The 115,343-nt window shown below is 47.0% G+C and carries 111 protein-coding genes and 2 tRNA genes (2 of these 113 cut by a window edge); 52 read left to right on the top strand and 61 right to left on the bottom strand.

Going from position 1 to position 115,343, the window contains the following annotated elements:
• A protein-coding gene (thiC, locus tag C4S39_RS02255) for a phosphomethylpyrimidine synthase ThiC (RefSeq protein ID WP_103965433.1) crosses the window boundary here: on the top strand, nucleotides 1-961 show its 3' portion. It extends 935 nt beyond the left edge of the window; the window shows 961 of its 1,896 coding nt (coding positions 936-1,896); its start codon lies off the left edge, out of view; it ends in the stop codon at nucleotides 959-961.
• A gap of 45 nt (nucleotides 962-1,006) precedes the next feature.
• Nucleotides 1,007-1,831 carry an undecaprenyl-diphosphate phosphatase gene (locus tag C4S39_RS02250; RefSeq protein WP_103965432.1) on the top strand — a complete coding sequence of 275 codons (825 nt, stop codon included), beginning with the start codon at nucleotides 1,007-1,009 and terminating at the stop codon, nucleotides 1,829-1,831.
• Between the two features lie 71 nt (nucleotides 1,832-1,902).
• Here C4S39_RS02250 and C4S39_RS02245 read toward each other — a convergent pair whose 3' ends face one another.
• Nucleotides 1,903-2,355, bottom strand: a complete 453-nt coding sequence (locus tag C4S39_RS02245) for a rhodanese-like domain-containing protein (RefSeq protein ID WP_103965431.1) — start codon at nucleotides 2,353-2,355, stop codon at nucleotides 1,903-1,905.
• A gap of 107 nt (nucleotides 2,356-2,462) precedes the next feature.
• Between C4S39_RS02245 and C4S39_RS02240 the strand changes: the two genes are divergently transcribed.
• The 6 genes from C4S39_RS02240 to C4S39_RS02215 all read left to right on the top strand — a co-directional run bounded on the left by C4S39_RS02240 (nucleotide 2,463) and on the right by C4S39_RS02215 (nucleotide 7,545).
• Nucleotides 2,463-3,203, top strand: coding sequence for a pseudouridine synthase (locus C4S39_RS02240; RefSeq protein ID WP_103965430.1), 741 nt, complete (start codon nucleotides 2,463-2,465; stop codon nucleotides 3,201-3,203).
• A 31-nt stretch (nucleotides 3,204-3,234) separates the two neighbouring features.
• Nucleotides 3,235-3,462, top strand: a complete 228-nt coding sequence (locus tag C4S39_RS02235; RefSeq protein WP_103965490.1) for a DUF2835 domain-containing protein — start codon at nucleotides 3,235-3,237, stop codon at nucleotides 3,460-3,462.
• Nucleotides 3,463-3,571: 109 nt separating this feature from the next.
• Nucleotides 3,572-5,236: an energy-dependent translational throttle protein EttA gene (ettA, locus tag C4S39_RS02230; RefSeq protein WP_103965429.1), complete on the top strand. Its 1,665-nt coding sequence runs from the start codon at nucleotides 3,572-3,574 to the stop codon at nucleotides 5,234-5,236.
• Nucleotides 5,237-5,376: 140 nt separating this feature from the next.
• Entirely contained in the window at nucleotides 5,377-6,453 is a 1,077-nt protein-coding gene (locus C4S39_RS02225; protein ID WP_181023730.1) for an AAA family ATPase, read from the top strand.
• Nucleotides 6,453-7,133, top strand: a complete 681-nt coding sequence (locus tag C4S39_RS02220; protein WP_103965427.1) for a DUF4276 family protein — start codon at nucleotides 6,453-6,455, stop codon at nucleotides 7,131-7,133. The genes C4S39_RS02225 and C4S39_RS02220 overlap by 1 nt, the downstream gene beginning before the upstream one ends.
• Nucleotides 7,134-7,158: 25 nt before the next feature.
• Nucleotides 7,159-7,545: a nucleotide pyrophosphohydrolase gene (locus C4S39_RS02215; protein ID WP_258039239.1), complete on the top strand. Its 387-nt coding sequence runs from the start codon at nucleotides 7,159-7,161 to the stop codon at nucleotides 7,543-7,545.
• A 68-nt stretch (nucleotides 7,546-7,613) separates the two neighbouring features.
• Here the strand turns inward: C4S39_RS02215 and C4S39_RS02210 are convergent, their stop codons facing one another.
• Nucleotides 7,614-8,759: a methyltransferase gene (locus tag C4S39_RS02210; protein ID WP_103965425.1), complete on the bottom strand. Its 1,146-nt coding sequence runs from the start codon at nucleotides 8,757-8,759 to the stop codon at nucleotides 7,614-7,616.
• Between the two features lie 211 nt (nucleotides 8,760-8,970).
• Between C4S39_RS02210 and C4S39_RS02205 the strand changes: the two genes are divergently transcribed.
• On the top strand, nucleotides 8,971-10,308 hold the full coding sequence (locus tag C4S39_RS02205) for a DEAD/DEAH box helicase (RefSeq protein WP_103965424.1): 1,338 nt from the start codon (nucleotides 8,971-8,973) through the stop codon (nucleotides 10,306-10,308).
• A gap of 18 nt (nucleotides 10,309-10,326) precedes the next feature.
• Here the strand turns inward: C4S39_RS02205 and C4S39_RS02200 are convergent, their stop codons facing one another.
• The 5 genes from C4S39_RS02200 to C4S39_RS02180 all read right to left on the bottom strand — a co-directional run bounded on the left by C4S39_RS02200 (nucleotide 10,327) and on the right by C4S39_RS02180 (nucleotide 17,303).
• Nucleotides 10,327-10,800 (bottom strand): DUF192 domain-containing protein, encoded by a 474-nt coding sequence (locus tag C4S39_RS02200; protein ID WP_258039238.1) that lies wholly within the window; start codon nucleotides 10,798-10,800, stop codon nucleotides 10,327-10,329.
• Complete coding sequence (locus C4S39_RS02195; protein WP_103965422.1) at nucleotides 10,797-14,006, bottom strand: efflux RND transporter permease subunit; 3,210 nt, start codon at nucleotides 14,004-14,006, stop codon at nucleotides 10,797-10,799. Before C4S39_RS02195 ends, C4S39_RS02200 begins: the two co-directional genes overlap by 4 nt.
• 8 nt (nucleotides 14,007-14,014) lie before the next feature.
• Entirely contained in the window at nucleotides 14,015-15,193 is a 1,179-nt protein-coding gene (locus tag C4S39_RS02190; protein WP_258039237.1) for an efflux RND transporter periplasmic adaptor subunit, read from the bottom strand.
• 88 nt (nucleotides 15,194-15,281) lie between these two features.
• Entirely contained in the window at nucleotides 15,282-15,839 is a 558-nt protein-coding gene (locus C4S39_RS02185) for an NADPH-dependent FMN reductase (protein WP_103965420.1), read from the bottom strand.
• A gap of 42 nt (nucleotides 15,840-15,881) precedes the next feature.
• The gene (locus C4S39_RS02180; protein WP_258039236.1) at nucleotides 15,882-17,303 is read right to left on the bottom strand and encodes an efflux transporter outer membrane subunit; all 1,422 of its coding nucleotides are present in this window, start codon (nucleotides 17,301-17,303) and stop codon (nucleotides 15,882-15,884) included.
• A 668-nt stretch (nucleotides 17,304-17,971) separates the two neighbouring features.
• On the opposite strand from C4S39_RS02180, the gene C4S39_RS02175 reads away from it, so the two are divergent.
• From C4S39_RS02175 to C4S39_RS02115, 14 genes are all read left to right on the top strand, one after another.
• Nucleotides 17,972-19,204 (top strand): type I restriction endonuclease subunit R, EcoR124 family, encoded by a 1,233-nt coding sequence (locus C4S39_RS02175; RefSeq protein ID WP_374953010.1) that lies wholly within the window; start codon nucleotides 17,972-17,974, stop codon nucleotides 19,202-19,204.
• 81 nt (nucleotides 19,205-19,285) lie between these two features.
• Entirely contained in the window at nucleotides 19,286-20,509 is a 1,224-nt protein-coding gene (locus tag C4S39_RS02170; protein WP_103965418.1) for a restriction endonuclease subunit S, read from the top strand.
• Nucleotides 20,502-21,335, top strand: a complete 834-nt coding sequence (gene dinD / locus C4S39_RS02165; protein ID WP_103965417.1) for a DNA damage-inducible protein D — start codon at nucleotides 20,502-20,504, stop codon at nucleotides 21,333-21,335. The genes C4S39_RS02170 and dinD overlap by 8 nt, the downstream gene beginning before the upstream one ends.
• Before the next feature lie 3 nt (nucleotides 21,336-21,338).
• Nucleotides 21,339-22,481 carry an AAA family ATPase gene (locus tag C4S39_RS02160; RefSeq protein WP_103965416.1) on the top strand — a complete coding sequence of 381 codons (1,143 nt, stop codon included), beginning with the start codon at nucleotides 21,339-21,341 and terminating at the stop codon, nucleotides 22,479-22,481.
• A complete protein-coding gene (locus C4S39_RS15640; protein WP_258039235.1) occupies nucleotides 22,478-23,260 on the top strand; it encodes a type I restriction-modification system subunit M N-terminal domain-containing protein in 783 nt (260 codons plus the stop codon). The genes C4S39_RS02160 and C4S39_RS15640 overlap by 4 nt, the downstream gene beginning before the upstream one ends.
• Nucleotides 23,224-24,114 (top strand): SAM-dependent methyltransferase, encoded by an 891-nt coding sequence (locus C4S39_RS15635; RefSeq protein ID WP_258039234.1) that lies wholly within the window; start codon nucleotides 23,224-23,226, stop codon nucleotides 24,112-24,114. Before C4S39_RS15640 ends, C4S39_RS15635 begins: the two co-directional genes overlap by 37 nt.
• A 265-nt stretch (nucleotides 24,115-24,379) precedes the next feature.
• Nucleotides 24,380-26,263: a tRNA uridine-5-carboxymethylaminomethyl(34) synthesis enzyme MnmG gene (mnmG, locus tag C4S39_RS02150; protein WP_103965415.1), complete on the top strand. Its 1,884-nt coding sequence runs from the start codon at nucleotides 24,380-24,382 to the stop codon at nucleotides 26,261-26,263.
• Nucleotides 26,260-26,922 (top strand): 16S rRNA (guanine(527)-N(7))-methyltransferase RsmG, encoded by a 663-nt coding sequence (gene rsmG / locus C4S39_RS02145; protein ID WP_103965414.1) that lies wholly within the window; start codon nucleotides 26,260-26,262, stop codon nucleotides 26,920-26,922. The genes mnmG and rsmG overlap by 4 nt, the downstream gene beginning before the upstream one ends.
• A gap of 12 nt (nucleotides 26,923-26,934) precedes the next feature.
• Entirely contained in the window at nucleotides 26,935-27,699 is a 765-nt protein-coding gene (locus C4S39_RS02140) for a ParA family protein (RefSeq protein WP_103965413.1), read from the top strand.
• Nucleotides 27,700-27,796: 97 nt separating this feature from the next.
• A complete protein-coding gene (locus C4S39_RS02135; protein ID WP_103965412.1) occupies nucleotides 27,797-28,636 on the top strand; it encodes a ParB/RepB/Spo0J family partition protein in 840 nt (279 codons plus the stop codon).
• Nucleotides 28,637-28,657: 21 nt separating this feature from the next.
• Nucleotides 28,658-28,840 carry a Trm112 family protein gene (locus C4S39_RS02130; protein WP_103965411.1) on the top strand — a complete coding sequence of 61 codons (183 nt, stop codon included), beginning with the start codon at nucleotides 28,658-28,660 and terminating at the stop codon, nucleotides 28,838-28,840.
• A gap of 14 nt (nucleotides 28,841-28,854) precedes the next feature.
• Complete coding sequence (locus tag C4S39_RS02125; protein WP_103965410.1) at nucleotides 28,855-29,829, top strand: ADP-ribosylglycohydrolase family protein; 975 nt, start codon at nucleotides 28,855-28,857, stop codon at nucleotides 29,827-29,829.
• A 58-nt stretch (nucleotides 29,830-29,887) separates the two neighbouring features.
• Nucleotides 29,888-30,076 (top strand): DUF3460 family protein, encoded by a 189-nt coding sequence (locus C4S39_RS02120; RefSeq protein WP_103965409.1) that lies wholly within the window; start codon nucleotides 29,888-29,890, stop codon nucleotides 30,074-30,076.
• Nucleotides 30,077-30,139: 63 nt separating this feature from the next.
• Nucleotides 30,140-30,631, top strand: a complete 492-nt coding sequence (locus C4S39_RS02115; RefSeq protein ID WP_103965408.1) for a hypothetical protein — start codon at nucleotides 30,140-30,142, stop codon at nucleotides 30,629-30,631.
• Nucleotides 30,632-30,659: 28 nt separating this feature from the next.
• Here the strand turns inward: C4S39_RS02115 and C4S39_RS02110 are convergent, their stop codons facing one another.
• Nucleotides 30,660-31,496, bottom strand: a complete 837-nt coding sequence (locus C4S39_RS02110; protein ID WP_103965407.1) for an SDR family oxidoreductase — start codon at nucleotides 31,494-31,496, stop codon at nucleotides 30,660-30,662.
• Nucleotides 31,497-31,634: 138 nt separating this feature from the next.
• Between C4S39_RS02110 and C4S39_RS02105 the strand changes: the two genes are divergently transcribed.
• The gene (locus C4S39_RS02105; RefSeq protein WP_103965406.1) at nucleotides 31,635-32,000 is read left to right on the top strand and encodes a DUF6164 family protein; all 366 of its coding nucleotides are present in this window, start codon (nucleotides 31,635-31,637) and stop codon (nucleotides 31,998-32,000) included.
• Between the two features lie 99 nt (nucleotides 32,001-32,099).
• Nucleotides 32,100-32,621, top strand: coding sequence for a cytochrome P460 family protein (locus C4S39_RS02100; RefSeq protein ID WP_103965405.1), 522 nt, complete (start codon nucleotides 32,100-32,102; stop codon nucleotides 32,619-32,621).
• Nucleotides 32,622-32,756: 135 nt separating this feature from the next.
• Here the strand turns inward: C4S39_RS02100 and C4S39_RS02095 are convergent, their stop codons facing one another.
• The 3 genes from C4S39_RS02095 to C4S39_RS02085 form a co-directional block, all read right to left on the bottom strand.
• Nucleotides 32,757-34,778, bottom strand: coding sequence for a TonB-dependent receptor (locus tag C4S39_RS02095; RefSeq protein WP_103965404.1), 2,022 nt, complete (start codon nucleotides 34,776-34,778; stop codon nucleotides 32,757-32,759).
• A gap of 181 nt (nucleotides 34,779-34,959) precedes the next feature.
• A complete protein-coding gene (locus tag C4S39_RS02090) occupies nucleotides 34,960-35,277 on the bottom strand; it encodes a hypothetical protein (RefSeq protein ID WP_103965403.1) in 318 nt (105 codons plus the stop codon).
• 2 nt (nucleotides 35,278-35,279) lie between these two features.
• The gene (locus tag C4S39_RS02085; RefSeq protein WP_103965402.1) at nucleotides 35,280-35,702 is read right to left on the bottom strand and encodes a Fur family transcriptional regulator; all 423 of its coding nucleotides are present in this window, start codon (nucleotides 35,700-35,702) and stop codon (nucleotides 35,280-35,282) included.
• Nucleotides 35,703-36,008: 306 nt separating this feature from the next.
• On the opposite strand from C4S39_RS02085, the gene C4S39_RS02080 reads away from it, so the two are divergent.
• The 4 genes from C4S39_RS02080 (at nucleotide 36,009) to C4S39_RS02065 (ending at nucleotide 39,260) form a co-directional block, all read left to right on the top strand.
• Nucleotides 36,009-36,084: transfer RNA gene (locus tag C4S39_RS02080), tRNA-Arg, on the top strand.
• 89 nt (nucleotides 36,085-36,173) lie between these two features.
• Complete coding sequence (locus tag C4S39_RS02075) at nucleotides 36,174-37,175, top strand: site-specific integrase (protein WP_103965401.1); 1,002 nt, start codon at nucleotides 36,174-36,176, stop codon at nucleotides 37,173-37,175.
• Nucleotides 37,176-37,495: 320 nt separating this feature from the next.
• Nucleotides 37,496-37,609 carry a J domain-containing protein gene (locus C4S39_RS02070; protein ID WP_103965400.1) on the top strand — a complete coding sequence of 38 codons (114 nt, stop codon included), beginning with the start codon at nucleotides 37,496-37,498 and terminating at the stop codon, nucleotides 37,607-37,609.
• A 388-nt stretch (nucleotides 37,610-37,997) separates the two neighbouring features.
• Nucleotides 37,998-39,260, top strand: coding sequence for a hypothetical protein (locus C4S39_RS02065; protein WP_103965399.1), 1,263 nt, complete (start codon nucleotides 37,998-38,000; stop codon nucleotides 39,258-39,260).
• 130 nt (nucleotides 39,261-39,390) lie between these two features.
• Here the strand turns inward: C4S39_RS02065 and C4S39_RS02060 are convergent, their stop codons facing one another.
• The 3 genes from C4S39_RS02060 to C4S39_RS02050 form a co-directional block, all read right to left on the bottom strand.
• Nucleotides 39,391-40,545, bottom strand: a complete 1,155-nt coding sequence (locus C4S39_RS02060; RefSeq protein WP_181023729.1) for a tetratricopeptide repeat protein — start codon at nucleotides 40,543-40,545, stop codon at nucleotides 39,391-39,393.
• Nucleotides 40,546-40,710: 165 nt separating this feature from the next.
• Entirely contained in the window at nucleotides 40,711-41,253 is a 543-nt protein-coding gene (locus C4S39_RS02055) for a hypothetical protein (protein ID WP_103965397.1), read from the bottom strand.
• A 527-nt stretch (nucleotides 41,254-41,780) separates the two neighbouring features.
• Nucleotides 41,781-42,113, bottom strand: a complete 333-nt coding sequence (locus C4S39_RS02050; RefSeq protein ID WP_103965396.1) for an exosortase system-associated protein, TIGR04073 family — start codon at nucleotides 42,111-42,113, stop codon at nucleotides 41,781-41,783.
• 449 nt (nucleotides 42,114-42,562) lie between these two features.
• Here C4S39_RS02050 and mutS point away from each other — a divergent pair, with 449 nt between their 5' ends.
• The gene (gene mutS, locus C4S39_RS02045; RefSeq protein ID WP_103965395.1) at nucleotides 42,563-45,163 is read left to right on the top strand and encodes a DNA mismatch repair protein MutS; all 2,601 of its coding nucleotides are present in this window, start codon (nucleotides 42,563-42,565) and stop codon (nucleotides 45,161-45,163) included.
• Between the two features lie 23 nt (nucleotides 45,164-45,186).
• On the opposite strand, the gene C4S39_RS02040 is transcribed toward mutS, so the two are convergent.
• From C4S39_RS02040 to fnr, 14 genes are all read right to left on the bottom strand, one after another.
• On the bottom strand, nucleotides 45,187-45,666 hold the full coding sequence (locus tag C4S39_RS02040) for an FKBP-type peptidyl-prolyl cis-trans isomerase (RefSeq protein ID WP_103965394.1): 480 nt from the start codon (nucleotides 45,664-45,666) through the stop codon (nucleotides 45,187-45,189).
• Nucleotides 45,667-45,820: 154 nt separating this feature from the next.
• Complete coding sequence (rnhB, locus tag C4S39_RS02035; RefSeq protein WP_103965393.1) at nucleotides 45,821-46,414, bottom strand: ribonuclease HII; 594 nt, start codon at nucleotides 46,412-46,414, stop codon at nucleotides 45,821-45,823.
• A gap of 44 nt (nucleotides 46,415-46,458) precedes the next feature.
• On the bottom strand, nucleotides 46,459-46,902 hold the full coding sequence (gene fabZ, locus C4S39_RS02030) for a 3-hydroxyacyl-ACP dehydratase FabZ (RefSeq protein WP_103965392.1): 444 nt from the start codon (nucleotides 46,900-46,902) through the stop codon (nucleotides 46,459-46,461).
• 75 nt (nucleotides 46,903-46,977) lie between these two features.
• A complete protein-coding gene (locus tag C4S39_RS02025) occupies nucleotides 46,978-47,508 on the bottom strand; it encodes an OmpH family outer membrane protein (protein WP_103965489.1) in 531 nt (176 codons plus the stop codon).
• Between the two features lie 29 nt (nucleotides 47,509-47,537).
• Complete coding sequence (gene bamA / locus C4S39_RS02020) at nucleotides 47,538-49,850, bottom strand: outer membrane protein assembly factor BamA (protein WP_103965391.1); 2,313 nt, start codon at nucleotides 49,848-49,850, stop codon at nucleotides 47,538-47,540.
• A gap of 3 nt (nucleotides 49,851-49,853) precedes the next feature.
• Nucleotides 49,854-51,221 carry an RIP metalloprotease RseP gene (gene rseP, locus C4S39_RS02015; RefSeq protein WP_103965390.1) on the bottom strand — a complete coding sequence of 456 codons (1,368 nt, stop codon included), beginning with the start codon at nucleotides 51,219-51,221 and terminating at the stop codon, nucleotides 49,854-49,856.
• 155 nt (nucleotides 51,222-51,376) lie between these two features.
• Nucleotides 51,377-52,564: a 1-deoxy-D-xylulose-5-phosphate reductoisomerase gene (gene ispC / locus C4S39_RS02010; protein ID WP_103965389.1), complete on the bottom strand. Its 1,188-nt coding sequence runs from the start codon at nucleotides 52,562-52,564 to the stop codon at nucleotides 51,377-51,379.
• A complete protein-coding gene (locus C4S39_RS02005; protein ID WP_103965388.1) occupies nucleotides 52,561-53,385 on the bottom strand; it encodes a phosphatidate cytidylyltransferase in 825 nt (274 codons plus the stop codon). Before C4S39_RS02005 ends, ispC begins: the two co-directional genes overlap by 4 nt.
• Before the next feature lie 11 nt (nucleotides 53,386-53,396).
• Nucleotides 53,397-54,152, bottom strand: coding sequence for a polyprenyl diphosphate synthase (uppS, locus tag C4S39_RS02000; RefSeq protein WP_103965387.1), 756 nt, complete (start codon nucleotides 54,150-54,152; stop codon nucleotides 53,397-53,399).
• A gap of 1 nt (nucleotide 54,153) precedes the next feature.
• Nucleotides 54,154-54,711 (bottom strand): ribosome recycling factor, encoded by a 558-nt coding sequence (frr, locus tag C4S39_RS01995; RefSeq protein ID WP_103965386.1) that lies wholly within the window; start codon nucleotides 54,709-54,711, stop codon nucleotides 54,154-54,156.
• 50 nt (nucleotides 54,712-54,761) lie between these two features.
• A complete protein-coding gene (pyrH, locus tag C4S39_RS01990) occupies nucleotides 54,762-55,478 on the bottom strand; it encodes a UMP kinase (protein WP_103965385.1) in 717 nt (238 codons plus the stop codon).
• Between the two features lie 25 nt (nucleotides 55,479-55,503).
• Nucleotides 55,504-56,388 carry a translation elongation factor Ts gene (gene tsf / locus C4S39_RS01985; protein WP_103965384.1) on the bottom strand — a complete coding sequence of 295 codons (885 nt, stop codon included), beginning with the start codon at nucleotides 56,386-56,388 and terminating at the stop codon, nucleotides 55,504-55,506.
• Nucleotides 56,389-56,433: 45 nt separating this feature from the next.
• Nucleotides 56,434-57,153 (bottom strand): 30S ribosomal protein S2, encoded by a 720-nt coding sequence (gene rpsB, locus C4S39_RS01980; RefSeq protein WP_103965383.1) that lies wholly within the window; start codon nucleotides 57,151-57,153, stop codon nucleotides 56,434-56,436.
• Nucleotides 57,154-57,407: 254 nt separating this feature from the next.
• Nucleotides 57,408-58,160, bottom strand: coding sequence for a fumarate/nitrate reduction transcriptional regulator Fnr (gene fnr / locus C4S39_RS01975; protein ID WP_103965382.1), 753 nt, complete (start codon nucleotides 58,158-58,160; stop codon nucleotides 57,408-57,410).
• 174 nt (nucleotides 58,161-58,334) lie between these two features.
• On the opposite strand from fnr, the gene C4S39_RS01970 reads away from it, so the two are divergent.
• The gene (locus tag C4S39_RS01970; protein ID WP_103965381.1) at nucleotides 58,335-59,777 is read left to right on the top strand and encodes a coproporphyrinogen dehydrogenase; all 1,443 of its coding nucleotides are present in this window, start codon (nucleotides 58,335-58,337) and stop codon (nucleotides 59,775-59,777) included.
• An 85-nt stretch (nucleotides 59,778-59,862) separates the two neighbouring features.
• Here C4S39_RS01970 and C4S39_RS01965 read toward each other — a convergent pair whose 3' ends face one another.
• Nucleotides 59,863-60,174, bottom strand: a complete 312-nt coding sequence (locus C4S39_RS01965; RefSeq protein WP_103965380.1) for a c-type cytochrome — start codon at nucleotides 60,172-60,174, stop codon at nucleotides 59,863-59,865.
• Nucleotides 60,175-60,798: 624 nt separating this feature from the next.
• Between C4S39_RS01965 and C4S39_RS01960 the strand changes: the two genes are divergently transcribed.
• The gene (locus C4S39_RS01960) at nucleotides 60,799-61,551 is read left to right on the top strand and encodes a DUF2490 domain-containing protein (RefSeq protein WP_103965379.1); all 753 of its coding nucleotides are present in this window, start codon (nucleotides 60,799-60,801) and stop codon (nucleotides 61,549-61,551) included.
• 237 nt (nucleotides 61,552-61,788) lie between these two features.
• On the top strand, nucleotides 61,789-64,689 hold the full coding sequence (gene rapA, locus C4S39_RS01955; RefSeq protein WP_103965378.1) for an RNA polymerase-associated protein RapA: 2,901 nt from the start codon (nucleotides 61,789-61,791) through the stop codon (nucleotides 64,687-64,689).
• A 58-nt stretch (nucleotides 64,690-64,747) separates the two neighbouring features.
• On the opposite strand, the gene C4S39_RS01950 is transcribed toward rapA, so the two are convergent.
• From C4S39_RS01950 to C4S39_RS01880, 15 genes are all read right to left on the bottom strand, one after another.
• Nucleotides 64,748-67,285, bottom strand: coding sequence for a DEAD/DEAH box helicase family protein (locus tag C4S39_RS01950; protein WP_103965377.1), 2,538 nt, complete (start codon nucleotides 67,283-67,285; stop codon nucleotides 64,748-64,750).
• Nucleotides 67,278-68,942: an Eco57I restriction-modification methylase domain-containing protein gene (locus tag C4S39_RS01945; protein WP_103965376.1), complete on the bottom strand. Its 1,665-nt coding sequence runs from the start codon at nucleotides 68,940-68,942 to the stop codon at nucleotides 67,278-67,280. Before C4S39_RS01945 ends, C4S39_RS01950 begins: the two co-directional genes overlap by 8 nt.
• A complete protein-coding gene (locus tag C4S39_RS01940; protein ID WP_258039233.1) occupies nucleotides 68,939-69,679 on the bottom strand; it encodes an SAM-dependent methyltransferase in 741 nt (246 codons plus the stop codon). Before C4S39_RS01940 ends, C4S39_RS01945 begins: the two co-directional genes overlap by 4 nt.
• Nucleotides 69,663-70,778, bottom strand: a complete 1,116-nt coding sequence (fic, locus tag C4S39_RS01935) for a protein adenylyltransferase Fic (RefSeq protein WP_103965375.1) — start codon at nucleotides 70,776-70,778, stop codon at nucleotides 69,663-69,665. Before fic ends, C4S39_RS01940 begins: the two co-directional genes overlap by 17 nt.
• A gap of 102 nt (nucleotides 70,779-70,880) precedes the next feature.
• Nucleotides 70,881-71,972 carry a redox-regulated ATPase YchF gene (gene ychF / locus C4S39_RS01930; protein ID WP_103965374.1) on the bottom strand — a complete coding sequence of 364 codons (1,092 nt, stop codon included), beginning with the start codon at nucleotides 71,970-71,972 and terminating at the stop codon, nucleotides 70,881-70,883.
• Nucleotides 71,973-72,030: 58 nt separating this feature from the next.
• Nucleotides 72,031-72,600, bottom strand: coding sequence for an aminoacyl-tRNA hydrolase (gene pth / locus C4S39_RS01925; RefSeq protein WP_103965373.1), 570 nt, complete (start codon nucleotides 72,598-72,600; stop codon nucleotides 72,031-72,033).
• Nucleotides 72,601-72,740: 140 nt separating this feature from the next.
• Nucleotides 72,741-73,361 (bottom strand): 50S ribosomal protein L25/general stress protein Ctc, encoded by a 621-nt coding sequence (locus tag C4S39_RS01920; protein ID WP_103965372.1) that lies wholly within the window; start codon nucleotides 73,359-73,361, stop codon nucleotides 72,741-72,743.
• A 59-nt stretch (nucleotides 73,362-73,420) separates the two neighbouring features.
• The gene (locus tag C4S39_RS01915) at nucleotides 73,421-74,371 is read right to left on the bottom strand and encodes a ribose-phosphate pyrophosphokinase (protein WP_103965371.1); all 951 of its coding nucleotides are present in this window, start codon (nucleotides 74,369-74,371) and stop codon (nucleotides 73,421-73,423) included.
• A 137-nt stretch (nucleotides 74,372-74,508) separates the two neighbouring features.
• Nucleotides 74,509-74,583 (bottom strand) — tRNA-Gln (locus C4S39_RS01910).
• A gap of 11 nt (nucleotides 74,584-74,594) precedes the next feature.
• Nucleotides 74,595-75,428 (bottom strand): 4-(cytidine 5'-diphospho)-2-C-methyl-D-erythritol kinase, encoded by an 834-nt coding sequence (gene ispE, locus C4S39_RS01905; RefSeq protein ID WP_103965370.1) that lies wholly within the window; start codon nucleotides 75,426-75,428, stop codon nucleotides 74,595-74,597.
• Between the two features lie 37 nt (nucleotides 75,429-75,465).
• Nucleotides 75,466-76,158, bottom strand: coding sequence for a lipoprotein insertase outer membrane protein LolB (lolB, locus tag C4S39_RS01900; protein ID WP_258039232.1), 693 nt, complete (start codon nucleotides 76,156-76,158; stop codon nucleotides 75,466-75,468).
• Between the two features lie 39 nt (nucleotides 76,159-76,197).
• Nucleotides 76,198-76,476, bottom strand: coding sequence for a cell division topological specificity factor MinE (minE, locus tag C4S39_RS01895; RefSeq protein WP_103965368.1), 279 nt, complete (start codon nucleotides 76,474-76,476; stop codon nucleotides 76,198-76,200).
• Nucleotides 76,473-77,285, bottom strand: a complete 813-nt coding sequence (minD, locus tag C4S39_RS01890; RefSeq protein WP_103965367.1) for a septum site-determining protein MinD — start codon at nucleotides 77,283-77,285, stop codon at nucleotides 76,473-76,475. Before minD ends, minE begins: the two co-directional genes overlap by 4 nt.
• Nucleotides 77,286-77,308: 23 nt before the next feature.
• Nucleotides 77,309-78,076, bottom strand: coding sequence for a septum site-determining protein MinC (gene minC, locus C4S39_RS01885; RefSeq protein WP_103965366.1), 768 nt, complete (start codon nucleotides 78,074-78,076; stop codon nucleotides 77,309-77,311).
• A gap of 108 nt (nucleotides 78,077-78,184) precedes the next feature.
• Nucleotides 78,185-79,921 (bottom strand): tetratricopeptide repeat protein, encoded by a 1,737-nt coding sequence (locus C4S39_RS01880; RefSeq protein WP_103965365.1) that lies wholly within the window; start codon nucleotides 79,919-79,921, stop codon nucleotides 78,185-78,187.
• A 381-nt stretch (nucleotides 79,922-80,302) separates the two neighbouring features.
• Between C4S39_RS01880 and lnt the strand changes: the two genes are divergently transcribed.
• The 7 genes from lnt to C4S39_RS01845 all read left to right on the top strand — a co-directional run bounded on the left by lnt (nucleotide 80,303) and on the right by C4S39_RS01845 (nucleotide 87,627).
• Entirely contained in the window at nucleotides 80,303-81,817 is a 1,515-nt protein-coding gene (lnt, locus tag C4S39_RS01875; protein WP_103965364.1) for an apolipoprotein N-acyltransferase, read from the top strand.
• A 44-nt stretch (nucleotides 81,818-81,861) separates the two neighbouring features.
• Nucleotides 81,862-82,785, top strand: a complete 924-nt coding sequence (glyQ, locus tag C4S39_RS01870) for a glycine--tRNA ligase subunit alpha (protein ID WP_103965363.1) — start codon at nucleotides 81,862-81,864, stop codon at nucleotides 82,783-82,785.
• Nucleotides 82,782-84,923, top strand: coding sequence for a glycine--tRNA ligase subunit beta (gene glyS, locus C4S39_RS01865; RefSeq protein WP_181023733.1), 2,142 nt, complete (start codon nucleotides 82,782-82,784; stop codon nucleotides 84,921-84,923). The genes glyQ and glyS overlap by 4 nt, the downstream gene beginning before the upstream one ends.
• Nucleotide 84,924: 1 nt before the next feature.
• Entirely contained in the window at nucleotides 84,925-85,464 is a 540-nt protein-coding gene (gene gmhB, locus C4S39_RS01860; RefSeq protein WP_103965362.1) for a D-glycero-beta-D-manno-heptose 1,7-bisphosphate 7-phosphatase, read from the top strand.
• Nucleotides 85,461-86,192: a lysophospholipid acyltransferase family protein gene (locus C4S39_RS01855; protein ID WP_181023727.1), complete on the top strand. Its 732-nt coding sequence runs from the start codon at nucleotides 85,461-85,463 to the stop codon at nucleotides 86,190-86,192. Before gmhB ends, C4S39_RS01855 begins: the two co-directional genes overlap by 4 nt.
• 2 nt (nucleotides 86,193-86,194) lie before the next feature.
• Nucleotides 86,195-86,896, top strand: a complete 702-nt coding sequence (locus C4S39_RS01850; RefSeq protein ID WP_103965361.1) for a M48 family metallopeptidase — start codon at nucleotides 86,195-86,197, stop codon at nucleotides 86,894-86,896.
• 185 nt (nucleotides 86,897-87,081) lie between these two features.
• Nucleotides 87,082-87,627 carry a Fic/DOC family N-terminal domain-containing protein gene (locus C4S39_RS01845; protein ID WP_219817901.1) on the top strand — a complete coding sequence of 182 codons (546 nt, stop codon included), beginning with the start codon at nucleotides 87,082-87,084 and terminating at the stop codon, nucleotides 87,625-87,627.
• On the opposite strand, the gene C4S39_RS15430 is transcribed toward C4S39_RS01845, so the two are convergent.
• Entirely contained in the window at nucleotides 87,624-87,851 is a 228-nt protein-coding gene (locus C4S39_RS15430; RefSeq protein WP_219817900.1) for a hypothetical protein, read from the bottom strand. The genes C4S39_RS01845 and C4S39_RS15430 overlap by 4 nt on opposite strands.
• A 168-nt stretch (nucleotides 87,852-88,019) precedes the next feature.
• On the opposite strand from C4S39_RS15430, the gene bfr reads away from it, so the two are divergent.
• A complete protein-coding gene (gene bfr / locus C4S39_RS01840; protein WP_103965360.1) occupies nucleotides 88,020-88,487 on the top strand; it encodes a bacterioferritin in 468 nt (155 codons plus the stop codon).
• A 227-nt stretch (nucleotides 88,488-88,714) separates the two neighbouring features.
• Here the strand turns inward: bfr and C4S39_RS01835 are convergent, their stop codons facing one another.
• Nucleotides 88,715-89,761: a hypothetical protein gene (locus C4S39_RS01835; protein WP_103965359.1), complete on the bottom strand. Its 1,047-nt coding sequence runs from the start codon at nucleotides 89,759-89,761 to the stop codon at nucleotides 88,715-88,717.
• A gap of 174 nt (nucleotides 89,762-89,935) precedes the next feature.
• Here C4S39_RS01835 and C4S39_RS01830 point away from each other — a divergent pair, with 174 nt between their 5' ends.
• The 3 genes from C4S39_RS01830 to C4S39_RS01820 all read left to right on the top strand — a co-directional run bounded on the left by C4S39_RS01830 (nucleotide 89,936) and on the right by C4S39_RS01820 (nucleotide 91,840).
• On the top strand, nucleotides 89,936-90,898 hold the full coding sequence (locus C4S39_RS01830; RefSeq protein WP_103965358.1) for a histone deacetylase family protein: 963 nt from the start codon (nucleotides 89,936-89,938) through the stop codon (nucleotides 90,896-90,898).
• Between the two features lie 191 nt (nucleotides 90,899-91,089).
• On the top strand, nucleotides 91,090-91,392 hold the full coding sequence (locus C4S39_RS01825) for a DUF1840 domain-containing protein (RefSeq protein WP_103965357.1): 303 nt from the start codon (nucleotides 91,090-91,092) through the stop codon (nucleotides 91,390-91,392).
• A 139-nt stretch (nucleotides 91,393-91,531) separates the two neighbouring features.
• Entirely contained in the window at nucleotides 91,532-91,840 is a 309-nt protein-coding gene (locus C4S39_RS01820; RefSeq protein ID WP_103965356.1) for a DUF4389 domain-containing protein, read from the top strand.
• A 465-nt stretch (nucleotides 91,841-92,305) separates the two neighbouring features.
• On the opposite strand, the gene C4S39_RS01815 is transcribed toward C4S39_RS01820, so the two are convergent.
• From C4S39_RS01815 to ppc, 8 genes are all read right to left on the bottom strand, one after another.
• Nucleotides 92,306-92,548, bottom strand: coding sequence for a transposase (locus tag C4S39_RS01815; protein WP_181023726.1), 243 nt, complete (start codon nucleotides 92,546-92,548; stop codon nucleotides 92,306-92,308).
• A gap of 211 nt (nucleotides 92,549-92,759) precedes the next feature.
• Complete coding sequence (locus C4S39_RS01810) at nucleotides 92,760-94,001, bottom strand: EAL and HDOD domain-containing protein (RefSeq protein ID WP_103965354.1); 1,242 nt, start codon at nucleotides 93,999-94,001, stop codon at nucleotides 92,760-92,762.
• Between the two features lie 169 nt (nucleotides 94,002-94,170).
• The gene (locus C4S39_RS01805; RefSeq protein ID WP_103965353.1) at nucleotides 94,171-95,013 is read right to left on the bottom strand and encodes an HDOD domain-containing protein; all 843 of its coding nucleotides are present in this window, start codon (nucleotides 95,011-95,013) and stop codon (nucleotides 94,171-94,173) included.
• Nucleotides 95,014-95,236: 223 nt separating this feature from the next.
• A complete protein-coding gene (locus C4S39_RS01800; RefSeq protein WP_103965352.1) occupies nucleotides 95,237-95,497 on the bottom strand; it encodes a YfhL family 4Fe-4S dicluster ferredoxin in 261 nt (86 codons plus the stop codon).
• Nucleotides 95,498-95,511: 14 nt separating this feature from the next.
• Entirely contained in the window at nucleotides 95,512-95,991 is a 480-nt protein-coding gene (gene coaD, locus C4S39_RS01795) for a pantetheine-phosphate adenylyltransferase (RefSeq protein ID WP_103965351.1), read from the bottom strand.
• Entirely contained in the window at nucleotides 95,984-96,538 is a 555-nt protein-coding gene (gene rsmD, locus C4S39_RS01790) for a 16S rRNA (guanine(966)-N(2))-methyltransferase RsmD (protein WP_103965350.1), read from the bottom strand. Before rsmD ends, coaD begins: the two co-directional genes overlap by 8 nt.
• 12 nt (nucleotides 96,539-96,550) lie before the next feature.
• The gene (locus C4S39_RS01785) at nucleotides 96,551-97,855 is read right to left on the bottom strand and encodes a M16 family metallopeptidase (protein ID WP_103965349.1); all 1,305 of its coding nucleotides are present in this window, start codon (nucleotides 97,853-97,855) and stop codon (nucleotides 96,551-96,553) included.
• Nucleotides 97,856-97,914: 59 nt separating this feature from the next.
• Nucleotides 97,915-100,710: a phosphoenolpyruvate carboxylase gene (gene ppc, locus C4S39_RS01780; RefSeq protein ID WP_103965348.1), complete on the bottom strand. Its 2,796-nt coding sequence runs from the start codon at nucleotides 100,708-100,710 to the stop codon at nucleotides 97,915-97,917.
• Between the two features lie 124 nt (nucleotides 100,711-100,834).
• Between ppc and hemC the strand changes: the two genes are divergently transcribed.
• The 3 genes from hemC (at nucleotide 100,835) to C4S39_RS01765 (ending at nucleotide 103,906) form a co-directional block, all read left to right on the top strand.
• Nucleotides 100,835-101,791: a hydroxymethylbilane synthase gene (hemC, locus tag C4S39_RS01775; RefSeq protein WP_103965347.1), complete on the top strand. Its 957-nt coding sequence runs from the start codon at nucleotides 100,835-100,837 to the stop codon at nucleotides 101,789-101,791.
• 2 nt (nucleotides 101,792-101,793) lie between these two features.
• Complete coding sequence (locus C4S39_RS01770; RefSeq protein ID WP_103965346.1) at nucleotides 101,794-102,579, top strand: uroporphyrinogen-III synthase; 786 nt, start codon at nucleotides 101,794-101,796, stop codon at nucleotides 102,577-102,579.
• A gap of 148 nt (nucleotides 102,580-102,727) precedes the next feature.
• Nucleotides 102,728-103,906: a heme biosynthesis HemY N-terminal domain-containing protein gene (locus C4S39_RS01765; RefSeq protein WP_103965345.1), complete on the top strand. Its 1,179-nt coding sequence runs from the start codon at nucleotides 102,728-102,730 to the stop codon at nucleotides 103,904-103,906.
• Nucleotides 103,907-104,052: 146 nt separating this feature from the next.
• Here the strand turns inward: C4S39_RS01765 and C4S39_RS01760 are convergent, their stop codons facing one another.
• Entirely contained in the window at nucleotides 104,053-105,099 is a 1,047-nt protein-coding gene (locus C4S39_RS01760; RefSeq protein ID WP_103965344.1) for a CDP-6-deoxy-delta-3,4-glucoseen reductase, read from the bottom strand.
• 47 nt (nucleotides 105,100-105,146) lie between these two features.
• Here C4S39_RS01760 and C4S39_RS01755 point away from each other — a divergent pair, with 47 nt between their 5' ends.
• The 5 genes from C4S39_RS01755 (at nucleotide 105,147) to zapD (ending at nucleotide 109,838) form a co-directional block, all read left to right on the top strand.
• On the top strand, nucleotides 105,147-106,043 hold the full coding sequence (locus C4S39_RS01755) for an SDR family oxidoreductase (protein WP_103965343.1): 897 nt from the start codon (nucleotides 105,147-105,149) through the stop codon (nucleotides 106,041-106,043).
• Nucleotides 106,044-106,241: 198 nt separating this feature from the next.
• Nucleotides 106,242-107,465, top strand: coding sequence for a type II secretion system F family protein (locus tag C4S39_RS01750; RefSeq protein WP_103965342.1), 1,224 nt, complete (start codon nucleotides 106,242-106,244; stop codon nucleotides 107,463-107,465).
• Between the two features lie 32 nt (nucleotides 107,466-107,497).
• Nucleotides 107,498-108,361, top strand: a complete 864-nt coding sequence (locus C4S39_RS01745) for a prepilin peptidase (RefSeq protein WP_103965341.1) — start codon at nucleotides 107,498-107,500, stop codon at nucleotides 108,359-108,361.
• Nucleotides 108,362-108,364: 3 nt separating this feature from the next.
• Nucleotides 108,365-108,964 (top strand): dephospho-CoA kinase, encoded by a 600-nt coding sequence (gene coaE, locus C4S39_RS01740; protein WP_103965340.1) that lies wholly within the window; start codon nucleotides 108,365-108,367, stop codon nucleotides 108,962-108,964.
• Nucleotides 108,965-109,082: 118 nt separating this feature from the next.
• On the top strand, nucleotides 109,083-109,838 hold the full coding sequence (zapD, locus tag C4S39_RS01735; RefSeq protein WP_103965339.1) for a cell division protein ZapD: 756 nt from the start codon (nucleotides 109,083-109,085) through the stop codon (nucleotides 109,836-109,838).
• A gap of 12 nt (nucleotides 109,839-109,850) precedes the next feature.
• Here the strand turns inward: zapD and C4S39_RS01730 are convergent, their stop codons facing one another.
• The 6 genes from C4S39_RS01730 to rhuM form a co-directional block, all read right to left on the bottom strand.
• Nucleotides 109,851-110,147 (bottom strand): hypothetical protein, encoded by a 297-nt coding sequence (locus C4S39_RS01730; RefSeq protein WP_103965338.1) that lies wholly within the window; start codon nucleotides 110,145-110,147, stop codon nucleotides 109,851-109,853.
• Nucleotides 110,148-110,190: 43 nt separating this feature from the next.
• A complete protein-coding gene (locus tag C4S39_RS01725) occupies nucleotides 110,191-113,436 on the bottom strand; it encodes a type I restriction endonuclease subunit R (protein ID WP_103965337.1) in 3,246 nt (1,081 codons plus the stop codon).
• Nucleotides 113,429-113,803, bottom strand: coding sequence for a type II toxin-antitoxin system VapC family toxin (locus C4S39_RS01720; RefSeq protein ID WP_103965336.1), 375 nt, complete (start codon nucleotides 113,801-113,803; stop codon nucleotides 113,429-113,431). Before C4S39_RS01720 ends, C4S39_RS01725 begins: the two co-directional genes overlap by 8 nt.
• Before the next feature lie 8 nt (nucleotides 113,804-113,811).
• Complete coding sequence (locus tag C4S39_RS01715; RefSeq protein WP_103965335.1) at nucleotides 113,812-114,006, bottom strand: type II toxin-antitoxin system VapB family antitoxin; 195 nt, start codon at nucleotides 114,004-114,006, stop codon at nucleotides 113,812-113,814.
• 77 nt (nucleotides 114,007-114,083) lie between these two features.
• Complete coding sequence (locus C4S39_RS01710; RefSeq protein ID WP_258039231.1) at nucleotides 114,084-114,746, bottom strand: transposase; 663 nt, start codon at nucleotides 114,744-114,746, stop codon at nucleotides 114,084-114,086.
• Between the two features lie 6 nt (nucleotides 114,747-114,752).
• On the bottom strand, nucleotides 114,753-115,343 hold the 3' portion of the coding sequence (gene rhuM, locus C4S39_RS01705; protein ID WP_103965334.1) for a virulence protein RhuM/Fic/DOC family protein. 396 nt of this gene lie beyond the right edge of the window; the window shows 591 of its 987 coding nt (coding positions 397-987); its start codon lies off the right edge, out of view — the gene reads right to left on this strand; its stop codon occupies nucleotides 114,753-114,755.

Genomic DNA, 115,343 nt, shown 5'->3' with positions numbered 1-115,343 from the left:
CCGCGATACGTTGATCGAGCAGGCCGAGCAGGGTGTCGATTACTTCACCATCCATGCCGGTGTGCGTTTGGCGTATGTGCCGATGACTGCAAAACGCATGACCGGTATCGTATCGCGCGGCGGCTCGATCATGGCGAAATGGTGTTTGGCGCATCATCAGGAAAGCTTCCTGTATACGCATTTTGAAGACATCTGCGAGATCATGAAAGCCTATGATGTCAGTTTCTCGCTGGGTGATGGGCTGCGTCCCGGTTCCATTTACGATGCCAACGACGAAGCGCAGTTTGCCGAACTGAAAACGCTGGGTGAATTGACGCAAATTGGGTGGAAACACGACGTGCAGACCATGATCGAAGGCCCCGGCCATGTGCCGATGCACTTGATCAAGGAAAACATGGAGCTGCAGTTGAGATATTGCGATGAAGCGCCTTTTTATACGCTGGGCCCGCTGACGACCGATATCGCACCCGGCTATGATCATATTACATCTGCCATCGGCGCGGCCATGATCGGCTGGTACGGTACCGCGATGTTGTGCTATGTGACGCCGAAGGAGCATCTGGGTTTGCCGGACAAGGACGATGTCAAGGATGGCATCATTACCTACAAAATCGCCGCGCATGCGGCCGATCTTGCGAAAGGGCATCCCGGTGCGCAAATCCGCGATAATGCGTTGTCCAAGGCGCGTTTTGAATTCCGTTGGGAAGATCAGTTCAATCTTAGCCTCGATCCTGATAAGGCGCAGCAATTCCATGATGAAACCCTGCCGCAGGATGGCGCCAAAGTGGCACATTTCTGCTCGATGTGCGGTCCGCATTTTTGTTCCATGAAGATTACCCAGGATGTCCGGGAATATGCCGCCAATCAGGGCGTGGCGGAAGAAGAGGCGTTAAAACTGGGTATGGAACAAAAATCAGCGGAATTCAAGGAAAAAGGGGCTGAGATTTACAGTAAATTGTAACCACAACGTTCCCGATCAAATGGATATCACCCAATAAACACGCCGATGGATTTCATATTATTGTTTAAAGCGCTGATCCTCGGCGTGGTTGAAGGATTGACCGAGTTTTTGCCGATTTCTTCCACCGGTCATTTGATTTTGTTTGGTGATTTACTTGATTTTAATGATGAAAAAAGCAAAGTGTTTACTATTGCGATACAACTGGGCGCTATTCTGGCCGTGTGCTGGGAATACCGCAAGAAAATAGCGGGTATCGTGATGGGAATCGGCTCAGACGCTTCAGCCAATCGATTTGTGCTGAACCTGTTCATTGCGTTCATGCCTGCAGCCGTCATGGGCTTGCTGTTTATTGATGTGATCAAGCAATATTTGTTTAATCCCTTATCGGTGGCTACGGCACTCGTCATCGGCGGTGTGGTGATTTTATGGGCGGAGCGCAGGGATCATGTGATTGATGTGGAACAGATCGATGACATGGACTGGAAGCATGCGCTGAAAGTGGGCATGGCGCAATGTCTGGCGCTGATTCCAGGGACATCGCGCTCGGGAGCGACCATTATTGGCGGTTTGCTTTTCGGTTTGTCGCGCAAAGCTGCCGCCGAGTTTTCTTTTTTCCTGGCTATTCCCATCATGTTCGCCGCTACTTTTTATGATGTCTATAAAAACCGCGCAATACTGGAATGGGGTGACGTAAGCATGTTCGCTGTCGGCTTCATGGGTGCATTCTTCAGCGCACTCGTGGCGATCCGCGGACTCATACGCTTCATCAGCAATCATGATTTCACCGTTTTTGCGTGGTACCGCATCGTGTTTGGCATTGTCATTCTGGTTACCGCGTATACCGGTGTGATTGGCTGGTCGGAAATGTAAAGTGTGACGGTATAATTAATTTGACGAAATAAAATCCCGGGAGCAATCTCCCGAGTAGTCGATGGCTTATTCTAGCTCTGTACCCACGGCAAACCTGCCACTTTCCAACCGGATACCTTGCCGCGCTGATCACGGTCATCCTTATCGCCTTCAAAACCTTCGAGGATGTTATAACAATCGGTAAAGCCGCTTTGTGTGGCCATAATAGCGGCCTGATTCGAGCGCGAACCACTGCGGCAAATGAACAGTACCGGCTGCGATTTATTGGTAAGACTTGCGAGCCGGCCAAGAAAATCTGCATTAGGTTGCATGCCGGGATAAGCGCGCAATTCAATTTCTGTTGCGTCGGGAATGCGTCCGACCCAATCCAGTTCAGCGCGGGTGCGCACATCCACCAATTGTGCGCGAGTCGATTCTTGTAAAATTCGATAAGCTTCCATCGGGAGTAATGCGCCTTTGTAGGGAAGCTCCATTTCTTCGGCGCGTTGATGCGCTTTTTCCAATATGGCTGCGGTAGTTTCCATAAAATGCTCCTGATAATGTTATTAAAAACGATCGTTTAATTACCTTTATAATAAAGGCAATGCAAATTTTCCATTCATTCTTTTTACTACCAACATTATAACGCTTCATGGAGAAAATCCGCTTATCAAAACTGATGTCCGAACAAGGCCTATGCTCGCGCCGTGAAGCGGATCGCTATATTGAGTTGGGATGGGTGTTTGTCGATGGGGAACAGATTTCCGAGCTGGGCACTAAGATTTATCCCACACAAAAAATCAAATTGAACAAAGCGGCGCAAGCGCAGCAAATCAGTCTGGTTACAATCTTGCTCAACAAGCCGGTTGGCTATGTGTCCGGGCAGCCGGAACCGGGTTACCGACCGGCTATTGTGCTGATCAAACCGGAAAATCAGTTTATTCCCAAGCAACCGGCGCAACCAATCAAGCGATTTCAGCCGTCGCATTTAAAAAACCTGGCGCCTGCCGGGCGTCTGGATATCGATTCGCAAGGCTTGCTGGTGTTGACACAGGATGGACGCATTGCCAAGCAACTGATCGGTGAGAATTCCAAAATCGAAAAGGAATATCTGGTGCGGGTTGAAGGTGTTTTGCCGCGGGAAAAACTGGCGCTGCTGAATCATGGGCTTAGCCTGGACGGCCAACCATTGAAACCGGCAAACGTGACATGGCAAAATCAGGATCAGTTGCGCTTTATCCTACAAGAAGGTAAAAAGCGCCAGATTCGCCGCATGTGCGAGCTGGTCAATCTGAAAGTGACCGGCTTGAAACGTGTGCGTATCGGCAACGTCAAGCTGGGCAATTTACCCGAAGGTCAGTGGCGCTATCTGGAGGATGGCGAGAAGTTTTGACGATGATTCCTTGAAATCAGTGAGGGAGGTAATGCATCAACGGTTGCACGTTGTACTCAAAATTCCTGCATATCAGCTTTTATACTACTACGAGGGCGAAGTGGATACGGTGGTGGCGACAACCACGGATGGCCGCATCATTCATTTTCCGGCCAATGTGTTGCGTTCCGTGGTGCAGAATCATGGCGTTTATGGCATGTTTGAACTGGTTTTTGATGAAAACCATAAATTCGTGTCGATCAGCCGCATCGGCGATTAACGATAATCCCGCGCCCCTGCTTTCAATGCTGAGGCGCGTGCGTTACACTCTTTCATTATTGCCTCTGGTATTCATAACCTTTTTTCCATCCAATGCGATTATTTAATTTATGGCCCAATATGTAATGTCGATGCTCCGCGTGAGCAAAATGGTTCCACCCAAACGTCAGATCATCAAAGATATCTCGCTTAGCTTTTTCCCCGGCGCCAAGATCGGCTTGCTCGGATTGAACGGCTCCGGCAAATCGACCGTACTGCGCATCATGGCCGGTGCGGATAAGGAGTTTGACGGCGAGGTGCAGCGCCTGCCCAATATCCGCGTCGGTTATCTGCCGCAGGAGCCGAAGCTGAACCCTGAGCACACCGTGCGCGAGGAAGTGGAAGAAGGCATGGGCGAGGTGATGCAGGCGCAGAAAAAACTGGACGAAGTGTACGCTGCATACGCCGAAGAAGGCGCGGATTTCGATGCTCTGGCGGAAGAACAGGCGCGCCTGGAAGCCATTATCGCGACCGCCGGCAGTGACACGGCGAATCAGATGGAGATCGCCGCTGATGCGTTGCGTTTGCCGCCGTGGGATGCGCTGGTTAAAAATTTATCCGGCGGGGAAAAACGCCGCGTGGCGTTGTGCAAGCTGCTGCTGGAAAAACCGGATATGCTGTTGCTGGACGAGCCGACCAACCATCTGGATGCGGAATCGGTCGAGTGGCTGGAGCAATTTTTGGTGCGCTTTCCCGGCACGGTGGTGGCGGTGACGCATGATCGTTACTTCCTGGATAACGCCGCTGAATGGATATTGGAACTCGACCGTGGTCACGGCATTCCGTGGAAAGGCAATTATTCCAGTTGGCTGGAGCAAAAAGAAGCCCGGCTGGAACAGGAAAACAAGCAGATCGATGCGCACATGAAGGCGATGAAACAGGAGCTGGAATGGGTACGGCAAAATCCGAAAGGCCGTCAGGCCAAATCCAAAGCGCGTATTGCCCGTTTTGAAGAACTCAACTCGCAGGATTATCAAAAGCGCAACGAAACCCAGGAAATTTTCATTCCCGTCGGCGAACGTCTGGGTAATGAAGTCATTGAGTTTGACGGCGTATCCAAATCCTACGGCGACCGCTTGCTGATCGACAATCTGAGCTTCAAAGTGCCGCCCGGCGCGATCGTTGGCATTATCGGCCCGAACGGTGCGGGTAAATCGACTTTGTTCAAGCTGATTACCGGCAAGGAACAACCGGATTCCGGCGCAGTGAAAATCGGCCACACGGTGCAGATTGCGCACGTCGATCAGGCGCGTGACTCACTGGAAAATGACAAGACCGTGTTCGAAGCCATTTCCGGCGGCAATGATTTGCTGGTGGTGGGCAAGTACACGACGCCGGCACGCGCTTACCTGGGACGTTTCAACTTCAAGGGCGGCGATCAGCAAAAAGTCATCGGCCAACTCTCCGGCGGTGAACGCGGCCGCCTGCATCTGGCGCAAACCTTGATCGCCGGTGGCAACGTGTTGCTGCTGGATGAGCCTTCCAACGATCTCGACGTGGAAACGCTGCGCGCACTGGAAGACGCGCTGCTCGAATTCGCGGGTTGCGTGCTGGTCATCTCGCACGACCGCTGGTTCCTCGACCGCATCGCCACGCACATCCTCGCCGCCGAAGGTGAATCGCAATGGACCTTCTTCAACGGCAATTATCAGGAATACGAAGCGGATAAGAGAAACCGTCTGGGTGAAGAAGGCGCGAAACCGAAACGGATTCGGTATAAGCCGATTAGTCGGTGATAACTTTTAAACCGTGATTGTTGTGACGTTTAGAGAATATGTTTTGCTTGCAATCAGATTTCATCACATTTTGCTCACAAAAAATAAGTTTGAATTATTTCTAAAATACATCACATATGAGCATAACGGAACGACATTCATTGAATAGAATTACCTTATCCGGCTACAAATCTATTCGTGAATTAAAGTCATTCAGATTGAATAATGGCTTGAATGTATTGATAGGCGCAAACGGATCTGGAAAATCTAACTTTATCCGTTTCTTTGAAATGCTCGGTCATATGTTTGATCCAAATAAAGGGCTGCAGAATTACGTTAGTACAAGAGGACGGGCTGATGCTTTCCTTTTCCGAGGTATGAAGATAACTCCCGAACTAGATGCTCATCTCGAGTTTGGGAGAAATGAATATAGATTTACACTTCGTGCAGCAGATGATCGCTCGCTGTTTTTTGCACACGAGTCGACACCATTTTCTGGACCGAAATATGGGCCAATTATAAATGACCAAGGCAGTGGTCACGTTGAGAGCGCATTGATTCGTAGAAAAAATTTGTCTGCAAGTGAACAATGGGTAGTAAATACAATCCATGACTGGCGTGTTTATCACTTTCACGATACCTCGCCTTCAGCACCTGTAATGGGTCCTTGTAATGTGGTGGATAACGATGTGTTGCACGGGAATGCAGCAAATTTATCTGCATTTCTGATGAACATGGAAAAATCTCATCCCAATCACTTTGCTCAAATTGAGGAAACGGTGCGACAGGTTGCTCCATTCTTTGGGGCGTTTGTACTTAAAGAAATTTCTAATGGGCAAACCCAGTTACTTTGGAAAGATCGTTATTCAGATCTACTTTACTACCCACATCAACTTTCCGATGGCACACTACGCTATATTTGCTTAGCCACATTGTTGTTGCAACCCAATCCGGCATCTACACTTATTATTGATGAACCGGAGCTTGGGTTACATCCTTATGCCATTAAGCTGTTGGCAAGTTTGTTACATGAAGCATCACAACATGCACAACTGATTGTTTCAACTCAATCTTCATTATTATTAGATGAACTGACACCAGAACAAGTCATCGTAGTGAACCAGAAAGATGGTGAATCAGTATTGGAGAGACAAGACCCAAATCGCCTTAAGGACTGGTTGGAGGAATATACCTTAGGCCAGTTGTGGGAGAAAAACGAGTTGGGAGGCCAGCCCTGATGGCTTGGTCGCGGCTTTATATTACTGTCGAAGGACAATCCGAGCGAAAGTTTGCAGACGATGTACTGCAACCCTATTTCGCTTCATTTTCTATAGAAGTAAAAACTCGCGTTGTTCTTACTAATAGAAAGCTTGGTAAGCGAGGAGGAATTCTGGATTTTGAAAAAATCCGAAATGATTTGTTGCGACTTATGCATGAAGATTACAAACCAGAAGCCCGGTTTACAACTATGATTGATTTGTATGCTCTTCCGCATGAATTTCCAGGCTGGGAAGATGCGCAAAAGAAAATGTTACCAATGGAACGTGTGCAGATTCTCGAGTCTGCTCTAAAAAAAGAAATGGGAGATCAAAGATTTTTGCCTTATATACAGCTTCATGAATTTGAGACACTACTTTATTGTGATCTTATGCAGCTACAACAAAGAATCTCTGGTACAGAAACGGCATTTGCTGCATTGTCAAAAGAAGTTAAGCATCTTAATCCAGAAGATATTAATGAAGGCCGTGAAACTGCGCCAAGCAAGCGTATTATTAAGCATGTTCCAATTTATGAACGCTTGAAGGTTCGTGTTGGAGCACCTGCGGCAACAGCAATTGGTTTGCCAATATTACGAAATAAGTGTCCGCACTTTAATAGTTGGATATCACAATTAGAGAAATTTAATCTTTTGAATTAACAGTAAATTAATAATTTCTTATCTCGTGTTTTTTATTTTTCTTCTAATACTAGATAGTTTTTCAACAAGAGATTTACTTCAATTGAACGACACCCAAGAAATCACCCAAGCCCTCCTCAAATTCCGCGATGAGCGCGATTGGGCGCAATTTCACACCGCGAAAGATCTCGCGCTGGCGCTGAATATTGAGGCGGGTGAGTTGTTGGAAGCTTTTTTGTGGAAATCTTCTGAGCAAGCGGATATCGACAAAGTAAAAGAAGAGTTGGCCGATGTTTTGGCGTTTGCTTTTCTGCTGGCTGAAAAGTACGATTTTGATGTGAAACAAATCGTACTGGAGAAGATTGAAAAGAATGCGCTGAAGTATCCGGTTGAGAAATCCAGGGGAAGCGCAAAGAAATACACAGATTTATAGACCGTTTTTAAAAATCCAGATTTCATCCATGCTGCGTTGCAGGAAAATTCTTGCTTACCTGCTTCTCGTCATTTTGTGGTTAGCCGCCACAGCGAGGTCAGTTCTGCGCTACGGGCAGCATGTAGTGGGTCGCTGGTGTCCGAAACACGCGGATGATGCGGTTTGATATCGGTTTTACTCAAGACTTTCAAGTCTGCCGCGTCAATCGCGGCTAGCAATTCAGCGCGCGTGCGCAATCCCAAATGTTCGGCAAAATCGGACAAGATCAGCCAACCTTCGCCGCCGGGTGCCAGATGGGTGTTGAGGCCGTGCAGAAATCCACGCAGCATGCGGCTATCCGGATCAAAGATGGCATGTTCCAGGGGTGAGCTGGGACGCGCGGGAATCCAGGGCGGATTACATACGATCAGCGCCGCTTGCCCTTGTGGAAAAAGATCGGTTTGCACTAATTCAACTTGATCCAGCACATTCAAGCGCGTCAGATTGTCACGCGCACAGTTCAATGCGCGCGCATCCTGATCGGTTGCGGTGATATGCCGAACTCCCCGTAACGCTAGTGCTGCGGCCAATACACCGGTCCCGGTGCCAATATCAAATACCGTGGATTCTGTTGCCAGCAGTTCGGGAATCGGCGCTTGAGCGATCAGTTGGACATACTCGTTGCGAATCGGCGCAAAAACCCCGTAATGTGGATGAATCACGGCACCCAAAGCTGGAATCAGAATGCCTTTTTTGCGCCATTCGTGTGCGCCGATTAATCCTAGCAGTTCACGCAGTGATGTGACGTAAGGTTCCGTGTTTGAATCATTAACTTCGAGACATGCAGCATGCACATCCGGTGCGCGGCGCAACGGAATGCTGTGATCGGCGTTAAAAGGAATCAACAGCTTTTCCAATACGCGGGCGCGTTGTGATTGCGCCAGGCGATGCCGGTGAAACGCCTCGGCGGGTGACGCGGCCGATTGTTTTGGTTTTCCCGGTTTTATTTTATCGGCGCGCCGTGCCATTGCGTGCAGCAGTTGACGTGCATTCTGGAAATCTCCGCGCCAAAGCAATGCGGTTCCTTCGCATGCCAGTCGGTAAGCGCTATTTGCTGGCATGCGATCATCAATAACCTGTACCCGTTTGGGTGCTGGCAACCCTTTTTCCGAACGCCAGCGCGCGGACTTCTCTCCGTCCGTTTCCTGCCAATGAACAATGGACTCATCATTCATCGCGGTAGTGGCGGCGCGATAAACCAAGCAGCAGAATAAAAATATAAAACCATGAAAGAATTAGAAACTTATTGATAATTGTTAAGATTTTGAAACCATTTCATATTATACTCGCTACTAGAATTGGATTTATGGCAGTATCCTTCATCCCTTCGTCTTGATAGTCATGCCCGACACGGGATGACAAACCGTTAACCTTCCTTGGAGTTTTATGTCTTTCGCTACTCTCGGCTTGTCCGATGAAATTATCCGTGCCGTTACTGAACGCGGTTATACCGTACCTACACCCATTCAAAAACAAGCTATACCCGCCGTCCTGACGGGCGGCGATCTGTTGGCCGGAGCGCAAACCGGTACCGGCAAAACGGCAGGCTTTACCTTGCCGATCCTGCATCGCCTTTCTGATAAAAGCGTTAAAGGGCCATCCGCCGGACGACCTCCGATAAGAGCGCTGATCCTGGTGCCAACGCGGGAACTTGCGGCACAAGTGGAAGAGAGCGTGCGTGATTATGGCAAATATTTAAAGTTAAGTTCAATGATGATGATTGGCGGCGTGAATATCAATCCGCAAATCACCCGCCTGAAAAGCCGCGTGGATATCCTGGTCGCAACACCGGGACGCTTGCTGGATCATGTACAACAAAAAACGTTGAATCTGTCACAAATTGAAATCCTCGTGCTGGATGAAGCCGATCGCATGCTCGATATGGGGTTTATCCGGGATATCAGGAAAATTCTCGCATTGTTGCCCAAACAACGGCAGAATTTATTATTTTCAGCGACTTTCTCGGACGAAATCCGGGCGCTGGCGGATAGCCTGCTCAACCAGCCAGCCTTGATTGAAGCTGCGCGCCGTAATGCGATTGCCGATAAGGTCGCGCATGTGGTGCATCCGGTGGATCGTGAACGCAAACGGAATCTCCTGGCGCATTTGATCAAGCAACATGGCTGGTCGCAGGTGCTGGTATTTACCCGTACCAAGCACGGCGCCAACAAACTGGCAGAATTTCTGACCACAGGCGGTATTCCGGCACTGGCAATTCATGGCAATAAAAGCCAGGCTGCACGTACTCATGCATTGGCCAAATTCAAGACAGGAAGCCTGCAGGTTCTCGTGGCTACCGATATTGCCGCGCGTGGCATTGATATCAGTGAATTGCCGCACGTGGTTAATTTTGAATTGCCCCAGGTGCCCGAGGATTATGTTCACCGCATTGGCCGGACCGGCCGAGCTGGGGCGGAAGGGGATGCCGTATCTTTGGTGTGCGTGGATGAAATCAAGTTGCTCGCGGCGATCGAAAAACTGATCAAGCATGAATTGCGCAGCCAGGTGATTGCCGGTTTTGAACCGGACCCCCGTATCAAGGCGGAGCCTATTAAAAATGGCCGTAGCGGCGAGCCACGTGGCACAATGCCTTCACGCCATCCGTCTAAAAATCCGGCAAACAGGAAACCGGCGGCTAAAAAGCCTGCGGGTGCTGGTTTTCCGCCATCGTCCCGTCAACGTTTTGATGAGCCTCGTAGAGCAGCCGGGGGGCGGGGGCGTTAGTCCGTACCTTCGCAAACTTTACGGTATGACTACCGGGGTGAGCGGAATGCCGTGCAGCTTGAAGCCGGGTTTTAAGCCCCGCGCTTTGAACCAGCCCTGGTTCATTTCCAGGGCATAGCGCACGGGTTTGGTGGAACAGTGCGAGCGCTCACTGCGTGGTTGCATGTCGCGCAGATTGACGATGGCGCCCTCATCGTCGATAAAAGCGATGGTTAGCGGTATATGCGTGTTACGCATCCAATAGCAGCGTATTTGCGGCGCCTCGTATACGAATAACATCCCCTCGTTGATCCCCATCTTCCGGCGATACATTAAACCGGTACTCTGCTGGTCGTAGGTGCGAGCAACCTCGGCCTGAATGACATGCATGCCGGCTGTCAGCTCGACCGTAGGCAGGCGCGATTGAGCGCTATCTTGTGCGATCGCATGGCTGGATAATAATAATCCACAGCAGACCATTGCAACGAAGTGCCATGCTAATTTTCTGCTCACTGTTTTTCTTTATCATCGATGCTGGTTTGATCGTCTTGCGGGGGTGCCAGCGCCGTTGCTGGTTGCGGTTCGATCGGGCTTGCAGGCGGTTTGTCGCGCCGCGTAAGCTTGCCGATCACGACATAAAACAGCGGGACAAAAAAGATCGCCAGGAATGTGGCCGCCAGCATGCCGCCGAATACGCCGGTGCCGATTGAATGACGGCTGGCTGCGCCTGCGCCGGATGCAATGACCAGTGGCACTACACCCAGAATAAATGCCATCGACGTCATGATGATGGGCCGGAAACGAAGCCGCGCCGCATCAAGCGCCGCTTCGGTCAATGACATTCCCGCCGCGTACCGCTGACTGGCAAATTCCACAATCAGAATGGCATTCTTGGCCGCTAATCCGATCAGCGTCACCAATCCGATTTGAAAATAAATATCATTGGTCAAACCCCGTGTCCAGATTGCCAGTAGAGCGCCCAGAATTCCAAACGGGATCGCCAGAATAACGGCAAATGGAATGGACCAGCTTTCATACAAGGCGGCCAGTACCAGAAATACCATCAGCAAGGCGAAAGCGAACACGTATGTTGATTGCCCGCTCGACTTGCGTTCCTGCAAGGAGATTCCGCTCCAATCGATCGAATAGCCTTTCGGTATCAAAATTTCATCGGCAATTTGCTGCAATGCTTCAAGCGCTTGCCCCGAACTATAACCGGGTGCCGTGCCGCCCAATATGAGCGCCGAATTGTATCCGTTGAAATGCGTCACGGGATCCGGGCCGCTATTGAACTCGGTGGTGACCACCGAGTCCAGAGGAATCATGGTGTGCGTGATGCCTGTCTGGGCGCGCACGTAAATTTTGCTGATATCATCCGGGTTGGAGCGGTATTCAGGTAATGCCTCAGTCTGTACCCGGTAGACGCGGCCAAATTTCACAAAATCATTGATATACAGATTACCAAAATAGGCCTGCATGGTATCGAATACCTCCGAAATCGGAACACCCAGTGCCTTGGCGCGTTCGCGGTCTATCGTGGCGAACAGTCTGGGCGAGCTGATGCGGAAATTGGTGTTGGCCGCTGCAATCGCCGGGTGTTCCGTGGCTTTGGCGGCAAACTCCTGCGCCACGGCGGCAAATTCGGCGAAATCACCGCCGCTGGGATCCTGCAATTGCGCTGTAAAGCCGCCGGTAGTGCCTAAGCCAGGGATCGAGGGGGCATTAAAAGCCAGAATCAAAGCTTCCGGAATCCTGGCGAATTCCTGAAAAGCTGCGGCAATCAGACCGGGTACCTGTTCATCGGTATTCTTACGGTGATCCCAATGATGCAAAGGGATAAACATCGTGGCTTGATTGGCTCCTCGAGTACCGAAAATAAAATTCTGACCGGCCAGCGTGTCGGTTGAATGAACAGCCGGAATTCCTTCAAAGTATCCTTCAACTTTTTCCAGAACCTCAATGGTACGCGTCAGTGAGGCGCCTTCCGGTAACTGCACCATCGTAATAAAATACCCTTGATCCTCTTCCGGCAGGAAGCTTCCTGGAATGGTTTTGAACAGACCGACAATAACCAGTATCAGCATCATGAAAACGGCAAGTGAAATGACTGATCGCTTAATGATAACCCCGACTGATCCGACATACTTTGTCTGAGCCCAATCAAAAAAACCGTTGAATGTTCTCCAGAATCGCGCGGGAGTACCGTGGCTTGGCTTGAGCACCAAGGCACACAACGCCGGGCTGAGCGTTAACGCCACAAATCCGGAAATAGCTACGGATAGCGCAATGGTGATGGCGAATTGCTTGTACAATTCCCCGGTGATTCCACCCAGGAACGCCACGGGTACAAATACGGCGGCCAGTACCAGAACAATGGCAATCACCGGTCCAGTCACTTCGGTCATGGCTTTTATTGCTGCATCCCGGGGCGAGAGTCCGTTTTGAGTCATATGCCGTTCGACATTTTCCACGACTACGATCGCATCATCCACCACGATACCAACAGCCAGAACCATACCGAAAAGTGTCAGCGTATTGATCGAAAATCCCAGCATATCCATGCCGGCCAGCGTTCCGATCAGCGAAATAGGAACGGCAATAGCCGGAATCAGCGTGGTGCGCCAACTCTGCAAAAACAGATAGACGACCAGAATCACCAATATCAGCGCCTCGGCCAGCGTTTTGACTACTTCCCTGATGGAAACATCAATGAATGTCGTCGTGTCGTAAGGGATATCATAAGACACGCTCGTCGGAAAGCTGTCGGCAAGCTTGTCCATTTCATCGCGAATCCCCTGAACGGTGTCGAGTGCATTTGCGCCTGGTGACAGAAAGGTCAATAAAAAAGTATTGGGCTTTCCATTCCACCGTCCCTGCAGATCATAGGATTGGGCACCCAATTCCACGCGCGCAACGTCCCGCATCCGCACCATGGCACCATCCGGGTAAGCACGGATGATCATGTCTTCAAATTCCTTGACCTCACTCATGCGGCCTTGAGTAATTACCGGAATGGTCAATTCCGTACCTTTGGGTGTCGGTTCGCGGCCTATTCTGCCGGCTGGAAAATCCCGGTTTTGTTCTCTGACCACGGATGCAATTTCGGAGGGTGTGATGTTAAGTTGCGCCATGCGGATGGGATCGAGAATCAGCCGCATGGAGTAATTCTGCCCGCCGAAAACAACCGCATCCCCAACACCGGGAAGCCGTTTGATGTTGTCGAGAATGCGCAGCAAAGTATAGTTTGAGAGAAAAACGGTGTCATGTGTGGGATCCGTTGAGCTCAACGCAATCACTGCCAATAAATCGGGCGATGTTTTTTTGACGGTAATGCCTTGCCGTATAACTTCATCGGGCAGTTGCGGTTCAGCCAGACGTTGCCGGTTCTGCGTTTGCACCTGCGCAATATCCACGTCGGTTCCAATCTCGAACGTGAGTTTCATGGTCATGTGCCCATCGTTCGTGCTGGTCGATTCATAATACAAAAGATTATCGATACCCGGCAGTTGCACTTCAATCGGACGTGCCACTGCTTCCGCCACGACTTCCGCGCTGGCGCCCGGATAATCCGCCTCGATTTGCACCATCGGAGGCGTAATTTGCGGAAACTGCGCGATGGGTAGCTTCTGTAATGAAACCAAGCCCATGACTACAATAATAATGGACAGGACCGAAGCAAAAATGGGCCGGTCAATGAAGAAATTAGAGTTCGAGTTCATGGCGTACTTTACGGATTGGGTTCCTCGGAACTATGAGCTGAAGCGGCTGGTTCTTTCTGATGAGGTACTGGATCGACTTTCGCGCCGGGGATAATCCGGAAAAAGCCTTCTACCACCACCTGTTCCCCAGGACGCAGCCCCTCTTCGATCAGCCATTCTTTTCCACGCCACATGCTGGCCCGGATCGCTCTGAGTTCCGCCTTATCTTCCTTGTCAATGACATAGACGAACGAACCGCTGGGTCCTTGCTGCACAGCGCGTTGCGGAATCAGGATGGCCTCGGTGCGCGTATAACCTTTAATGCGGATCTTGACGAACTGGCCGGGATAAAAATAGGATTGCCCCGGAGCAAAAGCGCCTTCAGGGTTGGGAAATACAAATCGCCCCTGCAATGTGCCGGTTTCAGGCCGCAAGGCGACATCTGCAAAATCAAGCACGCCTTCTTGCGGATACACGCTGCCATCCGAGAAAGTCATGACGCCGCGTAATTGAAAAATATCCGGCCGCTCCACCTTATGCTCAGCGATCTCACGCCGGCGGCGCAGAAGATAGCTTTCAGGAACGCTGACATTGACATACATCGGATCAAGCTGGTCGATCGTCGCGAGAAGCGTTTCCTGAGCCGAGATCAACCTTCCTTCATAGAAATGGCTGCGGCCAATGCGGCCATTTACCGGTGCGGAAATCGCTGTATTATCCAGGTCAAATTTGGCTTTGACCTGATCGTTTTGTGCCGCCTCCAGAGAGGCTTTGGCTCCTCGAACCTCTGCTTGCGCGTCATCGACATTTTTTTTACTGACCGCTTGCTGTTCCAGCAGTGGAAGCACGCGCGCCAAATCCTGTCTGGCCAGGACGAGCCGTGCCTCAGCCTGAGCCACTCTGGCTTTGGTGCTGAGATAGATGGCTCTGAACGGAACAGGATCGATCAAATATAATGGGCTGCCTTCTTTAATATTGCGGCCTTCGGTAAAAAGGACCTTTTTGATGATTCCGCTGACTTGCGAACGGATCTCGACCGGACGAAAAGCTTCCGTTTGTCCGATGAATTCCGGTTCATCCTGAATCGCTTGCGTTGTTACCGTGATGACTTCGACCTGCGGCGCCGGGGCAGAAGGCTCCGCAGGCTTCTCAGCGCAGCCCGTTAGAAGAATCAGGCAAAATCCTATGTACAGGTAAATGTTATCCATGTTCCGCCACATCGCTAACTCCATGGTTTTATATTCTTTATTAAGCATTATATTCAATCAGTTGAATGATCCTATCAGAATTACAAAATCACGCGCCAGAAACATGCTTCCCTACCCAGGCAATATATCGATCCATCCAGTTTTGCAGGAACTTCCTGCTGTCTGCGCCGATCTCCCCGTTTGCATCGAATAATCCCTCTTTCATTTGGATAAACGCTTCGGGCTGGCCCAGCGTGGGTACATCCAGATACGCCAGAATATTGCGCAAGTGCTGCTGCGCCATCGCGGTGCCAATAGCGCCTATCGATACGCCAATAACGCCGGCGGGCTTACCCGCCCAGGCGCTCTGGCCGTAAGGACGGGAAGCGTGATCAATGGCATTTTTAAGCACGCCGGGAATCGAACGGTTGTATTCCGGCGTGACAAACAACAGTCCATGCGCTGCGCTGATCTCCGCCTTTAACCGTTTTACCGGTTCTGCCGGACTGCCATCATCATCCTGATTATAAAGTGGCAAATCATCGATCCGGATCTGTTTGAAGGAAAACCCCGGAGGCGGTAATTTGGCTATGGCATGTGCCAGTTTGCGATTAAATGAATCCTGGCGCAGGCTGCCCACTATGACAGCGATTTGATATTTATTCATGACGATTTCCTCCGTGTTGATGCGAGTGTGTTCAGTATGGCTTTACTTGGTGTCATTATTGCGGCTATATTCCGGCGCCCATCCACCGCCCAAAGCATTGTATAGCTGAACAATGGATACGAGATGAAAGCGCTGCGCCGCACTCAGGGAAAATTCTGCGTCAAACAGATTGCGTTTGGCGAGCAACACATCGACATAGCTGGTAATACCTCCCTGATAGCGCAAGTCTGCAACATGCAAGGCCGAGTGCAGGGCGTCAACTTGCTGCCGTTGCGCTTTAAGCTGTTCGCCGATGGTGCGGATAGCCACTAATGCGTCTTCCACTTCCTTGAATGCGATCAGAATCGTTTGCTCATATTGCGCTAACGCCTGTCTTGCCTGCGCTTCTGCAGCGCGCTGTTCAAAACCCAGGCTCTGCGCATTGAGCAATGGACCTGCCAAACCAAGCCCACCCACGCCAAACTCGTTGCCGGAAAGGAGCAGATTGGATAAAGCCGGGCTGGCCACGCCGAGAAAACCGGTAATCGACAATTTGGGAAACCTTGCCGCTTTGGCTACGCCGATTCTGGCGGTGGCGGCTGCCAGGGCTTGTTCGGCCTGAAGAATATCAGGGCGCCGCTGCAGCAATTCGGACGGCAGGCCGGCGGGTACTTCGGGCGGAATCACCTGTTCTGCCAGTAGATGCCTGTGCGCTATCGCTGCCGGGTTTCTACCCAGCAATACGCTGAGCTCATTCTCTTTTTGTGCCACGCGGCGCTCAAGCTCAGCCACCCGGGAAGCCGCATTCGCGCGCTCCGCTTCAAACTGATCCAGATCGAGGCGCGAAATGATGCCGCCTTGCAACTGCGCGCGCGAAATAGCGACTGATTCTTCCCATGAAAACAATGCGCGGTGCGCAATATCCAGCTGGATATCAAACTGCAAAAGATCGAAATAGGATTGGGCGACCGAGCTGATTAGCGCCAGAATGATGGCGCGGCGGCTTTCCTCCCGTGCCATCAGATCGGCGCGGGCGGCTTCGTTGGAGCGGCGAATCCTGCCCCAGATATCGATTTCCCAGTTTAACGTGGTCCGCCCGAAATAACTGAAAGGCGTTGGGAAGCCGGGAATCCCGAATCCACTCAGCTTGCCAAACACCGGTGCGTTTACATCGTAATCCATATTAGGCACAAAACCCATAAACGCAATGCGCGATCGCGCCTCAAATTCCTCAACACTGGCGATAGCCCGTTTAAGATCTTTGTTTTCCTGCAAAGCTTGCCGGATCAACTGCTGCAGCGTTTCATCCTGCAACAATTCCCACCAGCGCAGGTTGGCAATCGATTCCCCCTCCATTTCCGACAATCGGAATTTCTCGATGGTATCAACTTGCGGACGAATAAAGTCCGGCCCCATTGCACAAGCCGTGAGCAGCAGGATGGGCAGGATTGATAGGTTGCGAATCCAGTATCGCATTTGTTTCATTTGAGCATTGAAGATAGAGATTTTTATAGTATATACAAAATGATGATCAGAATCACATCAGCTTTGTGTTGATGTCAATCGCAGCTTAAAAGCTTTAGAATTAATTTATGAAAGTACTTATAACATAGCATGTATTTATTACAAAATTAGGAATTGTATGCAGTATGTATCTGGCAGCCACTCATTTCCCACCGCGTTGAGTAGCCTTAAAACGGCTGCCGGAATTACCAGGCTCATTAAGATAAAATAGCGATATACCCTCAAGCGAACACTTTTGACCATACTGTCAGGCAACATTAAAGCTTTTCCCTATTAAGCAAACAAGCCGAATCGATCAGGCCTGACGAGAAACAGTCAAAAGCTGTAGAATTATCCGGTTGAACTCTCAGAATCGTTCCAATGACAGCAACAGAAATTCAAATTGAGCAAGATCTGATCACTAAGCTTGGAGAGCTCAAATATACCTATCGCCCCGATATTCGTGATCGGGAGGCACTAGAGAAAAACTTTCGTGAGAGATTCGAAGAGCTTAATCGCGTCGAGCTAACGAATTCAGAATTTTCCAGACTGAGGGATGAAATTGTTAACGCCGATGTCTTCGCCGCCACCCGGCACCTGCGCGAAAAGAACAGCTTCGAGCGCGATGACGGAACACCGCTCTCAAGGCCATCATTGCCGACTACAACGACCGCTTTGGCGCCAACCACAGCATCAACGAGTTCGACCTCTACTACCAGGATGTGCAAAAGCGCATCAAGGATCAGCAATACCCCAACCAGGATTTGCCCCACGCGCAGAAGATCGATATCGTCATCGTGGTGGACATGCTGCTCACCGGTTTCGATTCCAAATACCTGAACACCCTCTACGTGGACAAAAACCTCAGGTACCACGGCCTGATTCAGGCATTTTCGCGCACCAACCGCGTGCTCAACGACACCAAGCCTTACGGCAACATCCTCGACTTCCGCCAGCAGCAGGAAACCGTGGATACCGCCATTGGATTGTTCTCTGGTCAAACTACCAAACCGCCCAAGGAAATCTGGCTGGTGGACAAAGCGCCGGCGGTCATCGGCAAGCTGCAAACCGCCGTGCAAAGCTTAAGCGACTTCATGCAATCCCAGGGACTGGACAACAAACCGGAACAAGTGCCCAACCTCAAGGGAGACGCCGCGCGCAGTCAGTTCATCAACCTGTTCAAGGAAGTGCAGCGCTTCAAGACCCAGCTCGACCAATACACCGACTTGACCGATGACAACAGGCAAACCATCGAGCAAGTGCTGCCCAGGGAACAGCTGCAGGGCTTCAAGGGCGTTTATCTGGAGACGGCCCAGCGCCTGAAGGAAAAACAGGACAAAGGCGGTGATCAGACCGGCCCGGAAGTGCAGCAGCTCGATTTCGAGTTTGTGCTGTTTGCATCCAGCCTGATCGACTACGACTACATCATGGCCCTGATTGCCCGCTACTCGCAGCAGGAACCCAGCAAGCAGAAAATGAACCGCGAACAACTGATTGGCCTGATCCAGTCCGATGCCAAATTCATGGATGAGCGCGACGACATTACCGGTTATATCAGTACGCTGGAGGCGGGCAAGGGGCTGGATGAAAAGGCCATCCGCACCGGCTTTGAACGCTTCAAGACAGAAAAGAATGTCCGCGAACTGACCGTCATTGCCGAAAAACACGGACTGAATCCCATCGCCCTGCAAGCCTTCGTGGACGGCATCCTGCGTCGTATGGTATTCGATGGCGACCAGCTGAGTGATTTGTTCGCCCCGCTGGAGCTGGGATGGAAAGCGCGAACTAAGGCCAAATTGGCGCTAATGGAAGACCTGATTCCGCTGCTGCACAAACTCGCCCAAGGGCGCGAGATTTCTGGGTTGGGGGCGTATGAGCAATAAAATCACCCGGTCATCCCCCTCCTTTGGAGGGGTGGCAGGCGAAGCCTGACGGGGTGGTTTTACCGCCTTCGGAGGAAAGCGATGCGTGAGCAAAGAAAGCAGGCGTTACTGCCCAAGCTGCGCTTTCCTGAGTTTCGGGACGCGGGGGAGTGGGAAGAAAAACCACTTAAAGCCATTTGCGTTATGCAGGCCGGTAAGTTTGTTGCTGCCTCGGATATTTTTGAAGATTATAATGGTGACTCATATCCTTGCTATGGCGGCAATGGTTTGCGAGGCTACACGAAGACACACACCCATTCAGGAAAGTACCCACTCATTGGGCGTCAAGGCGCCTTGTGCGGAAATGTGAATCTGGTTAACGGCCAATTTCATGCCACTGAGCATGCTGTAGTTGTTACACCAAAAGAAGGCATCAATGTAGATTGGTTGTTTTACACGCTTGATTTGCTCAACCTAAACAGGTTTGCAACAGGGCAGGCACAACCAGGGCTATCGGTTGAGGTTTTAGATAAAGTTCCGAGCGTCGTCCCTCAAGAACCAGAACAACAAAAAATCGCCGATTGCCTCTCGTCCATTGACGAACTGATTACCCTGGAGGTCCAAAAGCTCGCCACGCTCAAGGCTCATAAAAAAGGGCTGATGCAGCAGTTTTTCCCCGCCAAAGGCGAAACCCTGCCCAGGCTGCGCTTTCCTGAGTTTCGGGATGCGGGAGAGTGGGAAGAGAGAATGCTTGGCCAGCTAGGAGAACTTGTTTCTGGCTTGACGTACAGCCCTGACGATATACGCAATGAGGGATTGTTGGTCTTAAGGTCATCAAATGTCCAGAATGGCACGATCGTATTGGAAGACAATGTGTTTGTAAGGCCAGACATAAAAGGAGCCAATCCATCAAAACCAAACGACATTTTGATCTGTGTTCGAAATGGCTCGAAATCTTTAATTGGAAAAAACGCACTTATTCCTGAGGTAATGCCGCCATGTACGCATGGCGCATTTATGACGGTATTTAGATCAAAATCGGCAACATTTATTTTCCAGCTCTTTCAAACAGAAGCATACGAAAAACAGGTGGACGCAGACTTGGGAGCAACAATTAACTCAATAAACGGTAATCAGCTCAGAAAATACAAATTCCATGTTCCTGTGCCCGAGGAACAACAACGCATAGCCGACTGCTTCTCGTCCATCGACGAGCTGATCATTGCGCAAACCCAAAAGCTCGCTACGCTCAAGACCCATAAAAAAGGGCTGATGCAGCAGCTTTTCCCATCCGTTGAATCTCAAAAGAACTTGAGTCATGGATAAGCAATTGCAAATCCTGCAACTAAACCTTGAAGCCGCCGTGCGGCGCGCCGATGCCGAAGGCATTGAATTCTGGTTCGCCCGGGATCTGCAAGCGCCTCCGGGTTATGCCCGTTGGGAGAATTTTCAAACCGCCATCCAGCGTGCCATGGAATCCTGTGAAGCCTCTGGCCATGAAGCTTCCGACCATTTTCGTGGCGTCACGAAAATGGTCGGGCTGGGCAGCGGTTCGAAGCGTGAAATCGATGATTTTATGCTCACCCGTTACGCCTGCTACCTGATTGCCCAGAACGGCGACCCGCGCAAGCCCGAGATTGCCTTTGCGCAAAGCTATTTTGCCGTGCAAACCCGCAAGCAGGAGCTGATTGAAGATCGCGACCGGCTGAGGGAATCGGAAAAAACCCTGTCGCAGAACATCTTCGAGCGCGGCGTGGATGATGCCGGCTTTGGCCGTATCCGCTCCAAAGGTGATCATGCGCTCTTCGGCGGGCATACCGCTCAGGCCATGAAAGACAAATACGGCATTGTGAAAAGCCGTCTGCTGGCGGATTTCTTGCCTGCGCTGACGATTGCCGCCAAAAACCTGGCCACAGAAATGACCAATCACAATGTGGAACAAGCCAATTTGCGCGAGGAGCCCACGATTACCCATGAGCATGTAAAAAACAACGAGAGCGTGCGCAACATGCTGGGGCAGCGCGGCATCAAACCGGAAAGCCTCGCCGCCGAGGAGGACCTGCAGAAGCTGGAACGCCGGGTGAAGTCAGAAGAAAAGAAACTGGCAAAACGCACCAGAACCCTGCCCCCGCAAGGTGACAAGGATCAGTAAGCCATGAGTAGCCCGTCATCTGGTTTTGAGAATCTGGAGGCCCTGGCTGAACACCTGCGCGGCGAGCTGGAAAACAAGAAATTCATCCTGCTCTACGCCTACAACGGCACGGGCAAAACGCGCCTGTCTATGGCTTTCAAGGACATCGGCAAGCAAGAGGATGCAAGGGATACGCTCTACTTCAACGCCTTCACCGAAGACCTCTTCACCTGGGACAACGATCTGGATGGCGATAGCGAGCGGGTGCTGAAAATCAATTCCGCTTCCCGCTTTTTCGCCGGGCTTGCGGAAATGGAAATGGATAACCGCATTCGTCCATTGCTGAGTCGTTACGCCGACTTTGATTTCAAGATCGACACCACGGAATGGGAGGTCAGTTTCTCGCGCGAGATCACGACCGGCGAGGGCGAGCAGGCCAAAACGGTTACCGTGGACGACATCAAGGTCTCCCGAGGTGAGGAGAATATCTTTATCTGGTGCTTCTTTCTTGCCATCGTGCAGCTCGCTATGGACGGGGCGGTAGCCTATCAATGGATCAAGTACATCTATATCGACGATCCGATTTCTTCGCTGGATGAGCAGAACGCCATCGTCGTCGCAAACCATCTGGTGCAATTGTATAGAGAAGCGACAAACCCAATCAATACAGTCGTTTCAACGCATCACAACCTATTCTTCAACGTACTGCATTATGAATTCAAGAATCATTTCAATCGCCAGTCATCGCAGTATGTGTTAAGTCAAAACCGGGGTACCTGCGGTTATGTCATGCGTTCTCAGAAAGGTGACACTCCATCATTTCATCACGTCGCCGCTTTGGCTGAACTTCACCGCGTTTCGCAAGGTAACACGATCCATACCTATCATTTCAATATGCTTCGAGTCGTACTGGAAAAGACCGCTTTGTTTCACGGATACGGACATTTCTCAGCATGCATTAAAAAGGATCAGGACGATGCCGATGGGATACTGCATCAAAGATTCGTCGATCTTTTGAGTCACGGAAAATACGCGCTTTTCGAACCAAGTGAAATGGGAAGCGAAACAAAAGACTATTTCCGCAAAATCCTACGTAAGTTTCTCGAACGTTATCCATTTAATCCCGCCTTATTCCCAAACGAAGCAGAGGAGCCGCCCACACCATGACCGAACAAGACCAGAAACAACTGGGCAACACCCTGTGGGGCATTGCCGGCCAGCTGCGCGGTGCCATGAACGCGGACGATTTTCGCGATTACATGCTGTCCTTCCTGTTTCTGCGCTATCTGTCGGACAACTACGAAGCAGCGGCGCAAAAGGAACTGGGATCGGATTATCCGAAACTGGAAGTTGGCGACCGCCGCATGCCCTTGGCGGTGTGGTATGCGCAGAACCTGGACGATACCGATGAATTTGAAAAACAGATGCGCCGCAAAACCCATTATGTGATCAAGCCTGATTACCTCTGGGGTAGCATCGCGGAGCTGGCTCGCACGCAGAACGGAGAGCTGTTGCATACGCTGCAAAAGGGCTTTGATTACATCGAAAACGAATCCTTTGCCAGTACTTTTGCCGGTCTGTTCTCCGAGATCAACCTGAATTCGGAAAAGCTGGGCAAAGGCTATCCTGCGCAAAACGCCAAGCTCTGTACCGTCATCAAGGCCATTGCCGAAGGCTTGGAAAAGTTCTCTACTGACAAAGATACTCTGGGTGACGCCTATGAATATCTGATAGGCCAGTTTGCCGCCGGTTCCGGCAAGAAAGCGGGTGAATTCTACACGCCACAGCAGATTTCCAGTATTTTGTCGGGCATTGTTATACTGGACAGCCAGGAGCCCGTCACCGGCAAAAAGAAGCAGCTGGAAAGCGTGTTAGATTTTGCTTGTGGCTCTGTTCGCTGCTGCTCAACGTGCGTAATCAGATTCGTAAAGCAGGCGGCACAATAGGAAAAATCTTCGGGCAGGAAAAGAACATCACCACCTACAACCTGGCGCGTATGAACATGCTACTGCACGGGGTGAAGGATTCCGAATTCGAGATTTATCACGGCGATACGCTGACCAACGATTGGGATTGGTTGCGCGAGATGAATCCGGCGAAGATGCCGAAATTCGATGCCGTGGTGGCCAATCCGCCGTTCAGCTACCGCTGGGAGCCGACCGACGCGCTGGGCGAGGACATGCGCTTCAAGAACTATGGCCTTGCGCCTAAATCCGCCGCCGATTTCGCCTTTTTGCTGCACGGTTTTCACTATCTCAAGCCCGAAGGCGTCATGGCCATCATTCTGCCGCACGGCGTGCTGTTCCGTGGTGGCGTGGAAGAACGCATCCGTACCAAACTGCTGAAAGACGGTCATATCGATACGGTGATCGGCTTGCCCGCCAACCTGTTTTTTTCCACAGGTATACCGGTCTGTATTCTTGTGTTGAAAAAATGCAAAAAGCCCGACGATGTGCTGTTTATTAATGCCAGTGAATACTTTGAGAAAGGCAAGCGTCAGAACCGTTTGTTACCGAAGCATATCGAAAAGATCATTTCGACCTATCAATTCCGTAGTGAGGAGGATCGCTATTCTCGCCGGGTGGCGATGGGTGAAATAGCGAATAATGATTACAACCTGAATATTTCGCGCTATATCAGCACTGCGAAGCAGGAAGAAGCGATTGATTTGGAGGCTGTGCACACAAAATTGGCAGCGCTGGAGAAACAGATCGATGAGGCTGCCGGAAAACATAACGATGAGGCTGCCGGAAAACATAACGAATTTCTCAAGGAACTAGGATTGCCGCCATTGCCTTAATTTTTGCGTATGCTGCAAGGCAAGTGATCGATGAAGGATCCATGCAAAACCTGGAATATTTTAATGTATGGTTTATGCAGGTTAAGGCAAATAATATGATTTTAAGAATAATTTTTTGCCGCTAACCTTGCTTTCATTATTATCCTGCACCTATAATTGCACGCGAAAATTTCCTCTTTTTAGCTTACAATGCGTAAAAGGTTTCACGTGAAACCAACCGATTAAAATCTTCTTGTGACACCTGAGTTATTAATCATTTAAGACTATGAACAATCACGCGGATTTTGACATTATTGTTGTAGGCGGCGGGCATGCCGGGACGGAGGCTGCCTTGGCGGCTGCGCGCATGGGTTGTCAAACATTGTTGTTGACACACAATATTGAAACGATTGGTCAGATGTCGTGTAATCCGTCGATTGGCGGCATTGGCAAGAGCCACTTGGTGAAAGAGATCGATGCCTTGGGTGGTGCGATGGGCATGGCGGCGGATGAGGCGGGAATTCAGTTCCGCATGTTGAATTCGAGCAAAGGCCCGGCGGTCAGGGCGACGCGCGCGCAAGCCGATCGTGTGTTGTATAAGCAAGCGATCCGCAGCCGCGTTGAAAATCAGCCGAACCTGCGGATTATGCAGCAGGCGGTGGATGATTTGATTGTCGAGGGGGATCGGGTGGCCGGTGTGGTTACGCAGCTACAGATCAGGATTCATGCGCGTGCGGTGATCTTGACTGTCGGTACCTTTCTGGCCGGCTTGGCGCATATCGGTAAAACCCATTTTAGGGCAGGCCGCGCGGGCGATCCGCCGTCGCTGACATTGGCGCAACGGTTGCGCGAAATGGAGTTTCCCGCAGGGCGGCTGAAAACCGGTACGCCGCCGCGCATCGATGGCCGCACGATGGATTATGCCAAGCTGCTGGAGCAGCCGGGTGATCAGCCGACACCGTCGTTCTCGCTGATCGATACCGGTATCCGGCATCCGCGCCAGATTTCCTGCTGGATTACGCATACCAATGATAGGACGCACGATATCATTCGTGGCGGCCTGATCGATTCGCCTCTGTTTTCCGGAAAAATCGAAGGCGTCGGGCCGCGTTATTGTCCGTCGATCGAAGATAAAGTAGTGCGCTTTTCCGCACGCGAATCGCACCAGATTTTTCTCGAACCGGAAGGCCTGGGCACGCATGAAATCTATCCCAATGGCATATCGACCAGCTTGTCGTTTGAGGTGCAGGCCAAACTGATTCATTCGATTGCCGGTTTGGAAAACGCGCATATCACCCGGCCAGGCTATGCCATCGAGTACGATTACTTCGATCCGCGCAATCTGAAGCGTTCGCTCGAAACCAAAACCATCGAGAACCTGTTTTTTGCCGGACAGATCAACGGCACCACCGGTTATGAAGAAGCCGCGGCGCAAGGATTGTTGGCCGGGGTTAATGCCGCGCTGAAAATTCAGACGCGTGATGCCTGGCTGCCACAGCGCAATGAGGCGTATTTGGGCGTGCTGGTCGATGATCTGGTGACTTCCGGCGTGACCGAACCGTATCGGATGTTTACCAGCCGCGCCGAATATCGTTTGCAATTGCGCGAAGACAATGCTGATTTACGTTTGACTGAACCCGGAAGAAGGTTGGGTTTGATCGATGATCAGCGCTGGGCGGCGTTTAGCGCAAAACAGGAAGCCATTGAAAAAGAACAGCAACGGCTCAATTCGACACGTGTGTTGCCGGGAACATTGCCGGAACAGGATGCCCTCCGGGTGCTTGGAAAAAGCATCGAACGCGAATATACCTTAACCGAACTGCTCAAGCGGCCGGATGTTACCTATCATTCATTGATGACCTTGCCGGGTGCGGGCGAATCCGTGATAAATCCGCAAGTGGCTGAGCAAGTTGAGATTCAGGCCAAATATCACGGTTATATCCAACGCCAGCGGGAAGAAGTTTCCCGCCAGGCGCAATATGAAAATACTTTGCTGCCGAAGGATATCAATTATTGCGCCGTGAAAGGACTATCGAACGAAGTACAGCAAAAACTGAACCAGCACAAACCGGAGACTGTAGGCCAGGCATCACGGATTTCCGGAGTAACGCCAGCGGCGATTTCGCTGTTGCTGGTGCATCTGAAACGTGGATTTGCGGTCAATGAATGAGCCTGCTCCCGCAGATTACGCAAAGTTTGCGTGCGCTGGATAAGGTTGTAACCGCGCCGGAAGAACAACTTGCAAAAAACATCGCGCATTATTTAGTGCTGATCGAGAAATGGAACAAGGTGCATAATCTGACGGCGATACGCAATGCGCAGGAGATGCTGACCCAGCATGTGATGGATAGTCTTGTGGTGCTGCCGCATATTCATGGTACGCACATTATCGATGTGGGTACCGGGGCTGGATTGCCGGGCATACCGATTGCGTTGGCGAAGCCGGATTGGCACGTGACTTTGGTGGAAAGCAATCAAAAGAAAACCGCCTTTTTACAGCAAGTAAAAATCGAGTTGGCGCTGAAGAACGTTGAAATTATGGCAAAACGGATAGAAGATATCCATGCGGATAAAAAAGCGGATACCATTATTTCGCGCGCTTTCTCTGAATTGGGAGAATTTATCGCGCTAACCCGGCAGTGGGCAACGATACGGAATCCCGATTGCCGCTGGGTAGCGATGAAGGCGCATTGTTCAGAGCAGGAACGCGAGCAAATTCATGTGCCATTTGTAATTGAAGACATCGTGACGTTGAACGTGCCTGGATTGAAAGCAGCACGGCAGCTGATTATTATTAAATACGATCGCGATTTGGCTGCAAGCGGTTAAGGAATAAATATTATGACCAAAATACTCGCTATTACCAATCAAAAAGGCGGCGTCGGAAAAACCACCACCAGCGTGAACCTGGCGGCGAGTCTGGCGGCATCCGGGAAGCGCGTCTTATTGGTCGATCTCGATCCGCAAGCTAATGCGACCATGGGTAGTGGTATTAACAAGCAAAAGGTAAAAAACACGGTTTATCATGTGCTGATGGGTAATGAGGAAATACAGTACGTGCGGGTGAGCAGTCCGCAGGGGAAATACGACTTGATACCCGCCAATCGGGATCTGGCTGGGGCGGAAGTGGAAATGGTGGAATTTTCCCAGCGCGAAGCGCGATTGAAAACCGCGCTGGAAGCTATTGCAAGCGACTATGATTATATTTTGATCGACTGTCCGCCGGCGTTGAACATGCTGACATTAAACGGCTTATGCGCGGCGCATGCCGTCATGATTCCGATGCAATGTGAATATTATGCACTGGAAGGATTAAGCGATCTGGTTAATACCATCAAGCGTGTGCGCAATAGCTTTAATTCGACTTTGCGCATCGAAGGTTTGCTACGCACTATGTTCGATCCGCGCAATATTCTGGCGCAGCAGGTTTCCGATCAATTGCAAAAACATTTTGGTGAAAAAGTGTATCGCACCGTGATTCCGCGTAATGTACGCTTGGCCGAGGCCCCCGGCTTTGGCTTGCCGGTTTTGTATCACGATGGCCAATCCAAAGGGGCGCAGGCTTATCTCGAACTCGCCAAAGAAATACTTGCAGGACATCTCTAACGATGTTGGTTACCATGCTGTGTTGCTTGTTTCACCTTGATTAGGTTTGAATTTTTTAGAAATGCCCACGCTAATACAGAATTGAGGAACCCATGAAATGATAAAACAGAAAGGCTTGGGGCGCGGGCTGGACGCTTTGTTATCAGGTAGTGCAGACGTCGCGCTGGTGGAAGAGTCGTTGCAAAGCATCGAAACATCCAGATTGCAGCCGGGCAAATACCAGCCCAGAACCAATATGGATCAGGTGGCGTTGACGGAGCTGGCGGAATCGATCAAGGCGCAAGGTATCATGCAACCGATTCTGGTGCGTCCAATCGATGCAGGCCGCTATGAAATTATCGCCGGCGAGCGCCGCTGGCGCGCTGCGCAGCTGGCGGGGCTGAATGAAGTGCCGGCACTGATTCGCAAGGTTGCCGATGAATCCGCGCTGGCGATGTCGTTGATTGAAAACATACAACGCGAAAATCTGAATCCCCTGGAAGAGGCAATGGGTATTCAGCGCCTGATCAATGAGTTTGGTATGACACACCAGACGGCTGGGGAAGCGCTGGGCAATTCGCGCAGCACCATTTCCAATTTGTTGCGTTTGCTGAATCTTTCGGCGCCCGTTCAGGAATTGATGATGCAAGGCAAGATCGATATGGGGCATGGGCGTGCATTGTTGTCGCTGGTACCCGCGCAGCAAATCCAGCTTGCCAATATTATCGCGCAAAAACAATTATCGGTGCGTGAAACGGAAAAGCTCGTGAACCAGATCGAACATCCGGCACCTAAAAAGATAAAGAAAACCGACCGCGATCTTTTGCGTCTGCAAGAAGACGTCTCTGAACGCCTGGGCGCGCAAGTGGCCATCAAGCCGCAGAAAAACGGTCAGGGAAATATCGTGATCCACTATACCAGTCTGGATCAGTTGGATGATATTCTCAGCAGATTCTAGAAAGACAAACTAAGGAAAGTTATGGATTCAAGATTGCTCGATATTCTGGTGTGTCCGCTCTGTAAAGGGCCGCTGATTTATAAAAAGGATGATAAGGAATTGATTTGCAAGCCCGACCGGCTGGCGTTTGCGATTAAAGACGGTATTCCGGTCATGCTGGCGGATGAGGCGCGTAGAATATCCGATGAAGTTGAAATTAAATAAGAGCCATTCGTGTTATGAATTTGAATATTAAACTTGATCCCCGGGCGGCGGCTGTTATGGGCGCATTGATTGCTGACTCAGCGTCGCTGGGCTTGCATTGGTTATATGATTCCGGGCGCATCGCGCAGATCGAGAAAACCAAGGGATTAACTTTTTTGCAACCCGATGCACGTGATTATGCGGATGTCAGCGGTTACTTTGCGCATGGTGGTAAAGCGGCGGGCGATTCATCCGGATATGGCGAGTTGTGTTTGCTGATGTTACGGCATTTTGCGCAGCACGGTAAATTTGATCGAGCAGCCTACCAGACTGAATATCGGGATTATTTAGGCCCTGGCGGCGCTTATGTCGGTTATGTCGATTCACCGGCACGCCAGACGCTGCAGACGTTGTTGGCGCTTAAGCCGGAAGAATTTCCGGAATATTCCGGCGCCGATGACGATCAGTTTGCTGCATTGGCGACGATACCGGTAGTGGTGGCTACACATGCCGGATCGCAACAAACGTTGATGATTCAAATCGAGCGAGTTGTGCGTATGACCAACCATAATGATACGGCAGTGGCGGCGGCACAGTATGCAGGTTGCGTTCTGCTGAATGTTTTGCATGGAAAGCCGATCGTCGAAGCGCTTGTGGGCGCATTGCCGAGCGCAGGAGAGAAGCTGGCCCTTTTGGTGGAAGAAGCGCTGCAAACGTGCATACTGAATAGTGCTGCGGTCGCCAAACGCTTTGGCACGGCTTGTCATGTTCTGGAGGGCATGCCAGTGATTGCGCATATCGTCCGGTACGCACCCGATTATCGGACCGCAATTGAAGAAAATATCCGCATCGGTGGCGATAGTTGCGGCCGCGCCATTATGCTTGGCGCCATCATGGCGGCCCATACCGTACAGCAAGATCAATCGTTTGCTTCGATTCCGCTCGAATGGGTGGCACGCTACAGGAATCTGACTGCTGCAGCAGATGCCTGTAGCGCCATGAGGCTGTAAAGAAAACCCGAGCTATGCTAAAGTGCTATTTTTGCAACCATAATGTAAGAGGTTAATCATGGATTATAGTTATGAATCTGATCACACCAAATTCATGCGCGAATATCTGGAAAAAAATCCGGATGTTAGAGACAAACGCGTGGAGGCGCGCAATATGTGGTGGGACAAAAAACAGGATCTGCAGGAACGCAAGCGCTTTGAAGAGTCTGACGTCCCGATGAAACCCTATGTTTATTTTAATGGTTAGCATTTTGCCCTTCTCAAGTTGCCCGTGCGGGTAATCATTCCCGTTTTTTCGGATGCATTGGGTATGAAGAAAGCGATCGTTGGTTTAGGGATATTCTTTATTTCAGCATGCGCCCATCTGGTTGACTCAAACGCTAAACCTGAACAGTTTGAAGGGCAATTGACCGGAGAGCATGCAGTGCTGGCAAATTGCGTCACCAATAAACTGCAATCCGATGGCAGATCGTTCATGCGTCCGTTACAATTCAGAAACCGGCAATATCCGGATATCGAAGCATCGGAAATTCATGCGTATGACACCCGATATTTACAAAATGCTATTGCCACTTACGCGCCTTCGAATCCCGATGCTATTTTCATTTATGCCCATACGAATCCGGAAATTCAGTCATCCGCGCAACGCAAAGACAATGATAAGGCAGTTTATGCCTTTGCCTTGCTGCTGCAGAAAATCGATAGCCACACAGTGCAAGCGTCGCTGAGGGGAGATTGCTTTATCGGTAATATGGCATGGAAAATATTACAGTCCTGCGTAGCGGCAGGACTTGAGCCTTAATTCCGGTATTCCGTGCTTGCCTGATCCATCAATTATTATTCCCCGATTTAGCCAGCAACAAATCGAGTGCGCGTGTACTCAGGACACGTTTTAGAACACCAAACAGGTAGGTTGGGAAAGTCACATAATAGCGGGGTTGTGGTTTTGTGGCCTCAAGCGCATGGATTACGCGTTTCAGCACAGCTTCAGGGGGCAGCGTAAAAGGAACCGCGGGCCCCGGCTTATTCAGGCGCCCCAATACGCCCTGGTATTTTTCACGATGAAAGCTGTTTTCGATGTCGACATATTTTTCCAGCGCTTTGACTGCATTTAGACGAAATTTGCTGGCAATCGGCCCAGGTTCGATCAGGCTGACATGGATATTGCTGCCTTTCAATTCCAGGCGTAAGGTATCGCTGAGTCCTTCGATGGCGTATTTGGAGGCGTTGTATGCTCCACGGAAAGGCAACGCCACGAAGCCGAGCACCGAACTGTTCTGAATAATCCGGCCGTAACCTTGCCGGCGCATAACCGGTAGCGCCAGATTGGTCAATTCCTGCCAGCCGAACACGTTGGTTTCGAACTGCGCGCGCAAAGCATCGCGATTCAAATCCTCCACCGCACCGGGTAATCCATAGGCGCCATTGTTGAATAGCGCATAAAGCTCGCCATCAGTGCGGCGCAGGACTTCCTCAAAGGCAAACTGAATCGAGTTTGAATCGTTCAAGTCCAGGCGAAAGCTTTCCAGGCCCTCCTCCAGCAATGCTGCGACACTGTCCCGCCGCCGGGCGGTTGCAAACACGCGATAACCGCGTTGATGCAATGCCTTGGCAACACAGTGACCGATTCCGCTGGAACAACCGGTAATGAGTATGGTTTTTTTCATTGGTGCGAATTAACCCTAAAAAATTGTAATTTTCATAGCGTGATTATTCATAGCTTGACAATGGATTCAATGCGAAGATAGCATCAATCTCTGTCGCAAGGCTTTATTCGATGAAAATACCATAACTGAAGAACCCGCATGGCAAAAATTTTATTCAGGCTTAATGGCGTGCCCGATGATGAAGCCTATGAAGTACGCGAATTGCTGACCAACAATGCAATTGATTATTATGAAACCACGCCGGGAAACTGGGGGGTATCGATGCCTGCAATCTGGCTCCATGATGAAGGTCAGTTTGAAAAAGCACGCGCGCTGCTGGATACCTATCAGAACGAGCGCACCACCAGAATGCGCGAAGAATACGATCGCCTGAAACGGGAAGGCAAGAATCAAACTTTTTTCGATGCAGTCAAGCAAAAGCCGGTCAGTTTTACAATCCATCTGGCATTGGCTTTGCTCGTCATTTATTTATCGATCAGGCTGGTTCTCGATCTGGCGCCCTAGCAGAACGGCTAGCAAGTTAACAATATTCAGAGGCTGAATACGGTATCATAATCATCTCAAGACTGCTTTATCCCGCAATATTTATCAAGGAGAAGAAACATGAGAAATACATTCAGAGCAATTGTCGCCGTTTTTGCAATCACCCCTCTGCTTGCCCAGGCTGGCGGGGATCCCGAATACGTTAAATTTCCTGACGACTATGCTAAGGCCTTTACACAATATGCCACAATAAACCGCGCGAATCAGACTCAAGTAGCCAAGCTATATGCCAATGAAACAGCAATTTCCAATTATCAGCAAGGAAACCCCGGCGATTCTGGCGCTGTCGTGGTCATGGAAATCTATACGCCCAAGGCAGATGCGGCAGGCAAGCCGATTCCCGGTAGCGACGGTATCTTTGAAATCGATTCGCTGGCTGCTATTGGCGTAATGGAAAACAGAAGCGATTGGGATGCAGCTTTCCCCAAAGAAAATCGCTCCGGAGACTGGGGGTTTGCCCTTTACAATCCCGATGGCAGCGCGAAAAGCAACGAATTGACTTGTGCGCAGTGCCACAACCCGTTACAGGCTCAGGATTTCCTGTTTACTTATCAAAAACTGGTTGATTTTGTGAAAAAATAATCAACTTCAACTTATTGATTGGATGATTATAGCTTTTATGATCATCCAATCAGTTGTCTGGTTTACGTCATCTGCCTGGGGAGCTGATCAAGGGTGAACGCCACGCTTTGCAGCGCAACGTTGATCGATAAGCTGTTAGAAAACGCCCCTAATTCCTCCGATAATAGCTCGTCCGGCCATGGGGGCCGTATCTTTCAGGAAAGAAGTATGCATGCGGATATCGCTATCCAATAGATTCCTGCCCTGCAAGAACAGCATGTAATTGACGGATTGAGTCAGTTTCATGTGATAACCGATTTCGGTATTCATCAAGGTGTAGCCGGGTGTTTCAGTTTCCAGTACAGCGATTCGATCTTGACGGACAACGCGGGTCAGATTGAAATTGGCCTGCCACTTATTTTGGGTAAGGTTCAGATCAAAACCGAATCGTTGTGGCGTGATGCGTGGAATATTACCATTGTCTTTTAGCTTGCCATAGACGGTATCCGTGAATAAACGCAAATTGACGGTATCCGGCAGCAGCGCGATGTTGGCTTCAGCTTCCAAACCATAAAATCTTGCCCGGGTTTGAGAAAAGTCCTGAACTAAAAATGAGCCATTGACTTCCACGATGCCTTCGTCATCAACTCGGTCAGCAATTCCATCATTATTGCTATCACGGCTTTGTTGAAAAATATAATCGTTGATATGGTTATAAAATAAATTCACTCTTCCGGTAATTCTGCCTGTGGTTTTTTGTAAAGCGACATCAAAGTTATTGGATGTTTCTTTGTTTAAGGCGGAATTGCCTTGTTCAAACGTGTTGGTCGCGATATGCACGCCGTCGGCAAACAGGGCTACGGTATTCGGTGCGCGTTGTCCACGTGTGGCGGTAAGATCGAGCTGATAGCCCTCGATAAATTTCCAGGCGGCGCCTGCGGATACGCTGTACAAATTAAAGTTACGTGTCTGCAGTATTGCTGCGCGTGGATTATGGTTCGAATGCTCAAACCGCCCGCCGATTTCAAACTGCCATTGTTGCCAGTTGCGTTTCTCAACCATGAATATGCCGGCAGATTGCGACAGGCTGGCTGGTACGAAGGCTTCTTCACCTTTTGCAGTAAAATTGCGGTGCTGTAGCTGCACGCCCATAATGCCCTGCCACTGCGCGACAGGCGCATGCGTTAATTCGGCGCGGCCTTCCAATTCATCATTCTTAAAACGACTGCCAGTTTCGCCGCTCTGTTCAAGTTCTTTATGCTGATAATCATTATAGTTAAAACGTGTTCTTAATTGCTGAAACCCTTTGAATGGGTTATCCAGATCACCAGCCAGACTGTAACGCGTTTGGCCCATATCAATTTTTGCGCCTTCCGGCCCGGGGATACCGTAGAAATTTTCTAATTTTGAAATCGACATACCCACAAACCCTCGTTCACCAATATAAGCGCTGCCTGCTGATAAATTGCTGGAATCAATGGCGCTATTTCTGACAAATCCGATTTCGCTCTCCGGATCGTTCGGATTGGCTCGGCCGGGAATATGAATATCGTTGGTTTTTCTTTTCATGCCTTCAATATTCCACGAAATCCGGCCCTTACTACCTGATGCTGTAAGCACTCCGCTGCGTTCTTCCAGAGCGGAATTGAAACGTCCTTCAAAGTTGGCTTGCGGTGTTTTGAATAAACGATCCGGAATGCGATCATTTAGCACATTCACGACACCGCCGGATATACCGCTGCCATAAAGTAATGTCGATGGCCCCCGCAGTATTTCAATGCGGGTGGCATTTAAGGTTTCTGTCGCAACAGCATGATCCGGGCTGATGACAGAAACGTCTCCCGTACTCATGCTATTTTCCATTATACGAACACGCTCGCCGTCCTGCCCGCGGATGATCGGGCGGCCAGCACCCGGACCAAAACTGCTGGAAGTGACTCCAAGCTCGTGTGCAAGCGTGTCTCCCAGATTGGCTTCACGTTTCTGGCGCAAGCGATCACGCTGAATAATCACGTCAGCCTTGATCCCGGTTGATTCCGCCGAGCTTGTAGTCGGCGCGGTTATCTTGACACCCGGCAATTGGATATTCCCGGGAGCGCTTTGTGCGCAAATATTCGATGTATCCAGGGAGAATACAATGAGTATGATAGCCGTTTGTTTAAATAGCGCTGTTTGCATAATAACTATCTATCATGATCTGGTTTTCTGTGATCAGCATAGTCCATACCACTTTCCTGATTGAATAAGCGGTTATAGTGCAACTGAGTTGCAGCAAGGGTGCTGATCAATCAACAGTAATTAACTCCGTCAAAACCATCTATCGACTGCTGGATGGCTGGGTCAGAGCAGGATTATTTGTTTAAGAAACAGAAAAACCGGAAGGCGGTGCGCGTGAATAATAGGAAGGTGTTTTACTATCGGAATGCCACCTTATTGCCCATAACGGCAAGCGGTGGCGAGTAACTGAAATGCATAGAAGCAATCCTGATGCAATCAAAAAGAGATTGAGCGCGGTGAGCGCGAGACAATCCAGGCAGATTTCATCAAGATCGATGTCATTGTCAATGACATCGACTAAATCGGCTTGTGCGTAGTGCGTGAAAGCATGCGCCATCAAGAACACCGGTACGCACAATACAGCAAGCGTAAGAATTAAGAAAAAGCTTTTGCGTATCATCGTCAACAGCAATTGGCGCAAAGACCTTTGACCGTCAATTCAATTTCCTGAAAGCGGTAGCCGGTCGGTAATGGCCAGCTTTGCTCAGTCGGCAAGCTATCCAGGCAAATCACTTGTGCGCAACCGGTGCATTTGAAGTGTGCATGTTGATGTGAATGCGATTCATGATTCGCATGATAGCGCCATACCCGGTCGTCACTGGTTATTTTGTGAATGAGACCATTTTCAACAAGCCACTCCAGCGTACGGTATAAAGTCACTCGATCCAATTGTAATGATTGCGGAAGACGTTGCTCGATTTCACGATGCGTAATGGCTTTCTGCTCAGCCAACAATGTGGCGAGTATTCCAATACGACCCGCTGTCGCACGCCCACTGTGGTGCAGAATCATGTTTTCAGCAGTATGGTAAAATTTATTTGGCATGTTGATACAAATGCAACAATGTTGCGTCATTGTAGTGAAATGATTCTCCAGGCGCAACAAGTGATTTACTTTGATAAGAATGCACCGCATGGGTTTTATGGTTGATCGCTTGCAACTATCCACGCTCCTCCGAACAAAATATCCGGATTTAATTGATTCAGTCAGAAATTCTTTGCGGACAGATATGATTCGGGTGTCTTCAGAGCACGATTTCTTGTCAAAATTGCATCTTATATGCATCTATCGAAACACAATTAATTGACACTATCTACTCATGCTATGAGATTAGCGTAAAATGCCAAGTTCGCCTTGGTAGCTCAGTGGATAGAGCAACCCCCTCCTAAGGGGTAGGTCGCACGTTCGATTCGTGTTCAGGGCGCCAATAGAATCATTAACTTAGCTCCGCTTTTCTATCCACTGAATGTCTATTTCGTCACAATTTCAGCACAGTTTATGTGAAATGAGGCGAAAATGGCAACAATTACCAAAATCCCATCAGGAACCTTTAAAGTTCAAATAAGAAAGGTTGGGATACCTGCAATTACAAAAACCTGCAAAACCAAAACAGATGCTCAAAAATGGGCAAGGCTTATTGAATCTGAAATGGATAGGGGCATATTCATCAATAGACAAGAAGCCGACAGAGTCACTGTTGCAGAACTGATTGACAGATACATTCAGGAAGTTACCCCACTGAAACGATCAGCAATAAAAGATAAACAACGAATGCTTTATCTAAAAAAGCAATTTGGCCATTACGTAGTCAGTCAGCTACAAAGCAAACACATCGCAGCACACCGAGACAAACGACTAGCCGAAGGAAAACAAGGATCAACAGTTATTAAAGAAATAGGATCAATGTCTCACCTATTGGATATATCAATAAAAGACTGGGGTATTCCACTCATAAATAATGTTGCCACGCTAGTACGCAAACCTAAACAATCTAGGGGACGTGATAGACGGCTTGTAGAAGATGAAGAACATATGCTGTTACAAGCAGCAAAAAACAGTAAATCTCCTTTGCTCGCACCTATGATCTTATTAGCTCTTGAAACGGGAATGAGACTGGGCGAATTGCTATCACTAGACTGGAATAATATAGACTTAAAGAAACAGACTGCACTATTGCCTATTACCAAGAATGGCGACTCAAGAACAGTGCCGCTATCCAAAAAAGCAATCGAAACACTAAAAGGAATTCCGCGTAAGCTTAATGACTCAAGGGTATTTTGGACTTGGCTTCGAGCTGATAGCTTTGAAAATGCTTGGCGAAGGATGCTCAACAAAACAACCATTCAAAATTTAAGATTCCACGACCTGAGGCATGAAGCCTGCTCAAGATTCTTTGAACGAGGTTTCAATATCATGGAAACAGCACACATCAGCGGCCATAAAACGCTGCAACAACTAAAAAGATATACTCACCTGAAAGCGGAAGACATTGTAATTAAGATGAATGCGCAAAAATAAGTTTAAAAGTCGGTCATTAAGAAAAACTTTTGGGTACCGATAAATAATGCACTGACTTATTAAATACGCCACCACTTAATAATTTAAGTAAATTCGTTTATAGAACAAGCAAATAAAATCTTATATCTAAAATAACCATTATTAGAATAATAGCTAGCTTCATAGCTATTTATCATATTGATAATACTTAATTAATAGGTGTGCCATCAGTTAAGTAAAAATAATGCTTATCTGTCAATTCCTGAGTAACAATATGATTATATTAATAATTAGCAAATAGACTACTAGCAGAGTTGCTTTATTAGGATTTAGGCTACTAATTGAACGAAAATAAAGATTACTACGCAATTTTAGGCGTAACACCATTGGCTGATAATGTCGTTATTCGAGCTGCATACAAAGCTCTTGCTCAACGTTATCATCCAGATAAATAAAAAATAATCTTTTTTGGGGAATTTTTGGAATCGTAAAAAAGCTACCTTTTCGAGTTTCCTTTCTTTTTTATACCTAGTGGCACATCTGATTGGAAGTGCGGTAGACATATTCTCTAAACATTGATTTTATACCGAAGAGCACCAATCAATGTGCTCTCAAAGTTTTTGTGAAACACTGGATTAATTCGATTTAATTTACACATAACCGATTAAAATAAATCATAAGGCTTTATTATTATTTTTTAATAGGTTGGGTATGTACTCAACAAATATAATGCAATACAGTCCATCCTGATGCGTTTTGTGGACATTATAAATATACTATGAAACCATATTCTATAATATTAGATAAAAATTGAATCAGTTTAAACCTTCAAGGCGCCAATTGATGACTAATCATTCTAATGACAAGTACGATGCAAATCCAAAAAATATCTCAGAAAAAGCACAAAAAGATGCTTTATTAAAAGCCATCCCGTTACAAGTTCATCGAAAAACAGATTTCCCTCCTATGAATAGCCAATTGTCAGCAATCTTTGCTGAACTGAAGCAATTGAGAGAAGAAAGCAAAAAGCCAATAAGAAAAGCTGATCGGGTAAAAAAGCATCTGGACGTTATTATTTTGGATTTATGGGTAGCAGCACACTATTACGAATCCCCTTGGCGAATGATTAGCTTAAATAGAAACAATTACTTAAAGGAAACCAGATATAGAAAAATATATCTTAAGTATGATTTATTCAAAGGCGTATTGGATGGCCTTGTTTCATTGAGTTATGCTGATAAATCAAAATATTACTTCAATCGCACTAAGGGCAAAAGTTTTCAAACACGCATCAAAGCCAGCGATAAGCTTCTAAATTTTCTGGATTTTGATATTAAGAAAATAGAACATGATCCTGAAGCACCAGAAGAAGAAACAATTATAAAAAAAGATGAAAATGGGAATCTGATTGATTATGTGAATGATAGATTTGATATAAAGAAAAGAGAAGAACTCAAGAAATACAATGAGCTGTTAAGGAAAACCGAAATAAATACAGATGCTATTGATCTACGTTATCAATATGATCCAACTAGCATCACGGTAAAAAGGATTTTCAATGGCGAAAGTGGAGGAGGTAGGTTCTATGGCGGCTTTTGGGAAAATATGCCGAAAGAAGACAGAAAGAAACTGTTAGTAAATGGTGAAGAAGTTTGCGAATTAGATTATTCAGCCCTCCATCCTACGATTTGTTATGCTACCAAAGGAATTCAATTAGACGGCGATGCTTATACTATTGAGGGATGTGAACGTAATGAAGTTAAAAGAGCTTTTTTAATACTATTTAATTGTAAGTCTCGCAAGCATGCTCTTAATACTATGAGAAGTGAATTTCATATCAAGGATGCCGAATCTCTCCTTCAGGAAATTGAACTTAAACATTCAGCTATAAAGAATTCATTTTATAACCCACCTTATGGATTGTTCTTGCAGAGAATGGATTCAAATTTAGCTGAGAAAATTATTAATTATTTTACTTCAAAAGACATTCCATGCTTATCCATACACGACAGCTATATTATTGCTAAAAGCTATGAGTCTGAGCTACGTTCTGTAATGGAAAAAGTCTTTAGTGATTCTTTTCATTTTAAACCTAGGATTAAATAACTTTCTCTATTTATTGTTATTTTCTTAATTATATTTTTTTAACTATTATTAATAATAATTCTAAGGAAGGAAGTGAAGCTCCTCCTCCATGACTAAGAGCTTATCTTAACTATTTGATTTCTTATTTGTGTCAAAAACCTTTGTCAAACCCTTTATCTCTGAACCATTCTGCGGCTTTTTTTTGAGCGATGTTAATTTGGGTTGGAGTCATTCTTTTTGCAATATTGTCACGTTCTCCCATAGCATCTCGACCCAAACCCCATCCATGAGTAGCTACAATACTAAACCACATATAAGCCGAGACATCATCTTGATCAGCACCAGAATCATGAGTATACATTTTACCCAACTTCAATTGAGCCTTCGGGTGATCACTCTCCGCAGCTCTCTTATACCAATAGATAGCATTCGCAAAATTCTGAGGCACTAAAATACCATCATGATATATATTTCCCAATTCAAACTGTGAATTAAAAATGGCTATAGGCTCGGAAACATCACCTCGAGGGTGTGGAAAAAACATTCTTGGGTAAAGCTCTTTAGTCTGGCTTTCAGCTGCTTTCTGATACCATTTAATTGATTCAACATCTGGACGACCTTTCTCATGAATCATTTTTGCTAATTCATACATTGCTAAGATATGCCCCTGATGAGCGGCTTTTCTATACCAATGTTCTTTTCCCCACTCATCCACCGTTCTTGCAACTTCATACTGTGCATATGCATCTCCAAGTTCAGCGGCTTTCTTATGCCACTTTAATGCTTCATTAGACCAATTTAATTTTTCATTAGGATCATCTGAACCTAACGATGCACGGGATGCACGGCGATCATAAACAAATGCAATTTGTAACTGAGCATTTACATAGTCATTTTCAGCGGCGATAAGACATGAATCAAATGTTTCTTCTGCTACATCATATCCATATAAACAAATTTTGTAATGATCCTCTGCTGTTATAGCATTTGCCTTTAATTTAGGGAGAGTATTTATTGATAATTGCCGAGAAAAATCACGCCATCTTTTACTCAATTCATTGTTCTTTATTACATTGTTAACCCCTTTCTCATATATGATAGATAATGTTTGTGCCGCTCTAACACTTCCCTCATGAGCTTCTTTGGCGCATATTTCTAGCTCTATCTCCATATTTTTTTCGTTTAGTTGATTACCGCATTTCAATACCCAACTTTTCGAATCCCAACTGTATGTTTCTGTGCAATATAGAAAAGAGAAAACAACCGCAATGCAATGAATGATAATGTATTTGTTAATTTCTGCCATTTTCAAAAAACCTTCTATTAATGTAAAATTCTTATTAAGCTTCATCCAGCATATAAGCCATACTAATGAATTATTACGTGTTCATACCAAATAGTATTAAACCAATCATCTTAATAGTTTTCATTATCACCTCTATGGAAAACTGTGTTTTCTCTCATCCATAAATCAGTAGATACCGCGTTGCAAAAGCTGATTTTTTAATTTTTGCATTTCCTGTCCATGAAGATATTCTTTATGGTTTTGCTCAATTAGATTTTTCCAACTTCTGTCCATACGCTCCTGGCTTTCTCTTTCTAATCTTTGTTTTTCCATAAGCTGCATCTCTTTTTCCATTTCTTTTATCTTGCCATTTTGTATTATTGATTGAATAGTCAAATCATCTTCTAGCCGTCTTATCTGATAATTTGGATCATAAGAAGGTTGATGATCTAGGTGATAAGTTGAACGACCCACACGCTCTCTACGTTCATTTATTTCTTTATAATATTCTGTTGCACGTTCCTTACATCCACTCTCACACGATTTCTTAAATTTTTTAGCTTCATCCATAAGACCTTCTTTTTTAAAATACTCCACCACGCTTCCGCTAAAGCAAGTATTTGTACATATTTTCACGAATCTTTTTTCATCTGCCAGTGTATCTGTGGTTGTTGACGCACAACCAGAAATTACTATCACACAAAATAAAACTATTACTCTGCGTTTCATAATGTCACCAACATATTGATTTAATATTTTTTAAACGGCAGACAGGGTTAATTCTTTAAGAAGATCATTGATCTACAGCATTTTTTGGAGATAATTTCTACTTCAAATGCAATATATGAAAGAAGGAGGTATGTCCCCTGCTCCCCCTGTTTCTATTGAATATTTATTGTCACAATTTCAGCACAGCGAGCCTTTTTATTCGTGTTACAATTTTGTTTCCAATATGTTGGAATATTTTATTAACTAGTTGATGAAATAGACTTTCTGGGTTTTTCAATAGATAGAGTAAGAGCCGTTCAATCGAATATTGTCAGACTCCTAAGGGGTAGGTCGCACGTTCGATTCGTGTTCAGGGTACCAATAAAAAATAGGTGAATAGAATAAATCCTTGACGGTAAATAGATCGAGGTTACACTGGGTTACGCAGTTTAAACAATAGAAAACCCGCTCATCGAACGGGTAAGGTGTTAATTCGTATATAAGCTTATTAAGCTAAAGATGGGATTAGACTGAAGACGTATTCGTTATCAATAGGAAGTTTCTTTTGACAGGTCTTGCCAAACATAAAGAGGCTTAAGCGGTGAATTAGTTGGAATCATAAAGGTAGCGGCATCATGTATACCAATTAAACTGCGGCCAACAGTATGCAAAAGACCCTGCGCTATTCCAGCTGTAAATCCATAAAGCGGGCCCTCATTTTGAGAGGTTACAATAATGGTTCTGGGTAATTCCACAAATCCAGAAGCGGCATTTGTAACGCCACTTACAAATTTTTGACCGGAATTAATAAAATATTCTTCTGAAGCAAATGCGTTGGATGAGATTAAGAATAGAGAGGCTATAAGAAATATTTTGAACATTTTTTAACGAACTTAGGAGTAAAAAGGGAAATTTACTATCTCTTCAGAATGTTTGGAACCAATATAAATTCATTTACTTATCACTTTTTTGTATAAAGTGGAAATAATCTGCAAGTTAATCGACTCACTGCGGTTTAGCCATAAGCATTAAGCCGCGTCACGCGGACGGGTTAGTTCATTACATAATCAATTATCTTATGCCTGATTTTACCCACTTCCTTTCAAATTCATCTTCGTATTGGAAAATACTTTGCGCAAGATCGATTAACAATGAGTTTAAGGAGTTTCTGAATGGCTGTCATTTCGAGTGCGTGGTGATGAGCTATATTGCTGATTCAAAATATTCCTTGTCATGTCTGGAATGATGAACGAGATTGTCCATAAATTTCTTGGTGTCAGTTATGTCAGATCGTGATTTTTTTTATGCAGCATAGCCTTAAATTTAACAGATGATCCCTCCTAAAGAGCAGCATACGCCGATGATGCAGCAGTACTTGCGCATTAAGGCACAGTATCCGGATATGTTGATGTTTTATCGCATGGGGGATTTTTATGAGTTGTTTTTTGATGATGCCGAGAAAGCTGCAAAGCTGCTTGGGATTACATTAACCCGGCGCGGCGCTTCTGCAGGCGCGCCAATCAAGATGGCGGGGGTACCCTATCATGCAGCCGAGCAATATCTGGCCAAGCTGGTCAAGGCGGGCGAATCCATTGCGATTTGTGAGCAGGTGGGTGATCCGGCTACCAGTAAAGGACCGGTAGCCCGTGAGGTTGTTCGTATCATTACACCCGGAACATTAACGGATGCAGCATTACTGGAGGATAAGCGCAGCTGTATTTTGCTGTCATTATGGATGCATGAGTCGATTCTGGGGTTGGCATGGTTGAATCTGGCTGCGGGCCAATTACGGATAATGGAGACATCGCCGCAAAATATGTTTAGCGAATTGGAGCGCTTGCAGCCGGCAGAAATTCTTATACCTGAAGCGCTTACACTGGATGAGTTGCAAGGAAAGAATTGGGTTGTAAGGCGGCTACCTTCGTGGCAGTTTGATCGCGATAATGCGGTCAACAATCTGAAACGGCAATTTGCAACTCATGATCTTGGCGGATTTGGCTGCGAGGATTTGTCTACGGCTCTGTGCGCGGCGAGTGCGTTATTGGAATATGCGCGTTTAACGCAGGGGGCGGCTGCACTTCATATCACATCATTACAAGCTGAGCGGGAAAGTATTTATGTCCGCATGGATGCCGCAACACGCCGCAATCTCGAAATTTCTGAAACCATCCGCGGTGAAAGATCGCCCACGCTACTGTCCCTGCTGGATACCTGCTCAACCAATATGGGCAGCCGCTTATTGCAATTTTGGTTACACCATCCATTGCGCGATCGGGGCGTCATTCAAAAACGGCTGGATAGCATCACTGCCCTGATCGGAGAAAATGGATTAAATTGTTATTTGGCGGTGCGCAGTCTTTTGCGGCACATCGTGGATATTGAGCGGATTACGGCGCGGATTGCACTCAAATCAGCGCGTCCGAGGGATTTATCGGGTTTACGCGACAGCTTGAAACTATTTCCGGAAATTGTTACAACCCTTGCGCAGTGCCGCAGCGAGAGAATCGATCAATTGATTCAGGCGATGCAAGTTGCGCCTGCCCTTGGTGAACTATTGAATAAAGCCTTGCTGGAAGAGCCTGGCGTGGTGTTGCGCGAGGGTAATGTGATTGCCGATGGTTATGATGCTGAATTGGATGAATTGCGGGCATTGCAAAACAACTGCGGAGAATTCCTGTTACAGCTGGAAATTCGTGAGAAAGAACGTACCGGTATTCCTAATCTGAAAGTCGAATATAACCGCGTGCACGGTTTCTATATCGAAGTCACGCATGCGCATGGCGAGAAAATTCCTGCGGATTACCGGCGCAGACAAACGCTAAAAAGTGCGGAACGCTATATTACGCCTGAACTGAAAGCTTTCGAAGATAAGTCATTATCGGCGCAGGATCGGGCGCTGGCGCGAGAAAAATATTTATACGATGAATTAATCGAGGCACTGTTACAGCATGTTCCTGTATTACAGGGAATGGCGCTCAGCGTTGCCGAGACCGATGTGCTGTGCACATTGGCAGAGCGTGCGCAAGCGCTTGATTACACTGCGCCACACCTGTCCAATGAGGATATTGTCAGCATAGATACCGGCCGTCATCCGGTGGTAGAAAGTCAGGTTGAAAACTTTGTCGCTAACGATGTTCAGTTAGGTACCGAGCAAACCGGAGCACAGCAAATGTTGTTGATTACCGGCCCCAACATGGGCGGGAAATCTACCTACATGCGACAAATAGCACTGATTAGCCTGCTTGTTCATTGCGGGTGTTATGTTCCGGCTAAAAAGGCGTGCATTGGCATACTCGATCAGATCTTTACCCGTATTGGCGCCGCTGACGATCTTGCCAGCGGTCGTTCCACGTTTATGGTGGAAATGACGGAAACAGCCAATATACTTCGTAACGCGACAGCGCATAGCCTGGTGCTTATGGATGAAGTTGGCCGTGGTACATCGACTTTTGATGGTTTGGCGCTAGCATTTGCTATTGCCCGGCATTTACTGACAAAAAATCGCAGCCTTACTTTATTTGCCACGCATTACTTTGAGCTGACAAAACTTGCCGAAGAGTTTAAGCAAGTCAAGAACGTTCACTTGGATGCGGTGGAATATAAACAGCATATTGTCTTTCTGCATAAAGTTACTGAAGGCCCCGCGAGTCAAAGCTATGGCTTGCAAGTTGCAGCATTGGCAGGTGTTCCTGAATCAGCGATTAGAGTAGCAAGAAAATACCTGATTAATCTCGAGCAGGAAAGTATCAACAGGGAACCGCAGCTGGACTTGTTCGCTTTTTCGATTCCGGAGCCGGGAGAGATTGTTATGCAAGAACACCCCGTAATTCCAATGCTGCGAAATCTTTCGCCCGATGAACTAAGTCCCAGGCAAGCATTGGAGCAGATTTATTTACTGAAAAAATTGATAGATACCGAACATGGCAGCTGAATTTTTATCCAACGAGGTGTTTATTAATGTTCATGGCCATGTGCGCCATGCACATGTTGATGGGAAATTTCTTCTGCTGTGGCCGGACGGATATCGGTTATCGTGCATGCGAAATTCAGTTTCATACCTGCGAAAGGATGATTACCGTCAACAATAACGCTATCATCGGTGACATCAGTAACCTTATAGACGATAAAGTCATCCGAATCTTCAGCGCCGCCCTCAAAATGCATGCCAACGGTCACATTAGCAGGAAAAGAATCGCGTGGTTCAACACGAACCAATTCGGCATCATACTCGCCAAAAGTGTCTTCCGGTTCCATGGTGATGGAGCATGAATGACCCATTTCCATTTCGTGTAATGCTTCTTCGACCAAAGGAAAAATGCCTCCGTAGCCACCATGCAAATAACTGATGGGCATATCTGTTTTTTCCAGAATTTTTCCTGAAGCATCCGACAATTCATAGTTAAGAGAAACGACAGTATTTCTTTCCGCACGCATATCAAATTTCCTTGTTTAGTTTGATTAAGAGCTCAAATGCTTATAACAATCAAAGCGACTATGCATTGGCAACATTGATTGAACAGCCGCCATTATACGCACAAAGTTATTATTTTCCTTGATCCGGTACAGCCGTAGTTGAACAATTAATGATTCAATCTTCATTCTGCTTGAATTGTAATGTCCTGACCGGTGCAAAACTTTGCCGGTGAATTGCGCAAGCTCCATATTGTTGTAGCGCAGCCAAATGCGCCTTGGTTGGATATCCTTTATGTTTATCGAATCCGTATTGAGGGAAGCGCATATGCAATCTTTGCATTTCAGCATCACGCGCAGTTTTGGCCAGTATCGAAGCGGCCGAGATCTCGGGGATTAGGCTATCACCGCGAATGATGGTTCGCATTGGACAACGCAAATGCGGATTTTGATTGCCATCGATCAATACCATATCGGGCGTGATAGGGAGGTTTTCGACAGCGCGCTTCATAGCCAGCAGACTTGCCTGAAGGATATTCAGTTGGTCAATTTCCTGTACCGATGCATAGGAAATTGACCATGCTTTAGCGTGTTTCTTGATTGTAACTGCCAGCGCGTTTCGCTTTTTTTCGCTCAGTTTCTTGGAATCAGCCAATCCGTCTATTGTGAAGTCCTTATTCAGGACAACACAGGCCGCGCAGACCGGCCCGGCCAGCGGTCCTCTGCCAGCTTCGTCAACGCCGCAAATCAATTCGATGATTGACGTTTCAATGCGTGAATACTCCTGATGTTGACGGTTATTTCAATTGCGGAAGTTTATACAGTCCGGGAGGTACACATAAGCTGTGCCTCGGTAACAAGCTGATCATCCACTTCAGCGCGCGCCGAATACTTCCATAATCCTTTGATCTGTCGTTGGATAGAAACTTTGAGAATCAGCTGATCGCCTGCCATGACAGGTTTCTTGAAACGAACACCATCGATGCCTACAAAGTAATAAACCGTATCTTCCTTATTCGTTGTATTCTCCGTTCTAAGTGTCAGAATAGCGGCTGCCTGAGCCAGTGCTTCGACAATCAGAACTCCCGGCATCACTGGGTGATGGGGGAAATGCCCGGAAAAGAAAGGTTCGTTGATAGAAACATTTTTTAGCGCGACGATATCTTTACCCGCTTCATATGAAATTACCCGGTCCACTAGCAAAAGCGGATAGCGATGCGGTAGATATTTTAAGATTTCGTGGATATTCATGCTACTCATTGTATTAGTTCCCTTTTGGATTCGGATACCTGGGTTCGATGCAGCTTGATCAGCGGCGTGTGCTGGAAGTGATGTCTATTCGTTATCGAGCGCTTTAATGACTTTTTCGGTAATGTCGATGCGTTGACTTCTGTAAACAGAGTCCTGTAATTGCAAAATCAGATCATAATTTTCTTTTTCTGCGATTTTACTGATGGCATGGTTGGTGCGATCCAGAATCATACTGTATTCTTCATTATGACGTACGCTCAGATCTTCGCGCATTTGCTTTTGGGCGCGTTGGTACTCGCGGCTCAAATTGGCAAGATCTCTTTCCAAAACGCGTCGCTTGGATTCTTCCATGTTAATGCTTTCTTTTTCTAGCTTGTCTTGCAGCGCCTTGGCTTGCGTCGCCATTTTTTTGATAGCTTCATCGCGTGGAATAAATTCCTGTTCGATTTTTTTTTGGGCCTGTATGGCCGGTATGGATTCACGCAGGATTTGTTCGGTATTGACTACGCCAATTTTAATATCGCTGGCGGCAGCTACGGAATTACACGCGATGGCTATGGCGAATAAAACCATCATCGTATTGAGCCGGCAGCGGCGATAGATTCGTTTGTGTATTTTCACCTGAAGCAAATACCCGGCAGAAATTAAAATTGTTGACCGAACATGAATTGGAATCTTTGCAGATTATCAGCCGGCACATCATTCAGAGGTTCTGCTATGCTGACTTTTAGCGGCCCCATGGGAGATACCCAGGTTAATGCGATACCGGCTGAGTAACGCATGAAATCGTTCAGTTGACCGAATCGATTAAATGTCGTACCGCCATCAGCAAATAAGCTAAAACGCAATGACCGGTCATCGCGCAAGAATGGCACAGGAAACATCAGCTCAATATTTCCGACTACGCGTTTGCTACCGCCTACCGCCAGCAGTCTTCGAGTAGTCGTGGAGGTGTTACCCAGAATTAATGTGTCATCACGGGGACCCAAAGAATTCAGATCATAACCTCTGACTGAGTTATTACCCCCGGCAAAAAAGTTTTTGAAGAAAGGAAGATTTTTTCCGCTGTAACCATCACCATAGCCAAATTCCGTATTGATCAGAAGCGTAAAGAAATCAGTGATCGGAAAGTACCATTTCTGGTTGTAACTGACTTTGTAGTAGTCTAAATCTCCGCCCGGTACGCTGACTTCGCCAAATAATCGATGCGTTGTCCCCGAGGTTGGCCAAATGGCGCTATCCCGTCGGTCGCGTGCCCAGCTTAAGGTTGCCGGGAAATTATTGGTTGAGGTGCCAAATTCGTTAACAAAATCCTTATAACGCTGCGGACTGTTTTCAAATATACCGATCGAGGTATTTTCCGCAGCCAGGCCAAGGGAAACGATATCATTTTCTGCAATCGGTATTCCTAATCTGAAACCGGCGCCTAAAGTATCTGTTTTAAATGCAGCGAATGATGTTAATGCCTTCGTATCCAAAACACGCTTGTAAACATCCGCACCGAAGCTTAGGCCATCCACTGTAACGTAAGGATTGGTAAAGGATGCAGAGTAGGTTTCGTTAATGGCGCCGCGGTTAGCATCAAGACTAAAAAAATTGCCTGTGCCAAAAATATTATTCTGCGAAATCGAGGCATTCAGAATGATCCCCTGACGATCGGAGTAGCCCGCACCAAACATGATAGATCCGGTTGGCCGCTCTTCAACTCTGACTTTGATGTCTATCTGGTCAGTTTTGTTGGGTACCGCTGGCGTTTCTACATTGACACTGTTGAAAAAACCTAAACGGTCAACTCTGACTTTAGAAAGATTAATTTGACTTGTGGAATGCCAAGCCCCTTCCATTTGGCGGAATTCACGGCGTATGACTTCATCGCGGGTGCGGTCGTTACCTTCAATATCGATACGGCGTACGTATACCCGCTTGCCCGGATCAACAAAGAATGTGAAAGCAGCTTGCCGGTTTTCATAATCTATTTCAGGGGAAGCGTTGACATTAGCAAAAGCATACCCGTCATCGCCTAACCGGTCAGTGATTAATTTGATGGATTCAGTTAATTTCTCACGTACAAAAACATCCCCATTTTTTAGTAATATCAGTTTGTGGATTTCTTCCTCGGGTACGATGGTTTCTCCCGCCACCTTGATATCGGAAACTGAATATTGATCGCCTTCCGTCACGTTAATGGTGATATAGATATCGCGTAAATCAGGCGTTATGGAAACTTGAGTGGATTCGATATTGAATTCCAGGTAACCGCGATCAAGATAATACGAGCGAAGTGTCTCAAGGTCAGCGGAGAGTTTTTGTTTTGAATACTGATCGTTTTTAGTGAACCAGCTAAGCAGGTCAGGTCTTCTAAGGACCAGTATATTACGCAGTTCTTTATCAGGAAATTTTTCGTTGCCGATAAAACTTATCCGTTTTATCCGGGCGGTGCGGCCTTCATTAATATCAAAATTTATTCCGACACGATTACGTTCCAGTGGCGTTGAAGTCGTTGTAATTTTGACGGCATATTTGCCACGGCTGATGTATTGTCGTTTTAATTCCAGCTCGGCTCGTTCCAGAAGCGAGCGGCTGAAAATCCGGGATTCGGATATACCCGCCTGCTTTAAGCCTTCAAGCAGTTTATCTTTCTCAAATTCTTTGGCGCCATTGATGCTGATCTGCGCAATTGCGGGACGCTCAATTACCTCTACAATCAGAATGTTATTTTCATTTTTCAATTTTACATCTTTAAAAAAACCGGTCGCATAAAGTGCCTTAATCGCCTCTGTAGCTTTTTCTGCATCCAGCACTTCACCGACTTTAATGGGAAGATAACTAAATACAGTGCCTGCCTCAGTACGCTGGATGCCTTCAACACGAATATCTTCAACAATGAAAGACTCGCTCGCCCACGACGGAAATGCGCAAAATAAGGCGATTAATGCAACGAAATACCGGAATTTCATTATTTAACCGGTAATAAGTCGACTAATGTCGTTGTAGATGGCAAACGTCATAAGTGTAAACAGCATAATCAGGCCGATTTTCTGACCAATAATGATTGCCTTATCTGAGAGTGGGCTACCTTTGACCATCTCAATCAGATAATACATGAGATGTCCGCCATCGAGTATCGGAATTGGCAATAAATTCAACACGCCAATACTAACGCTGATCAGTGCAAGAAAAGCGAGATAAGACGCTAATCCCATTTGTGCCGATTGACCGGCATAATCAGCAATAGAGATCGGCCCGCTGACATTCTTCCACGATACATCACCGGTAATCATCTTAGAGAGCATCTGCAGTGTCAGTACGGTTGTTTCCCAGGTTTTCTCAGCGGCTTTCTGCAATGCTTTGCCAGGTGAATAACTGACGGTGACCAATAATTCTTCAAATTCAGCCTGATTGACGATGGGTGCAACACCTATTTTGCCTATTTGCTTACCATTCTCCAGGGTTAACTCTGGGGTAACCTTCAGCATGATCAATTGATCGTTGCGCAAAATATCCAGCTCTACTGAATTTCCGGGATTCGCACGTATTTCTTGCACAAAATCCATCCAGGCATGAATCTCGGTATTGTTGACTGCAATAATTTCATCGCCGGCTAGTATACCGGCATGATAACCGACACCGTCAGAGATGACTTGTCCAATAACAGGTTTTACTGCGGGCTGATAGCCGCTAAACCCTAAAATTCCAGGGAAATTTTCATTGAGCTTGTCGGGATCGATGTGACTTAAATCCAACAACCGCATATTGATTTCACCATTATTATTAACGGTCTGCACTTTTACATTGGCTGACTGATTGACGGCATATCGTAACAAAGCCCAACGAGCATCCTGCCAGCTGGCAACGGGTTCATTTTCGATGCTGACTATGGTTTCACCCATTACAAATTGTGCTTTGGCAGCCGGTGTTGCGGGCTCGATCGGACCAAGCACGGGCTTCATTCCGGTAACGCCCAGAATAAAAATTAACCAATATAGAACGATGGCGAGCAAGAAATTGGCAATGGGGCCGGCGGCAACGATAGCAAAGCGACGGGCCACCGGCTGCCGGTTAAAGGCGCGTGGTAAGTCTTCAGAAGCCACTTTGCCTTCATTTTCATCCAGCATCTTGACATAACCACCTAATGGAATCGCGGCAATTACCCACTCAGTTTGGTCTTTTCCCCAGCGCCTGCGAAAAATGGGTTGACCAAAACCGATACAAAACCGTAATACTTTTACGCGATTCCATCGTGCCACCAAATAATGGCCAAATTCGTGAAAAGTTATCAATGTGCCTAAGGCAATAATGAAAGAAATAATTGTATAAGTTATTGACATATCTATTTATTGCGCTCAAAACAAGCTTGCGTTAATTTTAACTTCACGGCATTTTTATCTTTTTGTAACAAAAAATGGATGTAGGGATACTACCATTAATTGATAAAATTGAATCTGGTCATTTACCAGCAATTTTCCTTCTTAGCCAGCGCACTTTATTGTAAGTTTGCAAGCCATTCGTGTGATTCAGCACGAGCCAGTCTGTCTGTTCTTAAAACATCATCCAGCGTCATCATTTCTTCATATTGTATTGTCTGCATGACATGCCGGATCATGGTGGGAATCGCTGTAAATGCCATGCGTTTTTGAAGGAAAGATTCTACTGCTATCTCATTTGCAGCATTCAATACTGCCGGCATATTTCCACCGGTACGCAGCGCTTGATAGGCCAGGTCCAGGCATGGAAATCTTTCGAAATCAGGCTCTTCAAAATCAAGATGAGCCACCTTAAACATATCTAACGCCGATACGCCACTTTCTATCCGCTCGGGATAACCCATCGCATGTGCAATGGGTGTTCGCATATCCGGATTGCCAAGTTGTGCGATGACCGAGCCGTCTACATACGCAACCATAGAGTGAATCACACTTTGAGGGTGAATGACTACTTGAATTTTATCCGGGGGCGCTTCAAACAACCAGTGCGCTTCAATGACTTCTAATCCTTTATTCATCATGGTGGCGGAATCTACGGAAATTTTTTCCCCCATATCCCAATTGGGATGCGCGCAGGCTTGTTCTGGAGTAACGGTTTCCAGGGAGTCTAGGGGTGCGCATCGGAACGGTCCGCCCGAAGCCGTGAGTAATATGTGGCTGATACCTGCTGTGACCAAATTACCATTGAAATGATGGGGTAATGATTGATAGATCGCGTTATGTTCGCTATCAATGGGCAGTAGTGTGGCATGGTGCTGTTTTACCAAATCTGTGAATATACGGCCGGCCATTACCAGGGTTTCTTTATTGGCTAACAATACCAGTTTGCCTGCTTGTGCTGCCGCAAATGTGGGACGAATGCCTGCAGCACCTACAATAGCCGCCATTACTGTATCCACTTCCGGGAGCGAGGCTACCTTCTCAAGGGATTCGATTCCTGATAAAACTTCCGTCTTGATATTTGCTGTTTTAATGGCACTAGCAAGTTGCTTGGAGCTTCCCCGATCCAGCATGACGGCAAATCTTGGTTGAAAACGCTGGCACTGCGACAACATTTTTTCAACATTGTTGTTAGCTGTTAATGCAAAAGCTTGAAAACGATCAGGGTGGCGTGCGATAACATCTAATGTGCTTATCCCGATACTGCCAGTGGATCCGAGTATTGTGATTTGACGGGTGGTTTTCATGGTGCGGGTGCATAAAAAATTAGTAAGGCCAGAATGGCAAATGGCAACGATGAAATTAAAGCATCAATTCGATCCAAAATACCACCATGGCCTGGCAAAATACTTCCACTATCCTTGACACCGGCATGACGTTTCATCAGTGATTCGTATAAATCTCCAATAATGCCTAATATGGTCATCAGTAAAAGCAGTGGTATTAACAATATTGCTAAAGATCCTTCGATAAACCAGAAATCCCAGATTAGAGCGTAAATTAATACTGCAATTAAGGCTCCAGCGACGCCTTCCCAAGTTTTATTCGGACTAATCTGGTCGGCAAGTTTGTGCTTGCCGAACGATTTTCCGGTGAAATAAGCTGCTGTGTCGGAAATCCAGATTGTCGCCATAAGCCCCAATAAAAGAAGAGGACTAATAGCACGTAGCTGATAAAGTGCGAGACAGGTTGGTAACAACAATATCCAACCGATTAGCATCAAGATCAAGGGGTTTTTTATCGTGTACATTTGTTTCAGATAAAGCGGTACACCAATAGTCCAGAAAGCCACTGATAGGACATATACCCAGATCAAATCAACAGAATACACATTAGCTTTTACGGATTCACTCATTTGGAACAATAATTCCCCCCCTGCAAGAGTAGTCAGAAGCATAAAAATTATTGTATTTTTTACTGAGAATCCGGCTAATCGGCTCCATTCGCGAGATCCGATAATTGAAAGGGCAAGTAGCACGATAGCCCAAAATGTATCCTGCAATAAAAATAACGCGGACAAGAACAGAGGAAGTATAACGGCAGCAGTAAGGATGCGGGTCTTAAGCATGAAAGGTGATTTTATCCTGCTACTTGAATCTGTTCACTGGTGCAGCCAAACCGGCGTTCACGTTGCCGGTAAGACTGAATCGCTCGTTCAAGTTCATGCTCATCGAAATCAGGCCATAATGTATCGGTGAAATACAATTCAGTATAAGCAAGCTGCCACAATAAGAAATTACTAATGCGATATTCTCCACCAGTCCGGATAAACAAGTCCGGCTCAGGGGCATAGCTCAGCGCAAGATATTGCGCCAGATTTTCCTCTTCAAAATTCAAGGGCAGTTCGGTAGATTGCGTCATCATTTTACGCATGGCTTGCATGATATCCCAGCGCCCACCGTAGTTGGCAGCTATAGTGAAAGTGAGACGTTTATTTTCTGCGGTTAGCTGCTCGCCAATACGGATGGATTCCGTTATCTTGGGTTCGAATTTTGATAAATCGCCAATAACTTTAAAGCAAATACCGTTTTCATGCAGTCTGGTGATTTCTTGTTCCAGTGCGCCAAGGAAAAGCTGCATTAAAGATGTCACTTCATCTGTCGGGCGCCGCCAATTTTCACTGCTAAAGGCGAACAGAGTCAGGTATGGAATATTGCGTTCTATGCAGGCTTTGATAACGCCACGAACTGTTTCAACACCTTGCTTATGTCCAGCGATCCGAGGCATATAACGAGTTTTAGCCCAACGGCCATTGCCATCCATAATGATAGCAATATGTTTTGGTATTGAGCCAGTTTCAGGTATTTCTCTAGTTGAGCTTGGACCTTGAGGCATATCAAACAGCCATGAGTTCGGTTTCCTTGGTTTGCAAAATTTTATCAATTTCCGTGATATAGCGATCAGTTAATTTTTGAATTTCATCTTCACCACGACGCTCATCATCTTCAGAAATTTCCTTGGATTTTAATAAATCTTTTAGGTGAGTATTGGCGTCCCGGCGAATATTACGCATGGCAACACGAACGTTTTCTGCTTCTTGTTTAACTACTTTAATCAGGTCGCGGCGACGCTCTTCAGTGAGGGGAGGCATGGGTACACGAATAGTCTCGCCTACAGGCATAGGATTTAAACCCAAATCAGACTCACGGATGGCTTTCTCAATTATATTCCCCATTTTTTTCTCCCAAGGAATGACACCAATCGTACGTGCATCAATTAGATTGATATTGGCTACCTGGTTAATGGGCGTTTGTGTTCCGTAATAATCCACGGTGATATGATCTAAAAAACCAGCATGAGCTCGTCCACTTCTGACTTTACTTAAATCTACTTTTAATGCTTCCAGACTCTTCTGCATTTTTTGTTCAGCAGATTTTTTTACATCGGCGATCATAATGTCATTCCCTTATGCATCAATTTTCAAGAGGTTCCAATTATTTTGGATCAGATGGTTACCAAAGTTCCTTCATCCTCGCCCGTTATTATACGTTTAAGTGCGCCAGCCTTGAAAATGCTAAAAACGCTAAGCGGTAATTTCTGGTCACGGCACAGTGTCAATGCCGTCGCATCCATTACCTGTAAATTTTTAGCAATCGCTTCGTCGAACGTTAATTTGTGGAAGCGTGTTGCCTCAGGATCAATTTTAGGATCGCTAGTATAAATTCCATCCACTTTAGTAGCTTTCAACATGATATCGACATTCATTTCCATACCGCGCAAAGCAGCTGCGGTATCAGTGGTAAAAAACGGATTACCGGTACCTGCCGCAAATATCACTATTTTGCCATCTCTCAGATAGCGTATAGCACGCCCGCGGATATAAGGCTCTACAACTTGCTCGATACGCAAAGCAGATTGTATTCGCGGCACCAGCCCAGCCAGCTTCATCGCATCCTGCAATGCCAAGGCATTCATTACAGTGGCTAACATGCCCATATAGTCAGCAGTGACGCGTTCCAATCCATCGTTGGCTGACTTCATGCCGCGAAAAATATTTCCGCCACCAACAACAATGGCGATTTCAATTCCCAGTTTGCTGACTTCCTTAATCTCGGCAACGATTTTTCCCATGACAGCAGGGTTAATTCCATACTTATCGTCACCCATCAGGGCTTCGCCGGATAGTTTCAGTAAAATGCGTTTGTAGATTGGAGCGGTCATTGAGAATATCTTGGAAAGATTTCGTTTATTTTGCCTGTTCCATCTGAGCCTTAACTTCATCTGCAAAATTCTCAGTTTTCTTTTCTATGCCTTCACCTACCACAAACATAGTGAAAGCATTAACTGTTGCAGATTTTTGGGTTAACAGTTTTTCTATCGTCTGTTCCGGATCTTTTACAAAAGGCTGGCCTAATAGCGTTATTTCGGCAAGATATTTTGCAATGCGTCCATCAACCATTTTTTCGATAATATTTGCCGGTTTGCCGCTTTCAGCCGCCTGGGCAGTAAAAATCTCGCGCTCATGCGCTAAAGTATCAGCAGATACTTGCTCTTTGGATACACACATGGGCTTACTTGCCGCAATGTGCATAGCCAGATCTTTGCCCAAAGCCTCATCTCCTCCGGTAAAATCCACCATTACGCCGATCTTGGTTCCGTGAAGATAATGAGCCAATTGACCTTGGGTTACGTGGCGACCACAACGGCGAATACTTATATTCTCACCCAGCTTCATAATCAATGCCTTGCGAGCTGTTTCAACCGTTTCACCTCCCGGCAAACTTGCATCGCCCAAAGCTGCGGTATCGATTATATTTTTTGTCGCACTCAATTCAGCCAGATTTTTAGCGAAAGTAATAATATCTTCATTTCTGGCGACAAAATCCGTCTCACAGTTTACTTCAACCAGCGCGCCACATTTTCTGTCTGCTGAAATATATGCGCCAATCACACCTTCCGCAGCAATCCGGCCTGCGGCTTTACTTGCCTTGGCGCCACTTTTAATTCTTAGCAGATCTTCTGCTGCTTTCATATCGCCGCCGGTCTCTGCCAATGCTTTTTTGCATTCCATCATGCCCAGCCCGGTCATTTCACGCAATTCTTTGACCATGCTTGCGGTAATTTCCGCCATATTTACTCCAGAAACAAAATTAATTAATAAAAGAAATATAGGACTCTATTCAGCTTCAGCAGTCATTTCAACGATTTCCTGAATAGCTTGATTACGCCCTTCCAGGATCGCGTCTGCCGCGCCGCGGGCGTACAGGCGTATCGCACGGCTGGAATCGTCATTTCCAGGGATGACATAGTGCAAATTATCCGGGTTGTGATTGGTATCGACTACACCAATGACAGGAATGCCAAGCTTTCTTGCTTCCGTGATAGCTCCTTTTTGATATCCGACATCAATAACAAACAGTGCATCCGGCAAACCCTTCATGTCTTTGATTCCACCTAAGCTGCTATTGAGTTTATCCAGCTCTCTCTGAAGATCAAGCGCTTCTTTTTTTACAAGCTTATCCAGGGTTCCGTCTTGAACCATGTTTTCCATGTCTTGTAAGCGTTTGATAGATTGTTTAATGGTTTTGAAATTAGTCAGCATTCCTCCCAGCCAGCGTTGGTCGACATAGGGAGATCCGCAGCGCATTGCTTCTTCGCGCACTATATCCCGCGCCTGTCTTTTTGTACCGACAAATAAAATTACTCCCTTGTTCGCTGATAATTGACGCACATATTTCATGGCTTCTTCATACATCACCAGGGTTCTTTCAAGGTTTATAATGTGGATTTTGTTACGATGGCCGAAAATATAGGGTGCCATTTTGGGGTTCCAGAAGCGTGTTTGATGTCCAAAATGTACACCTGCTTCCAGCATTTGTCGCATGGTTACTGACATAAGTTCTCCTTAAGGATTGAGCCTCCATTTACCTTGATATCCAACTATTTTCAGGCAAATGTGTGAATTTAATCCGGCGTGCATATATGTGCGAATCACCAAATTATCTGTATATTATAACATTTTCGTGTACTTACTCAAGCTGATAGGTTTTGGGAAAATATGAGATATTTGTTTGACAACAACTGAATTTTCTCTGTAACTAATGATGGAGATCAGCAAATTATTATTTTAATCTGCCGGAATTATGGATTTTAAGTAATGCAGGATGAATTGCCCATTTTGATTTTTAAGCGATCGATATCATTTATCCGAATGTGCTTATGATCTACGGTAATGATATTTTCATCCTGAAGCTTGGAAAACGCGCGGCTAACCGTCTCCAGTTTAAGGCCAAGATAACTGCCAATTTCTTCACGTGTCATGCGTAAATTAAAATCGGATTCGGAATAACCGCGTATAAGGAAGCGACGCGATAAATTAAGTAAAAATGATGCTAAACGTTCCTCTGCTTTCTTGCTGCCCAGTAACAGCATCACGTTATGATCCCGTACTATTTCACGACTCATGATTCTATGGAAGTGACGCATAAGCGACGGAACTATAATGCCGATTTCTTCCAGTTTGGTAAAGGGAATTTCACAAACCTCACTGTCTTCAAGCGCTATTGCATCACAAGTATGTATTTCTGTACTGATGGCATCCAGCCCTAATAACTCTCCGGTCATATGAAAACCTGTGACTTGTTGACGTCCATCCTCTTCAAGTACACAAGTTTTTAGAAACCCACTGCGAATGGCAAACAGTGATTGAAATTTTAACCCTGCTTGATGTAGATATTCACCACGTCGAATCTTGCGTTTATTGCTAACAACATCCCCGACTATCTGGATTTCCTGATCATTAAGTCCAACTGGCAAACATAATTCACGCAAACTGCAAGTCGCGCAGCTTGATTTTATTTGCTTAATATCAAGATGACTGTATTGTGAACTATCGTGTAGCAAGTTATTTTCCAACGGTAGAGTTTTTAATCCTAGCTTTATTAATATGCTGATTGATCTATATCAAAGCTAATCCTTTTAACTTCTTTACAATTTTACGTTAATACGGCGAGGGGTGGACAACATTTTTGGATAGTAAAAATATAGCAAGTAAGTGATTGATTGATCGGATGGATAATGTGGTGGTGCTATATCGATATGGTGGCTATGGAGCGTATTTTTCGCAAGACAGGAAGCCTGGTGCATTCATTACAATTCCCTGACGCACTTCCAAGTTCACTGGAGGCTGATTCAGAGCTTATATGCCGTTTTGGAAATTACTATCCCGATCCTTGTCTATATCCCGGACTTGATTGTTTTATTGAAGCATTTGATGCGCATACGTATTCAGATTGGATAAATAATCGAAAATCTGGATGCTTTCGCCGACCTGTGTCATTAGATTTATATGTCCCTTTTTGCTGTCCTTTACGTCTTCATCGTCATTCTAATCAGATCATTTCTTCTGATAAGAACAGTATTGAAACATACTTGAATTATTTGCTTCGGGACATAAGGCTGCAAGGGCAGTTATTCAAAGGCGATACTAAAGTTGAGCAGATATATTTCAGAGGAGGCGCGACATTCTTAAGTGGCGCTCAACTCAATACACTTGTTGAGGAAATTAAGCGCTGTTTTAATTTAATTGAAGGCGGTTGTTTTTGTATCGAGATTGAAGCGCGGCCATTAACAAATTGTTCCATGCAAGCTTTAAAAAGGATGGGGTTTAATTCTGCAATTGTGGGCGTACACGGTCTTGATCAGCAAACGAATCATTCGAAACAGTGTATTCAATCCGAAGAGGCTATCGTTCAAGCTATCCGCGATATCCGGCGAGCAGGATTCAAGTCGGTGAAGGCCGAGCTTAGCTACGGATTGCCCGAACAAAATTGGGATGAATTTGCTAATACCCTGCTTAAAATTATTGCAACCAATCCAGATCAGATTAAGCTTCCGGATTATAAGCAATTTGCAGGAATGCTTAAGCTGCGAAGGGGTAATGACTTTACAGAATTATCCACAGCGGAAGTCATTGAAATGATGCTGTTGGCAATTTCTTGCTTAACAGAAGCAGGCTATAGTCATATTGGCATGAATCTTTTTGCCCGATATGATGATCCATTGGCGGTTGCCCAGCGCCAGGGAAGGCTGCATTATGGTTTGCGTGGTTTTTCAATTTGTCCTGACTGCGACCATCTTGCATTAGGCGCTTCAGGAGTAGGCCGCATCGGGCCGACTTTACATCAGAATCAATGTGATCTATTGCAATACTATGATAAATTGGAACAAAACATCCCTCCCATTTTGCGTGGCTTAGCGTTAAATGCGGACGACCTGTTACGCCGTTCAATTATGTATGCGCTGATTTGTCATTCGGTTATTTCGTATGACTCGGTGGAAGCTTTTTTTCCGATAGATTTCAGGCAGTACTTTGCAGCTGAGCTGACAGACTTGCAGGCGTATGCAGAAGCCGGTTTGGTTGCTTTGGATAACGAGGAGATCGTTGTTACATCGAAGGGCCAGTTATTTATCAACAGTATCTGTGGAATTTTTGATAAGTATTTACGTAAACAGCATTAGTGCCATAACCTGCCTGCTGCCGACGATATAAAAATGCACTTTACTTGAGAACCTGAAGAGATTCTCAAGTGTTAGTAATTATTTATTACTTGACTTCACTGTTTGTCAAAATATATTCAGCCAGTCGATCGGCGGCTTCGCCCTGAATGTTTTTGAAAGCGGGCATCCGCATGCTGCCGGACTGAACTTTCTTGATGATGGCTTCCTTGTTAGCAGTTTTCTCACTCAGGATCATTGCCTTGTCTGCGCTCAACGGCTTGTGACATTCACTGCAGGCAGTGCTAAAGATCCTCTCCCCGGAAGCATCCGCTGGCGGGCTATAATCGCTCGAACTTCCACTGCAACCGGCAAGGATGAACAGCGCCGATACTGCAACTAAAAAATGTGTTTTTTTCATTTCTTGACTCCAGGTTATTTATTTTAAAAATATCAGGATTGATCTCGATACCACATTGAGTTACTTGATATCAACTTAATGTTTTTAGATTTGTTAATCAGATTCAGATAGTTGGCGATCCTGATATGTCGAGTATTATGACAGTTTGCCAAACTAAATGGATTAAAAATACAGATTGATTCCATCGCCTCTCGTTATTTACTATCAAGTTTCCCGGGGTCGTTTCCAAACTCCGTAAAAACATCCCTATTATAATATCTTATTAATAACATCGAGTTGTATAAAAACGACACCTAATGCAATCCTTCGTTGAAATCCTTTTTTCTTGACATTTTCTTAACATTTGTCATGGTATTGTTCGCCATTTATGACTGGGCTGTGTGTAATTAAAGTGAGATAAAACTCTTTGATTTTTAGTTAAATCATTAAATATCAAATAGAATTATTTTTCTCTCTATTGCTTGCCGGAGTTGGGTTTCTTAACATTTTATTAACAATTGCTATGTTATGGTGGCAAGCGAAGTTATAAGAATATGAATGTGATAAGGTTTTTTACTTAGTATAAATAACGGGTAGTTCCGATTAACTATTTTATAGAATCAAACTGTTTTGAAAGAGGATCTTATGTTCAAGAAAATAAACATTTTTGCTATTTTTGTTGCGCTTGGTTTCGTTTTCAGTAATCCGGCTGCTGCCGATGCCACAGTTGAAGATTTTCAAGTGTGGGGGGGTGTTTTTACACAAGGTAATTTTGGTTTCGTGAATCCAAGCAATCCGGACTTAAAAAAATTCAGATGGTGGATGGAAGGGCAAGGCCGTTTTGGTAATGATGCGACGCAATTTACCCAATCGCTGATTCGTCCCGGTGTTGGTTATGCCTTGACAGATAAGGTGGTGGTATGGGCTGGTTATGCGTGGGCACCCACAGCTGAACCGCTAGCGGCGCGCCCGTTTAATGAGCACCGAATCTGGCAACAAGTGACTTGGGGTGATAACTTTTCATTCGGTAGATTATCGGCGCGTAGCCGTTTTGAGCAGCGCTTCTTTGATCATCATGCAGCTAATCCTGGTAGTGATGATGTGGCTCATCGATTCCGTCAACTGGTTAAACTGGCGGTTCCAATGCCGTCAATAGATCCGAATCTCAGTTTCATCGTTCAGAGCGAATTGTTTATTGCGATGAATAGCGTAGATAATGCTGGTTTTATTTCTCGCGGTTACGATCAGAACCGGGCATTTGTCGGATTAGGTTACAAAGTCAACCAGTATGCGACCGTTGAAGTGGGTTATATGAACCAATTTATCAATCGGCCGCACAATGCGCGCCCCGATCAAATGATGCATAACTTTATTGCTAGTTTGTTCCTGAATTTCTAGTAATCAGCTGTGTGCACTGATTGTTTAGAGTGCATCTAGTACTTTCCCCCAGCCGGTAATTTTCTTGCGATCAAAAAATTACCGGCTCAAATTTTCCGATTATCACTAATCACCACTTCTGACTGCATTTTCGGATAGTAGTGTAAGTATATGATCTAGAGAGTGGTAACATTTTTCCACTTTTTATTGCGATACACCTTCTATACTATACTGCTCCGATCAATTACAGAGTAATACATGCGCGATTTTAAGCCGGGTCAACGCTGGGTGTGTGACGTTGATTTACAATTGGGACTGGGCACGGTTCAGACTGTTGAGCACAGAGTTGTTACCCTTATTTTTAAAGCGACGGGTGAAATCCGTTCCTATGCCAGACACTCAGCGCCATTGACACGGGTGATTTTTAAGCCTGGGGACATTATCGGCAGTTATGACAACGCTGTATTAAAAGTCACTGAAGTGCATGAACGCGATGGTTTGGCGGTTTATTCCTGCGTGAATGAAAGTGGAAACAGAATTGAGCTGGCCGAAGAGCAGCTGGCGCATCATCTGCAATTGAACCGTCCGGCAGAACGCTTATTTACGGGTCAGTTTGATCAGGACAAATGGTTCAGGATCCGCTATCAAACACTACTGATCCGCAACCGATTGGCGCAAGCGCCGCTGTACGGCCTGGTAGGTACGAGCACCAGCCTGATCCCGCACCAACTCTATATCGCTCATGAAGTCGGGCGCCGCTATGCGCCGCGCGTTTTGCTGGCGGATGAAGTGGGGCTGGGAAAAACCATCGAAGCCGGTCTGATCTTGCACCAGCAATTGCTAACCGAGCGCGCCAGACGCGTTCTCATCGTGGTGCCGGAAACCTTGATCCACCAGTGGCTGGTGGAAATGCTGCGGCGATTTAATTTGCAGTTCAGCATCTTTGACGAAGCGCGTTGCTTGGCGCTGGAAGAAAGCGAGGAAGGTGAAAATCCATTCCATAGCGAGCAACTGATTCTGTGCAGTCTGAATTTCCTACGCCAATACCCCAAACGCTTTCAAGCGGCGCTCCAGGGTAACTGGGATTTGCTGGTAGTCGACGAAGCGCATCACTTGCATTGGTCGCAGCAGACCGTCAGTCCCGGATATGCCATGATCGAGCAATTGGCGGCCTGCACTAAAGGTGTGCTGCTATTGACCGCCACTCCGGAGCAACTGGGCAAGGCCAGCCACTACGCCCGCCTGCGCCTGCTCGATCCGCACCGCTTCAGTAGTTTCTCCGCGTTTATCGCCGAAGAGCAATCGTATGAACCGATCGCTAAAGCCGTCGAAGCATTGCTCGAAGGGGGGGCATTGAACGAAGAAATTCGCCAATTGATCACCGGTACGCTCGATGCCGCGCAAGCACAAGCATTGCTGGCGCACCTGCAAGACCCTGGCGCAGATCAGCCGCAGACACTGAAAACCAGAAACAGGCTGGCGGAATTGTTGCTGGACCGGCATGGTACCGGCCGCATCTTGTTCCGCAATACGCGCGCGGCGATCAAGGGGTTTCCTGAACGCAAGCTTGTAGCTGTTCCTTTGGCATTACCTGTTGAATATCAGCAATGCCTGATCACTTTTGAAACGACCGCCCTATCAAAACCACAATTGTTATTGTGTCCTGAACTGCTCTATCAGGCCAGAGCCGAGCCGGAGCAACCGTATTGGACCGGGATCGATCCGCGTATCGGCTGGTTAAGCGCGACGCTCCGGCGGTTAAAACCGGAGAAAGTGCTGGTTATTGCAGCCAATACGCAAACCACGCGCGATATCGCGCAGGCGCTCAAGATACTGACGGGACAGCATATTCCGGTATTTCACGAAAGCATGAGTTTGATTGAACGTGACCGCGCGGCCGCTTTTTTTGCAGATAAGGAAACCGGAAGCCAGATATTGGTATGCTCGGAAATTGGCAGCGAAGGCCGCAATTTTCAGTTTTCCCATCATCTGGTGCTATTCGATTTGCCGCTCAATCCCGATCTGCTGGAGCAACGCATTGGCCGGTTGGATCGCATCGGTCAGACCGAAACCATTCAGATTCATGTGCCCTATCTGGAAAACTGCGCGCTGGCCGTGATGTTCCATTGGTATCATGACGGATTGAATGCATTCGAGAAAACCTGCCCGGCGGGTCAAACGGTGTTTGCAAAGGTGGAAGATCAGCTCATTGCCGCGCTGCATCAACGCCAAGCCAAGGCCGAAGCGCTGGCTGGATTGATCGGCGTCACGCAATCGGCGCATCAGGAATTGAACGAAGCACTCGATCGCGGGCGCGACAAATTATTGGAATATAACTCGTTCCGGCCCAGCGTAGCGGAGCAGCTCACGCACGCCGCGCGCGCGCAGGATGACGATCCGGCGCTGCCGCAGTACATGGAAACGGTTTTCGATTGCTGCGGCGTGCATATCGAAGAACACCGGGCGGGCAGTTATCTGACCGAGCCGGGCGAACACATGAGCATGCCGTTTCCCGGTTTGCAGGATGAAGGATCGGTCATTACGTATGCGCGCGAAGTGGCGCTGGCCAATGAGGACATGCATTTCCTGACGTGGGAACACCCGATGGTTACGCACGCGATGGAACGGATTCTGAGCCATGAAAGCGGCAACGCCGTGGTGGCGATGATGAAGCACAAACACGTGCAGCCCGGCACCTTGCTGCTGGAAACCCTGTTTGTGCTCGAAGCCAGCGGGCATAACGTACAGCAAAGCAGCCGCTACCTGCCGTCCGCCGTGATCCGCATTGTGCTCGATGAACAAGGCGGCGGCGACTATTCGTTCCTCGATCACGACTCGGTCAATCAACACCTGCAACCGGTCGCGACCGGCATCGCCAAACAAGTGATTCAACTGAAAGAAGACGCGATCCGCGAATTACTGGGCGTGAGCGAACAGCAAGCGGCAGCGCAAGCCCCGCAACTCATTGCTGAAGCGGAAGCCCGCATCCGGCAAACCTTCATTCCCGAAATTGAGCGCCTCAAAGCGTTGCAACAAGTGAACCCGAACGTGCGCGACGAAGAAATCCAATTCTTCGAACGGCAACTGCAACAACTGACCGCTGCGCTGCAATCCAGTAATCTGCGGCTTGATGCCGTAAGGGTGATTGTGGCGACTTGAGCCGTGATGGAAACAACTTTGGTTTCGTTTTGAAGAATGAAGATCCGTTCTCCGCTCTTCAATCCTTTGCCACAACGGTGTCGTAAAGCCCATAGTGAGACAAGCCTTGGTGGCTCTCAATACCCGTATAGCGTAGCGACGCGTCTTCGTAACGACGGAAGGCGAAGACGGCTTGGTTCATCTGCTCGGTATTAAACACCTTGAGGCGGACGAGCAGATGGAAGTCTTTCACAGTCAAGCCAGTCACGGCCAAAAACAAGTCAGGTTCGAGTTTTGTGATGACATCCTGCAACGTATTTTCGCGGAAATCGGTGAGGTACATAAACGCCGGAATGCGGGTGGCGAACTTGATCAGTTTCTCCTGAACCAGCTTGCGCTTGGACTTGTATTCCTTTTCCTCGTCGGAGAGTTCCTTCTTCTCCGTGGCTGACAAATCCTTGTCCTTCGCCTTGTTCTTAAGGTCCTTGACCTTATCGCTCTTGTTGATGATGGTCTCGATGATATTGTCGCCCAGCGCGCGCCAGCCCTCGATGCGCTCCACGGCGGCCATTGCCTCGGGGTTGTCCATGATGCGCCGGAGCGTGTCGTTATCCACGTTCACCAGCAATGCGCTCTCCCACTTGCGCGCCAGCAGCGTGGCCGAGGTGCCCGCCATCGCGATGTCGAGGATGCCGCCCGCATCGATCTGCGTCATGTTCGCGCCGTCGTAGGCCAGCACGGGCAGGAAGGACACGAGGTCCTTGACCGCGTTCTCCGGGTTCGGCTCGTTGGGCGATAGGCCAATGCCGTACTCAGAAAGTTGCCGCAGGGCGCGGGTGGGCGCGAAGTCAAACACGAAACAGACCGGCTTGAGGATTTCCTCCTCGTTCGGGTTGTCGCCGTTGGGATTCTTGATGGACCATGGCGATTGCACGCGGAACGCAGCCTGGAAGTAGGTCTCGGGTGACTGGAGGTTGCGCAGCATCAGGATGGATGACCACTGTGGCACGGTGACGCCGGTGGTGAGCTTGCCGCACGACAACGTGATGGTTTTGGTGTCGAATCCACTGCCGATGGTTTTTCGCACTGGCGGCAATGCTTCCAATCCGATTCCCGCCGCCGCTCCGGCCGCAACGACTGCATCGTAGTCATGCCAGAAGACATTGTGCTTTTCCGCCAGCAGATTGGCCATCGCATGGCAGGCCGCAACGTTGGGCAAGAACCAGAACGAGTGCTGCAGGTAGGGCAGCAGGCGCACGTCGGAATACGGAAAAGGTGGTTGCGTACCGGTCTTCAGGTGCTCGACCGATTTTTGTGCGTAACCCCCACGGATGATGTCCAGCCACTTTTGTACATCGTTCTTGTGCTTGAACTGTGCCGTTCTGTCCGTACCCGATGCCTCGAAGAACGCGTTGAGATCGAACTCGTCAAACTCGCCGCCGCTCGCAATGGCTAGCAGTTCATCCGGCATCTGATAGGTCAGCAGCCGCATCTGCGGCAGCGCACCGTAGGGGTTGCGCTGGCTCGGATTCGTGGCGGTGAACGCTTCCTTGGCACGTTGTTCGTCGGTGTAGGTCCAGTTGAATATCTGCTCTTCGATGAACTCGCCGGTCGCCAGCGCCTTGAACGGTGTTCCGGATAGATACAGATAAGCCTTGGTGGTGATGGGTAGAAACTCGGCTTCCTTCTCGGAAAGCACAGTGAGGTCTTCGTTCATGCCCTCCAGACCGGTGGCATATTCAAGCCTGGCCTCCTTCTTTGCGACGGCCTCCTCCTCGCCCTCGAACAGTTCCTTCGCGGTGTCGCGCCACGCCCCGAAATGGTATTCGTCGAACACCACAAGGTCCCAGTTCACCGTGTGGAGCCATTCGTTCTTCGCTTTGATGTTCCCCGCCGCATCGCGGCCGAGCAGGTCCTGGAAGGAGCCGAAATAGACAACCGGCATTTTACGGTCTGCTTGCGTTGGATCGCTGTCGGAGTTGCGAGAGAGATATTGCCAGCCGTCGAAGTCCACGTGAGACTCAAGGTCAGTCTGCCACGCATCTTCGACGGCCGGCTTGAAGGTGACCACCAGCACGCGCCTGGCACCGAGCTTCCTGGCCAACTGGTAGGTGGTGAAAGTCTTGCCGAAGCGCATCTTCGCGTTCCACAGAAAACGCGGAGCGGCGTTTTTGTTTTCGCTCCAGATTGACTGGTAGTAGTCAAAGGTCTTGTCCACGGCATCGGCCTGCTCCCGGCGCATCGGGAAGGTTTCGTGATGGGATCCCGCGAAGCGCTGGCCGGTACGCAGCTCGGTGAGTACGGTTTTTACATCCTTGACCGAGCAGCGCATCCACTCCAGCTCGACGTTCTCGAAACCTTTCCTGACAAGTGCCGCGCGCACTTCGTGATCGCTAAAGAGGGTGCCGTCGCCGCGCTCAGCAGGCACATCGAGTTCGATCCTATAATTTTTGATAGCTGCGGTCTTGAGCTGCTCGGCGATGCGCTGCTTCACGTCGCGCGTGGTCTGCCCGACCTTGAGGAGCCCCGTGTGCGCCGCGTCAGCGATCGAGTAGGCGTAGAGGCGCGGCCGAACTCCAGGCTTCGGTGCGAGAATTTCCTCGATGGTTTTACTCATCCTCGACTTCCATAGGTCGTATCAGTCTCTCGATATAGGCAACCTCATTATCCGTAAGCTCATATTTTTCGTACAGCCTCTGATCAGTCCATGCCGTTGAGAAGTCCTGAATCGGTACGAACTGGTAGGCCGAGCGCGCGAGATCTTGTGCGGACGACCGTACGGTGATGAGGTATCGAAAGAATCTCGTGACAACATATGTAAAGCAGTTTCGCGCTTCTTTCTCTGTGTCGTATGCACCGAGGAGTATGTATGTCTCTGTGACCACAGAACCTGGCGGAATGACCCCCGACAGCGAGAGCACTCGCCGCTGCCCGTTCTTGTCAACTTGACCGGCGTGTTCCGACGATGACTTGGAGGTAAATATTTTCCACTTGTCGATCAGGTCTTTGCCAGTCGTTATTTCAGCGCGAGATGTCCATGCTCGTCCTCCACTCTGAAGGACGAGCACATCATGTTTTGACGATTTTTTCTCCACTCCCCTGAAGAACGTACGCAGTCCAAATGGTTTTTGCGAACTGACCTGTTGATCGAAGCGCTTGTTTTTAGGCAACACAAGCGAATAATCCCTGCTGTGCTGTGCTGTGCTGTGCTGTGCTGTGCTGTGCTGTGCGGCGCGCTCTATCTCAACAATCTTCTTCAGAATCGGCAGCGAGCGATTGCTGCGAATGAAGACTTCCACACCTTTCTCAAGAAGCAGTCGCACGGACTCTGACGACTCCATACCATGCCCAAATTCGACTACGCGGCACTCGCCAGGATTGTCCCTGTCCCAGGTGAAGTAGCAGATGCCACCTGCGACATCGACACTGGGGAACACCTGACGGCTATCTGGATAGTCAACTAGCTTACGAATCCTTTTGTCGTTGAGCATCGTATTTCGGAACTCATCCAAGCCGCGGCCGCCGAAAAGCCAGCGAGATGGAATAACCATCGTAAGAAAACGTGGCTCCAATGCCTTCGCCTGTTCAACGAATTTGTGATAGATCGGCATGGCGCTCGCACCAAAGCCACCGTCATCCAACTGGTAAGGCGGGTTGCCAATGATGACATCGAATTGCATATTACCTCCAAACAACTCGGTCATCCGAGTCTTGATGTTGTCTGTGTGAATGAACGCGTAAGCGTGGGTTTCCAGCGCCTCGCCGCGATCCAGCGCCGCCTGACTCGCACTGCAGTACGCGCATTTGCCATCAACCCATATGTGCTCGATGCGCTCAAACCAGATGTTACCCGCGTCACTCGTGAAGGATTGGGCAATGGAGTGCTGTCCATTGGCGTGCTTCGAGCAATACACGCTGCGCCGCGCCAGCAGGCTGGTGAGATGCGTGATGCCGATGCCGAACACCTGCCTGGTCAGGATGTGATTGACGCGCTTTTCGAGATCTGGAATCTCGTTGGCCAATCCACTGGTCAGACGGCTGGTGATTTCCCGCAGGAACACGCCCGATTTGGTGCACGGGTCGAGGAATCGCACCGTTTTGTCCGCCCAGAGGTTTGCCCCGTTGTGGCTGGCCGCCCATGCCTCGGCAAGCGTATCCAGCATCCTGTTGGCGAACTCTGGCGGGGTGAAGACTTCGTCGTTAGAAAGATTCGCAATGCAGGTCAGTACATCCGGGTTACGACCTCGCAGGGTAAAAGAAGCCTGACCGTTCATGCATTCTCCTTTGCAGCATTATCGCTCGCCATGCGAGCAAGCTCACGAACGGTCATCGGCGGGTAAGCCATAATTGGTGTGAAAATTTCATGCTTGGCAAACAGCGACCCCTGTTCAACGTGGTTCGACATACCAGTGAGGACGTCGAAGCGAAAATCGCGACGTTGAAACTTGCCCTTACCCAGATAACCCCATTCGGCAAAGGTAATCGGCTCTTTGCGGCTGGTGCACATCGTCAAGGCATCACCATGGATTAGATTCTGCGTTAACACATAGGAAGCAGTGCAATAGATGTCATCTGATTCCTGCGTGTTCAGGTAGTCGGCAAAGATTTCCAGCATGTTTTCCCTGCATTCGGTGATGTTGTCTGCCAGAAGCTCGATCCCGTAGATGCTCATCAGTGCCAGCAGCGCATAGTGCTGTTTTTCGAAGTCAGATTTCCCGAACTTGCACTCGACGGCCGCGAGCTTGCGCTGCAAGACCTTGACAATAAAATTACCGCTTCCGCAGGCCGGTTCCAGAAAGCGGGAATCAATGCGCTCCGACTCGTCCTTCACGAGGTCGAGCATGGCATCGACCAGCCACGCGGGAGTGAATACCTCTCCGTGGTCGGCAACGCGCTTTCGAGACTTAATAAGGTTCATGGGCAAAAGGCTTTGGGCGATAGCTTGTGGGTAATTTGAGAGTATGCCTGACCCAGCTTCGATAAAGAAAATATATTCATGCCAAATATCCATAAGCGGTGACGGCATTGTCATCCCGCGTCAGCAACTGCATCAGTTTGGGATGAATGAATAATTTCTCGCGCCCCACGGTTCTTTCCTCCAGTACGCCGATTTCCACCAGTTGCTTGAGATAGCGCGAGGCGGCCTGGCGTCCGGCGATGTGTTTCTCGACCAGATTCTGAATCCGGCAGTAGGGCAGATCGAAGATCAGATCGATCAGTTCTCGGCTGTAGATTTTTGGTGCCGCTTGCTTTACATGGTTAATCGTCAATCCCGACAAAGTACGGATTGCGGCGATTTTGGCGGTGGTCCAGCGCGCGGTGTCTTCGATGCCGTGCAACAAGAAGATAATCCACGGTTCCCATGCCTGGTTGCGTGTGACATCGAGCAACAGGCGGTAATACTCGGTTTTGTTCTTGATAATGTAGCGGCTGAGGTAAAGAATCGGCAGCGTCAATAAATTTTCCTGGATCAGGAACAAGCTATTCAGCACGCGCCCGGTGCGGCCATTGCCATCGGTGAACGGATGAATCGCTTCGAACTGGTAATGCCCAGCCGCCATGCGGATTAGCGGATCGACATCGCGTGCCTCATGCAGGTAGCGTTCCCAGTTGGCCAGTTTTGATCTCAGCAAATCTTCTCCAACAGGCGGGGTATAAATCACTTCACTGGTGGCCTGATTGGCCAGCGCCGTTCCGGGCACACGCCGCACCTGCATGTCCATTCCCTTGATGCGGGTGCATACTTGTTCTGCAGTGCGAGTATTCAGCGGGTGTTGCTTTAGTGCTTGAACTCCTTCCAGCAGAGCGCCGCTATAGCGCAGGGCTTCGCGCGTGGCTGGGTCGGCGTGTTCCCCGGTGTTTTGGAACTGAAACAATCGATCCGTCGTGGTGACGATGTTCTCGATTTCCGAACTGGCTTGGGCTTCGAGCAGTGGCAGGGTATTGATCAGAACGCCTTGATTGGGAATGAGTTCGGCAGCCTGCTTCAGTTCCGCCAGTGCTGCGCGGGCCGCGATGCACTGCTTGAGCACCGTGCGCGTTTCCAGTTCAATTGCCGGAGGTAAAAGAGGAAGGTCGTTGTAAGGTTGATCCGGACGCCAGGCAGTCATGGTTTAATTTTTGCATTTTTGCGACATGTGATCAGTTTATGTCGTTCGCAGCGACAGGTCAATTAAATATGTCGCAGATTTTAATTTTTTGCGACATATCAATTAAACATTGAAACGGAAATGCATCACGTCACCGTCCTTGACGACATATTCCTTGCCTTCGAGGCGCATCTTGCCGGCTTCCTTGGCGCCTTGTTCGCCGTTGTAGGTAATGAAATCCTCATAACTGGTTACTTCGGCGCGGATGAATCCTTTTTCAAAATCGGTATGAATGACGCCGGCCGCCTGCGGGGCGGTATCGCCTTTGTGGATGGTCCAGGCGCGGACTTCTTTGACGCCGGCGGTGAAATACGTTTGCAGTCCGAGCAGTTCATAGCCTGCGCGTACCAGGCGGTTGAGTCCGGGTTCTTCCAGATTCAGGTCGGCTAAGAAGATTTGTTTGTCGTCATCGGACAGTTCCGCGATTTCCGCTTCCAGCGCGGCGCAGATGGCGACCACCGGTGCGCCTTCCCGAGCGGCGTATTCCTGCACGCGGGTAAGCAGCGGATTGTTTTCAAAGCCGCGGTCATCGACATTGGCGACGTAAATCGCCGGTTTGGCGGTCAATAAACATAGCGGTTGCAACAAGAGTTTTTGCTCTTTATCCAAGTCGAGCGTTCTGGCGGGTTTGCCCTGGTCCAGATGCGCTTGCACCGTTTCCAGCAAGGCGCACAATTTGATCGCATCCTTGTTGCCGGATTTGGCCACCTTGGATTCGCGCTGAATGGCTTTTTCTACCGTGGCGAGATCAGCCAGAGACAGTTCGGTTTGGATCACTTCGATATCGGAGATCGGGTCGACCTTGCCGGCGACGTGCACGACATTGTCATCGCTGAAGCAGCGCACCATGTTGACGATGCCGTCGGTTTCGCGGATGTTGGCGAGAAACTTGTTGCCCAATCCCTCGCCTTTGGAGGCTCCGGCGACCAGTCCGGCGATATCGACGAATTCGACGATGGCCGGTTGCACCTTCTGCGGCTTGACGATGCCGCTGAGCTTTTGCAGACGCGGATCCGGCACTTCGACAATACCGATGTTCGGATCGATGGTGCAGAAAGGATAATTTTCAGCGGCAATGCCCGCCTTGGTCAAAGCGTTGAACAAGGTGGATTTGCCGACGTTGGGAAGACCTACGATTCCGCATTTTAGACTCATGGTCTGATTCTCATGAATAGGGATTAAATAACGATTGTGTGAAAGCTTTGCCGCGTTGTTATGTCTTGGTATGTAATTTCATCATGGCTGCCTCACAGGCACCTTGTGCGATAAGCGGCCAGACATCCAGGCTTCTTTCAATGGATTCATCGATGAGCTGCGCTTCTTCTTTTCTCGGCGGGTGTAATACATAGTTCACAACTGCATCACGATCACCCGGATGACCGATGCCGATGCGCAACCGCCAGAAATCCTGCGTGCCCAGTTTTGCCGCAATATCCTTAAGCCCGTTATGTCCGCCCAGACCTCCGCCTTTCTTCAGTTTTGCGGCACCCGGCGGCAAATCCAGTTCGTCATGTACCACGATGATTTCGCCGGGCAGAATTTTGTAAAACTGACACAGTGCGGATACCGCTTGACCGCTGCGGTTCATGAAAGTCTGCGGTTCCAATAGCCATACATCGATGTCTTTCTGACGGATTTGTGCGCATAAACCGTGAAACCGGACTTCCGCTTTCAGCGGGGTGTGCAGCATTTGCGATAATCGATTCACCCACTCAAAACCGGCATTATGGCGTGTCCCCGCATATTCCCTGCCTGGATTACCCAATCCAACGATAAGTTTCATGAAATGATGTCAAGCTGCAGTGTGTTAATCCGGTTGCTGAAAGTGGATTTAGAAACAAGAATCTGCCGGTATGTCGCTTAATCCCGGCAGATGAATCAAATTCCCAGCAGATCAGCCTGGGGGCTTGTCTTTGCTGGAGACTATGATTTCTCGGCGCTTGCTGTCTCACCGGCAGCTTCTTCAGACAGTACCGATCTTGGGATGACGATGGTTGCGACGGGTAAATCGTCACCTTTGGCCAATGCGACGGTCTCCACGTCTTTAGGCAATGCCAGGTCGCTCAAGTGAAGTGTATGCCCTGCTGTAAGCTCTGCCAGGTCGACTGAAATAAATTCAGGCAGATCACCGGGAAGACAGGTGATGTCCACTTCGGTCAGGATATGCGTAACAATTCCGCCAGAGGTTTTTACGCCCGGTGAAATTTCTGCATTGATAAAGTGCAATGGAACTTTCATGTGTATTTTCTTGTTTTTGTCGATTCTCTGAAAATCCACATGCAGTACCTGTTTTTTGAAAGGATGCATTTGCACATCGCGCAATAATACGGGTTCTTTTTTCCCCGCAACGCTTAATGTAAGAATGGATGCATGAAATGCTTCCAGCCTGAGCTTATGAAACAGATCATTATGATCCATCTCGATGGATTGCGCTGCCTGCTCGCCACCATAAATGACTGCTGGCACTTTACCAGAACCACGCAGGCGGCGGCTCGCACCCTTTCCCTGCAATGTGCGTTTGTCGGCACTGATTTCTATTTTCATTTTTACTGCTCCATGTTGATGGCTTGTTCGCGACCAAACAAGCCGGTTAAAAAATCGGTTTATTCCATAAATAACGAGCTCAATGAGCTTTCATTGCTGATGCGCAGCATGGTTTCCGCCAGCAGATTGGCAATGCTTAGCTGGCAAATGCGATCACACGCCATCGCATCGTTGCGCAGCGGTATCGTATCCGTGACCACCAGTTTATCCAAGGCCGAGTTCTGAATGCGTTCCACCGCGCTGCCTGACAGAACGGCATGGGTCGAATAGGCCAGGACGGTTCGCGCACCGTGTTCTTTTAATGCTTTTGCCGCTTCGCAGAGCGTATTTGCGGTATCTACCAGATCATCGATGATGACACAGGTACGATCCTTGACTTCCCCAATGATATTCATCACTTTCGCTTCGTTGGGTTTAGGGCGCCGTTTATCGATAATGGCCAAATCACATTCCAAACGCTTGGCCAAGTGCCTGGCGCGCACTACTCCGCCAACATCCGGTGAGACCACGATCAGATTCTGATAATTATGTTTCCAGATGTCTCCCAGCAGAATCGGCATGCCATAGATATTGTCCACGGGAATATCAAAGAAACCCTGGATTTGATCCGAGTGCAGATCCATGGTCAATAACCGGTCAACGCCAACAGTAGTCAGCATATTGGCTACCACTTTGGCGGTGATCGGCACGCGCACCGAGCGGGGTCTTCTGTCTTGCCGCGCGTAACCAAAATACGGGATTGCAGCAGTAATGCGACTCGCAGATGAACGTTTTAAGGCATCGACCATCACCAGTATTTCCATCAAACTATCACTGGTCGGCGCGCAGGTGGATTGCAGCACGAAAACATCCTTTCCACGCACATTTTCAAGGATTTCCACCATGACTTCACCGTCACTGAAGCGCCCTACATTTGCCCGCCCCAGATGAATGTTGAGATGCTTCACAACATCCTGAGCCAATTTAGGATGCGAGGTGCCGGTAAAAACCATCAAACTGTCATAGGACATGTTTTTTCTTCGTTCTTTGAGCTAATTAGCTGGAAAAGGGAGCATTGATTTATCTTGTCAAACGGGCTGCTTTCAACGATCCGCCGTCAGATTTGACTATTATATATGTATTAAGAATCAATGAAATTTATACAAACTGGCAGGGGAGGTAGGGATCGAACCTACGAATGCCGGAATCAAAATCCGGTGCCTTACCACTTGGCGACTCCCCTATATCTTTATTTTATGTCTGATGCAACGGATGGCAGTCCAGCCCTCTTGCCATAAAGCCTGTCATACTATCAGGAATGCATTCGAAAACAGCCTGCGCTGCTGCTTCAGATGCAAACTCAGCAAAAACGCAAGCACCCGATCCGCTCATCGCTGCTATTGTAGTATTTTCTTGCCGCTTTAGCCACTCCAAACAACGCGCAACTTCCGGGTATAGCCGACAAACCACTCGTTCCAAGTCATTATGGCCTTGCCAGACAGAAAAGGGCGGTATTTTGATAGGAATCGTGTTGCGTGTCAATTCTTTACTTGTGAAAGTTTCAGCGGTCGATACTTGTACTGGCGGTATCAGGACGACATACCAAGCGGGCGGTAATTCAATCCCGGTCAATTTCTCACCGATTCCTTCGGCGAAAGCATTTTCTCCAAAAATAAAAACCGGAACATCGGCACCTAGCTGCAGCCCTAGTTCGAGCAATTGTTGCTTGCTCAAATTAACCTTCCATAAATGATTTAATGCCAACAGTGTAGTGGCTGCATCCGAGCTGCCGCCGCCCAGACCGCCACCCATCGGGATCCGCTTTTGCAAAAAGATGTCAATGCCTTGCGTGGTTCCGGTTTTTTGTTGCAGCAGCCTGGCGGCGCGTACGCATAGATCCCTTTCTTCCGGTACGCCGGCAATCGGATTATGGAGTTTGATGATGCCGTCCGGGCGCAATGCAAAACTGAGCTGATCAGAAAAATCTATAAACCGGAAAACGGTCTGCAATAAATGATAGCCATCCTGTCTGCGGCCAACGACATGTAAAAAAAGATTCAGCTTGGCGGGAGCAGGAAATGTAGGCATGAATAATGATGGGACGATTATGTTTTATCGGGAAAAATTACTCGATGTTCCAATTATCTACTACCAATCGGATTCTCAAGTTGTCATAGAACAAATTGATCACGCGGGGGCGTATCAGGGAATCCGGCCGAGCCGGAGTGAAGCTACTGTAATGAATATGCCAGCCATCTTGGCGGATGGCGATAATCTGATCTTTTCTATCCAGATCCTTTTCGGCAGCGGTGAGTGGCGCATGCGTTCCCTGGATCCAGTACTGCAAGCCGTCGAGTGGCATGCGCCAGCCCAAAATCTGCTCAGTCAGGCTTTCCACATCGGTGGCATAAAACGCCTCCAGCTTTGAGGTAATTAAGCGGACTCCTTCGCTGTCTTTCGTGATTTCCGCGACTGCCTGACCTAAGGGTGTGAATAGCAAGATCTCATCGCTGGCAGCCCTATGATGCCAGCGAAAGCTACCGGAAAAGCTTTGGCTCTTGTCTTGGACGGCTATTCTGCCCAGGATATTGAAATCACCGGCGAAAATATTCTGAGCGCCGGCAGCAAGCGGCTCGGTAAAAATAGTCGTTGCAATCGCATCGGATGGAGGTTGAGTCGGTAATGTCCTGCAGCCGGGAAAGAGCAGAATGAAGCAGCTTATCAAGAGCCCCAGAATAACATTCGGTTGATGCGTTCTGATCCGGCTTGCGGGTAATTTGGAATTTCTAGGGTTAATACAGAAAATAATCAATTTCAATTCATTAATTACCAATGCGCAAGAAGTGCATAAGAGATTTTAATTATTTATGGTTTTATTGGCTTGGTGATAATCGGGCAGAACAATATTCAGTTCCAGCGTTTCCTGATTCTCGTCCTGTTCGAAATTAACGGAGATTGCATCTTGATCCACATTAACATATTTGCGGATGACGTCTAGAAGCTCTTTCTGCAATTGCGGTAAATAAGAAGGCTGATTGCGATAAGTGCGCTCATGCGCGACAAGAATTTGTAATCTTTCTTTGGCAAGCGATGCGGTCTTGGGTTTGGATGATCTGAAATAGTCCAGTAAGCTCATTTTCTTCCTCCGAAAAGCCTCCTGAGAAACCCTTGCTTGCCATCAATAAATCGATGTGGCAGCGTCTCTCCTAAATAACGTGCGACGATATCGGCATAGGCCTGACCCGCCTCGCTTTTTTCGTCCAGAATGACTGGTATGCCCGCATTTGATGCGGATAAGACAGATTTTGACTCAGGAATAATGCCTAATAACTCCAGAGATAAGATTTCCTGCACATCTTCCAGGCTCAGCATTTCACCTAACTTTACCCGGTCGGCATCATACCGGGTTAACAATAAATATTCCTTGATAGGCTCTTCATTTCTTTCGGCGCGGCGTGATTTGCTCGACAGAATGCCCAGCATGCGATCGGAATCCCGGACGGAAGAAATTTCCGGGTTGGTTACGACAAAAGCATCATCGGCAAAATAAAGTGCTAAATTGGCGCCTTTTTCGATACCCGCGGGCGAATCGCAAACAATGTACTGGAAATCCTTGGATAGTTCGTCCAGTACCTTGCCTACGCCTTCGTGCGTCAGCGCATCCTTATCCCGCGTTTGCGAAGCGGGCAGGATATAGAGAAGGTTGCAGTTTTTGTCACGGATAAGCGCCTGATTGAGACTGGCTTCTCCATTGATAACATTAATAAAGTCGTAAACAACCCGGCGCTCGCAGCCGAGAATTAAATCCAGATTCCGCAAACCCACATCAAAATCAATAACCGCTGTTTTATGACCTTTTTTCGCCAGCCCCATGGCAATTGCTGCGCTTGTTGTTGTTTTGCCAACGCCACCTTTGCCTGACGTCACGACTATAATTCTTGCCAATTGAGCCTCCTTTGCTATTGGTTTTAAGCAATCTCTTTAATGATCAATGCATGATTCTGTAAATATACTTGTACCGGATTGTTGTATGTTTGCTTGTTTAAATCTTCGCTGGTTTTATAATCTCCCGCAATCGAGACAAGCTCTGCTTGCAAATCGAAGCAAAATATCCTGGCGGCGGTATTGCCGTGCACACCTGCCAGTGCGCGGCCTCGCAAGGTATTATAGACGTGTATGTTACCCTCGGCCATAATTTCAGCGCCTGCGCTGACTTGAGATAAGATGATCAAATCCCCGGACGAATAGATTCGCTGTCCGGAGCGGATCGGCTGAGTAACTAATACTGAGGCAGCAGGTACGGGCGGAATTGCAGTGGGCTGCACGGATTCTTTGACAATGACTACTTCCGGCTGCGCGGGAGGCTGCTGGATGCTTTCCTGTTTTTGTGCTTCACCGATGATGATCGGATTGCCCAGCTCGCGTACCGTATCGATTGGAAGTGATAGAGCGCGTGCTTGCTTATTTTGTTGTTCATTACCGCCACGAATGCCGACAGGAAAAAAACCAGTTCTCTTCAATAGTTGCGCGATCTGAGCAAAATCCAAATCCAGGTTCAATTTATTTAACTCACGTAAATCGATAATCAAAGGCGAATCTTTGAAAAAATCCGGCGCCAGATTGATTTTCTCGTGCAGCATTTGCTCTATCGCAACCATGTCATTCGTATAAAGAATAAGAATGGGCGAAAAAAAAGTACTGCTTTTAAATTCAAGAATTGGAGAAGTATTTAACATTTTTCAGAACGCATTGTAGCAGTATGAGACCCGCATCGGGATTCATTCATTATATAATTAATGGCTTTTTATCATGAGGTTGATTATAAGTTTTACTGACAAGAGGGTTCAGTCGATGACCTTCTTTTTTGTAAGGCGTTGTAATGTCTCAAGTAAAACTTCATTACCCGGTTCTTTTTCTAAAGCGGATCGCCAAATATTTATGGCATCGCTCTTGGCGCCTTGTATCCAAAGCACTTCGCCCAAATGTGCTGCGATTTCGGCATCCGGACGGGCGGAAAATGCCAGATTCAAGTAATTCAACCCTTCTGTCAGGTTACCCATGCGGTAGTACACCCAGCCCAAGCTATCCATGATATAGGGGTCCTCTGGAGCGAGTTCAACGGCTTTTTTAATCAGCTTGAGCGCTTCCGGTAGTTGAATGCCACGTTCAGCAAAACTGTAGCCTAAAGCGTTGTAGGCATGGGCATTGTCAGGCTTGAGCTGTATCAGCTGGCGCAGATCCTGTTCGAGAATCTTAAATTTACCCAGTTTGTCTGCGGCCAGTGCGCGATCATAAAGCAGTTCCGGATAATCAGGCAATTTCTTCAATCCTTCATCAAGCAGATCAAATACTTCCTGGTATGCTTTTGATTTGCGCAGAATCTGCGCCTCCGCCAGAATTAAATGAGCGGCTTGCTGATCATTGGCGGCCGGAAGTTTTTGCAGATGTTCACGAGCCTCTTTCAGATACCCTTTTGTCGCCAATAAATCTGCGTAACGTATCTGCGCGGGTAAATAACGCCCCCCGCTTTTTACCATCCGATACGATTCCATCGCCATTTCAGGGCGGTTCGTTTCCTCATAAATCTGACCCAAATGAAAATGCACGGCATTAGTATCTTTGTATCCCAGGCTAAGCGCTTTTTTAAAGCTCGTTTCGGTGACATCAAAATCACCCATTTCCGTAGCTAAAAGCCCGGCGGCCAGCATGATTTCGGCATCATCCGAATTTTTGTCCATTAGCCATTGCAATTGTTCCCGCGCCAAATCAGCCTCGTTGCCGTTTATTAATATCCGGGTATACGCGATCCGTACTTCATTGCTTTCCGGGTATTTTTTCAGATAATTACGATAAAATTCGCTGGCATCGTTAATTGAGATGCGCTGCAATATTCGTCCGTTATGGATTGCGGCGATTTCCCAATCCGGGCGCAGCGCCAGTGCGCGTTGCATTTCTTCGGATGCCAGTTGATGCTGATTGGCAAACCATGCTGCCTGAGAAATGGCAAAATGAACTTCCGGGAGCTCTTTATAAGGCTGGGATAGTTGCTGTATCAACTGTAACGTTGCCGCCTTATCTGAATTCCGTGACAGCAGCTGATTAAGCTGCATAAAGGCATTGCCTAATCCTTCCTTTTCCGTGGCGAGCAATTTTTCAAGGTGAGGTTGCGCTGTGTCCAGTTTGCCAAGACTGACCAATAAGGCTGCGATGGTTTGACGGGCATCCACTGAATCCGGTTCAAGCTGAATCCACATCGTTGCCGCCTGCTCGGCGGCAGAAGTGTTGCCTGCGTGCAGGGAAATTTCTGTTGCGCGCTTGGCAATCCGGGGATCGCGCGTGGTTTTGGCCAGTTTGACATACCGGTTTACCGCAACATCCATATTGCCGCGTTGTAATGCGGTTTCACCGATAAGGAAATCGAATAGGATCGGAGCGGTTAATTCTTGCTTGGGTAAATTAGCCTGACTGATGTCTTCCTGCTCATTGGATTCTCCGGTATTTTCTATTTCCTTTTTTTCAGGTATCTGCGCACAGGCAGTCAGTCCGGATAGCAATAACACACATAGAAGTTTAAATTTCATGAGAAATCCGATTGGTTTTCAAAAATAAGATAAATCTTACAGTCTGCTCATTTTCATGACCCATAATTAGACCCTATAACCTTAGTCCATTATTATTTTTTTCTGCAGCGCTTCGGATTCATTGCGTGATCATTTTTAGCATAATGCACATATTCTACTTTTATACTTGCAAAAAAGTGAATAAATAATTATTTAGCATAAGTGGGATTGAATGTCATCATGAAAAATGAATTGGATCGTAAGGATAGGGATCACTGATGCATTTACGATCAGGAGATGCTGAGAACGATATTAAATCATGAAAGTTCATAATTGTACCGGCTGCGCTAAAATTCAAGCATACTATCGCATCCGCATGAATTTTATCTCTTGATACTTCCAATGTTGATTCTCTTGAATAATTCCTACGTTAAATTAATTATTGTTTATTTGCTGGGGGTGCTGACAGTTCTTGGTTTTGCGCCTTTTTATCTTTTTCCGGTTCCGGTGGTTACTCTCGCCGCGTTGCTGGGTTATTGCCATAATAGTTTATCTCCGATCAGAAACGCGGTATTGGGATTTTGTTTTGGCATGGGATTGTTCAGTGCCGGCGTCACATGGATTTATGTCAGTTTGCACGATTTTGGTGCGATGCCGATGCCCACCGCGGTTGTCGCCTTGATTATACTCTGTGCTTATCTGTCGCTTTTTCCTGCCCTGGGCCTGTGGTTGTTGACTAAACTTCGTCTGACTTCGCCGTTCCTCTGGGCCGCACTGGCCGCTGCCTTGTGGATAGTGTTTGAGTGGTTGCGCGGAACCTTGTTTACCGGTTTTCCCTGGCTGCTGATGGGTTACTCGCAAGCGCCTTTCAGTCCTCTGGCTGGCTTTGCGCCGGTCATCGGGGTATATGGTATTTCAATGATTGTGGTGTTCAGCGCTGCCTTGCTTTTTTTCTGGATTGATAAAGGGATCAGGCAATGGCGTTTCGGATTTCCCTTAATGCTGATTTGGTTCGGCGGATATGGCTTACAGGCAATCAATTGGGTGCAGCCGCAAGGTGAGCCGGTAACGGTGAGCCTGCTGCAGGGCAATATCGCTCAGGACATGAAATGGCGCGAAGATCATCTGGAAAATACGATGCAGACCTATGCCCGGTTGATTCTGGAAAGTGACAGCCGCCTGATCGTAACACCGGAAATTTCCATCCCGCTGTTCAGCAATGTCGTGCCGAAATCCTATCTGTCCCATCTGGCCGAGCATGCCAGAAACAACAATGGCGATGTGCTGATCGGGTTGGCCGAGCGTGCCGCCCATGACGATAACGAATATTACAACACCATGTTCAGTTTTGGTTCCGCACCGGAACAAAGTTACCGCAAACATCACCTGGTGCCTTTCGGTGAGTTTATTCCGTTAAAGCCCATATTCGGTTGGGTTATCGATGTGTTGCAAATACCATTGTCGGATTTTTCGCGCGGCAGCCTGGATCAACAGCCGATGAATCTTGCGGGGCAGCGTGTTGCAATCAATATTTGCTATGAAGATGTATTCGGTGAAGAGATTATTAATCAGTTGCCGCAAGCTACGATGTTGGTCAATGTGAGTAATGATGCCTGGTTCGGACGCTCGATCGGGCCGCAGCAGCATCTGCAGATTTCGCAAATGCGCGCGCTGGAAACCGGACGCTATATGCTGCGGGCCACCAATACGGGCGTAACCGCAATCATCGACGAGCGCGGTCGGGTATTGCAGACTATTGAGATTTTTACCACTGCGGCGTTGCACGGATTGGCGCAAGGTTTTTCCGGAGCCACGCCCTATGTGCGAATGGGAAATTACCCGGTACTCGGGCTCGCCGGTCTGTTATTGTGTATCGGATTGCTATCCACCTTTCACGCGGCCAGGAAAAACCGGTAAAATCCGCATTACTTCATTTGAGAGTGGTTTAATCCAGATTCTTCATGTCAACACTTACTTTCCAGGAAATCATCCTGACCTTGCAGCGGTATTGGGATAAGCAAGGATGCGCGATTCTGCAGCCTTACGATATGGAAGTCGGCGCGGGAACCAGCCATACCGCCACCTTTCTGCGCGCGATCGGCCCCGAACCCTGGAAAGCCGCATACGTGCAACCCTCGCGCAGGCCTAAAGACGGACGCTATGGCGAGAACCCCAATCGCTTGCAGCATTATTATCAATTTCAGGTGGTGCTCAAACCTGCGCCGAAGAATATTCTGGATTTATATTTTGACTCGTTGCGTGAGCTGGGTTTTGATCTGACACAAAATGACGCGCGTCTGGTTGAAGATGATTGGGAGAATCCCACGCTGGGCGCCTGGGGGTTAGGCTGGGAGGTTTGGCTCAATGGCATGGAGGTGACGCAATTTACCTATTTCCAGCAGGTTGGCGGGATTGACTGCAAACCCGCGACCGGTGAAATAACCTACGGATTGGAACGGCTTGCGATGTACTTGCAAGGCGTGGAAAGCGTGTTTGACCTGGTTTGGACCAAGGGATTGACTTACCACGACGTGTATCATCAGAACGAAGTGGAGCAATCCGCGTATAACTTTGAACACAGTGATACGGAATTTCTGTTTCTGGCGTTTGGCAAGTACGAAGCGCAAGCCAACCATCTCATCGAAAAACAATTGGCGCTGCCCGCGTATGAGCAAGTATTGAAAGCGGCGCATACGTTCAATCTGCTCGATGCGCGCGGTGCTATTTCGGTTACTGAGCGTGCCGCGTATATCGGACGCATCCGCAATCTGTCGCGGCAAGTTGCCAGGGCGTATTACGATAGCCGCGCAAGCCTGAATCCCCCTTTCCCGATGGCGCCGCGTGAATGGGTCGCGCACATGCCGGATATGGTGAAATCTGCATGATGACTCAGAATCTGCTTGTTGAACTATTGGTGGAAGAATTACCGCCTAAATCGCTAAAGCAGCTTGGTGACAGTTTTGCGCGATTATTGGCTGCCAGCCTGGAGATGCAAGGCTTGATGAGTAAAGATGCGCCCGTCACCGCCTTTGCGACGCCGAGGCGGTTGGCGGTGCATATCGGCAATGTCGCTGCGCAAGCCGCCGACAAAGCGGTCACGCAAAAACTGATGCCGGTTAAAGTCGGGCTGGACGCGCAAGGACAAGCCACGCCGCCGTTATTGAAAAAACTGGCGAGCCTCGGCGCGGATGCCTCGGTGGTACCACAACTCAAGCGCGCGCTGGACGGTAAAACAGAAACGCTGTTTTGGGATAGCATCGCCACAGGTATTTCATTGACCGATGGCGTGCAAAAAGCGTTACAGGAAGCCATTACCCAATTACCGATTCCCAAAGTGATGACGTATCAGCTCGCCGATGGCTGGCAAAGCGTCAACTTTGTGCGCCCCGTGCATGCCTTAGCTGCATTGCACGGCGCCGATATCGTTTCCGTCAATATTCTGGGCCTGCAAGCCGGGCGCGAAACACAGGGACACCGTTTTGCAGCGAAGATCAACCCCATCGTATTGCACAATGCCGATAGTTACGCGCAGCAACTAAGTACCGAAGGTGCGGTGATTGCCGGTTTTGCCGAACGCCGCGCTGAAATTACCCGCCAGCTTACTTCAGCCGCCGCACAGGAACAGCTTACCCTGATCGATGATGATGCTTTGCTGGACGAAGTGACCGCATTGGTCGAGCATCCCAATGTGCTGGTTGGCACATTTGGTGCGGCATTTCTGCAAGTGCCGCAGGAGTGCCTGATTCTGACCATGAAAGCGAATCAGAAATATTTTCCGTTGCTGGATGCGCAGGGAAAGCTCGCCAACAAGTTCCTGCTGGTTTCCAATATCCGCCCCATCGATTCTGCGCAAGTGATCGCCGGGAACGAGCGTGTGGTGCGTTCGCGTCTGGCCGATGCCAAGTTTTTCTTTGACCAGGATCGCAAAAAAACATTGGCTTCGCGTGTGCCGGAATTAAACAGGGTGGTTTATCACAATAAGCTGGGCACGCTGGGTGAGCGCTCTAAAAGAGTTCTTACAATTGCAAAAGCCATTGGCCTCGAGCTCGGTGGTGAAGCATTAGCCAATCAGGCTGATCAAGCTGCCAACCTAGCCAAAGCAGATTTACTTACAGAAATGGTTGGTGAGTTTCCTGAGTTGCAAGGAATCATGGGAAATTATTATGCACGCCATGATGGATTTAGTGAGCCCATTGCACAGGCGATTGAAGATCACTACAAACCGCGCTTTGCCGGTGATGCGCTACCTCGCAATCCCGTTGGCGTTTGTGTTGCACTAGCCGACAAACTTGAGACGTTGGTAGGTTTGTTCGGTATTCAACAAATGCCTACGGGTGACAAAGATCCCTTTGCACTCCGTCGCCATGCTTTGGGTGTAATTCGTATCCTGATAGAGAAAGAATTGCGATTATCTCTGGATATGCTGTTGAAACAAGCCAAAGATGCTTTCGCTGCTCAATTAATCAAGGAAAATGATTTTATTTTTGATCTTAAAATTTTTATCTTTGATCGATTAGATAGTATTTCAAGAGAGCAGGGATACCGTCCACAAGAGATAGAAGCTGTTCTAAGTTTCTTGCCGCCATATTTAATTCAAGTTCCCAGGCGATTGGAAGCGGTACGCGCTTTTTCAGATTTGCCTGAAGCGGCTAGCTTGGCAGCTGCCTATAAGCGGATTCACAACATTCTGGAAAAAGATATGAAAAAAGGGCCTATGCCCGGGGTTGGTTCTGTCAGAAACTTGTTTATTGATATTCATTTTCTGATGGAACCCGCTGAAATACTCTTATTTAATGCACTGAATACTATAAAACCTCAGGCTGATGAGGCATTCGAAGCAGGTCAGTATACTCAGTCCCTGCAGTTGCTCGCTGCACTCAAGGAACCTGTTGATGCGTTTTTTGACAGCGTAATGGTTTATACCGATGATGCAAATTTACGAGCCAATCGGCTTAACCTATTGACATTATTACGTGATGCGATGAACCGCGTCGCTGATCTTTCAAAATTGGCTGTCAATTAACATGAAACTGATCATCCTCGACCAAACCGGTGTGATTAATCAATGCAGCGATACCTTTATCAAAACGCCGGAGGAATGGATTCCCATTTCAGGCAGCCTGGAAGCGATTGCCCGGTTGACGCATTCCGGCTATCGCGTGGTCCTTGCTACGAATCAATCGAGCATTGGCCGCGGCTTGATCGATATGGCGACTTACAATGCCATCAATGACAAAATGTACAAAGCCATCCATCATGTCGGCGGCCGCATCGATGCGATATTTTTTTGTCCGCATACCTATGCGGATAAGTGCGCTTGCCGCAAACCGGCCACGGGTTTATTCGATGAGATCATGCAGCGTTACGGCGTTAATTTAACGAATGTTGCGGTTGTCGGTGATTCATTAAAAGATCTGCAAGCTGCGGCGACAGTGGGTGCAATACCTGTTTTGGTGCTGACTGGCCACGGACAGATAACGCAAGCCTGCCAGGAAATTCCATTCAATACGCAGATTTTTGCGGATCTCTCGGCCGTAGCTGATACTCTAATCGGGGAGGAATGATATTGGCAGTTTTACGGTCAACCCTGTACATGTTGTTGCAGATCATCATCACGCCCCCGTATGCCTTGCTGACACTCGCGTGTTTTCCATTATCGCCGCATAACCGTTACCGCGTGACTTCCAGCTGGACATTCATCATGTTGTTTCTGCTGCGCAATCTATGCGGTATCCGTTATCAAATCATCGGCGCGGAAAATATTCCGAAAACCCCGAGCATCGTGCTGTCCAAACATCAGTCGGCATGGGAAACACTGGCGTTCCAGAAAATTTTCCCGCCCCAGGTGTGGGTGCTGAAAAAGGAATTATTGCGCATCCCGTTTTTTGGCTGGGGCCTGGCGATGACCAGTCCGATCGCGATCGACCGGAGCGCCAAGAAAAAAGCCCTGGAGCAGATTGTCGAACAAGGCAAAGACCGGTTAAAACAAGGATTCTGGATCGTAATATTTCCGGAAGGTACGCGCATCCCGCCGGGGCAACGCGGCAAATACCGTATCGGCGGCGCATGGCTGGCAACGCACACGAATACACTGGTAGTGCCAGTCGCGCACAATGCCGGCGAATTGTGGGGGAGAAATTCTTTCATCAAGCACCCCGGCACCATTACGGTCAGTATTGGCGAACCCATCGATCCGACCGGCATGGAACCGGGCGAATTAAACGCGCAAGTGGAAGCCTGGATTGAGTTTGAAATGCTGCGCATCAGCCAGAAAAATCAACAAAAAGCATAAGCGTGCTCGTTCACACTGTTTTAAATGACAGGAAAATCAGCTACACACTGAAGCGGTGCAAACGCAAGTCGGTGGGTCTGATCATCAATCACGAGGGTTTGAAAATCAGCGTACCGCTGCAGGCTACTGTGCCGCATATCGAAAGCATTCTGCAACAAAAAGCCGATTGGATCACCAAGAAACTGGAGCAGTGGCAAAGTAAAAAAAGTCTGGCCATATCATGGAAGCATGATGCCATCTACCCGTTACTGGGAGAACCGTGGCACATTGCGTTGAAACCTTCGGGCGAGATTGAAATGGCGCGGTATTCCGTTAATGAAACCACGAATGCGGAAACTGCAGAGCAATCTGTGCCGCAACTCAGTTCTCAGCACATCGAAAAATTTGTCATGGCCTGGTACGGCCAGCAAGCGATCACCTGTTTCAAGCAGCGCATCGATATCTATGCGCAGAAATTGAATGTACCTGTACCGTCATTCCGTCTGTCGCGCGCCCAAACCCGCTGGGGTAGCTGCAACAGCCGTGGCATCATTCACCTCAACTGGCGCCTGATCCAACTGCCGCTGCATTTGATCGACTACGTCGTCGCGCATGAATTGGCGCATTTGATTGAGATGAATCACTCGATGAGATTCTGGAAATTGGTTGAAAGTATTTATCCGCAGCACTTGATCGCTCGGAAGGAGCTTAAGGGGTATGGCTGATAGATACAAGGTAGCACGAATCGAGGCAAGCCTTATAGCCGAAATCCTTATCCCGTATTGTTTTCTATAAAATGTCATAAAAAAACTATAGATTTATGCTATTCGAATCAGGCTCGAATGATTTGTCGAGGCCCAATCAAAGTAATATAAAGGATTTTATATGTTACTTTCCGCATGCAAATGACATGACGATACATCTCGAGCAGTATCAGTCCGGGCAATATCAGAAAGACTATGAATACCGTTATTTCTTGCCTTCCAGCATCAATGACGAATGGGTGTGGCAAACGCCGCAGATAAATAGGCTACTGGAAAAAGCTGCTGTCAAGCTCGGAGAGTTGAATTCGTTTGCGCGCTTAGTACTCAATACGGATTTATTTATTCAGTTGCATGTCACTAAGGAGGCGGTGGTATCCAGCCGCATCGAGGGAACACAAACCGACATGCGCGAGGCGGTATTGCCGGAATCGGAAATCTCGCCGGAGCATCGCAATGATTGGCACGAAGTGCAAAATTACACGCAAGCGCTGAATCAGGCGATCAGCGATCTGCAAGCACTGCATTTGTCATCAGCGGCTGCTGAAACAAACACATGCAACTTTATTACAGAGTGTGCGAGGCGAGCGCAAGATGCCCGGCGAGTTCCGTACCAGTCAGAACTGGATAAGGGGGCCAGAGCTTGGCGGATGCGTTGTTCAGGCAACCGGCTATCAATGTTGAGGACGTTCTAAAAATATGCGGCATCAGCTACAAGGCGGCCAATGAGCTGGTTGCCCAGATGTGCGCGCATGGAATTTTGCAGGAAATTACCGGGCAAACCCGTAACCGGGTGTTTATTTTTGCGGAGTATCTGGATGTTTTTGACAATTGAGTGATGACTGCTTGTTTTAGCTGCATGAATCAGCGGAATCACTTCAAGCGCTGGAATGATAACGGCATCAATAATTATTATCATTTATTATCAATGATTTGCTATTGTATTTCTGTTGTGTCATTCTTATAATACTAAAGCGAAGGATTGCATGGCATACTGCCCTTGTTTGCCTATCTGGTTTGAGTTGTTTAAAGCAATGAGGATACGGCGCTTGTCTGCAATCCAATAAATAAACAAAGGAGAATTCCTATGAAAGGCAATACTAAAATTATCGATACCCTGAATAAGCTTCTGGCGGGCGAGCTGACGGCGATGGATCAATATTTCACGCATTCGCGGATGTATGAGGACTGGGGATTCAGCAAGCTCTATGAGCGAATTGGTCATGAAATGGATGATGAAAAACAACATGCAGACCATTTGATCAAGCGGATTCTGTTTCTTGAAGGCGTGCCCGCTGTGGGTAATCGCAGTCCGTTGAGGATTGGCGGTGACGTTCCGGAAATGCTGCAAAACGACTTGGATCTGGAACGCGCCGTGATCGTTTCATTGCGAAATGCCATTGTTATTTGCGAGCAGGAGCAGGATTTTCAGACCCGGGAAATTCTTGTTGGCATGCTGACTGAAACAGAGGAAGACCATGCATACTGGCTGGAAAAACAGCTGGGACTGATAGGAAAAGTAGGGTTGCAAAATTACCTGCAGTCACAGATGTAAGGATTAATCCGGTCAATCGTACAGGCAGAGTTGCGTCACGCAGCTTTCGCCGTGCGCTGTCATTCTCAAGTTTAATCGATTTCTTGTGTATCCATTGGCGCGGCATTCATGATTATAATCGCGCCAACGGAGCTGTTATGCCGGTATTTTGGAAATTGACCGTTGTATTTGTATTTCCGGGCCTGCCCGGAAAATAATAATCTTCAGATCAATTGGTGTGGTTTCGTTTAATTCAGGCTGTTCATATCCTCTTGATATTTAGCCTTGCACTGTTCGCCTTTGCCGCCTAAATCCAGTACGCCGGTAGTTCTCATGCATTCATTATATTCAAACAAAATATCATTCTTTTTTTGTGCGATGTTTAATGAAGCTGAAAGCTGCTTAACCTGTTGAGCGACATTCTTTAAACCGGTGTCCGATGCAGTGCTCAAGCCTTCTATTTTTTCTTTTGTCGCGTCCAATCTAAGCAGGGATTCCTGATTGGTTTTCTTGGCTTGCGCAGCAAAGGCGTGGTTGGCTCTATTGGAATAATTTCTTAATTCATCCACATTTTGTTGCGTGATACCCGCCAATTTCGTTTGGTAATTATTGAGCTCATCCTGAACAAAAGTATTGATGGCTTCTTTGAAGCCCTCCAAAGAGCCGTCAATTTCTTCCTTGAAGGTTTGCATTTTCTTTTCAACCAGAACTTTGACGTCGCCATCCAGTTTTTTCACAATGGTGTCCGAAATTTTCTCTACCGGCGGGCGTGAATCGATTATTTCGGTTTTGGCATCGGTCAGGCTGGATTTGAGATCATCTGCAAGCAGTTTCTGCTTGTCGTCAATTTGTTCGAGCGCGTTTTTTTCATTTTCCGCAACCAGCCAGGAAATCAGTACCAGTTCCTTTTTCTTTTGCTGATCCAGGCCGTGAATCATTTCATCCAAGATACTCGCGGCTGCTTCTTTATCCGCAACGCTTTTCATATGCGCCAGGTTGGCGGAATCCAATAGGTTCTGCAAATTACCTTGAACCTCGCTGATATTGGCGTCCGCCCGGATTAATATCAGTGACTGGCGGTAGAATTCATAGGGCAAATAAACCAGAGCCAGAATAGCGCAAATTACGGAAGCCACTGCTTTCCAGCGCTTGTGCTGGATATAAAAACTCAACCCGAGAAATACCAGCGCTAGAGTGAAAACCGGCATCAAAATTTGCGCTATTTCCAGCCAGCCTCTTTCTATCAGCGTTTCAATCGAAACAAATTTCAACATCTTGGTAATAAATTCGTTCATCAATGACTCCCCATATGACGAAAAAAATGCAATTAAACGTAACGGCTATCGTAGAATACCGATAATTTATCATGGTATAGCCGGTTGATTGTATAAACTTTAACTTTCGGCATCACCTATTCATTGGGTGCATGACCGTGATCAACGTTAAATCTCGATGAATCAGGAAATAAAGTGCAAACAGCCTATATCAGTCATTCCGATTGTCTCAAGCATGATCAGGGCGGGTATCACCCTGAGAGTCCGCAGCGATTGATTGCAATCGAAAATGAGTTGAATGCCAGCGGTCTGCTGGCAAAGTTGCAGCGTTATGATGCATTGTTGGCAACCACAGAACAATTGGCGCGCGTACATAAACCGGATTACATCGAAAGCATCCGGCAGACAGCTCCGGCCGCCGGATTGATTGCGCTGGATGCGGATACCGCGATGAATCCCTTCTCGCTGAACGCTGCATTACGCGCGGCGGGAGCGGTTGTGCTGGCGACCGATCTGGTTCTGACAAACCAGGCCAATAATGCTTTTTGCGCCGTGCGTCCACCGGGTCATCACGCGCAATCGGATCGTGCCATGGGTTTTTGTTTGTTCAATAATGTTGCAGTCGGCGTGGCGCATGCGATTGAACGTCATCATTTGCAATGTGTTGCGATTCTGGATTTCGATGTGCATCATGGCAATGGCAGCGAAGAAATTTTCCGTGACGATCCGCGCGTCATGCTGTGCTCCACTTTTCAGCATCCCTTTTATCCCTATAGTGGTACCAATAGCGGCAGTGATCGCATGATTAATGCGCCCCTTCGGCGCGACGCCGATGGTGCGGTTTTCCGGAAGGCGGTGAGCGAGTACTGGCTGCCGGCACTGGATCGATTCAAACCGGAAATGATTTTTGTCTCCGCAGGATTTGACGCTCACCGGGATGACGATATGTCACAAGTGTATCTGAGTGACGACGATTATATCTGGATCACGCAGCAGATCAGGGCGATTGCGGATCAATATTCACAGGGTCGGATTGTATCTGTTCTGGAAGGCGGTTATGAATTGCGGTCGTTGGCTCGTTGTGTGGCGGCGCACATACGGGTGTTGCATGCGGAAGAAGTCTTTCAACCTTCTTTATCGCGCGATTACCAGGAATAAAGCACTGTGTTTCCTGCGGCGTGTCGTAAAACCAGGTAATTCCAATCCAGTAAGCAGTATGGTATAAATTTGAGATAATGAGTATCCGGCTTGGAATGGATGGATTGAAGCTTGTCGCTTGGAGCTCTGGAATCGGTTTAGAATAAATAGATTGATTTACATACTTTTGTGTTCATTCGAGGGGAAACGATATGCTCGTGACTTTTACAACTGATGCTCATGCCAATATCACCATGTTTGGGGATGTTGCCCTTATCTTGCTGAAAATGATGGGACACAGCAAGACTGTACCCGGAGCTGTTTTGGCCGCAGATGTTCCAATGGCGTTGAACCGGTTAAAAGCTGCCGTAAGTGCAGAAAAAGCATCGCCACCGGTTGAAAATGAAGGTGAGGAAAATGACCAGCCGGCGGTAAGCATTGCTGATAGAGCGCTACCTTTAATTAATCTACTGACTGCAGCAGCAGAAGCTGAATGTGACGTAATGTGGAAATAAACCTAATCGATAATCAGGTGGCAGCTGATATGGCCAACAGCAGGGGAGTTAAAAACTGCTTTATAAAAAACATATCAGGTTATTGCTGATAATATAAGCCAATAATTTATTGATCAATCTATCAGAAGCAACAGAGAAAATGAAAGAAGAAATTAAACAAAGATTACAAAAGAATGAAATCTGGCAGCGTGGACTCTATATGCTATTTTTCATTTTCATCTATGGCGTTTCAAAATTTGTGGTCGTAGGCGTCATGTTATTTCAATTTCTTACTATTATCCTGACCGGTAACGTCAATGAACAATTGCTGAGATTTGGACAGAACCTTAGTACGTATCTTTATCAAGTGACATTATTTTTAACCTATAACAGTGAACAGCGCCCATTTCCATTCAGTGCTTGGCCAGACGGCGTGCCTAACCATAAAGTTCATTATCTGGACGAATAGATAGGCAGACACAATCCAGATGTGGATTTCTCGCTTCCTGCATTCGAAATGCGAGTAACTTTATGGGTAATATGAATCCCATGCTAAAACGAAAATTTCCATCTTGGGCTATCGCCTTTCGAATTATTTCTGATTTGTAATAAAGCTTCTTCTGTTACGCACAGTTTCTGTGGATAACTTTGTGAATAAATCCTTATCTAACTGGCTGGCTTAAATATTTTTAAAGGTTCTTCTAAATTCATCAATAAGTGGATAAATATAATTATGCAATATTTATCATGCAGTTATGATGAATTCTTTCATCTTGACATGAAGATATTCTGAGCGCCTACTGTGACTCGTAGAAATTGTGGATGATTCAGGATGTCAAGAAAAATGTGATGCTTGCTAAAAAGCGCCTATCCAGGCCAGAACTGAATAAAATATACCTCAATTCAATTTGATATGTGTTGTCAAAAATGGAGTTCATCGATTTAAGCAGCCAGTAGATTGGCATAGTATTGCTGCGTAAATTGTGCTGGTGACAAATTGATGTTTCCCAACCAATGCGAGTTCTCCTCGTTTGTCAGCATAAACCCAATTCTTTAATGTTCCTTTCGATAAAGACAGCCGTTTTGCTGCCTCAACCAAAGTTAATCCACTTTCTTTGAAAAATTTAACTGATTGCTCCCTAAATTTCTGACTATATTGTGTGCGGGGTAATTTCATCTCCATCCTCCATTTCATGTTTCCATTTTATGAAACTTTGGACTCCATGAAAATCAGCATACCTCAGTCTATATCTGGTGGAAAAAACGCCGATCTCGCCATTTAAGCCGGCGGCTCCGGGCAGGCGCAACTAATAACACAATCTGCTAGCAAAAGCTTTCTCAAAGAAACAGAACATTTCTCAAATATCCCTGCAAGATTGGATACGATTCTAGGTGGACTGATTGACCGCATCCTTGATTCGATTGGCCCACACGGTAGCTTCTAATTCCATCTTAATGAATTCATCCATGTTGATAAATCCCATCTCCGACAACATGCATGAAACCGTTTCATATTCGCCTTTTTCATGAGCCTCGATTAACTCCAGTTGATGACCCAAATAGCCCCTTCGGGTCAAAAGAGCTTCGCCCATATCCTTTTGGATACTGAGCGTGCTTACAAGCTCGGACATTTCCATCCCAAGCAACGTATCGAGTAATGATAAAACCCCTACCATAAAGGCCCGATCCTGATGATTTTTATCATGCGGACGATCTGCAATGGCGATTGATTCCAATAATCTGCCACGTACGGTCGCTGTCTGCATTAACGCATCCGATGCGCCGCCATCCCTTTGCTTAGCGGCATAGAGCAATATCTGTATCCAGCGCTGAAGCTGTTTCCGGCCAATAATCATAATGGCCCGCTTGATAGAATTAATCGTACTTGGCAAACCGCTCGCAGCGGAATTTACCATACGCAGCAGGTTATAGCTTAAGCCGGGTTGAAACTTAAGCTCGTTCTCAATTTCAGTTACTTCGCCGTCTTTAACCACTAACAGCAATAGCTTCAATAGAGATAGTTTCGAAGGATCAATGCGTTTTCCCGAGATAATTTCTGGTTTTGCAAAATAAAAGCCTTGCAGCATCTGAAAGTTCAACGCAATACATTTTCTGGCGGTTTCCTTGCTTTCAACTTTCTCAGCCAGTAATAACAAAGGCCAGCGTTTTAGCTTATTTATAAGATCGTGAAGATTGTTCTGGTTTAATGCAGTAATATTAATTTTAACTATATTGATAAGCGGCATTATGCGTTCAAGCCGTTGATCCAGTTGAACGACATTAGAAAGTGCCAATTGATAGCCTTTTTGCTTTAAGAATGAACAGCGTTGTATGATTTCATCATTAATTTCTACACTTTTCAAAATTTCAAGCACGACATGTTTCTTTGGAAGCATGAAAATTACGTCATTCATCAATAGCTTAGTATCAACCTTAATGAATCCGCGCCGTTTGCCTATCACATTTTCTATACCTAGCTGACCGTAGGTATCAATGATGACATTGGCTGAAGCAGCGGAATTATCGGTAACCTCTACACCGTTATTTTGATTGGAACGAAATAAAAGCTCAAATGCCACTAAATTTTGCTTGCTATCCAGAATTGGCAATCTACCAAGATAAACTTCCATTCTATTTCCCTCTATAACTTTGCGTTATTCTGTATGCATTTGCTTATCGTCCGAAATTAGAACGAGTTGAGTTTTTGTAAAACATCACAAGCTTATGTAATGAAAGAAATAATAATACAAGGCATGAGAATATGGATTGACTGAGGAGCATATGCTTTCAGATTGACAGTTAATGGATAGCATTGAATACTTCAATGACTTGTAATTTAGCTACCGTAATAACCGATTCTACAATTTCTGCTGTCAAGCCCAGATAACTCCAGGTTTTAAGAGCACGATCTGATATAGCTGTTTCGAGGTTTAGTTGTTGATTAGTGCAAGGCTGGATATAGTTAGCGATACTTATGGCCGCACAAAGTGTATTGGCATCGGATTGATGTTCTCCACTTCTCATGGGATCAGATTGATACTCGACCATTTTCCATATATTAGAGGGTAGTTTCCATTGTTTTAAAAGTTCGGCGCCTAATTGCGCATGCGTAAAACCAAAAATCTTTCGCTCTTCCTGTATCGCAGCATCCTCACCCTGATTCAAGCAATTCAATACCTTTGCGGATTCTTTCGGAAACTGATTGAAAAGAATTAATCTCCCAACGTCATGCAACAATCCTGCAATGAAAAAACGCTCTCGACTATCCACACTTGACGCCAATAGGCGCGCAGTTACCCCACTCGTAATGCTGTGGTTCCAGAATGTATCCATATTGACCAGATCAGGTGGAATTCCTTTAAAAGTTGTAGTTACTGATGATGCAATTACCAGATTGCGTAATTCTTTATGTCCGATGATGGAAATGGCTTTCATAACGGTTTCAATTTTTCCGGAGAAACCAAAATAGGTACTGTTTGCGAACTTCAACAGTTTTGCCGTTAGTGCAGGATCACTTGAGATAATGCGTTCTAATTCCGTATTTGTTGCTTCCTCCGAATTAATCAAATCATTAATGCGAAACACAACATCCGGTAAGGAAAAAATAGATCGAACGTTAGTAACTATTGTGCATGGATCCATTTAAGTCTCAGAAAAATTTAAATTAGCGCAAATTTTAACTCTGTTGTGAACATTAGGGTGGCTGCTTCTGCGCAACCACGCACGTTGCCAACTGGAATCATCAAATGATGGTGCCAGTTGGCAACGCAAAGATTAAACGAAGATCATTCGTATTGCACTAATGATTAAACGGAGAAAATTGGCTGATTTCTCAAAAAAGCATGATTCAATTCAAGAGAAAACTTTAAGATATTGATTTTCCGGAGACAAGATCCAGATACTTTGCGTGAAGCTGTTCCTTACTTTCGACGATGGCAGGGTTGAGTGTAATGCAATCTACCGGGCAGACCTCTACACATTGAGGCTCATTGTAGTGCCCGACACATTCCGTGCATAGATTAGGATCAATCTGGTAAATCTCTTCACCTTGCGAAATCGCGCCATTTGGACATTCGGGCTCGCAAACATCGCAATTGATACATTCATCAGTAATAATTAATGCCATCTATATTCTCACAATTATTGGGTTAGTTTCTCGCTCAGTTTTTTTGCGACCAGTGGATGTACGAACGTATCGGCATTCCCGCCAAGCGATGCGATTTCACGCACGATGGTTGCAGAAACAAACATATACTGCTCTGATGGAGTCATGAATAAAGTCTCCACATCAGGATATAACTCGCGATTCATCCCGGCCATCTGGAATTCATATTCAAAATCCGAAGCTGCACGCAAGCCGCGCACAATTATCCGTGACCTTTGTTGTTGCAAAAAATTCATCAATAAACCAGAAAACGCCATAACCTTCACATTGGAGCAGTCTGAGAGAACCTCCTGTGCCATTTCCACCCTTTCTTCCAAGGTAAAAAAAGGTTTTTTGCTGCTGCTTACAGCGATTGCCACAACAATCTGATCAAACAAACGTGAAGCACGTCTAACTAAATCCTCATGCCCGCGGGTTATTGGATCAAACGTACCGGGATAGATCGCTTTATCCATAATGTACGAACTCCAGCAGTTGGTAACGAACAGCTCCCGTCTTTGCGCTGCGATGTACCTTCCATTGCTTATCCAGATTCCATGCATCTCTGGCTTCAGAATAAACCAGCCCATCCTCTTCAAGATGTGACGGCAGCAGTAACATTAATTGAGGAAGTAAATCAAGACGGTAAGGCGGATCAAGAAAAATGACATCAAATTTACGTATATCAGATTTCATAAAATCCAGCGCATTCATCAGAAGCGGTTCAACCTGCATCGCTTGCAACTTCTCTTTATTTTCTCTCAGTGCCTTATATACTTGCACATCATTATCAACCATAACCACGTGTGCTGCACCACGTGACGCAGCCTCGAAGCCTAATGCACCGCTGCCTGCAAACAGGTCGAGGCAACGCAAACCGCTTAAATCCTGCTCCAACCAGTTAAAGACGGTTTCACGCACTCTATTGGCGGTAGGTCTTAAATCAGGATGCTCCGGAAATGTCAACAAACGGCTGCGCCACTGACCACCGATGATACGGATTTTTCCCTGCATTAACGTCATACCGAAAATTCTTTACTCCATCGCTCCGGCAATTACGGCGACCATGCCATCGGGTTGAATTCGCCGCTGAAATGCTTGCCGGATTTGCTCGGTAGTTACCGCCTCAACGGCTACCAGATAATCTGTCATATAAGTAAGTGGCAATTGATAAAAACCAATTACGGATAGGAAACCTAATATTTTGCTGTTACTGTCAATCCGCAACGGAAAGCCACCAATAATATTTTGTTTAGCTGCTACCAGTTCTTTTTCCGTCGGACCATTCAATACAAAATCTTTAAGTACTTTCTGGGTTAAAGCAAGCGCTTCTTCTGATTGTTCTTTTTTTGTTTGCAAGCCAATTTGAAACGGTCCTTGTTCTTTATATGGCGCAAAGAAACTGTAAACACTATAAGCCAAACCACGTTGTTGACGTACTTCTTCCATCAGACGTGAAACAAACCCTCCACCTCCTAGGATATGATTTCCAACTAGCAGGGGAAAATAGTCGGGGTCGCTTCGGCGCAATCCAGGATAAGCCAGCTGGATGTGACTTTGTGCAGCAGGATGCGGCAATCTTTTTATTCCTGTCACAGGAATTGCGACGGGTGGAACATTCCTTGATTGTCCGGTTGAAGGCAGGCTTTCAGTCAATTTTTCTGCAATTGCCGCCGCCTCCAATCGGGTTACATCACCGATAATCGCTATCACAGCCCCCTCTGCTACATAATGAGCGCGATAAAAAGCTAGCAAATCTTCCCGCTGTAATTTGCTGAGCGTCTCGACTTCACCTTGTTCATTGAATCCATAGGGATGATTGCCGTACAGCATCTTCATTAATTCACGTTCGGCGATATAATCCGGTTTAGTGCTGGATTCTTTTATACTTGAAATAGTTCGCTCTTTTTCCCTCGATAAGATAGCTTGCGGAAATTCCGGAAATTGAATAATTCGTGCAAATACATCCAGAGCTTGCTTGCGTTCTCGTTCACTACTCAGAGTACGTAAAACGATGCCAGCGCGATCCCGATCAAAATGACTTCTAGTCTGCGCTCCCACATCGGCTAACGCAGTGGCAATTTGATCCTCAGAAAAACCGCCCGCCCCCAGACTGAGCAGCTGCTGCACCAGACTGGCACAACCTGATTGACTGGGAATATCCATGCTGCTACCCGCTGCAAATTCGACACTAACATCCAGTATCGGGAGATCATGATTTTCCACAAAATATACGCGCGCACCGGAAGAAGCCTGCCAGAACTGAATGGGTAGCGAAGCTAATGCCCATTGGGAATAAAAGACAAACAGCATGAGTATTACAAAAAAGAATTGCTTCATTGGTACCAGAGCCTCCTACCGTGCACTCACAAGAACAAGCATGTCATAAAATTTTGCCGCTAACCGCTATTGCGCAATCCTGCTGTTACACCGTTGATGGTAAGATGAATAGAGCGTTTAACTTCTTCGCTATCTTCGCCAGATCGGTAGCGGCGGAGCAATTCCACCTGCAAATGATTGAGCGGATCGATATAAGGGATTCTATTGCGGATGCTGCGCGCCAATGTTGGATTGTCTTGCAGCAGCAAGACATTACCAGTGATCGCAAATAGCCATTTCTCACTTCTCGCGCGCTCTTCCTGGATGCGTGCAAAAATCTGCTCACGCAGCGCAACATCATTAACCAATTCGGCATAGCGTGAGGCAATACCCATATCTGTCTTAGCCAGCACCATATCCATATTCGACAACAGCGTTTGCATAAAGGGCCATTTCAGGTACATTTCTTGCAGTAACGCCAACCCCTGTCCGTTTTGATCTTCCTGATTCACAAATGTTTCCACTGCATGCCCGAAGCCATACCAGCCAGGCAACATCATCCGACTCTGGCTCCAGCTGAATACCCATGGAATTGCACGTAAATCTTCAATATCATCAGAATTTGTGCGCGAGGGAGGCCGGCTGCCTATGTGTAAGCCTGCCATTTCCCGGATGGGTGTTGATTCCAGAAAAAACTGCTTGAATCCCGTAGTTCCGAAAACCAGATCTTGATAGGCTGCAAAAGAAATCGCAGCAAGTTTATTCATCGCAGGATAATATCTGTCTGCATTTCTACCGATTGAATCGTGCCCCAGCAAGGTTGCCTCCATCGTTGCGGCCACTAAAGTTTCAAGGTTACGGCGTCCAATTTCGGGCTCAGTGTATTTACTACTGATAACTTCGCCCTGTTCGGTTACTCGTATTTGACCATTTACACTACCAGGAGGTTGTGCCAGGATACTCTGATAGCTTGGACCACCGCCACGCCCCACTGTGCCGCCACGGCCATGAAATAGACGCAATCCAATCTGATGCTTAGCAAAAACCTTGGTCAATTCAATTTCCGCCTTATAAATCTCCCAATTTGAGGCGATAAATCCACCATCCTTATTGCTATCGGAATACCCCAGCATCACTTCCTGAACATTACCCATTGAACTCAAAAGCTTGCGGTAGTACGGTAATGAAAATAATTGATCCATAACTTTGCCGCAACTTTGCAAGTCAGAGATTGTTTCAAACAATGGGATGATATTAAGATTCAATTGGGGATTTTCCCCGGTTTGCAGCAAATCCACCTGACGCAACAAGTATGCTACTTCCAGTATATTGATCACCCCGGTTGTCATGGAAATAATGTAATTCGGCATTGCTGCACGTCCGAAACGCCGATGAATTTCAGCCGCACACTGCAAAATGCGCAATTCGGATTGCGTTGTTTCCGAGAACTCCGAAGGAATAGTCAATAATGGATGCAGCCGATTAATTTCTAATAGCAACCAATCGATACGCTTTTCCTCACTCAGTTGCCGGTAATCCTTGTGACCCGTATAATATTCAAATAACTCGCTTACGACTTGTTCATGGATTTTGCTATGTTGACGCATATCCAGAGGTGCAAGATGAAAACCAAACACATCGGCAGCTCGCCGCAAGTTACGTAATGCACCACGCGCCACCCAAGAAGATTTATGCTGCTTCAGGGATTGAATGATTGCTTCAAGATCGTGTACAAATTCAGCGCTATTAGCATAGGGTTCTTTGGTTTCTTCCGTACTAAGCTGCAAAACTTGATGTCCGAATTTTTTTGCAGTGGCAACTAAACGGGCGCCAATGCTCAAAAATATTCGCCGATAAGGCTCATCGGATCGATTAGGAATATCCGGAGCGGTAGCAAGCAATTTTTTGACTTCGTCACTGACTTCTACCAAACGTTCGGTCAGACTCATGGAACGGCCAATTTTTTGCACAGCATCCATATAATATTCCAGTGCCACGGCTGATTGCCGCTCCATAGCTCGCAGCATAACTTCATGTGTGACAAAAGGATTGCCATCCCGGTCACCGCCAATCCAGCTTCCAATTCGCAGGAATGAAGTCACCAATGGAATATCGCCAGCCAGTCGCCGCTCGAGCAGATCTTCGATTTTTGCGTATATGTATGGAATTTCACTTAGAAAGGTATAACTGTAGTACGCCAAACCATTTTCAATCTCATCATAAACGGACAAGCGAGTCGGGCGTAACATGCGCGTTTGCCACAAAATTTCAATTGTAGCGCGTTGATTTTCTTCGTTATGGCGCAATTCATTCGGAGTCAGCTCAATCCAGGCCCGTTCTTTTAACAAACGCTCAATGGCCAATTGACAGTCCAGTATGCTTCTACGCTGTACTTCGGTTGGGTGTGCTGTCAGAACTGGAGAAACGATCGCTTTCTTGAAAAAATCGGCAAGGATTATGCGTGCATTACTACTGCTTTCCAATACACGCTCAAGCGCCAAGGTCACACTTCCTGCCTGCGGCGTTGAGCCGGCGCGCAGGTGAGCCCGCCGCCGCCGGTTATGATGCACATCTTCCGCAATATTGGAAAGCAGTGAGAAATAGCTAAACGCCCGAACGACTGGCAATGAATCCTTATCGCTTAATTGCTTGAGTATTGCTTCCAGCTCATGCCGCGCAGCGGGATCTTGCTCCCGATGGAAACGAATCGCTGTTTTACGTATATTTTCCACCAGCTCAAAAGCCTTATCTCCCTCTTGCTCACGTACCGTGTCACCCAGCATACGTCCAAGGAAACGAATATCCTCGCGCAATGGCAAATCTTTATCATTGACTAACTTATTAATATCATAATTCTCTGAATCAACATCATTCATTACGTTCTACATCCACTATAAAAAATGAAACTAGTATCCATTACCGGCACGCCAAGTCAGGGTCGGCCATGTTAAAATGATTATCAGTAGGAATTTTTTGTAATTTTTTCATTTTATATTATTAATGCCCAATTCATTTTTATTTCCCAAGAAAATCATCATTGCTTCACGAGAAAGCTTACTTGCTATGTGGCAAGCCAAGTTCATTCAGAAATGCTTAAGCGGATTATACCCGCAAACTGAAATCAGCATACTTGGTATGACAACGCGCGGTGATCAAATACTGGATCAGTCATTATCCAAGATTGGCGGAAAAGGCCTGTTTATTAAGGAGCTTGAACAAGCTCTGGAAGATGGTCGCGCTGATATTGCGGTACATTCCATGAAAGACATGCCCATGAATGTTCCAGAAGGATTCAAGCTAGCTGCCATAACTGAGCGAGAAGATCCGCGTGATGCGTTTGTTTCCAATCACTATGCCAGCTTGGATGCGCTGCCCGCCGGCAGTATCGTCGGCACATCCAGTTTGCGACGCGAAAGCCAATTACGTGCACATTTTCCGCTACTTCAAGTACAACCATTGCGAGGGAATGTTCAGACCCGGTTACGCAAACTCGATGAAGATCAATATGCAGCAATTATTCTGGCTGCCGCCGGTTTAAAACGGCTTGAACTCTCCAATCGCATTACAGCTCTACTTAATCCTGAACAAAGCTTGCCTGCGGTTGGACAAGGCGCTTTAGGAATCGAATGCAGAGCCGATCGCATGGATCTGGTCCAGCTTATGCAACCACTACACCACCAGGCAACTGCTTATTGCGTTGAAGCTGAGCGTTCGATGAGTCGTGTACTGGGAGGTAGCTGCCAGGTGCCACTCGGAGCATTTGCTGAAATTGACGACGATAAACTCCGGCTCCGTGGATTCGTTGCTCAGCCCGATGGTAAGCGCATAGTGAGCGGAGCTTTAGATGGTAAACCTGAAACCGGTATTGCAATGGGGCAACAATTGGCGCAAAAGCTAATTAAACAAGGCGCGGACGAAATTCTGGCTGCTTTGGTGTCTGCCGAGGGCTGGAAATAACATTGCCTACCGATAAACAATTGAGCGGGATTAACATACTGGTCACTCGTCCGATACATCAATCCACTTTTCTTGCAGAAAGCATTCACGCTAGCGGTGGCGATCCGATTTTACTTCCAGTACTGGAAATTGCCGATGTCACGGATATTACTCCCTTGATTGATCTGATTAATCGATTGGATGAATTTGATTGGGCGGTATTTGTCAGCCCTAATGCTGTTACCAAAAGCATGGATTTAATTACCAAGCAACGCGCGCTGCCTCCTGACTTAAAAATAGCTGCTGTAGGAAAAGGCACCGCGGATACCTTAAGGCGGTATGGAATCAGCGAGGTTCTTATTCCAATCGAGCATTTTGATAGTGAAGCATTACTTAAGTCAGAAGAATTACAAAACATGACCGGAAAACATGTGGTCATTTTTCGTGGCAATGGCGGGCGAGCATTATTAGGTGACACACTCGCGCAACGCGGCGCACGCATCGAATATGCTGAATGTTACCTACGCAGGAAACCCGACATTGATAGCGCACCTTTGCTCGCTGCCTGGTCACAAGGGAAAATACACGCAGTAATCATTACAAGTAGTGAGGGATTGCATAATTTATTTGACATAATAGGCACGCTTGGCCAACAATTGCTGAAAATAACTCCTGTTTTTACAGCGCATGAGCGCATTGCCCAGGCAGCCAAAGAGCTAGGATTGGAAAAAATCGTGAAAGTGCCATACGCAGGTGATGAAGGTTTACTGAAAGGTTTGTATATATACTTTCAGTCAATGAGAAAATAGTGTTTTTTTAAATGAAATATAAGAAAAAGGGCCCTGAATAAACTAAAAATAGTCGCGCATCAATTGCACTCACCGCAGCGGTGGGTGTGTATTTATAATCCGTGATATGAATTAATAATGATCGACTCGATTGCAATGAGGAGAATATATGAAACTGATAGTCTGGCTAATAGCACTATTCGCTGCTGCCGTAGCTGTTACACTTACTGCCGAACACGTCACCGGGCATGCTTCATTGGTGATGCCGCCTTATCAATTAGAATTACCGCTCGATCAGTTTATTATTGTAGTGATCGTAGCTTTTCTAGTTTTCTATTTTTTAGTACGGCTCATCCTGGGGATATTCGGATTCAGCAAAAGGCATCGCCATAAAAAAACGGATGAGATGTTGCTGTCCGGACTGAAAGCTTACTTTGAAGGTGATTTTGTTAAAGCACAAAAGAATGCCGCCGTAGCATTAAAACTAGCAAATTCAGCAACTGTGAAAGCAATCGGTGCTGTTATCGCAGCTCGTTCAGCGCACAAGCTCAATCAAGCCAGCGCACGAGATCAATATTTAAATAATGCATTCGATCAAGTACCCAGTGAGAAGTCCTTATGCCTTGCCACAAAAGCTGAATTCCAACTGGATGACGGAAATCATCAGGATGCGCTTAAAACCTTACAGTCATTATATTCAGGAGGAGGGCTGCAACCAACTGCAGTGTTGCAACTGGAGCTGGAAGCTCAGCAACGCGGCAAAAATTGGGATGCGGTGCTGGAATTAACCAAAGTACTGGAAAAGCGTCGATCGGCTAATAAAACATACATAAAAAAATTAAAACACGATGCACAAATAGAAAATATTAGAAGCAAAGCAACCGATTCACAATCCTTGAATCAGTATTGGTTGCACATATCGCCAATGGAAAAAATGGATAGTAAGCTTTGTGCAGCTGCAGTGCGTTCATACATTTCTCTAGGGAATTGTGCAACCGCAAATCGGATTATTGAACAGAATGTTCCGATCACATGGGATAACGACCTCATTGAACTTTATGCGGAGTGCCTGGATTATCATGTCAACAGGCAAATCGAATGCGCAGAAGTATGGTTGAGATCACAGCCCAACAATGCACAACTGTTACTGACGCTCGGTAAACTCTGCACACATTGTGAACTCTGGGGCAAAGCGCAAAATTATTTAGAAGCCAGCTTATCGGTTGAACCAAGTTATAAAGCGCATTTTGCACTGGCACAGCTAAACGAGAGGCTGGGCAAACATGAATTGGCTATGAGTCATTATAATAAGGGGCTCGAACTGTGCCTAAAACAGCTTATTTCATAGATTGCTAATAAGCGCTTTCCGAGAAGTTGAAAAGGCCGCAAAAAACAGAAAGAAGTATTATAACTAAAATGAACACAGAGCCTGTTTAGCTTTATATAACTGTGATTGCATTTAGAGACTGCTGGAGGCCTTTTCTTTATATGGACTCAGATACTTGGGGGATTGCTGGTCGAGGGCGTGAATACATCTGAGAAAAAAGCATTTTTAGGCAGATTGCAATAAAGAGTAAAGTCGTGATACGCTGCTTTTATCATAGCAGGGGCGCCACAGGCGTATATCTGATATTTTTCCAGATTCCTGAAATCCTGTATCACAGCCTCATGAACCAATCCTGTTCTTCCTTTCCAGTTATCAATTGGCAAGGGTTCGGATAATACAGGCACAAAGGTGAAATTTTCATGCTGTTGCTGCCAACTGTCGGCTAACTCGGCTAAATATAGATCAGCTTTTATGCGTGCGCCCCAGTAGAGAATCATTTTTCTTTTGCCGCCCCGGTCATTTTCCTGATATAAAACGTGCTCAAGAATACTTTTTATTGGCGCAAATCCTGTTCCACTAGCCAGAAAAATTATTGCAGCATCTTCAGGCACATCACGCAGAAAGAATGATCCGAGCGGCCCAATAAAGCGAACAATATCCTTAACCCTCATTTGGTTAAAAACATATTCCGTAAATGCGCCGCCGGGATAATTACGCACATGCAATTGCAGAACCTCATCATTATGAGGGGCATTTGCCAAAGAAAAACTCCGGCGTTTTCCATCTTTAAGCAAGATGTCAATATATTGGCCTGGTAAAAATTGTAATCGCTGCTTGGCAGGAAGCTTTAATGAGATAACCATAACATCGGGAGCAACAAGATCGAGCTTATGCACACGGCAAGGCAAAGTCTTTATTTCGATATCTTTAATCGCACTGATTTCCTGACATTCAATGGTCAAGTCAGTCAACGGAGAAGCGCAGCAAAACAGAGCGTTACCAGCATCTCTTTCCTCTTTAGTCAGGGTTTCTTCACTATAATCACCGTAATTCACCGATCCCTGAATGATTTTTCCTTTACAAACCCCACAGGAACCGTTACGACAACCATAGGGAAGCGAAAAACCTTCGCGCAGAGCTGCGTCAAGAATGGTTTCTCCTGTCTTTACTGTTAATATATGTCCGCTAGGTTGGATAAGGATTTGATGCGACATTGAGTAGCAGATAAGAATGAATACTATTTGGAAATAGAATAGATTGTATGAAAAAAATATTGTTAATTATCGGTTGCGGCGATGTCGCTTTGCGGACAGTACCGCTACTAAAAACACACTACCGTATCCTCGGTTTATATCGTAACGCAGACCGTGCCGATCTGCTACGCGCAAATGACGTTACTCCAATTTACGGTAATTTAGATTGTCTCAAAAGTCTTAAGAAGCTCGCGGGAATAGCACATTTGGTCTTACACCTGGCCCCTCCGCCCAATTATGGAAAACGAGACACAAGAACGCTGCATTTATTGTCTGCTCTAACAAAAAAAAAGAAAACCAATCCGGTAATTTTACCACAACGACTTATCTATATCAGTACCAGCGGGGTTTATGGTGACTGCCAGAGTAATTTAATTGATGAAACTCATCCAGTTCAGCCTGAGAATGATCGAGCAATACGACGTGTCTTTGCTGAAAAACAGATACGTAGCTGGGGGAAACGTAATCATATTTCGACCTGCATAGTGCGGGTACCTGGAATCTATGCAGCCAATAGATTACCTTTGCAACGTTTGCGAGACGGCCATCCCACATTATTGGATGCTGAGGATAGTTATACCAATCATATACATGCTGAAGATCTGGCTCAGATTATTTTTGCTGCCATACGGTTTGCCAAAACCAATAGAATTTATCACGCCTGTGACAATTCTCATCTCAAAATGGGGGAATATTTTGACTTAGTTGCTGATTATTTTGGCTTGCCGCATCCTCCTCGCATCACTCGAAGCCAAGCTCAAGAGCAAATAACACCCGGTATGCTATCTTTTATGAAAGAATCCAGGCGGCTTAGAAACGTCCGAATAAAAAAAGAATTACATATTAACTTGCTCTATCCCACAGTCCACGAAGGCATCAAAGCAGCATTGATTAATGATCAGTAAATCCAATACTCGGTCTGATATTAATTCGTCAAATTTTTAGCTCGCACTAAGTAATAGTCAATCGATGCCGTTAAATCCGCACAATTTTAAAACAATCTTCTGATTCTGTTATCCAAAAAGATAAATTGGAATTTTTGTGGCGTATCCGTTAATAATTATTAACTATCAATAGCATACCGAGTTTTGAAGGAGCTTATTATGGCAACTGTAACCGCAAGCACCGAGAAAAAAATAAAAGAAATCAATTATTCGTGGGAAGGAAAGGATAAATCTGGAAAGCAACTAAAAGGGGAAATGCGAGCCGCAGGAACTGTAATTGTAACTTCCACATTGCGCCGCCAAGGCATTAAAGTTACAAAAATAGAAAAAATGCAATCCAATGGTAGAATTATTGAGAAAGATATAACCCTATTTACGCGTCAGCTGGCAACCATGATGAAATCAGGTGTGCCGCTTCTTCAAGCATTTGATATTATAGGAAAAGGACACAGCAATCGGGCCTTGAGTAAATTATTAATGGATATTAAATCTGATGTCGAAACGGGCAGTAATCTCACGGATGCATTCCGCAAATACCCGCTTTATTTCGATGCGCTATATTGCAATCTTGTTGGCGCAGGCGAAGCGGCGGGTATTCTTGATACTATTTTAGACCGCCTGGCTACTTATAAAGAAAAAATTCAAGCTATCAAGGGAAAAATTAAGTCTGCTCTTTTTTACCCTATTTCAATCATTGTAGTTGCATTTGTCATCACAGCAATAATAATGATTTTTGTAATTCCGGCCTTTAAGGATTTATTTGAAGGATTCGGTGCCGATCTACCTGCTCCAACACTATTCGTAATGACTATTTCAGATTTCTTCGTTGCCTATTGGTGGGCAATCTTTGGCATTGTAGGCGGTGGAATTTATGCTTTCTTTTATACTTGGAAAAGATCTATTCCCATGCAGCGGGTTATCGATCGTGTTGCACTTAAGATTCCTGTTTTCGGAGAAGTAATTCGTAAAGCTACTATTGCACGTTGGTCGCGCACGCTGTCTACGATGTTTGCAGCAGGTGTTCCTTTGGTAGAATCATTGGATTCCGTCGCAGGTGCTGCTGGAAATCATATCTACTATGAAGCCACAAAGAATATACAGCTTGAAGTTAGCACAGGTAATAGTTTAATGTCATCAATGGCTAACAGCACTGTATTTCCCAACATGGTTATTCAAATGGTAGCTATCGGTGAAGAAGCGGGATCGCTTGATTCTATGCTTGGCAAAATAGCTGATTTTTATGAAGCAGAAGTCGACGATGCTGTTGCCGCACTTTCTAGCTTGATGGAGCCCATGATCATGGTTGTTCTGGGAACACTCATTGGCGGTATGGTGATCGCAATGTATTTGCCTATTTTCAAAATGGGTATGGTCGTTAGTTAGGTTTTATTTTTTCTCATCTACACAAAACAGCCATGACCTTACTCAGCATATTGCAAGATTCTCCTGTTCTTTTTATTTCCTTGATAGCGCTACTAGGTTTAATGGTTGGTAGCTTTCTGAACGTCGTGATTTATCGGCTGCCTGAGATGCTTAAAAGAAGTTGGCTGCAACAATGTGCAGAATTGCAGGGTCAACAAGCAAGCGAAACATTACCAGCATTTAATCTCATTAGTCCGCGCTCAGCTTGTATCCATTGCGGACACAAGCTGAGCGTATGGGAAAATATTCCAGTAATCAGCTATCTACTGTTACGTGGCCGTTGCTCCCAATGCAACGGATCCATTTCTTTCCGTTATCCTGCTGTAGAAGCGCTAACAGCTTTAATGAGCGGCATCGTTGCCTGGTACTACGGATACAGTCTGATAGCCATCGCGGCATTGATTTTTGTATGGGCGCTAATTACTTTGACAGTGATTGATCTCAACACACAACTATTGCCGGACGATATAACTTTGCCGTTATTATGGATGGGATTATTGGTGAACATTAATAATGGTTTTACCGATATTCAATCAGCCGTAATTGGTGCCGTAGCAGGTTATCTTTCTTTATGGTCAATTTATTGGTGCTTTAAATTGATAACCGGAAAAGAAGGCATGGGGTTTGGTGACTTTAAATTGCTGTCCGCAATTGGGGCCTGGCTAGGATGGAGCATGCTTCCACTCGTCATACTTTTTTCCTCGCTGGTGGGTGCTATCGTAGGAATTGGAATGATCGTCGCAGCAAAACTCAATAAGAATATACCCATCCCATTTGGCCCTTACCTTGCTGGTGGGGCGCTTATCGCATTGTTCTGGGGAGAAAAATTAAATCATGCTTACTTTGGATTGCTCTGATCAATGACTTTGATTGTAGGGTTAACTGGAGGAATTGGCAGTGGCAAATCAACCGTAGGTCAATATTTCGCAGATCTGGGTATTGATATTATTGATACTGACGTAATTGCCCGGATGCTAACCGAGCCCGGTGGTTTAGCCATGAACTCAATTAAAAATTCTTTTGGAGAAACCATGATAGCTGCGGATGGTTCTCTGAATAGAGAAAAGATGCGCGATTTAATCTTCTCAGATAGTAATTATAAGCTTGCACTCGAAAATATCCTTCATCCCCTCATTCTTGCCGAAACTCTCCAGCAAGTCAGAAAAGCTCTATCGCCCTACATCATAATCGCTATTCCGCTCTTATTTGAAACGAATGACTACGACAAAATAATTCAACGCAGTCTAGTTGTTGATTGCGAAGAGGAACAGCAAATATTACGGACGATGAAACGTAGCAAATTGCATGAAAATCAAGTAAGAGCAATCGTCGCCACACAGATTCCACGAACAAGCCGCTTGCAAAAAGCCGACGATATTATCGTCAACAATCTGGATATTGCATATCTGAAGGCACAGGTAGCTCAACTGCACAAGAAATATTTATCTTTATCATTATAAACATAACGTTACATCATTGCACTGAAGAATTTAACTGGGAAATTTACTTCTTTTGTGAAATAATGCCCCTGAAGCAGGATTCAATATTTCTAATCTTTGTTGTGGATGCATAATTATTGTGATTTGTTATGAGCACCCGCTTAATGAGCGTATACGTACCCTTCTCCGTCTTGAGGACTTATTCAATAAAATTGATTTCTTTTCAACTAAAGAGAGTGCGTCTGAACATCATGCTTCACTTATCGCTTTATTTGAGATTCTTGAAATCACCAATCGCGCAGATATTAAGTCAGATTTATTACAGGAACTGGAACGGCAAAAACTGCTACTCGAGATGTTACGAAAAAATCCGGATGTTTCTGAAACAGCTCTTGATAGTGTGCTCAATGACATAAAAATCACATTCAGGGAAATGCTGGATTTTCCAGGTAAAGTCGGTGAACACTTGCGTGAAAATGAATGGTTGATGGCGATTAAACAACGAATTGGAATACATGGCGGTTGCTGCGTATTTGATTTGCCATCCTATCATTATTGGCTCAATTTGGATCCTGTATACCGGCATGAGGATTTTAGTGAATGGCTGTCTCCATTCCAACCCATACGGAATGCATTCAGAATTGTATTGCTGTTGTTACGCAAGAGTGGAAGGACTCTAAGAGTTGTTGCGAATCAAGGTGTTTTTCAGCATTCCGGCTCAGAATATTCAGCGCATATGCTAAGACTTAACCTAAGCGATCAACTTCCGTGCGTACCCGAAATCAGCGCTAATAAATATGCATTAAATATTCGTTTCATTCCGACACAGGCAGGGCAAAAAAACAAAATTTATGAAGATGATGTAACGTTTGAAATAACCTTCTGTAATTTATAACGACATTCCAGGTTATTCCAGCAACATTCGCAAATCCAACAATCTCTTTTCTATATCAATACATAACGCACTTTCTTGTTTCTTGCTGTTCCATGTCGTTCGTTTTGCATTTGCTGCTTCAATTGTGACTCTTTTATCCTTAATAATAACTGAAATCTTATCAAAAGCTGATCTATCCTCATCACTCAATTCCCACGTCTTTTTATCTCCATCCGTTGTTCGTGGTTTGTTATACACCTCCACAACCAATAGAGCAGAATCAATTGAAGATTGTAGCGTTAATTTTGTTCTTCCTTCCCGTAATGTCAAAGCAGCCCCTTCAATCTTTGCTCAATCAATTATATGTATCACATTAGGCAGCCAGTTCGCTGGCAATCATCTCGGCCTGCCTTAATACCATTTCAGTCGCCAGCAATTGCATATCAGGCGGGTAGCCAAACTGTTTCAAAGTACGTTTCACGATCACTTTCAGCTTGGCTTTCACGCTCTCCTTGATGGTCCAGTCGATCGAAGCATTTTGACGCACCCGCTGGGTCAATACGATTGCCAGTTCACGCAATTGGTCATTTTGCATCAGTTCACGTGCACTATCGTTGCTGGCAACCGCGGTGTAGAAGGCATACTCAAATTCGGTTAAATTCAGTTTCTTGGCCTCTTGATCGGATGCGACGATCTCCTTGCTGATCTTGATCAATTCATCAATAACTTCCGCCGCAGTCAGAATTTTGCTGTGATATTTCTTGATGGCGTTTTCCAGCATTTCCATCAACGATCGGCTTTGCATCAGATTGATCTTGGCACGCACTTTCAGTTCATCATTGAGCAGCTTCTTCAATACTTCCAGAGCCACATTCTTGTGCTGATAGCCTTTGAGTTCCGCCAGAAAATCTTCGGAGAGAATGGAAATATCCGGCTTCTTGATTCCGGCGGCATCGAAGATATCAATCACTTGTTCGGATATCAGCGCCCGGTCAATGACTTGCCGGATGGTGGTTTCAATATCTTCATTGGTTTTGCCGCTGCCGGTGCTGTCGAATTTAGACAGACGTGCTTTGACCGCCTGAAAAAAGGCCACTTCATCTTTCATATCCAGTGCTTGCTCATGCGGGATGGCGATGGCAAAAGCCAGAGACAGTGCGGTCACTTCATTGATGTAGCGCTTCCTGCCATCGTCCAATCCGAGAATATGATCCTCAGCTGCCAGAATGAGCGCCAGCTTCTTCGAGGTATCAGCCCCAAAATATTCTTCATACGCAAAGCCGTTGTACATGGCGGAAACCACTTCGAGTTTCTCCAGTATGAGCTGTACCGCTTGCTCCTGCAACAAGGTCGGATCGCCTTTGCCGCCCGCATCGGAATAGAACGACAAGGCTTCTTTCAAATCCGAAGCAATGCCGAGGTAATCCACCACCAATCCGCCGGGCTTGTCACCATAAACACGGTTCACCCGTGCGATGGCCTGCATCAGGTTGTGGCCTTTCATGGGTTTGTCGATATACAACGTGTGCATACTGGGTGCATCAAATCCGGTCAACCACATATCGCGCACAATCACCAGCTTCAATTCATCACTGTTGTCCTTCATGCGTTCAGCCAGTAGCTTGCATTGCTGCTTGGTAGTGTGGTGTTGCGCCATGATCGGGCCATCGGAGGAAGCCGCCGTCATCACCACTTTGATCACGCCCTTGTTTAAACCATCGGCATGCCAATCAGGGCGCAGCTTGACGATCTCAGCATAAAGATCAGCCGCAATGCGGCGCGACATGCACACAATCATGCCCTTGCCGGCAAAGACTTCCTGCCGGGATTCAAAATGACTGACCAGATCCTGCGCGATGTTCTGAATGCGGCGCTCGCTGCCAATCAGCGCTTCCATCTGCGTCCATTTGGCTTTGGCTTTCTGCGTATCGGTCAGTTCATCCTGATCCAACTCATCATCCAGTTCCTTGATCAGTTTCCGGCCTTCCTCACTCAAAGCGATTTTTGCCAAGCGGCTTTCATAGTAGATGCGCACCGTGGCGCCGTCTTCCACCGCCTGAGCGATATCATAAATATCCACATAATGGCCAAACACGGCGGGCGTGTTGACATCCGTCTTTTCAATCGGGGTGCCGGTAAAGCCCAGATAAGTTGCATTCGGCAATGCATCGCGCAGATATTTGGCAAAACCGTACACCACTTTCTTGCCGATCACCTCACCGTCGGCATTTTTGTCGTCCACCGTTTTGGCAGAGAATCCATATTGCGTGCGATGCGCTTCATCGGCAATCACCACGATATTGCCGCGATCAGAAAGCTCTTCATACACGTTGCCTTCTTCCGGCTGGAATTTCTGAATCGTAGTGAAGATCACGCCACCGGACGCCACGCGCAGCAACTCCTTTAATTGCTGGCGGTTTTCCACTTGCTTGGGTTCCTGTCGCAGCAATTGTTTGCAGGCGGCAAAGGTATCGAACAGTTGATCGTCCAGATCGTTGCGGTCAGTAATGACCACAATCGTCGGATTATTCAGCGCCAGCACGATCTTGCCGGTATAAAACACCATCGACAATGACTTGCCGCTGCCTTGCGTGTGCCATACGACACCGGCTTTTTTGTCTCCCTTGGGTTGCTGCGTCACATCCGGTAAACCATAACTGGCCGGACTTTGCATGATTTTGCAATTAAGACCAATGTCTGCTGCGCGCAAGGTGGAAGCCACGGCGGCATTGACGGCGTAATACTGGTGGTAGGCGGCAATCTTTTTGATTGTGCTGATACTGATCACGCCGGTCTGCGGATCTTCTTTCCTGGATTTATCAAATACCACAAAATGCCGCACCAAATCGAGCAAGGTTTTTTTGTTCAGCATGCCCTTGATCAAGGTTTCCAATTCCGGTTGTTGGGGCAAATGACGTAGGGGCAAATGATTATTTGCCCCAACAATATCTGCCTCTACATCATCAGGAATTTTCCACGTCATAAAGCGGCTGAAGCCTGATGACAGCGAACTGGCTTTGGCTTCCAGTCCATCAGAGATCACCAGCAAGGCGTTATAAGTAAACAAACTGGGGATGCTGCGTTTGTAGGTTTCCAGTTGTCGGAACGCGGATTGGGTGCTGGCGTTTTCATCGGCGGCATTTTTAAGCTCAATCACGACCAAGGGGATGCCATTCACAAACAGCACCAGGTCGGGGCGTTTGTTCTGGTTGTTTTCGATCACGGTGAACTGATTGGCCACGATAAATTCATTATTGCCGGGGTTTTCAAAATCAATCAGCCAGACGATATCGCCGCGTTCATTGCCTTCGTGCTGGTAACTGACTTTGATGCCTTCGGTAAGCAGGCGATGGAAAGTTTCATTGTTGCTGAGTAATTCAGGGGAGTGAATGCGCTCGACTTCTTTCAAAGCAGTCTGCAATACCGTGGCCGTCATGCCAGGGTTGATGCGCTGGAGCGCTTTTTCTAACCGGCCATTGAGAAGTACTTCGTCGTAGCGGGTGCGTTCAGGATGGTCGCCGTCAGGAGAGATATCGGGAGCGTGGATATGGCTGTAACCAAGATGTTCAAACAGTTTGATGGCTAAATCTTCAATCGCGGACTCGGTGAGTTTAGTCATTGTGAACCGATGCCGCCAAATTAAGACGTAATGCGGCTGCCAGAAGCCGCTTATCCTGTGTCCACAGCCGGGTATTGCCGGATAACTGTGTTGAAGCCAACAGATGCGCGTCGATCAGTCCGATGCCCAAGCCATATAAAGCATGCTTTTCGATGAAAACATTCACTTCATCGGTAAAAGCAACAGGGGCCTGGGGCAGGTTATCCAGCGCGGCTAGAATCTCTTCGCGTTGGCGCAAATTGCTCAGCGCCAGTTCGCCACGAACAAAGGGATGGCCTAATACGCTGTTCCCGGTCAGCAGGCGAACTAAATGCGGATCGTTGTTGCGCAGATGGTTAATCCAGACCGAGGTGTCGACTAGAATCATTCCGGCAGTTACTCGCCGGTTTGCCGGCGGGGGATTGCTTCCAATTGCGGTTCGCTGCCGCCTAAATTGGCCAGCCTCTTGGCGCTTTCACGCTCAATCAGGGCTTTCAACGCCTCTTTGACCAGTGCAGATTTCTCCTGCACATGGGTCAAGGCTTGAGCTTTCTGCAGTAATTCGTCATCCAATACGATAGTGGTTCTCATGTTTATCTCAGAATAGATCATCGAATGATGCGCTTTATTGTGCACGAAGACAAGTAGGGGCCAATAATCATTGGCCCTTAAACATGGTAAGTATCCGTTTCCCAGCGCTGCGGATTGGTTTGAATATATTCCGCGATTTTCAGGTAAGCATCCTCGTTGCGGATAATGTGCTCGTAATAATTGCGCTGCCAAACCAAATTAATATTGGTATTGGCGTGAAACCACCGGGTAACGCCAATTTTGAATCCCCGCACCATAGACCCAATTGTTCGGTGTTGCAATGGCCGGGGTGTTTTGTTTAATTGTGTGGGTGTTTCATTGAATGGTAGGGGCAAATAATGTAGGGGCAAATGATTATTTGCCCCTACGGTGATAATCCCATGCACATGATTGGGCATAACCACGAATCCATCCAATGTGACCTGCGGAAAATGCTCGGGTATCGCACACCAGCATTTTTCAACGATCTGACCTGCTGTATTCAGCGCCATAACCCCATCAACAATTTCCCCAAACAACGGCATCCGGTTATGTGTGCAGACGGTAATAAAATAGGCCCCAGCCTGTGAATAATCATACCCTTGCAAACGAATCGATCTGCGGTGATGGATGGTTGGATTGTAGGTCATGGTGTCCGGGTTATTGTTGGGATTGCAGGGGCAAATGATTATTTGCCCCTGCGACGGATCATCGAATGTTGTACGTAATTGTACGTGCGATCCTTTAGGGCGAATAATCATTCGCCCCTACGGATTATTGCCATTGATCAAATTGATGATGACTTTTACAATCGTGTCTTTTTCCTCTGGCTTGCTCTCGGCAATCAGCAACGTAAAGGCGACCAGGGCATTATCGGCAATCCGCTTTTCACCCTCTGCATTAAACAGATAATCATGACGCGCCAGAAACCAGACAAACAGCGCGGCGGCAATGCGTTTGTTGCCATCGGAAAAGGAATGATTCTTGACGATGAAATACAGTAGATTGGCCGCTTTCTCTTCAATACTGGGGTAAAGTTCTTTGCCGCCAAACGTTTGGTAAATGGTTTCCAGTGAGCTTTTAAAGGAATCATCTTTTTCATTGCCAAACAACCCGCTTAATTTTTCCCGTTTGCGCCACAGCTGAATTTGTTTGGTCGCTTCATCATAGGATATTTTAAGTTGGCCGGTTTTTTGGTTTCCCTTGATCTGTAAACGCTGATGATCGTAATCGTCCAGCACCGTCAGCGCGTGGCTGTATTGTTCCAGTATCGACAAAATGCCTTGTGATTCTTCGGCAGTTAAGTTTTTCTGATGAGACAATCGGGAAGATAAAGTAATGGCCTGTTTTAAATCCGC

The sequence above is a fragment of the Nitrosomonas ureae genome (assembly GCF_900108305.1).
Taxonomy (GTDB): Bacteria; Pseudomonadota; Gammaproteobacteria; order Burkholderiales; family Nitrosomonadaceae; genus Nitrosomonas; species Nitrosomonas ureae_B.
The sequence above is the reverse complement of the archived record's forward strand: the minus strand, read 5'-3'. Positions and strand labels throughout refer to the sequence as shown.

Excerpts from the sequence above, each read along its gene's own strand:
- C4S39_RS02250 (WP_103965432.1), top strand. The coding sequence starts at position 1,007 with ATGGATTTCATATTATTGTTTAAAGCGCTGATCCTCGGCGTGGTTGAA.
- C4S39_RS02245 (WP_103965431.1), bottom strand. The coding sequence starts at position 2,355 with ATGGAAACTACCGCAGCCATATTGGAAAAAGCGCATCAACGCGCCGAA.
- C4S39_RS02240 (WP_103965430.1), top strand. The coding sequence starts at position 2,463 with ATGGAGAAAATCCGCTTATCAAAACTGATGTCCGAACAAGGCCTATGC.
- C4S39_RS02235 (WP_103965490.1), top strand. The coding sequence starts at position 3,235 with ATGCATCAACGGTTGCACGTTGTACTCAAAATTCCTGCATATCAGCTT.
- ettA (WP_103965429.1), top strand. The coding sequence starts at position 3,572 with ATGGCCCAATATGTAATGTCGATGCTCCGCGTGAGCAAAATGGTTCCA.
- C4S39_RS02220 (WP_103965427.1), top strand. The coding sequence starts at position 6,453 with ATGGCTTGGTCGCGGCTTTATATTACTGTCGAAGGACAATCCGAGCGA.
- C4S39_RS02210 (WP_103965425.1), bottom strand. The coding sequence starts at position 8,759 with ATGAATGATGAGTCCATTGTTCATTGGCAGGAAACGGACGGAGAGAAG.
- C4S39_RS02205 (WP_103965424.1), top strand. The coding sequence starts at position 8,971 with ATGTCTTTCGCTACTCTCGGCTTGTCCGATGAAATTATCCGTGCCGTT.
- C4S39_RS02195 (WP_103965422.1), bottom strand. The coding sequence starts at position 14,006 with ATGAACTCGAACTCTAATTTCTTCATTGACCGGCCCATTTTTGCTTCG.
- C4S39_RS02190 (WP_258039237.1), bottom strand. The coding sequence starts at position 15,193 with ATGGATAACATTTACCTGTACATAGGATTTTGCCTGATTCTTCTAACG.
- C4S39_RS02185 (WP_103965420.1), bottom strand. The coding sequence starts at position 15,839 with ATGAATAAATATCAAATCGCTGTCATAGTGGGCAGCCTGCGCCAGGAT.
- C4S39_RS02180 (WP_258039236.1), bottom strand. The coding sequence starts at position 17,303 with ATGAAACAAATGCGATACTGGATTCGCAACCTATCAATCCTGCCCATC.
- C4S39_RS02170 (WP_103965418.1), top strand. The coding sequence starts at position 19,286 with ATGCGTGAGCAAAGAAAGCAGGCGTTACTGCCCAAGCTGCGCTTTCCT.
- dinD (WP_103965417.1), top strand. The coding sequence starts at position 20,502 with ATGGATAAGCAATTGCAAATCCTGCAACTAAACCTTGAAGCCGCCGTG.
- C4S39_RS02160 (WP_103965416.1), top strand. The coding sequence starts at position 21,339 with ATGAGTAGCCCGTCATCTGGTTTTGAGAATCTGGAGGCCCTGGCTGAA.
- C4S39_RS15640 (WP_258039235.1), top strand. The coding sequence starts at position 22,478 with ATGACCGAACAAGACCAGAAACAACTGGGCAACACCCTGTGGGGCATT.
- mnmG (WP_103965415.1), top strand. The coding sequence starts at position 24,380 with ATGAACAATCACGCGGATTTTGACATTATTGTTGTAGGCGGCGGGCAT.
- rsmG (WP_103965414.1), top strand. The coding sequence starts at position 26,260 with ATGAGCCTGCTCCCGCAGATTACGCAAAGTTTGCGTGCGCTGGATAAG.
- C4S39_RS02140 (WP_103965413.1), top strand. The coding sequence starts at position 26,935 with ATGACCAAAATACTCGCTATTACCAATCAAAAAGGCGGCGTCGGAAAA.
- C4S39_RS02135 (WP_103965412.1), top strand. The coding sequence starts at position 27,797 with ATGATAAAACAGAAAGGCTTGGGGCGCGGGCTGGACGCTTTGTTATCA.
- C4S39_RS02130 (WP_103965411.1), top strand. The coding sequence starts at position 28,658 with ATGGATTCAAGATTGCTCGATATTCTGGTGTGTCCGCTCTGTAAAGGG.
- C4S39_RS02125 (WP_103965410.1), top strand. The coding sequence starts at position 28,855 with ATGAATTTGAATATTAAACTTGATCCCCGGGCGGCGGCTGTTATGGGC.
- C4S39_RS02120 (WP_103965409.1), top strand. The coding sequence starts at position 29,888 with ATGGATTATAGTTATGAATCTGATCACACCAAATTCATGCGCGAATAT.
- C4S39_RS02115 (WP_103965408.1), top strand. The coding sequence starts at position 30,140 with ATGAAGAAAGCGATCGTTGGTTTAGGGATATTCTTTATTTCAGCATGC.
- C4S39_RS02110 (WP_103965407.1), bottom strand. The coding sequence starts at position 31,496 with ATGAAAAAAACCATACTCATTACCGGTTGTTCCAGCGGAATCGGTCAC.
- C4S39_RS02105 (WP_103965406.1), top strand. The coding sequence starts at position 31,635 with ATGGCAAAAATTTTATTCAGGCTTAATGGCGTGCCCGATGATGAAGCC.
- C4S39_RS02100 (WP_103965405.1), top strand. The coding sequence starts at position 32,100 with ATGAGAAATACATTCAGAGCAATTGTCGCCGTTTTTGCAATCACCCCT.
- C4S39_RS02095 (WP_103965404.1), bottom strand. The coding sequence starts at position 34,778 with ATGCAAACAGCGCTATTTAAACAAACGGCTATCATACTCATTGTATTC.
- C4S39_RS02090 (WP_103965403.1), bottom strand. The coding sequence starts at position 35,277 with ATGATACGCAAAAGCTTTTTCTTAATTCTTACGCTTGCTGTATTGTGC.
- C4S39_RS02085 (WP_103965402.1), bottom strand. The coding sequence starts at position 35,702 with ATGCCAAATAAATTTTACCATACTGCTGAAAACATGATTCTGCACCAC.
- C4S39_RS02075 (WP_103965401.1), top strand. The coding sequence starts at position 36,174 with ATGGCAACAATTACCAAAATCCCATCAGGAACCTTTAAAGTTCAAATA.
- C4S39_RS02065 (WP_103965399.1), top strand. The coding sequence starts at position 37,998 with ATGACTAATCATTCTAATGACAAGTACGATGCAAATCCAAAAAATATC.
- C4S39_RS02060 (WP_181023729.1), bottom strand. The coding sequence starts at position 40,545 with ATGGCAGAAATTAACAAATACATTATCATTCATTGCATTGCGGTTGTT.
- C4S39_RS02055 (WP_103965397.1), bottom strand. The coding sequence starts at position 41,253 with ATGAAACGCAGAGTAATAGTTTTATTTTGTGTGATAGTAATTTCTGGT.
- C4S39_RS02050 (WP_103965396.1), bottom strand. The coding sequence starts at position 42,113 with ATGTTCAAAATATTTCTTATAGCCTCTCTATTCTTAATCTCATCCAAC.
- mutS (WP_103965395.1), top strand. The coding sequence starts at position 42,563 with ATGATCCCTCCTAAAGAGCAGCATACGCCGATGATGCAGCAGTACTTG.
- C4S39_RS02040 (WP_103965394.1), bottom strand. The coding sequence starts at position 45,666 with ATGCGTGCGGAAAGAAATACTGTCGTTTCTCTTAACTATGAATTGTCG.
- fabZ (WP_103965392.1), bottom strand. The coding sequence starts at position 46,902 with ATGAGTAGCATGAATATCCACGAAATCTTAAAATATCTACCGCATCGC.
- bamA (WP_103965391.1), bottom strand. The coding sequence starts at position 49,850 with ATGAAATTCCGGTATTTCGTTGCATTAATCGCCTTATTTTGCGCATTT.
- rseP (WP_103965390.1), bottom strand. The coding sequence starts at position 51,221 with ATGTCAATAACTTATACAATTATTTCTTTCATTATTGCCTTAGGCACA.
- ispC (WP_103965389.1), bottom strand. The coding sequence starts at position 52,564 with ATGAAAACCACCCGTCAAATCACAATACTCGGATCCACTGGCAGTATC.
- C4S39_RS02005 (WP_103965388.1), bottom strand. The coding sequence starts at position 53,385 with ATGCTTAAGACCCGCATCCTTACTGCTGCCGTTATACTTCCTCTGTTC.
- uppS (WP_103965387.1), bottom strand. The coding sequence starts at position 54,152 with ATGCCTCAAGGTCCAAGCTCAACTAGAGAAATACCTGAAACTGGCTCA.
- frr (WP_103965386.1), bottom strand. The coding sequence starts at position 54,711 with ATGATCGCCGATGTAAAAAAATCTGCTGAACAAAAAATGCAGAAGAGT.
- pyrH (WP_103965385.1), bottom strand. The coding sequence starts at position 55,478 with ATGACCGCTCCAATCTACAAACGCATTTTACTGAAACTATCCGGCGAA.
- tsf (WP_103965384.1), bottom strand. The coding sequence starts at position 56,388 with ATGGCGGAAATTACCGCAAGCATGGTCAAAGAATTGCGTGAAATGACC.
- rpsB (WP_103965383.1), bottom strand. The coding sequence starts at position 57,153 with ATGTCAGTAACCATGCGACAAATGCTGGAAGCAGGTGTACATTTTGGA.
- C4S39_RS01970 (WP_103965381.1), top strand. The coding sequence starts at position 58,335 with ATGTGGTGGTGCTATATCGATATGGTGGCTATGGAGCGTATTTTTCGC.
- C4S39_RS01965 (WP_103965380.1), bottom strand. The coding sequence starts at position 60,174 with ATGAAAAAAACACATTTTTTAGTTGCAGTATCGGCGCTGTTCATCCTT.
- C4S39_RS01960 (WP_103965379.1), top strand. The coding sequence starts at position 60,799 with ATGTTCAAGAAAATAAACATTTTTGCTATTTTTGTTGCGCTTGGTTTC.
- rapA (WP_103965378.1), top strand. The coding sequence starts at position 61,789 with ATGCGCGATTTTAAGCCGGGTCAACGCTGGGTGTGTGACGTTGATTTA.
- C4S39_RS01950 (WP_103965377.1), bottom strand. The coding sequence starts at position 67,285 with ATGAGTAAAACCATCGAGGAAATTCTCGCACCGAAGCCTGGAGTTCGG.
- C4S39_RS01945 (WP_103965376.1), bottom strand. The coding sequence starts at position 68,942 with ATGAACGGTCAGGCTTCTTTTACCCTGCGAGGTCGTAACCCGGATGTA.
- C4S39_RS01940 (WP_258039233.1), bottom strand. The coding sequence starts at position 69,679 with ATGGATATTTGGCATGAATATATTTTCTTTATCGAAGCTGGGTCAGGC.
- fic (WP_103965375.1), bottom strand. The coding sequence starts at position 70,778 with ATGACTGCCTGGCGTCCGGATCAACCTTACAACGACCTTCCTCTTTTA.
- ychF (WP_103965374.1), bottom strand. The coding sequence starts at position 71,972 with ATGAGTCTAAAATGCGGAATCGTAGGTCTTCCCAACGTCGGCAAATCC.
- pth (WP_103965373.1), bottom strand. The coding sequence starts at position 72,600 with ATGAAACTTATCGTTGGATTGGGTAATCCAGGCAGGGAATATGCGGGG.
- C4S39_RS01920 (WP_103965372.1), bottom strand. The coding sequence starts at position 73,361 with ATGAAAATAGAAATCAGTGCCGACAAACGCACATTGCAGGGAAAGGGT.
- C4S39_RS01915 (WP_103965371.1), bottom strand. The coding sequence starts at position 74,371 with ATGTCCTATGACAGTTTGATGGTTTTTACCGGCACCTCGCATCCTAAA.
- ispE (WP_103965370.1), bottom strand. The coding sequence starts at position 75,428 with ATGCCTACATTTCCTGCTCCCGCCAAGCTGAATCTTTTTTTACATGTC.
- minE (WP_103965368.1), bottom strand. The coding sequence starts at position 76,476 with ATGAGCTTACTGGACTATTTCAGATCATCCAAACCCAAGACCGCATCG.
- minC (WP_103965366.1), bottom strand. The coding sequence starts at position 78,076 with ATGTTAAATACTTCTCCAATTCTTGAATTTAAAAGCAGTACTTTTTTT.
- C4S39_RS01880 (WP_103965365.1), bottom strand. The coding sequence starts at position 79,921 with ATGAAATTTAAACTTCTATGTGTGTTATTGCTATCCGGACTGACTGCC.
- lnt (WP_103965364.1), top strand. The coding sequence starts at position 80,303 with ATGTTGATTCTCTTGAATAATTCCTACGTTAAATTAATTATTGTTTAT.
- glyQ (WP_103965363.1), top strand. The coding sequence starts at position 81,862 with ATGTCAACACTTACTTTCCAGGAAATCATCCTGACCTTGCAGCGGTAT.
- glyS (WP_181023733.1), top strand. The coding sequence starts at position 82,782 with ATGATGACTCAGAATCTGCTTGTTGAACTATTGGTGGAAGAATTACCG.
- gmhB (WP_103965362.1), top strand. The coding sequence starts at position 84,925 with ATGAAACTGATCATCCTCGACCAAACCGGTGTGATTAATCAATGCAGC.
- C4S39_RS01855 (WP_181023727.1), top strand. The coding sequence starts at position 85,461 with ATGATATTGGCAGTTTTACGGTCAACCCTGTACATGTTGTTGCAGATC.
- C4S39_RS01845 (WP_219817901.1), top strand. The coding sequence starts at position 87,082 with ATGACGATACATCTCGAGCAGTATCAGTCCGGGCAATATCAGAAAGAC.
- C4S39_RS15430 (WP_219817900.1), bottom strand. The coding sequence starts at position 87,851 with ATGATAATAATTATTGATGCCGTTATCATTCCAGCGCTTGAAGTGATT.
- bfr (WP_103965360.1), top strand. The coding sequence starts at position 88,020 with ATGAAAGGCAATACTAAAATTATCGATACCCTGAATAAGCTTCTGGCG.
- C4S39_RS01835 (WP_103965359.1), bottom strand. The coding sequence starts at position 89,761 with ATGAACGAATTTATTACCAAGATGTTGAAATTTGTTTCGATTGAAACG.
- C4S39_RS01825 (WP_103965357.1), top strand. The coding sequence starts at position 91,090 with ATGCTCGTGACTTTTACAACTGATGCTCATGCCAATATCACCATGTTT.
- C4S39_RS01820 (WP_103965356.1), top strand. The coding sequence starts at position 91,532 with ATGAAAGAAGAAATTAAACAAAGATTACAAAAGAATGAAATCTGGCAG.
- C4S39_RS01815 (WP_181023726.1), bottom strand. The coding sequence starts at position 92,548 with ATGAAATTACCCCGCACACAATATAGTCAGAAATTTAGGGAGCAATCA.
- C4S39_RS01810 (WP_103965354.1), bottom strand. The coding sequence starts at position 94,001 with ATGGAAGTTTATCTTGGTAGATTGCCAATTCTGGATAGCAAGCAAAAT.
- C4S39_RS01805 (WP_103965353.1), bottom strand. The coding sequence starts at position 95,013 with ATGGATCCATGCACAATAGTTACTAACGTTCGATCTATTTTTTCCTTA.
- C4S39_RS01800 (WP_103965352.1), bottom strand. The coding sequence starts at position 95,497 with ATGGCATTAATTATTACTGATGAATGTATCAATTGCGATGTTTGCGAG.
- coaD (WP_103965351.1), bottom strand. The coding sequence starts at position 95,991 with ATGGATAAAGCGATCTATCCCGGTACGTTTGATCCAATAACCCGCGGG.
- rsmD (WP_103965350.1), bottom strand. The coding sequence starts at position 96,538 with ATGACGTTAATGCAGGGAAAAATCCGTATCATCGGTGGTCAGTGGCGC.
- C4S39_RS01785 (WP_103965349.1), bottom strand. The coding sequence starts at position 97,855 with ATGAAGCAATTCTTTTTTGTAATACTCATGCTGTTTGTCTTTTATTCC.
- ppc (WP_103965348.1), bottom strand. The coding sequence starts at position 100,710 with ATGAATGATGTTGATTCAGAGAATTATGATATTAATAAGTTAGTCAAT.
- hemC (WP_103965347.1), top strand. The coding sequence starts at position 100,835 with ATGCCCAATTCATTTTTATTTCCCAAGAAAATCATCATTGCTTCACGA.
- C4S39_RS01765 (WP_103965345.1), top strand. The coding sequence starts at position 102,728 with ATGAAACTGATAGTCTGGCTAATAGCACTATTCGCTGCTGCCGTAGCT.
- C4S39_RS01760 (WP_103965344.1), bottom strand. The coding sequence starts at position 105,099 with ATGTCGCATCAAATCCTTATCCAACCTAGCGGACATATATTAACAGTA.
- C4S39_RS01755 (WP_103965343.1), top strand. The coding sequence starts at position 105,147 with ATGAAAAAAATATTGTTAATTATCGGTTGCGGCGATGTCGCTTTGCGG.
- C4S39_RS01750 (WP_103965342.1), top strand. The coding sequence starts at position 106,242 with ATGGCAACTGTAACCGCAAGCACCGAGAAAAAAATAAAAGAAATCAAT.
- C4S39_RS01745 (WP_103965341.1), top strand. The coding sequence starts at position 107,498 with ATGACCTTACTCAGCATATTGCAAGATTCTCCTGTTCTTTTTATTTCC.
- coaE (WP_103965340.1), top strand. The coding sequence starts at position 108,365 with ATGACTTTGATTGTAGGGTTAACTGGAGGAATTGGCAGTGGCAAATCA.
- C4S39_RS01725 (WP_103965337.1), bottom strand. The coding sequence starts at position 113,436 with ATGACTAAACTCACCGAGTCCGCGATTGAAGATTTAGCCATCAAACTG.
- C4S39_RS01720 (WP_103965336.1), bottom strand. The coding sequence starts at position 113,803 with ATGATTCTAGTCGACACCTCGGTCTGGATTAACCATCTGCGCAACAAC.
- C4S39_RS01715 (WP_103965335.1), bottom strand. The coding sequence starts at position 114,006 with ATGAGAACCACTATCGTATTGGATGACGAATTACTGCAGAAAGCTCAA.
- C4S39_RS01710 (WP_258039231.1), bottom strand. The coding sequence starts at position 114,746 with ATGATTATTCGCCCTAAAGGATCGCACGTACAATTACGTACAACATTC.